119 protein-coding genes, 1 pseudogene and 1 riboswitch (1 of these 121 running past the window's edge) are annotated in these 115,343 nt (G+C 45.2%); of the genes and pseudogenes, 16 read left to right on the forward strand and 104 right to left on the reverse strand.

The genetic code is table 11. The annotated features are described in order from the left end of the window. Positions 1 to 189: 189 nt before the first annotated feature. The 16 genes from ACFWMP_RS25300 to ACFWMP_RS25375 form a co-directional block, all read right to left on the reverse strand. Positions 190 to 1,929: an ABC transporter ATP-binding protein gene (locus tag ACFWMP_RS25300; protein ID WP_341146346.1), complete on the reverse strand. Its 1,740-nt coding sequence runs from the start codon at positions 1,927 to 1,929 to the stop codon at positions 190 to 192. Beyond that, complete coding sequence (locus ACFWMP_RS25305) at positions 1,926 to 3,707, reverse strand: ABC transporter ATP-binding protein (RefSeq protein WP_379425298.1); 1,782 nt, start codon at positions 3,705 to 3,707, stop codon at positions 1,926 to 1,928. The genes ACFWMP_RS25300 and ACFWMP_RS25305 overlap by 4 nt, the downstream gene beginning before the upstream one ends. Positions 3,708 to 3,878: 171 nt before the next feature. Beyond that, on the reverse strand, positions 3,879 to 4,904 hold the full coding sequence (locus ACFWMP_RS25310; RefSeq protein WP_379424979.1) for a helix-turn-helix transcriptional regulator: 1,026 nt from the start codon (positions 4,902 to 4,904) through the stop codon (positions 3,879 to 3,881). A gap of 188 nt (positions 4,905 to 5,092) precedes the next feature. After that, on the reverse strand, positions 5,093 to 6,826 hold the full coding sequence (locus ACFWMP_RS25315; RefSeq protein ID WP_379424980.1) for a family 10 glycosylhydrolase: 1,734 nt from the start codon (positions 6,824 to 6,826) through the stop codon (positions 5,093 to 5,095). A gap of 37 nt (positions 6,827 to 6,863) precedes the next feature. Further along, the gene (locus ACFWMP_RS25320; protein ID WP_339266933.1) at positions 6,864 to 8,510 is read right to left on the reverse strand and encodes an extracellular solute-binding protein; all 1,647 of its coding nucleotides are present in this window, start codon (positions 8,508 to 8,510) and stop codon (positions 6,864 to 6,866) included. A gap of 34 nt (positions 8,511 to 8,544) precedes the next feature. Further along, positions 8,545 to 9,435: a carbohydrate ABC transporter permease gene (locus ACFWMP_RS25325; RefSeq protein ID WP_042191442.1), complete on the reverse strand. Its 891-nt coding sequence runs from the start codon at positions 9,433 to 9,435 to the stop codon at positions 8,545 to 8,547. Between the two features lie 95 nt (positions 9,436 to 9,530). Continuing rightward, positions 9,531 to 10,457 (reverse strand): ABC transporter permease, encoded by a 927-nt coding sequence (locus ACFWMP_RS25330; protein WP_379424981.1) that lies wholly within the window; start codon positions 10,455 to 10,457, stop codon positions 9,531 to 9,533. A gap of 24 nt (positions 10,458 to 10,481) precedes the next feature. After that, on the reverse strand, positions 10,482 to 11,780 hold the full coding sequence (locus ACFWMP_RS25335) for a 6-phospho-beta-glucosidase (RefSeq protein ID WP_379424982.1): 1,299 nt from the start codon (positions 11,778 to 11,780) through the stop codon (positions 10,482 to 10,484). Next, complete coding sequence (locus ACFWMP_RS25340; protein WP_042191448.1) at positions 11,777 to 12,754, reverse strand: N-acetylglucosamine kinase; 978 nt, start codon at positions 12,752 to 12,754, stop codon at positions 11,777 to 11,779. The genes ACFWMP_RS25335 and ACFWMP_RS25340 overlap by 4 nt, the downstream gene beginning before the upstream one ends. 21 nt (positions 12,755 to 12,775) lie before the next feature. Then, positions 12,776 to 13,765: a LacI family DNA-binding transcriptional regulator gene (locus tag ACFWMP_RS25345; RefSeq protein ID WP_379424983.1), complete on the reverse strand. Its 990-nt coding sequence runs from the start codon at positions 13,763 to 13,765 to the stop codon at positions 12,776 to 12,778. Between the two features lie 317 nt (positions 13,766 to 14,082). Continuing rightward, on the reverse strand, positions 14,083 to 14,307 hold the full coding sequence (locus ACFWMP_RS25350) for a helix-turn-helix domain-containing protein (protein WP_019908812.1): 225 nt from the start codon (positions 14,305 to 14,307) through the stop codon (positions 14,083 to 14,085). A gap of 179 nt (positions 14,308 to 14,486) precedes the next feature. Then, complete coding sequence (locus ACFWMP_RS25355) at positions 14,487 to 15,818, reverse strand: hypothetical protein (RefSeq protein ID WP_379424984.1); 1,332 nt, start codon at positions 15,816 to 15,818, stop codon at positions 14,487 to 14,489. A 98-nt stretch (positions 15,819 to 15,916) separates the two neighbouring features. Continuing rightward, positions 15,917 to 16,120 carry a helix-turn-helix domain-containing protein gene (locus ACFWMP_RS25360; RefSeq protein ID WP_379424985.1) on the reverse strand — a complete coding sequence of 68 codons (204 nt, stop codon included), beginning with the start codon at positions 16,118 to 16,120 and terminating at the stop codon, positions 15,917 to 15,919. Between the two features lie 40 nt (positions 16,121 to 16,160). Next, positions 16,161 to 16,649 carry an ArpU family phage packaging/lysis transcriptional regulator gene (locus ACFWMP_RS25365; protein ID WP_379424986.1) on the reverse strand — a complete coding sequence of 163 codons (489 nt, stop codon included), beginning with the start codon at positions 16,647 to 16,649 and terminating at the stop codon, positions 16,161 to 16,163. A gap of 55 nt (positions 16,650 to 16,704) precedes the next feature. After that, on the reverse strand, positions 16,705 to 17,391 hold the full coding sequence (locus ACFWMP_RS25370) for a putative metallopeptidase (RefSeq protein WP_379424987.1): 687 nt from the start codon (positions 17,389 to 17,391) through the stop codon (positions 16,705 to 16,707). 39 nt (positions 17,392 to 17,430) lie between these two features. Continuing rightward, positions 17,431 to 17,715 carry a hypothetical protein gene (locus ACFWMP_RS25375; RefSeq protein ID WP_379424988.1) on the reverse strand — a complete coding sequence of 95 codons (285 nt, stop codon included), beginning with the start codon at positions 17,713 to 17,715 and terminating at the stop codon, positions 17,431 to 17,433. 153 nt (positions 17,716 to 17,868) lie between these two features. Between ACFWMP_RS25375 and ACFWMP_RS25380 the strand changes: the two genes are divergently transcribed. After that, positions 17,869 to 18,222, forward strand: coding sequence for a beta/alpha barrel domain-containing protein (locus ACFWMP_RS25380; protein ID WP_379424989.1), 354 nt, complete (start codon positions 17,869 to 17,871; stop codon positions 18,220 to 18,222). A gap of 253 nt (positions 18,223 to 18,475) precedes the next feature. On the opposite strand, the gene ACFWMP_RS25385 is transcribed toward ACFWMP_RS25380, so the two are convergent. From ACFWMP_RS25385 to ACFWMP_RS25410, 6 genes are read right to left on the reverse strand one after another with little or no spacing between them, the layout of a single operon-like run. After that, a complete protein-coding gene (locus ACFWMP_RS25385) occupies positions 18,476 to 19,216 on the reverse strand; it encodes a DNA-methyltransferase (RefSeq protein ID WP_379424990.1) in 741 nt (246 codons plus the stop codon). Between the two features lie 9 nt (positions 19,217 to 19,225). Continuing rightward, complete coding sequence (locus tag ACFWMP_RS25390) at positions 19,226 to 19,627, reverse strand: hypothetical protein (RefSeq protein WP_379424991.1); 402 nt, start codon at positions 19,625 to 19,627, stop codon at positions 19,226 to 19,228. Further along, a complete protein-coding gene (locus tag ACFWMP_RS25395; RefSeq protein WP_379424992.1) occupies positions 19,624 to 20,286 on the reverse strand; it encodes a hypothetical protein in 663 nt (220 codons plus the stop codon). The genes ACFWMP_RS25390 and ACFWMP_RS25395 overlap by 4 nt, the downstream gene beginning before the upstream one ends. Beyond that, complete coding sequence (locus ACFWMP_RS25400; RefSeq protein WP_379424993.1) at positions 20,283 to 20,717, reverse strand: ASCH domain-containing protein; 435 nt, start codon at positions 20,715 to 20,717, stop codon at positions 20,283 to 20,285. The genes ACFWMP_RS25395 and ACFWMP_RS25400 overlap by 4 nt, the downstream gene beginning before the upstream one ends. Next, positions 20,714 to 21,100, reverse strand: coding sequence for a hypothetical protein (locus tag ACFWMP_RS25405; RefSeq protein WP_379424994.1), 387 nt, complete (start codon positions 21,098 to 21,100; stop codon positions 20,714 to 20,716). Before ACFWMP_RS25405 ends, ACFWMP_RS25400 begins: the two co-directional genes overlap by 4 nt. 5 nt (positions 21,101 to 21,105) lie before the next feature. Beyond that, complete coding sequence (locus tag ACFWMP_RS25410) at positions 21,106 to 21,300, reverse strand: hypothetical protein (protein ID WP_379424995.1); 195 nt, start codon at positions 21,298 to 21,300, stop codon at positions 21,106 to 21,108. Positions 21,301 to 21,748: 448 nt separating this feature from the next. Here ACFWMP_RS25410 and ACFWMP_RS25415 point away from each other — a divergent pair, with 448 nt between their 5' ends. Next, the gene (locus tag ACFWMP_RS25415; RefSeq protein ID WP_379425299.1) at positions 21,749 to 22,099 is read left to right on the forward strand and encodes a DUF3888 domain-containing protein; all 351 of its coding nucleotides are present in this window, start codon (positions 21,749 to 21,751) and stop codon (positions 22,097 to 22,099) included. 52 nt (positions 22,100 to 22,151) lie between these two features. On the opposite strand, the gene ACFWMP_RS25420 is transcribed toward ACFWMP_RS25415, so the two are convergent. From ACFWMP_RS25420 to ACFWMP_RS25500, 17 genes are all read right to left on the reverse strand, one after another. Further along, a complete protein-coding gene (locus ACFWMP_RS25420) occupies positions 22,152 to 23,924 on the reverse strand; it encodes a DNA cytosine methyltransferase (protein WP_379424996.1) in 1,773 nt (590 codons plus the stop codon). Further along, on the reverse strand, positions 23,921 to 24,085 hold the full coding sequence (locus ACFWMP_RS25425; RefSeq protein WP_379424997.1) for a hypothetical protein: 165 nt from the start codon (positions 24,083 to 24,085) through the stop codon (positions 23,921 to 23,923). Before ACFWMP_RS25425 ends, ACFWMP_RS25420 begins: the two co-directional genes overlap by 4 nt. Before the next feature lie 12 nt (positions 24,086 to 24,097). Further along, positions 24,098 to 24,772 (reverse strand): RuvC family protein, encoded by a 675-nt coding sequence (locus ACFWMP_RS25430; protein ID WP_379424998.1) that lies wholly within the window; start codon positions 24,770 to 24,772, stop codon positions 24,098 to 24,100. Positions 24,773 to 24,776: 4 nt separating this feature from the next. Further along, positions 24,777 to 24,968: a hypothetical protein gene (locus ACFWMP_RS25435; protein ID WP_379424999.1), complete on the reverse strand. Its 192-nt coding sequence runs from the start codon at positions 24,966 to 24,968 to the stop codon at positions 24,777 to 24,779. 16 nt (positions 24,969 to 24,984) lie between these two features. Further along, entirely contained in the window at positions 24,985 to 25,371 is a 387-nt protein-coding gene (locus ACFWMP_RS25440) for a hypothetical protein (protein WP_379425000.1), read from the reverse strand. A gap of 4 nt (positions 25,372 to 25,375) precedes the next feature. Then, positions 25,376 to 26,719: a replicative DNA helicase gene (locus ACFWMP_RS25445; RefSeq protein WP_379425001.1), complete on the reverse strand. Its 1,344-nt coding sequence runs from the start codon at positions 26,717 to 26,719 to the stop codon at positions 25,376 to 25,378. After that, positions 26,709 to 27,089, reverse strand: a complete 381-nt coding sequence (locus ACFWMP_RS25450) for a replicative helicase loader/inhibitor (protein WP_379425002.1) — start codon at positions 27,087 to 27,089, stop codon at positions 26,709 to 26,711. Before ACFWMP_RS25450 ends, ACFWMP_RS25445 begins: the two co-directional genes overlap by 11 nt. Next, on the reverse strand, positions 27,022 to 27,945 hold the full coding sequence (locus tag ACFWMP_RS25455; protein WP_379425003.1) for a replication protein: 924 nt from the start codon (positions 27,943 to 27,945) through the stop codon (positions 27,022 to 27,024). The genes ACFWMP_RS25450 and ACFWMP_RS25455 overlap by 68 nt, the downstream gene beginning before the upstream one ends. A gap of 53 nt (positions 27,946 to 27,998) precedes the next feature. Then, the gene (locus ACFWMP_RS25460) at positions 27,999 to 28,751 is read right to left on the reverse strand and encodes an MBL fold metallo-hydrolase (protein ID WP_379425004.1); all 753 of its coding nucleotides are present in this window, start codon (positions 28,749 to 28,751) and stop codon (positions 27,999 to 28,001) included. Continuing rightward, positions 28,741 to 29,109, reverse strand: a complete 369-nt coding sequence (locus ACFWMP_RS25465) for a hypothetical protein (protein ID WP_379425005.1) — start codon at positions 29,107 to 29,109, stop codon at positions 28,741 to 28,743. Before ACFWMP_RS25465 ends, ACFWMP_RS25460 begins: the two co-directional genes overlap by 11 nt. Before the next feature lie 171 nt (positions 29,110 to 29,280). Next, complete coding sequence (locus tag ACFWMP_RS25470) at positions 29,281 to 30,204, reverse strand: RecT family recombinase (RefSeq protein ID WP_379425006.1); 924 nt, start codon at positions 30,202 to 30,204, stop codon at positions 29,281 to 29,283. A 13-nt stretch (positions 30,205 to 30,217) separates the two neighbouring features. Next, positions 30,218 to 31,765 (reverse strand): AAA family ATPase, encoded by a 1,548-nt coding sequence (locus ACFWMP_RS25475; RefSeq protein ID WP_379425007.1) that lies wholly within the window; start codon positions 31,763 to 31,765, stop codon positions 30,218 to 30,220. A 16-nt stretch (positions 31,766 to 31,781) separates the two neighbouring features. After that, the gene (locus ACFWMP_RS25480; protein ID WP_379425008.1) at positions 31,782 to 32,687 is read right to left on the reverse strand and encodes a Gabija anti-defense Gad2 family protein; all 906 of its coding nucleotides are present in this window, start codon (positions 32,685 to 32,687) and stop codon (positions 31,782 to 31,784) included. Positions 32,688 to 33,067: 380 nt separating this feature from the next. Further along, positions 33,068 to 33,427 (reverse strand): type II toxin-antitoxin system PemK/MazF family toxin, encoded by a 360-nt coding sequence (locus tag ACFWMP_RS25485; RefSeq protein ID WP_379425009.1) that lies wholly within the window; start codon positions 33,425 to 33,427, stop codon positions 33,068 to 33,070. Continuing rightward, the gene (locus ACFWMP_RS25490) at positions 33,424 to 33,615 is read right to left on the reverse strand and encodes a hypothetical protein (protein WP_379425010.1); all 192 of its coding nucleotides are present in this window, start codon (positions 33,613 to 33,615) and stop codon (positions 33,424 to 33,426) included. Before ACFWMP_RS25490 ends, ACFWMP_RS25485 begins: the two co-directional genes overlap by 4 nt. A gap of 13 nt (positions 33,616 to 33,628) precedes the next feature. Beyond that, entirely contained in the window at positions 33,629 to 34,306 is a 678-nt protein-coding gene (locus ACFWMP_RS25495) for an ORF6N domain-containing protein (RefSeq protein ID WP_379425011.1), read from the reverse strand. A gap of 45 nt (positions 34,307 to 34,351) precedes the next feature. After that, the gene (locus ACFWMP_RS25500) at positions 34,352 to 34,591 is read right to left on the reverse strand and encodes a helix-turn-helix domain-containing protein (protein ID WP_379425012.1); all 240 of its coding nucleotides are present in this window, start codon (positions 34,589 to 34,591) and stop codon (positions 34,352 to 34,354) included. A gap of 167 nt (positions 34,592 to 34,758) precedes the next feature. On the opposite strand from ACFWMP_RS25500, the gene ACFWMP_RS25505 reads away from it, so the two are divergent. Next, positions 34,759 to 35,406 carry a LexA family protein gene (locus tag ACFWMP_RS25505; RefSeq protein ID WP_379425013.1) on the forward strand — a complete coding sequence of 216 codons (648 nt, stop codon included), beginning with the start codon at positions 34,759 to 34,761 and terminating at the stop codon, positions 35,404 to 35,406. A gap of 193 nt (positions 35,407 to 35,599) precedes the next feature. Here the strand turns inward: ACFWMP_RS25505 and ACFWMP_RS25510 are convergent. From ACFWMP_RS25510 to ACFWMP_RS25525, 4 genes and pseudogenes are all read right to left on the reverse strand, one after another. Then, a pseudogene (locus ACFWMP_RS25510) lies at positions 35,600 to 36,140 on the reverse strand (transposase); the annotation flags it as partial. A gap of 116 nt (positions 36,141 to 36,256) precedes the next feature. After that, complete coding sequence (locus tag ACFWMP_RS25515) at positions 36,257 to 36,952, reverse strand: zinc metalloprotease (RefSeq protein ID WP_379425014.1); 696 nt, start codon at positions 36,950 to 36,952, stop codon at positions 36,257 to 36,259. A 98-nt stretch (positions 36,953 to 37,050) separates the two neighbouring features. Continuing rightward, positions 37,051 to 37,275: a hypothetical protein gene (locus ACFWMP_RS25520; protein WP_379425015.1), complete on the reverse strand. Its 225-nt coding sequence runs from the start codon at positions 37,273 to 37,275 to the stop codon at positions 37,051 to 37,053. A gap of 25 nt (positions 37,276 to 37,300) precedes the next feature. Next, complete coding sequence (locus tag ACFWMP_RS25525; protein WP_379425016.1) at positions 37,301 to 37,975, reverse strand: hypothetical protein; 675 nt, start codon at positions 37,973 to 37,975, stop codon at positions 37,301 to 37,303. A gap of 256 nt (positions 37,976 to 38,231) precedes the next feature. Here ACFWMP_RS25525 and ACFWMP_RS25530 point away from each other — a divergent pair, with 256 nt between their 5' ends. Together ACFWMP_RS25530 and ACFWMP_RS25535 are read left to right on the forward strand one after the other, a co-directional pair. Then, entirely contained in the window at positions 38,232 to 38,420 is a 189-nt protein-coding gene (locus tag ACFWMP_RS25530; protein WP_341127885.1) for a type II toxin-antitoxin system HicA family toxin, read from the forward strand. Between the two features lie 37 nt (positions 38,421 to 38,457). Next, entirely contained in the window at positions 38,458 to 38,880 is a 423-nt protein-coding gene (locus ACFWMP_RS25535) for a type II toxin-antitoxin system HicB family antitoxin (protein WP_379425017.1), read from the forward strand. Between the two features lie 622 nt (positions 38,881 to 39,502). On the opposite strand, the gene ACFWMP_RS25540 is transcribed toward ACFWMP_RS25535, so the two are convergent. From ACFWMP_RS25540 to ACFWMP_RS25730, 39 genes are all read right to left on the reverse strand, one after another. Further along, positions 39,503 to 41,083, reverse strand: coding sequence for a multicopper oxidase family protein (locus ACFWMP_RS25540; protein ID WP_379425018.1), 1,581 nt, complete (start codon positions 41,081 to 41,083; stop codon positions 39,503 to 39,505). 1,603 nt (positions 41,084 to 42,686) lie between these two features. After that, on the reverse strand, positions 42,687 to 43,208 hold the full coding sequence (locus ACFWMP_RS25545) for a DUF3231 family protein (RefSeq protein ID WP_379425019.1): 522 nt from the start codon (positions 43,206 to 43,208) through the stop codon (positions 42,687 to 42,689). A gap of 198 nt (positions 43,209 to 43,406) precedes the next feature. Next, positions 43,407 to 43,622: a hypothetical protein gene (locus tag ACFWMP_RS25550; protein WP_379425020.1), complete on the reverse strand. Its 216-nt coding sequence runs from the start codon at positions 43,620 to 43,622 to the stop codon at positions 43,407 to 43,409. A gap of 405 nt (positions 43,623 to 44,027) precedes the next feature. Beyond that, positions 44,028 to 44,450 carry a hypothetical protein gene (locus ACFWMP_RS25555; protein WP_379425021.1) on the reverse strand — a complete coding sequence of 141 codons (423 nt, stop codon included), beginning with the start codon at positions 44,448 to 44,450 and terminating at the stop codon, positions 44,028 to 44,030. A gap of 502 nt (positions 44,451 to 44,952) precedes the next feature. Continuing rightward, positions 44,953 to 45,231 (reverse strand): holin, encoded by a 279-nt coding sequence (locus ACFWMP_RS25560; protein WP_379425022.1) that lies wholly within the window; start codon positions 45,229 to 45,231, stop codon positions 44,953 to 44,955. A 3-nt stretch (positions 45,232 to 45,234) separates the two neighbouring features. Beyond that, the gene (locus ACFWMP_RS25565; protein WP_379425023.1) at positions 45,235 to 46,002 is read right to left on the reverse strand and encodes a M15 family metallopeptidase; all 768 of its coding nucleotides are present in this window, start codon (positions 46,000 to 46,002) and stop codon (positions 45,235 to 45,237) included. Between the two features lie 2 nt (positions 46,003 to 46,004). Beyond that, positions 46,005 to 46,403 carry a hypothetical protein gene (locus ACFWMP_RS25570; protein ID WP_379425024.1) on the reverse strand — a complete coding sequence of 133 codons (399 nt, stop codon included), beginning with the start codon at positions 46,401 to 46,403 and terminating at the stop codon, positions 46,005 to 46,007. Positions 46,404 to 46,504: 101 nt separating this feature from the next. Beyond that, positions 46,505 to 46,606 (reverse strand): CD1375 family protein, encoded by a 102-nt coding sequence (locus ACFWMP_RS25575; protein ID WP_379425025.1) that lies wholly within the window; start codon positions 46,604 to 46,606, stop codon positions 46,505 to 46,507. Next, on the reverse strand, positions 46,599 to 47,204 hold the full coding sequence (locus ACFWMP_RS25580; protein ID WP_379425026.1) for a hypothetical protein: 606 nt from the start codon (positions 47,202 to 47,204) through the stop codon (positions 46,599 to 46,601). The genes ACFWMP_RS25575 and ACFWMP_RS25580 overlap by 8 nt, the downstream gene beginning before the upstream one ends. 14 nt (positions 47,205 to 47,218) lie before the next feature. Then, positions 47,219 to 51,088: a pyocin knob domain-containing protein gene (locus ACFWMP_RS25585; protein ID WP_379425027.1), complete on the reverse strand. Its 3,870-nt coding sequence runs from the start codon at positions 51,086 to 51,088 to the stop codon at positions 47,219 to 47,221. A 13-nt stretch (positions 51,089 to 51,101) separates the two neighbouring features. Next, the gene (locus tag ACFWMP_RS25590) at positions 51,102 to 51,674 is read right to left on the reverse strand and encodes a YmfQ family protein (protein WP_379425301.1); all 573 of its coding nucleotides are present in this window, start codon (positions 51,672 to 51,674) and stop codon (positions 51,102 to 51,104) included. Continuing rightward, positions 51,667 to 52,806: a baseplate J/gp47 family protein gene (locus ACFWMP_RS25595; RefSeq protein WP_379425028.1), complete on the reverse strand. Its 1,140-nt coding sequence runs from the start codon at positions 52,804 to 52,806 to the stop codon at positions 51,667 to 51,669. Before ACFWMP_RS25595 ends, ACFWMP_RS25590 begins: the two co-directional genes overlap by 8 nt. Continuing rightward, positions 52,806 to 53,258 carry a DUF2634 domain-containing protein gene (locus ACFWMP_RS25600; protein ID WP_379425029.1) on the reverse strand — a complete coding sequence of 151 codons (453 nt, stop codon included), beginning with the start codon at positions 53,256 to 53,258 and terminating at the stop codon, positions 52,806 to 52,808. Before ACFWMP_RS25600 ends, ACFWMP_RS25595 begins: the two co-directional genes overlap by 1 nt. Beyond that, positions 53,251 to 53,637 (reverse strand): hypothetical protein, encoded by a 387-nt coding sequence (locus ACFWMP_RS25605; RefSeq protein ID WP_379425030.1) that lies wholly within the window; start codon positions 53,635 to 53,637, stop codon positions 53,251 to 53,253. Before ACFWMP_RS25605 ends, ACFWMP_RS25600 begins: the two co-directional genes overlap by 8 nt. After that, positions 53,630 to 54,640 (reverse strand): XkdQ/YqbQ family protein, encoded by a 1,011-nt coding sequence (locus ACFWMP_RS25610; protein ID WP_379425031.1) that lies wholly within the window; start codon positions 54,638 to 54,640, stop codon positions 53,630 to 53,632. Before ACFWMP_RS25610 ends, ACFWMP_RS25605 begins: the two co-directional genes overlap by 8 nt. Continuing rightward, positions 54,637 to 55,299: a LysM peptidoglycan-binding domain-containing protein gene (locus tag ACFWMP_RS25615; RefSeq protein WP_379425032.1), complete on the reverse strand. Its 663-nt coding sequence runs from the start codon at positions 55,297 to 55,299 to the stop codon at positions 54,637 to 54,639. The genes ACFWMP_RS25610 and ACFWMP_RS25615 overlap by 4 nt, the downstream gene beginning before the upstream one ends. 284 nt (positions 55,300 to 55,583) lie before the next feature. Continuing rightward, a complete protein-coding gene (locus ACFWMP_RS25620; RefSeq protein WP_379425033.1) occupies positions 55,584 to 58,685 on the reverse strand; it encodes a phage tail tape measure protein in 3,102 nt (1,033 codons plus the stop codon). 198 nt (positions 58,686 to 58,883) lie between these two features. Next, the gene (locus ACFWMP_RS25625) at positions 58,884 to 59,336 is read right to left on the reverse strand and encodes a phage tail assembly chaperone (RefSeq protein ID WP_341127861.1); all 453 of its coding nucleotides are present in this window, start codon (positions 59,334 to 59,336) and stop codon (positions 58,884 to 58,886) included. Positions 59,337 to 59,365: 29 nt separating this feature from the next. Then, a complete protein-coding gene (locus ACFWMP_RS25630) occupies positions 59,366 to 59,776 on the reverse strand; it encodes a phage tail tube protein (protein WP_341127860.1) in 411 nt (136 codons plus the stop codon). 14 nt (positions 59,777 to 59,790) lie between these two features. Beyond that, positions 59,791 to 61,260, reverse strand: a complete 1,470-nt coding sequence (locus ACFWMP_RS25635) for a phage tail sheath family protein (RefSeq protein WP_379425034.1) — start codon at positions 61,258 to 61,260, stop codon at positions 59,791 to 59,793. Then, on the reverse strand, positions 61,261 to 61,461 hold the full coding sequence (locus tag ACFWMP_RS25640) for a YqzN/YkzM domain-containing protein (RefSeq protein ID WP_379425035.1): 201 nt from the start codon (positions 61,459 to 61,461) through the stop codon (positions 61,261 to 61,263). A 17-nt stretch (positions 61,462 to 61,478) separates the two neighbouring features. Beyond that, positions 61,479 to 62,306, reverse strand: a complete 828-nt coding sequence (locus ACFWMP_RS25645; protein WP_379425036.1) for a hypothetical protein — start codon at positions 62,304 to 62,306, stop codon at positions 61,479 to 61,481. Continuing rightward, the gene (locus ACFWMP_RS25650; RefSeq protein ID WP_379425037.1) at positions 62,303 to 62,689 is read right to left on the reverse strand and encodes a hypothetical protein; all 387 of its coding nucleotides are present in this window, start codon (positions 62,687 to 62,689) and stop codon (positions 62,303 to 62,305) included. The genes ACFWMP_RS25645 and ACFWMP_RS25650 overlap by 4 nt, the downstream gene beginning before the upstream one ends. 35 nt (positions 62,690 to 62,724) lie before the next feature. Continuing rightward, positions 62,725 to 63,108 carry a hypothetical protein gene (locus tag ACFWMP_RS25655; RefSeq protein WP_379425038.1) on the reverse strand — a complete coding sequence of 128 codons (384 nt, stop codon included), beginning with the start codon at positions 63,106 to 63,108 and terminating at the stop codon, positions 62,725 to 62,727. Next, on the reverse strand, positions 63,108 to 63,467 hold the full coding sequence (locus ACFWMP_RS25660) for a hypothetical protein (RefSeq protein WP_379425039.1): 360 nt from the start codon (positions 63,465 to 63,467) through the stop codon (positions 63,108 to 63,110). Before ACFWMP_RS25660 ends, ACFWMP_RS25655 begins: the two co-directional genes overlap by 1 nt. A 12-nt stretch (positions 63,468 to 63,479) precedes the next feature. Next, the gene (locus ACFWMP_RS25665; protein WP_341127853.1) at positions 63,480 to 64,514 is read right to left on the reverse strand and encodes a phage major capsid protein; all 1,035 of its coding nucleotides are present in this window, start codon (positions 64,512 to 64,514) and stop codon (positions 63,480 to 63,482) included. 16 nt (positions 64,515 to 64,530) lie between these two features. Then, positions 64,531 to 64,926 (reverse strand): DUF2190 family protein, encoded by a 396-nt coding sequence (locus ACFWMP_RS25670; RefSeq protein WP_379425040.1) that lies wholly within the window; start codon positions 64,924 to 64,926, stop codon positions 64,531 to 64,533. Between the two features lie 19 nt (positions 64,927 to 64,945). After that, positions 64,946 to 66,121, reverse strand: coding sequence for a hypothetical protein (locus ACFWMP_RS25675; RefSeq protein WP_379425041.1), 1,176 nt, complete (start codon positions 66,119 to 66,121; stop codon positions 64,946 to 64,948). Further along, positions 66,114 to 66,500, reverse strand: coding sequence for a hypothetical protein (locus tag ACFWMP_RS25680; RefSeq protein WP_379425042.1), 387 nt, complete (start codon positions 66,498 to 66,500; stop codon positions 66,114 to 66,116). Before ACFWMP_RS25680 ends, ACFWMP_RS25675 begins: the two co-directional genes overlap by 8 nt. A 39-nt stretch (positions 66,501 to 66,539) precedes the next feature. Then, on the reverse strand, positions 66,540 to 67,562 hold the full coding sequence (locus tag ACFWMP_RS25685) for a retron-type reverse transcriptase (RefSeq protein ID WP_379425043.1): 1,023 nt from the start codon (positions 67,560 to 67,562) through the stop codon (positions 66,540 to 66,542). 3 nt (positions 67,563 to 67,565) lie between these two features. Next, a complete protein-coding gene (locus tag ACFWMP_RS25690) occupies positions 67,566 to 69,047 on the reverse strand; it encodes a phage portal protein (RefSeq protein ID WP_379425044.1) in 1,482 nt (493 codons plus the stop codon). Continuing rightward, positions 69,040 to 70,692: a phage terminase large subunit gene (gene terL / locus ACFWMP_RS25695; protein ID WP_379425045.1), complete on the reverse strand. Its 1,653-nt coding sequence runs from the start codon at positions 70,690 to 70,692 to the stop codon at positions 69,040 to 69,042. Before terL ends, ACFWMP_RS25690 begins: the two co-directional genes overlap by 8 nt. Before the next feature lie 89 nt (positions 70,693 to 70,781). Then, positions 70,782 to 71,387 (reverse strand): recombinase family protein, encoded by a 606-nt coding sequence (locus ACFWMP_RS25700; protein ID WP_379425046.1) that lies wholly within the window; start codon positions 71,385 to 71,387, stop codon positions 70,782 to 70,784. A gap of 144 nt (positions 71,388 to 71,531) precedes the next feature. Further along, positions 71,532 to 72,077 (reverse strand): terminase small subunit, encoded by a 546-nt coding sequence (locus tag ACFWMP_RS25705; protein ID WP_379425047.1) that lies wholly within the window; start codon positions 72,075 to 72,077, stop codon positions 71,532 to 71,534. A gap of 36 nt (positions 72,078 to 72,113) precedes the next feature. Beyond that, entirely contained in the window at positions 72,114 to 72,296 is a 183-nt protein-coding gene (locus tag ACFWMP_RS25710) for a BC1881 family protein (RefSeq protein WP_379425048.1), read from the reverse strand. A 774-nt stretch (positions 72,297 to 73,070) separates the two neighbouring features. Further along, positions 73,071 to 73,712: a hypothetical protein gene (locus tag ACFWMP_RS25715; RefSeq protein ID WP_379425049.1), complete on the reverse strand. Its 642-nt coding sequence runs from the start codon at positions 73,710 to 73,712 to the stop codon at positions 73,071 to 73,073. A 34-nt stretch (positions 73,713 to 73,746) separates the two neighbouring features. Next, the gene (locus ACFWMP_RS25720) at positions 73,747 to 74,775 is read right to left on the reverse strand and encodes a Kiwa anti-phage protein KwaB-like domain-containing protein (RefSeq protein ID WP_379425050.1); all 1,029 of its coding nucleotides are present in this window, start codon (positions 74,773 to 74,775) and stop codon (positions 73,747 to 73,749) included. Between the two features lie 174 nt (positions 74,776 to 74,949). After that, on the reverse strand, positions 74,950 to 75,420 hold the full coding sequence (locus ACFWMP_RS25725; protein ID WP_379425051.1) for a hypothetical protein: 471 nt from the start codon (positions 75,418 to 75,420) through the stop codon (positions 74,950 to 74,952). A 932-nt stretch (positions 75,421 to 76,352) separates the two neighbouring features. After that, positions 76,353 to 77,486, reverse strand: coding sequence for a tyrosine-type recombinase/integrase (locus ACFWMP_RS25730; protein WP_379425052.1), 1,134 nt, complete (start codon positions 77,484 to 77,486; stop codon positions 76,353 to 76,355). 374 nt (positions 77,487 to 77,860) lie between these two features. Here ACFWMP_RS25730 and ACFWMP_RS25735 point away from each other — a divergent pair, with 374 nt between their 5' ends. The 8 genes from ACFWMP_RS25735 (at position 77,861) to nagA (ending at position 86,836) form a co-directional block, all read left to right on the forward strand. Next, on the forward strand, positions 77,861 to 78,028 hold the full coding sequence (locus ACFWMP_RS25735) for a hypothetical protein (RefSeq protein WP_179085837.1): 168 nt from the start codon (positions 77,861 to 77,863) through the stop codon (positions 78,026 to 78,028). A gap of 430 nt (positions 78,029 to 78,458) precedes the next feature. Next, positions 78,459 to 79,355: an iron uptake system protein EfeO gene (efeO, locus tag ACFWMP_RS25740; RefSeq protein ID WP_379425053.1), complete on the forward strand. Its 897-nt coding sequence runs from the start codon at positions 78,459 to 78,461 to the stop codon at positions 79,353 to 79,355. 5 nt (positions 79,356 to 79,360) lie between these two features. After that, positions 79,361 to 80,692 carry an iron uptake transporter deferrochelatase/peroxidase subunit gene (gene efeB / locus ACFWMP_RS25745; protein WP_379425054.1) on the forward strand — a complete coding sequence of 444 codons (1,332 nt, stop codon included), beginning with the start codon at positions 79,361 to 79,363 and terminating at the stop codon, positions 80,690 to 80,692. Between the two features lie 58 nt (positions 80,693 to 80,750). After that, positions 80,751 to 82,550 (forward strand): FTR1 family iron permease, encoded by a 1,800-nt coding sequence (locus ACFWMP_RS25750; protein WP_379425055.1) that lies wholly within the window; start codon positions 80,751 to 80,753, stop codon positions 82,548 to 82,550. 290 nt (positions 82,551 to 82,840) lie between these two features. Beyond that, positions 82,841 to 83,818: a LacI family DNA-binding transcriptional regulator gene (locus ACFWMP_RS25755; protein ID WP_042191457.1), complete on the forward strand. Its 978-nt coding sequence runs from the start codon at positions 82,841 to 82,843 to the stop codon at positions 83,816 to 83,818. 236 nt (positions 83,819 to 84,054) lie between these two features. Beyond that, entirely contained in the window at positions 84,055 to 84,933 is an 879-nt protein-coding gene (locus ACFWMP_RS25760; RefSeq protein ID WP_042191459.1) for a MurR/RpiR family transcriptional regulator, read from the forward strand. After that, a complete protein-coding gene (gene nagB, locus ACFWMP_RS25765) occupies positions 84,933 to 85,661 on the forward strand; it encodes a glucosamine-6-phosphate deaminase (RefSeq protein WP_379425058.1) in 729 nt (242 codons plus the stop codon). Before ACFWMP_RS25760 ends, nagB begins: the two co-directional genes overlap by 1 nt. Continuing rightward, a complete protein-coding gene (gene nagA, locus ACFWMP_RS25770) occupies positions 85,649 to 86,836 on the forward strand; it encodes an N-acetylglucosamine-6-phosphate deacetylase (RefSeq protein WP_379425060.1) in 1,188 nt (395 codons plus the stop codon). Before nagB ends, nagA begins: the two co-directional genes overlap by 13 nt. Positions 86,837 to 86,925: 89 nt before the next feature. Here the strand turns inward: nagA and ACFWMP_RS25775 are convergent, their stop codons facing one another. Beyond that, entirely contained in the window at positions 86,926 to 88,029 is a 1,104-nt protein-coding gene (locus ACFWMP_RS25775) for a YhcN/YlaJ family sporulation lipoprotein (RefSeq protein ID WP_379425062.1), read from the reverse strand. A gap of 201 nt (positions 88,030 to 88,230) precedes the next feature. Between ACFWMP_RS25775 and ACFWMP_RS25780 the strand changes: the two genes are divergently transcribed. After that, positions 88,231 to 89,301, forward strand: a complete 1,071-nt coding sequence (locus tag ACFWMP_RS25780; RefSeq protein WP_379425064.1) for a glycosyltransferase family 4 protein — start codon at positions 88,231 to 88,233, stop codon at positions 89,299 to 89,301. Positions 89,302 to 89,367: 66 nt separating this feature from the next. Here the strand turns inward: ACFWMP_RS25780 and ACFWMP_RS25785 are convergent, their stop codons facing one another. From ACFWMP_RS25785 to ACFWMP_RS25840, 12 genes are all read right to left on the reverse strand, one after another. Beyond that, on the reverse strand, positions 89,368 to 90,408 hold the full coding sequence (locus ACFWMP_RS25785) for a glycosyltransferase family 4 protein (protein ID WP_042191466.1): 1,041 nt from the start codon (positions 90,406 to 90,408) through the stop codon (positions 89,368 to 89,370). Then, a complete protein-coding gene (locus ACFWMP_RS25790) occupies positions 90,405 to 91,127 on the reverse strand; it encodes a glycosyltransferase (protein WP_379425066.1) in 723 nt (240 codons plus the stop codon). The genes ACFWMP_RS25785 and ACFWMP_RS25790 overlap by 4 nt, the downstream gene beginning before the upstream one ends. Before the next feature lie 31 nt (positions 91,128 to 91,158). After that, positions 91,159 to 91,734, reverse strand: coding sequence for a class I SAM-dependent methyltransferase (locus tag ACFWMP_RS25795; protein WP_076285980.1), 576 nt, complete (start codon positions 91,732 to 91,734; stop codon positions 91,159 to 91,161). Positions 91,735 to 91,741: 7 nt separating this feature from the next. Further along, a complete protein-coding gene (locus tag ACFWMP_RS25800) occupies positions 91,742 to 92,458 on the reverse strand; it encodes a glycosyltransferase (protein WP_042191472.1) in 717 nt (238 codons plus the stop codon). Next, positions 92,455 to 93,438 carry an SDR family oxidoreductase gene (locus tag ACFWMP_RS25805; protein WP_042191474.1) on the reverse strand — a complete coding sequence of 328 codons (984 nt, stop codon included), beginning with the start codon at positions 93,436 to 93,438 and terminating at the stop codon, positions 92,455 to 92,457. The genes ACFWMP_RS25800 and ACFWMP_RS25805 overlap by 4 nt, the downstream gene beginning before the upstream one ends. Continuing rightward, positions 93,435 to 94,274 carry a dTDP-4-dehydrorhamnose reductase family protein gene (locus ACFWMP_RS25810; protein ID WP_076285978.1) on the reverse strand — a complete coding sequence of 280 codons (840 nt, stop codon included), beginning with the start codon at positions 94,272 to 94,274 and terminating at the stop codon, positions 93,435 to 93,437. Before ACFWMP_RS25810 ends, ACFWMP_RS25805 begins: the two co-directional genes overlap by 4 nt. Continuing rightward, on the reverse strand, positions 94,271 to 95,257 hold the full coding sequence (locus ACFWMP_RS25815) for a polysaccharide biosynthesis protein (protein ID WP_042191479.1): 987 nt from the start codon (positions 95,255 to 95,257) through the stop codon (positions 94,271 to 94,273). The genes ACFWMP_RS25810 and ACFWMP_RS25815 overlap by 4 nt, the downstream gene beginning before the upstream one ends. Continuing rightward, complete coding sequence (gene wecB / locus ACFWMP_RS25820) at positions 95,247 to 96,341, reverse strand: non-hydrolyzing UDP-N-acetylglucosamine 2-epimerase (RefSeq protein ID WP_379425070.1); 1,095 nt, start codon at positions 96,339 to 96,341, stop codon at positions 95,247 to 95,249. The genes ACFWMP_RS25815 and wecB overlap by 11 nt, the downstream gene beginning before the upstream one ends. Positions 96,342 to 96,345: 4 nt before the next feature. Then, complete coding sequence (locus ACFWMP_RS25825; RefSeq protein WP_379425072.1) at positions 96,346 to 96,714, reverse strand: hypothetical protein; 369 nt, start codon at positions 96,712 to 96,714, stop codon at positions 96,346 to 96,348. Between the two features lie 213 nt (positions 96,715 to 96,927). Beyond that, on the reverse strand, positions 96,928 to 98,391 hold the full coding sequence (locus tag ACFWMP_RS25830) for a glycosyltransferase family 4 protein (RefSeq protein WP_379425074.1): 1,464 nt from the start codon (positions 98,389 to 98,391) through the stop codon (positions 96,928 to 96,930). A gap of 511 nt (positions 98,392 to 98,902) precedes the next feature. Then, positions 98,903 to 100,018, reverse strand: a complete 1,116-nt coding sequence (locus ACFWMP_RS25835) for a CgeB family protein (protein WP_042194464.1) — start codon at positions 100,016 to 100,018, stop codon at positions 98,903 to 98,905. Between the two features lie 51 nt (positions 100,019 to 100,069). Continuing rightward, complete coding sequence (locus ACFWMP_RS25840; protein WP_081383023.1) at positions 100,070 to 101,086, reverse strand: CgeB family protein; 1,017 nt, start codon at positions 101,084 to 101,086, stop codon at positions 100,070 to 100,072. A gap of 514 nt (positions 101,087 to 101,600) precedes the next feature. Here ACFWMP_RS25840 and ACFWMP_RS25845 point away from each other — a divergent pair. Beyond that, positions 101,601 to 102,362: an AAA family ATPase gene (locus ACFWMP_RS25845; protein ID WP_149644975.1), complete on the forward strand. Its 762-nt coding sequence runs from the start codon at positions 101,601 to 101,603 to the stop codon at positions 102,360 to 102,362. A gap of 147 nt (positions 102,363 to 102,509) precedes the next feature. Here ACFWMP_RS25845 and wsfD read toward each other — a convergent pair whose 3' ends face one another. The 3 genes from wsfD to ACFWMP_RS25860 form a co-directional block, all read right to left on the reverse strand. Continuing rightward, a complete protein-coding gene (gene wsfD / locus ACFWMP_RS25850) occupies positions 102,510 to 103,925 on the reverse strand; it encodes a glycan biosynthesis hexose transferase WsfD (protein WP_379425076.1) in 1,416 nt (471 codons plus the stop codon). 8 nt (positions 103,926 to 103,933) lie between these two features. Continuing rightward, positions 103,934 to 105,826, reverse strand: coding sequence for an LTA synthase family protein (locus ACFWMP_RS25855; protein WP_379425078.1), 1,893 nt, complete (start codon positions 105,824 to 105,826; stop codon positions 103,934 to 103,936). A 196-nt stretch (positions 105,827 to 106,022) separates the two neighbouring features. Further along, a complete protein-coding gene (locus tag ACFWMP_RS25860; protein ID WP_379425080.1) occupies positions 106,023 to 107,360 on the reverse strand; it encodes a 5'-deoxyadenosine deaminase in 1,338 nt (445 codons plus the stop codon). A 67-nt stretch (positions 107,361 to 107,427) separates the two neighbouring features. Then, positions 107,428 to 107,526, reverse strand: a riboswitch (purine riboswitch). Between the two features lie 259 nt (positions 107,527 to 107,785). Between ACFWMP_RS25860 and ACFWMP_RS25865 the strand changes: the two genes are divergently transcribed. Continuing rightward, complete coding sequence (locus ACFWMP_RS25865; protein ID WP_076285969.1) at positions 107,786 to 108,265, forward strand: DL-endopeptidase inhibitor IseA family protein; 480 nt, start codon at positions 107,786 to 107,788, stop codon at positions 108,263 to 108,265. Between the two features lie 61 nt (positions 108,266 to 108,326). Here the strand turns inward: ACFWMP_RS25865 and ACFWMP_RS25870 are convergent, their stop codons facing one another. From ACFWMP_RS25870 to ACFWMP_RS25895, 6 genes are all read right to left on the reverse strand, one after another. Then, complete coding sequence (locus ACFWMP_RS25870; protein WP_379425083.1) at positions 108,327 to 108,854, reverse strand: GNAT family N-acetyltransferase; 528 nt, start codon at positions 108,852 to 108,854, stop codon at positions 108,327 to 108,329. 206 nt (positions 108,855 to 109,060) lie between these two features. Next, positions 109,061 to 109,477 (reverse strand): FliH/SctL family protein, encoded by a 417-nt coding sequence (locus ACFWMP_RS25875; RefSeq protein WP_379425085.1) that lies wholly within the window; start codon positions 109,475 to 109,477, stop codon positions 109,061 to 109,063. Between the two features lie 4 nt (positions 109,478 to 109,481). Then, positions 109,482 to 109,784 (reverse strand): hypothetical protein, encoded by a 303-nt coding sequence (locus tag ACFWMP_RS25880; protein WP_042130853.1) that lies wholly within the window; start codon positions 109,782 to 109,784, stop codon positions 109,482 to 109,484. Further along, the gene (locus ACFWMP_RS25885; RefSeq protein WP_042191502.1) at positions 109,781 to 110,125 is read right to left on the reverse strand and encodes an alpha-helical endospore appendage domain-containing protein; all 345 of its coding nucleotides are present in this window, start codon (positions 110,123 to 110,125) and stop codon (positions 109,781 to 109,783) included. The genes ACFWMP_RS25880 and ACFWMP_RS25885 overlap by 4 nt, the downstream gene beginning before the upstream one ends. Positions 110,126 to 110,149: 24 nt before the next feature. Further along, a complete protein-coding gene (locus tag ACFWMP_RS25890) occupies positions 110,150 to 110,437 on the reverse strand; it encodes a hypothetical protein (RefSeq protein ID WP_042191504.1) in 288 nt (95 codons plus the stop codon). 204 nt (positions 110,438 to 110,641) lie between these two features. Next, positions 110,642 to 115,343, reverse strand: partial view of a glycosyl hydrolase family 8 gene (locus tag ACFWMP_RS25895; RefSeq protein WP_379425087.1) — the 3' portion only. The gene runs 458 nt beyond the window's last position; only the last 4,702 of its 5,160 coding nucleotides appear in the window; the start codon falls outside the window, past its right edge — the gene reads right to left on this strand; its stop codon occupies positions 110,642 to 110,644.

Consider the following 115,343-nt stretch of genomic DNA (forward strand, 5'->3'; position numbering starts at 1 on the left):
GGATTTAAAAAAGATGACCCCTGTTCAATACAGAGATCATCTTCTTCAATCTGCCTAGACTTTTTTTAAATGTCCTTTACATAGGGTACAGTTTAAATAGGCTTCGTCTTTATATTTAGATGGCTTCAGGTAGATTCATCCTTTGTGATAGCCATACGTTTGCCCTCCTAAAAGCGTGAATGACGTTTCCTATGATGTGATGCGGAATCCGACGGATTGCTGCTGCAGCTTCCAGAGACGGTCGTACAATCCGCCTCGTAGTAGTAAAGCTTCATGTCGTCCCTGCTCCACAAGTCGGCCATCTTCCAGCACAATAATGTTGTCTGCACCTCGTATGGTTTTCAGCCGATGCGCGATAACAATAACGGTTCTGCCCGTAATCAGCGCATCAATTCCCTTCTGGATTTCGGCTTCATTCTGCGGGTCAAGCGATGCAGTAGCCTCATCCAGCAATACAATAGGAGCGTTCTTAAGAATCGCACGAGCAATGGAGATCCGCTGCTTCTCCCCTCCGGAAAGCGTACTGCCACCCTCGCCTACCGGCGTGTCATAACCTAGCGGTAATTTCATAATGAAATCATGGCAACGGGCCATTTCTGCTGCTTGTTGAATATCCTGCTGCGACGCGCCCGGCCGCCCAAAGGCAATGTTGTTTCCAATGGTATCTTGGAACAGGTACACATCCTGAAACACAACCGACACAGACCCTAGCAAATGTTCTGGATCAATATCTTTAATATTGCGTCCGCCTAGCAGAACACTTCCCTCGTCAGGATCATAGAAACGCGAGATCAAACGCAGCACTGTACTCTTTCCGCTGCCGGAGGGACCCACGATTGCAGTCAATGAACCTTGCGGCATTTCTATGCTTAATTGTTTGAGAACAGGCTCACCTCCATAGCTGAAGGTAACTTTGTCAAAGCGGATGGTACTGCTCTCGGGAAGCGGAGCTGTAGTCCCCGTCATTACCGGCTGACGAAGCAGGTCTACGATGCGTTCACCCGCTTGTTCGTTGTACCGGAATTCAGCATAGTTGGCGAGCGCCGTCGTCAGTGGATCGTAGATACGTGTGCCGACAATAAGGAATACCGCCAGCTGCAAAATACCGAGCTCCCCGCCTAACAATAGATGCACACCTACGTATACCATTAAGGTCAGACCCGCACGAAGAAGAGCCATAGCCGTTAGAATGACCGGTCCGAATATCCCTTCAAGCTTCACACTTTCCTTCATCAAAGTTCGAAAAGAGCTATCCAGACGGACAAAGCGTTCTCCCGTCAGGTTGTAGGCTTTCATCACCCGAATACCATTCAAATACTCCTGTAGCCGATTCGCGGCGTTCAATTTCGCTTTCATATGATTCGTCCCTAATCTGCGCCGCAGTCTGCCTGACAGGTACATAATTAGGAGGGCAACCGGCAGCGCCACGAACATGGAAAGCGCCATCCGCCAGTCGAGGAATAGTAAACCCGCAAGTGCGAATATCGGCAGTACAAAAGCCCCTGCAAGCTGTGGCAGCAGATGTGAAATCCCTGTCTCAACCAGCGTGAAATCGCCCATCATCATATTGGCCAAATCACCAGGATCCCGGCGCGTCAGGTAGCCTAGCGGAAGCTTACGCAGATGTTCTGCTAATTCCGCCCGTCCCTGTGCCGCAACATTGTAAGCCCCGCGGTATGCAGTGCGGTAAGCGGGGATCTCGCTCAGGAACATCAGTACCATAACAGCAGCTAGCCCCGCGCAAATCCACCAAAGCCGTTCTATCTGAAGCTCTGCACCCACCGTAATATAAGGAGCAAAAATCAACCGCACCGCCTCAATTACAAGCGCGAACGGAAGCACACTAACTATGTTAGCCAGTAAGGAAAAAAGTACAGGCTTCAGCAGCTGCTGCGGTTTGCCAGCAGTAATATTGTGCAATACCTTCATAGCTGTTCCCCTCCTTTTTCCAAATGCCAATCTCCAGCGTCACTGTATGCATGCCACATTTGAGTGTAAAGTCCATCGAGATCAATCAAACGATCGTGATCTCCGCGCTCCACGATTTGCCCATCTCGCAGTACCAGAATTTGTGCGGCTTCACGAATAGAGGAGAGTCTGTGAGCAATAACAATAACCGTCTTCCCGCGCATAAGCTCCGTTAGTGCCAGCTGCATGTGATGCTCATTTTCCGGGTCGGCAAAAGCAGTCGCTTCGTCGAGTACAAGTACCGGTGCATTTTTGAGGATAGCCCGGGCTACCGCAATACGCTGCTCTTCACCACCGGAGAGATAGACGCCACCTTCACCGATTAACGTATCGTATCCCTGCGGAAGCCGAGAGATGAACTCGTCGCATTGCGCAGCTCTTGCTGCAGCCTGGACTTCATCCAGCGTGGCTCCCGGTTTGCCGACGGCAATATTCTCATACAAAGTGTCATAGAACAGGAAGGTCTCCTGAAATACAAAGGCAACTGTATTCATCAGTTCATGAATCGCCATATGACGGATATCCACTCCACCGATACGGATCGCACCCTCTTGCGGGTCCCAGAACCGCGGCACCAAGCTGGCCACCGTCGATTTACCTGAACCTGACGGTCCAACCAGCGCTGTAACCTTCCCTTGTTCTGCCCGGAAAGAGACCTCGCTGAGCGCAGCCGCAGCCCCCTCTTCTTCATTGTAGGAGAAGGTTACGTCCATAAATTCAACGTCGAAAGCTTGCGGTGATAGCGGCTTTGCTATTTCTGGTACAGGCTGCTGTGCCAAAAGACGATCCATCCGCTCTACGCCTTCGCCGATATCCCGAGTGCTCGAAGCCAGCATAAGCAGTTTATAAAGCGGAGATGATACGCCTGGCGCCATAATTAGAAAGAACAGCAGCACAAGCGCAAAGGACATGGAGGCCGGCCGACCGCTTAGCATAAAGACACCCACCGGTAAAATAAAGGTAAACGAGGAGGCCAGTAATGTTTTGAACAGAACATAGCCTGACTGATAACGGTCCGTAAATTCCAGACAATAATCACGGTATCTGGTCATATCACTGTAGAACTTTCGGAAGGAATGCACCGTCTGCCCGAACACCTTCACCGCTGGCATCCCCCGCACATACTGCACCGCCGAAGCATTGATCTGCTCCAAAGAATCATGATACTGCTTCACACTGGTTTTTCCCTTACTGCTCATCATAAGTGCTGACTGCACAACCATTCCTATGAGGATCGGTAGAAGACAGGCAACAGCTAACGGCGGACTCAGCCAGAACATCGCCACAATCATCAGCACCGTAGACGCCAGCGCGCTGACCAAATCTGGGAGCTGATGCGCTACGAAATTTTCCACCTTGTCGACATTCTGTTCCAGCGTCTTCTTCACTGCGCCGGTCGAAGTTCCATTCAGGAAGCCGAGCGGCAGTCTGCCCAGATGCTCGGTCATTCGCACACGCAGATTATACTGAATACGAAAAGCCGCAATATGCGAACACATAATACCGCAATATGAGGTCACCAAACCTCCGATCAATCCGCCGAGTGCAATCCATCCCCAGCGAATCATAGCATCACCATCAACCTGTCCAGGAGATGCGGCATGCCGCAGTAGCTCGGCCAATATGAAATAAACAGACAAAAATGGTACCAGCATTAGCACGGCGCTGACAGATGACAATACACCAGACAGGATCAGCAGGCCCCGCTTCTCTCCGGCAATCTCCAGCAGTCTCGACATGCCAGTTTTGGTTTTACTCACAGCTGTTCCCCCACTCTTTATAATTACGCACAAAAAAAGTGCACTGAGAATGATTCTCTGTGCACTAGTGTATAGGAACGCTCTTCATAGTTGCTACCATTTCCGGGATTATAATCAACCAAATCAGGAGCATCTGTTTTCGACGCGAGCTTACACCCTTGTTCCTAAAGAACGCTGTCTACCGCTGATCAGATATTCTCCAGGGCGCACACCGAATTTTTTGCGAAAGGCTGCTGAGAAATGGCTGACATTCACGTATCCGACCCTGGATGCTGCTTCACTGACAGTCATATTTCCATGTTCTAGCAGCTGTTGCGCCCTTTGCATCCGTTGTTCGATAACATAGGCATGGACGGTATAACCGAACATTTCCTTAAAGCCCTTCTTCAGCTTGAACTCATTGAGGCAAATGATACGTGAGAGGCCAGCCAGCGTCGGTGGGTGTAAATAATCACGTTGCAGAATTTCCTTGGCTAGTCGCAGGCTCTTCATATCATCTCTAGATAGCTTGACTGTGTGGGAAATCCGATCAGCTTCAAATAAAGATTCATTGAGATAGACAGCCATTAGCTCCAGCATTTTCCCCTCCAGATAGAGTTCCCGCATACCCTGACTATAGGAACAATCCGCAATTTGAGACAGAATGAGTCGGATAGATGGTGTGATTGCGTTTTTGCCAAAAAACAACCCAGCTCCTCCTCCGGCTTGGAGCCGTGTATCCTCGGTCAGTCCGCTGGTCATTCGCTCAAATTGTGCCGGACTCATATCTATGCTGAGGAATCTGTAGCCCGCTCCGCTAAGGTATATACAATTTTCACTTCTTACTCCGCCGTGAAGCAGCACACTTTCTCCTGTATCTATGGCAAAATAGTCCTGCTTCAGCGAGGTCCCCCATTCAATTCCATGTCCCATGCAAAATATCAGCTCCGTACGAGGTGTTCTAAACTCGCCCTTCGCTTCAATATCCCGATTAAATTGGAGATCAAAATCCGTCATTTGAAGATAACGCTGAGTAAGCAGGCTCCGGCAGCTACCCTTCCCTAGCTCGACCGGTGGTTTTATCTCAAAGTGGCTTCCGTCCAACTGGTAAGTAATATTAAACCCTTCGCATCTAAGCGTCTTATGGGCATCAATCGTTTCCGCTTCATTCAGACCATCGCTACGCTTCATGCTCATCCCTACTTCCCCTTACTTTGGATTCATTATATATGTATTGAGAATGATTATCAATTGAATGTTCTTTTAGCAAATATGCATAAACAACAAAAAACCTTCCCACACCTAAAAGTGAAGAAGGCTTAAACGCGTCACTTCTGAAGACATGGCCAGCTATATTTTCAGCTCCCCAAGCTATTGTATTAAGCTTAATCCGTAACCTTCACATTTCCAAACACGGCCTTATTCCTCGAATCATCCCCCGGATTGCTGAGCGCTATGCCAATATACACCTTGCGATTCATCGGGATCTGAACAGTTCCGACCGTTTGCCAGTTATTCCCGTTCGTCGAAATAGCGCCTTTGAAGGTATTTCCACTTCTGGTCAGCTTTAGCCATCTTGGAGCCGAGGCAGCCGCAGTATGGTCGACCATATTACCCGCTGTCTCTGCACGATACTGGAAGGTTGCCCCATTCTCGGGGGTAAGCATCATATCCGCGTGCTTCGAATTATGACCCAGCGACTCCCGAATCATAATACCAGCCTTGGCCCAGCCGTCCAATCGGCTAGTGGACTGCACTTTTACAATAATCTCTGCATTGCCACTCACGGATTGGTATATATAATTCAGTCGATCTCCATTTCCCCAAATATCCGTAGAGCTACTGCTGAGTGTAAATTGCTTATTGGATGAATTGTAGGTAACGTTCCCCGGCATGGAACCGATATTTCGAGCCTTCCATCCTGCTGGTAATTGAGCCGGATAGTCTTGTTCTACCGGAGGCGTCCAGCCTGGCGTCGGCCAGGTTTCACGTTCCTTGATATTGGCCAATTCATCTTCTGGCCAGGCCCCGTAGGCAAAGAACGACAGGCGCTTCACGTCCGGATAATTCTCGCGGATTCCCTTGTAAATCTCCTGATATTGATCATCAGTCCAGTCATTATCCAGTGTGGCTACAATCTCCACGTCACTGCCACTGATCCGGTCGCTCGTATCCTTCAGGATGCCGTAGGAAGTGCTGTATACCCAATCACTATTGAACTCCCAGTCATCAAAGTACGCCATCGGTGCGACAAAGTCGATATCATCTTTAAATTTGGCTACATTCTGTCCAACCTCTGTAAATTCCGGCGGCAAAATATACACACCGAGCTGCACATCCGGATTTGAGGATTCGGAAATATCCTCACGGATATCGCCTACATACTGTCCAATTTGTTCAGTTCTCCATTCATTCCACTGCTCACGCTGAGGCGAATCCCTATCGAAGTCAATGCTGAGCGGGGAATACCCGAACTGCGCCTGATACTTCAGGGCCGTGTAATCACTGACGTCCATGTTGTAATTGTCAAAGCGGATCCAGTCTAGCACAACACCGTCAACAGCATAATTCTCGATCACTTCCTGAATGATGGAACGCTCATACTGCTGCACTTCGTGGTGAATCGGATTGACAAAATATTCGTTGCCGTTAGAACCTGTGAACGGAGTCTGAACCCCATTAACCAGCGCTTGCATCTGCCATTCATCGTGAGCAAGGAAGGCTTGCTGATCATGGAACTGGGGAATCCAGGCATGAACCTTAATTCCTGCAGCATGGGCTGCTGTAATGACAGCCTGCAGGGCATCGAAATTCTCGTAGCCTTGCGCGATCGGAGCGATATCACTCTGATAAAATACACTTCCAGACGGAACCTCATCATCTTCATCCTGCTTCACGTTCATGCTGATGACATCGACACCGTAGCTTGTGGACAACTGAATGAAATTATGGACATCCGCCGTGTTCTTAAACTGGTTTACGGTCCGTACAATAACTTCCGTTTCAAAAGGGGGATTACTCTCCTCATCGGCCTTAGCCGGCACGGAACCACCTACTATCGAAGAAACCAATACGAAGCTTAACATTGCTATGCATCTCGATCTCAGAGCAAATGCCATAATATCGCCTCCACAAGTATAAGATTTTATAAAAGTCTTATTTCGTCGCGTTGATTTTCTTGACATTCTCCTGCCATTTTTCGGTTCTGAACTCAAGCAGCTTATCCAGCCCCGCTTTTTGGGTGTTCTTTTTGGCTGTCTCCAGTGCTGACAATACCTCTTCATCCGACTTCGCCTGAACCATTTGTGCGTAAGCAAGGGTATAAATATCCCCGACATTCTGTGCGATGATGCCAATCTCCGTATCCGGAAGCGGATCGGTATTCACAAATTCCGTAATGTCCAGCGCGGTTTTCCAGGTCACCGTGGACTGCGCCACTGTCTCCCATGATTTCTGGTTCGCGGAAAGCAGCGCCTCTAAGCTCATTTTCGCCGTATCAATAAAGGTCGTATTACCCGCCCAGTTAAAGTCCTCGAATTTTCTCATCGTTTCGGTACGTTCGTTAGCAGGAGTCGTCTTGTATTTCTCATTCGGAATTGGTGCTCCGTCTGCGTCCTCCTCATCCCAGTACAATCCTTTAGGACCGAAGAAAAGCACCTTCTGTCCCTCCGGACCCGTAATCCAGTCAAAGTAAGCGAAGATGGCCTCCGGATCCTTGGCCTTTTTCGTAATGACACTGACGTTCCAACCCAGCGTCTCGAAACCGCTTACAAACACTTGTGTTTTGTCTAGTCCGGCTTTATGAATCGGCCAAATAATTTCATAACCGCTGTCCGGATTGTTCGCAGTCAGTGCACGGTGTCCCTCGGCTCCATACGTAGTGATATTGGATTCGACCATGACCGCTACCCGGCTGGTATTGACCTTTTCTTTGACCGCATCCTGGGTTTGCTGCAGTGCATCCTGCGTAATCAGCCGTTCACGATACAGCTTATTGATATACAGCACCATCTCCTCGTAAGCGGGATCGTCCAAGATAGATGACAGCTTGTCGCCTTCCGGATATCCCATGAGTGAAATGAACTTACTGGTGGAGTTCTCCTTAAAACCGCCATACATAATTTCCAGACCTGCCCCCTTCTCGCCAACCTCCAGAGGTACAACATCCGGATACTTTTCTTGCACCAAGCGTAAATATTGATACAAATCATCAAAGGTCTCCAGCGCCGGTCTGCCGAGCTCATTATAAATATCTTTATTCACCATCCATCCGCCGTTGCCGAATTGCCCGGATGTATACCAGTTGGGGATTTGATAGATTTTTCCGTCATCTGAACGGAGCAAATTCAGGGTGGATTCCTTCACATATTTCTTGAAGTTCGGATACTTGTCATAGTAATCATCCAGCGCAACAAGTTGCCCTGCCTGTACCAGCCGTTCCACTGAGGATCCCCGGTCAGTAAAAATGACATCCGGTAAATCACCACCGACGATCATCGTGTTGAGTTTTTCTCCGGCCGCACCTCCCGATTGAATCGGTTCAACATTAACCTTACGGTTCTCCTGAATCCATTTTGTCGCCTCATTATCCCCCCATGGTGATGTCGTAAGCCAGTCGTAATTTCCATAGAAGCTGAAGGTGACGGGCTTAATCCCGCTGCCGTCATCAGTGGCGACCTCGGTATTCAGATTTTTCTCGCTTGTGTTTGGTGAAGTGTTAGAATTCCCCCCTCCGCTACAGGCAGCGAGAAGAAGCACCAGCGAAGTCAGCAGAAGCGATACCCATTTCATACGATTGCCCATTCTTTTCCCTTCTTTCTACATAATATGGAGACTGCTATTCTTTCAATGAACCGATCATTACGCCCTTAACAAAGTACTTTTGGAGAAAAGGGTACGTCAGGATAATCGGAATAGTAGCGATCATCATCGTAGCCATGGTCAGTGACTTCGTAGTAATCGTCCGATTTCGGTTCATATGATCCAGCGCGATGGCATTCGATGAACCAATTTGGGTCATAATGTTGGAGTTCATAACCTGCCGCAGCAGGGTCTGTATAGGAAGCAGTTCGTCTTTCGTAATATAGATCGCTCCCGTAAACCAGTCGTTCCAGTAACCGACCGCAGTAAATAAAGCAATCGTGGCCAGCACCGGGCCGGAGACGGGAATAACGATTCGGAAGAAAATGCCGTAGTTACTGCAACCGTCGATTTTGGCCGATTCCTCCAACCCCTCCGGCAAAGCGTTGAAGAAGGTGCGGATGACAATCATGTTCCAGACGCTGATGATGCCGGGGATAATCAGAACCCAAAAGGTGTCCAGCATACCCAAAGAGCGAACTAGTAAATAACTAGGGATGAGCCCTCCACTGAAGAACATCGTAATCATGAAGAACACCATATATTGTTTTCGAAAAAGCAATGTTTTCTTGGACATTCCGTAAGCTAACAGGGCCGTGAAGAAGACGGACAATGCCGTGCCGCCGAGCGTTCTAAGAATGGTGATCAGAAAAGAATTCAGCAGGCGATGATCCTGAAACACAATATAATAATTTTCCAGGGTAAATGCTCTCGGCAACAAGGTTACACCGCCGAGCGCCGTATCGCTCCCTAGATTAAAGGAAATGACCAGCGCGTTCCAAAATGGGTACAGCATAAGTAGCGCCAGCAGCGTCAAAAGGATATAAATAGTCCGCTGCATGATTTTGTCGCCTAGGCTTAGTCTCATTGTTCACCTCTCCTAAAAGGTTTATGGAGCATTACTTACAGTCGATACATCCCAATAAAACTTGCATCGGAAGCATTCGCTATGAGTAGTAGTACCTACCAGAGACTAACATCTGCCCGACGCGCGATTTTGTTGGCCATCACCAGCAGAATGACACTGATCACCGCTTTGAAAAGTCCTACCGCTGTCGCATAAGAAAATCTGGCATTTAATATCCCCACACGGTACACATAGGTGTCGATAACATCGGAGTAGGGTCGCAGGATTGGATTGGTTGCCAGCAGCAAAATGTCCTCGAAGCCCGCACTAAGCAGACTGCCGATGGCAAGAATCATAAAGATGATGATAATGGGGGTAATGCTGGGGAGTGTAATCAAGTGAATTTGCTTAAATCGGCTTGCTCCGTCTATGGAAGCGGCTTCATATAAAGTCGGATCAATGCCTGCAATCGCGGCCAGATAGACAATGCTCCCAAATCCGACCTCCTTCCACACATTTACACTTACTAGAATAGACCAGAAGTATTTGGGTAATGCCAGGAAGTTAACTGGCTCCCCTACCAGATTGAATCGCTCCAGCACATAGTTTACCGTTCCGTTGTCAACAGATAACAGCGAAAATACAAAACCGGATACAATAACCCAGGACAGGAAATACGGTAAATAGCTGACGGTCTGGATAACGCGTTTAAAGCCCATATTACCGATCTCATTCAGCATTAGTGCAAGAAGAATCGGTGCTGGAAAAGAGATAATCAATTTAAGCAAACTAATCACAATGGTATTTCGCATCACATTCCAGAACTCCGGTGCCTCGAAGAACATTCTGAAATGCATAAATCCAACCCAGGGGCTCTTCATAATGCCGCCAAAAATATCGTATTGCTGGAACGCCATAACCACGCCATACATCGGAATGTAGCTAAAAATGAATACAAAGATAATTCCCGGCCAAACCATGGACTGCAAATCCAATTGACTGGTGAATTTCTTCCATCTATTTGGTTTCTCGGCCGTGTTCATCCGTTTTTCCTCCTCTGGACGATTCTAGTGAAACAACGGCAAAAACGCTTTGTTCTTCTCCAGCATTTCATCCAGCAGCTGTTCAGCTACGGTGACCGAAGGCACGAGCGGATGATGAACCATAGCCTGCAGGGCTATATCCCGGTCTCCATGTACAGCCGCCTCGATGGTGAGGCTCTCGTATTGCTTGACCGCAGCCAGCAGGCCTTTGACGGACTGCGGAATTTTGCGCAGCGGAATCGGCAGCGGACCTTGTTTAGTTACCAAACAGTTCACCTCAATGGAGGCATCGTCCGGTAAGAAGTCAATCATTCCGTTATTCCTTACATTCAATGTCTGGATATCGCGGGAATCATTATAAATGGAGCGCATCAGCAGCACTGCCGCCTCCGAGTAATAGGCTCCACCACGCTGCTCCAGCTGCTTTGGCTTCTCCTTTAGCTCTACGTTCCGGTACAGCTCAAACAGCTCTTCCTCCACCTTCTTCACTACCTCAGCGCGCGATCCGGTCGTTGCTGCTGCTTCCTTCTGTTCCGCAAGCATCGCGTCCGTCATGTAGTAATAGCTCAGGTAATAAGAAGGGATGGCTTTCAAAGCATTCAGAAACCGGTGGTCCCAGGAATCAAACGGCACATTACTCGCCTTGTAGTTCTGGGGGTAATCAATGAGCTCCTGTAGCTTGCTTTTACCGTCAATTACGATATCGGATACCCAGTGCAGATGGTTGATGCCGACAAACTCCGCATAGATCTTCTCCATAGGAAGTCCGAAGAACTCAGAGAGCCACTTTTGAAAACCGATCGGCGAGTTGCATAGGCCTACGCTTTTTACCGATGAATATTTGTGAACAGCTTCAGTTACCATACCGGCCGGATTCGTAAAATTCAGCAACCAGGCATCCGGAGCTAGCTCCTCGATGTCCTTGCAAATATCCAGAATAACTGGAATGGTCCGTAGGCCTTTCATCATCCCTCCGGGACCCGTCGTCTCCTGACCGATGACATCGTATTGAAGCGGAATTAATTCGTCCCATTTCCGCGCTTCCAGCATACCTACCCGGATTTGAGTGCAGATAAAGTCTGCTCCGGCGATGGCCTCCCTGCGCTCAAGCGTCTGGGTCACGGTAATCGGTAGTCCGGACTCAGCAATCATACGCTTGCTTAATTCCGCAATCGTATGCAGCTTCTCCTTTCCCGCCTCAATATCCACCAGCCATATTTCGCGGACGGGAAGCTTTTTATGGTGCATGATGATGCCTTCAATAAGCTCAGGTGTATATGATGAACCCGCTCCGATGACAACGAGCTTCAGAGTCTCCTTCATAATAATAGCCCCTCCTTACCCAGTGATAGACGATCAAGAACCTCCTGATTCACACACACACCGCTGCTTTCCATTGCCAAAACGACCGCGCCTACAACCGGTTCCCGGGTTAGAATCCTTAAAGTGCCATTTGGAGCTGAATGCTTCACTCTCTGTTCAATGGCCCGCCGGATGATGCCTGAGCGATCCCCCTTGGTCAATAGGCTGCCTGCAAGTACGATGTCAAAGGAATCCTCCTCCATAGCCAAATGGCGGATTGTCGATACCGCTGCCAAACCGAGCTCATCCCCTTGCTTGGTTAGCAGTAGGGTGGCAACCTGGTCTCCTTCATCTGCCGCTTGAAACAGCAGCTCAGCAATCTGAGGAGGCAAGTCTCTGGAATGATCCAGGTAATCCTCCCTTAACTCCGAAACACTGGAATAGCCCAGCAAATGAATTAAGCGTTCGCTTAAGACAGTCTCTTTCTCTCTTCCATCATCCGCCCGAAGAACGCTACGGAATACCTCAATACTTAGATCATAGCCGCCGCCGTAATCACCGAACCGATAGCCAAATCCACCACATTGGTATGTAACGCCTCGCGGATTTTTACCGGCGCAGTTCACTCCCGAGCCGCAGATCAGCACGATCCCATAATTACTCTCTGTACCTGATCGCAAGGCAATCCAGGTATCGCAGGAAATCTCAGTTCGGGGAAGGCCAAGTCTGCTGATGATTGGTCGTAAAATTCGAAAATCGGATTCTCTGTCCGCTCCAGCCAGACCGAACCAGGAATACTCCATCTGATCCTTTGTCAGCCCCGACGCTATAATCGCTCCCGATACAGCCTGGTGCAAACTGTTCTCTGCCTGTTCACGATTGTTTTGATGATTCCCGTTCCCTCCCTTGCCTACACCAATGACCGTTCCCTGTTCATTTGCAATCATTGCATAAGTTTTGCTGCCCCCTGCATCGACTCCCAAAAAGTACTTCACAGTTCGTTTCACTCCTAATATTTAGGTTAACCTTACAGATGCGGTGGATTCACGCACGAGAAGCTGAGGAGCGAGCTTCGTTACAACAGCTGGCATCACCTCCCCATTGATTAATTTCATCAGCAAATCAACACCAATGCTGCCCATTTGCGCCTCAGGCTGTCTGACTGTCGTCAATCGGGGATAAAATTCACCTACGAACTGCTGATCATCAAAGCCAACCACTGAGATATCCTGAGGTACCAGAATCCCCTCCTCACGCAGGGCTTGAACAACACCTAAAGCAATAAAATCGTCTCCTGAAAAAATGGCTGTCGGCAGCTTATCTTCACGGATCCATCTCTTGGCCACCTCATAACCGCTACTTACCGTAAATCCGCAATATTCCGTGCCGAAAGGCGATAGTCCCGCTTCATCCAGCGCCTGTACATAACCCCGCTTGCGCTCTGCTACACTCAGGAACACCGAAGGGCCACCGATATAGGCGATCTGGGTGTGTCCAAGACCAATCAAGTGCTTGGTAGCTTCATACCCCCCTTGATAGTTATCGACGACGACACTGGGAACATCCTCATGCTGGAGCTGGTTATCCAGCAAGACAAACGGAATATTTTTTCTTTTCAGCTCCTCCACATATTCTTTTTCCTCAAGCGGAGATAACAGGATAATCCCGTCAACGCGGTCCTTCTGAAACAGGAAGTTAACGCCTTCATCCTCATTCTCGGCTATCGACAGGGCCAAGAAGTAACCTTGTTCTGCCAGCTTCCGGTTCACCACGCGAATCACGCGGTCATAGAAGGAGTCGTTAAAGTTGGTAATCGACATACCGATGACTCCCGTCTTGCCACGCACGAGACTCCGCGCCGCCGAATTGGGCTGATAATTTAATTCCTCCATAGCACTCAGCACTTTCCGCCTATTGCCTTCACGTACAGAAGGTGAATTATTAAGAACTCTGGATACGGTCACTACAGAGAGCCCCGACCTTTTGGCTACATCATGAATGTTCATCTAAGCTTCTATGCCTCCAAGTTCAATAGTTTAAACGTTATAACTTTTAGGGAAATAAAAAAGGACTAACTCTTCTCACCACAACTACGTCCTGACTGAGAATCGAACATTGAATGTCAGTTTCACCTTTATCGAAAGTATCAAAATGATTTCAAAAGTTTAAAGGTTTTAACTTTAAGATGATTTTACAACCATTCCCAATATCCGTCAATCCATAAAATGTAGTCAAATCTAATATTCCGGACACTACAAAAAACCTTCCCTCACCCCTAGAGGTGGAGAAGGCTTAAACGCGTCACTTCCGAAGACATGGCCAGCTATATTTTCAGCTCCCCAAGCTTGATCAGCTCGACAACCGCTTGTGAACGGCCTTTAACGTTTAGTTTTTGCATTACATTGGAGATGTGGTTCCGAACTGTTTTTTCGCTGATAAATAATAAACCAGCGATATCACGAGTCGTTTTGTCCTGCACGAGAAGCTCGAAAACTTCGCGCTCACGATGAGTCAACAGAAATTTGCTGTGGTGTTCGTTCCCCTTCAATGGTGTGAACACCGTGTATTTGAGCGTATTTCATGCTCCCTCACCATCCCCGCAAATTCCCTTGAATTAGCGTCAACTAAGGGGTTGTCCTAATTTTAATCTTTCGTAGTTTTTTGGTATCCCTTTAAATATTCTAAAGTTTAACACCAGATTTAACACCAATTTCAAAGGTGTTAAGTTCAGCTTTCATGAGGCGTATGATCTAAAAATTCTAAAAAGTTTGTATACGATTCGTACTTTCCGTTTGTAGAGAACAAATCTTCAATTATCCTATCTTTAATATCTGGATTCTTCTGAACATCGAGATATCCCCCTAATAACTGAAGAGTATTTATCAAAGCGTGATCTCTTCGTTCTGAATAGCTTAACATTTGATTAGGGAAAGTATCCTCTACTCTTTCATATAAAGGTAGATTGCAGAATGAATTTACAATTAGCATTCCTTTGGGGTTAACCCCAAACTTTTCTATGTATCCACTTACCCACTTTTCTAACTGTGCAGCATGTTTCTCTGCAGCACTTTTCGTTACCCCTTTCACCTCAACTACTGCAACCTTATCCTGATATTTGAGAATTAAATCATCTCTACCCGGCAAACCCTCAGTCACTTCAAAGCCAATTTCAATTAATACTTTCTTCACTATTTGTTCAAGGGGTTTTCCTGTACCAGTAAATAATAATTTGTAGGTTTCAAGTTCTCTAATTAATTCTGCTTGCTCAACACTTTGGGACATCAGCAAGCTTATTTGTTCTTTTATCTCCTGTAACCTTTGTTTTTCTTCTATTTCTTTTGGTAAAAGAAATTCTTGACTCCATTGTGGAAGATCCTCATCTTTCAAATTATGTTTCAATTCTCTATCAAGTTGTAAGATGGATTTAATAAACTCCTCCTCAAAAACCTTGTTTTCATATTCGTGTCCATAATCATAAAATTCTAGGACACTTGGAATGAATACTACATTCCCATTTAAGTATTCTGTATAGGCTCCAACCACTAAATTTGTGTTTTTTATGTATAAGAAAGGTTTGCCTTCAGGTAATTGAATGTTAGCGTAATACTTCATGTGTTCTTGGTTTGTTTCAAAAAAAGTTCTAAACAATTCATCTCCTCTAAATTCTAAATTGTATCCTTCTGCATGTTCAAATTCAACACCTATAGGCATTGCATCTACTATATTCAATTCTTTAAAAGTACTGTTAGAAGCAGGAATAAAACACTTTTCAGGCAAAGGAGCGATTATGAAAATATTCCTCCCGTCCTCAAGAAATGTTAGCATTTCACTTTTCCTTCTCTCAATACTTTGGCATAGCATCGCAGACACGGACGGATCAAGAATAGGTTGTCCATTAAGTTGCGGATCAAAATCCTCTAGGTACTGCGAAAATAAACCATTTGGATTCCAAATGGCTATTTCATGACCTAACAATGTATAACCACTTCCAAAAGAGAATTCCTTAATTCCATCCCAGTAATGTTTAAATTTAATATCTATCATACATATATCTGTCATAGATTCTGCCACCTAACTTATATTGGAATTATCCTTAGAATACCATAATTCATGTATGAGGTAGGACTTCTATATGGCAAAACAAAAAGCAGGGCTTTCTAGCCCTGCTTCTGCGCATTACTTCCCAAGAACCAAATAACGAATGGCTCCTTTGGAATTTTTATTGACCTACCAATTTTGACCACATGAAACTGTCCTGAATTACATAAATCATAAGCTTGGTTTCTGCCTATTGTTAAAAACTTCTGTATATCTTCTACCTTGAGAACTGGAGGCAGATCATCTATATTCAGCGTGCTCATATCATCACCTCAATTTATCATACTGTCATAAATGGTTGTCTTATGACTTCTCTTTCCTTGAAGTACTCTTTAATCCCGATACTTCTTTAATAACTTGTATATTAAGGTTTAGCGCTAACTTGTAGAACGCCTTCCACTTAAGATGGTAATATGTCGCTTCACTTATTGGTCTTTCAAATGCGTTGTTATAAACGACATAATCGAAATCACAATCCGTATTTAGGTAACGCTCAGTAATCAATATACGTTCACGTTTCGGGAGTAACTTCACGGCTTCCTCGATCCTTTTGCAATACGCTCGGCGGGCTGCAGGTTCGTCGACATTGTAGGCAGCTATATTTCCTGTCTGGTCACTTGTTACGCCCGTATCACTCCTGGGAGTAGCGGACCATTCAGCCGTTGTTTTTACTTCTCTCTCTTCGAACAATGTTGACTTATATATTCGGTATTTCTCAAGTGCAGCATCTACTGCCGCCCGCGTTGACTTCCTGTCAAACTCAGGCAGCTCAAATGTCATCTGTGTCACCATATCACCTCAATCTGTGTAAAAGAATCCCCCGACCGAAGCCGGGGCGTATACCATCTTAGAACGGCAGATCGTCATCGCTCTCAGGGATTTTAGGACCATCACCTGCACCATTTTCAGCAGTAGCTTCTGCTTCAGCGAGCTGTTCAATCGTGAGTTGATTCTTGTCCTCAACTTCCACTGTCCCATCTGGGTTATGAGTAACCTTGACGCCGTTGCCTGGTTGTTTTGATTGATCCCCGCCCTGTTGCTTAGCGATAACATCCTCAATTGTGAGCTGGTCCATATTCACTTCTTTAATTGCGAGGCCAAGGCGTTTTACGTCTTCAGTCGTTGGACCGTGACGCTTGATGACCTCAACAAATGCCTCAATATCTGGCGGTACCGTCTTAAGCAATGGACGTCCGTCAGCAGCTTCCAAAGTGTTACCATCCTTATCAGACTTGAGATCGAGCGTAAAGAGTGCATGATCCAATACGTACCTTTGCTGTGGCTCGCTCATCTTGTTCCACATCTCAGCGTTGAGGTACAGGATGGCGTCTTTGTCCCATGTGCTCCGAAGATCGTCACCTAGCACCTTGAACTTGCCAAACACCGTCTTGCCTTTGGACTTCCACCCGCCATGCTTCATGAGGATTAGTACCTCTGTGTCACCAAAATAATGGTGGTGCTTCTGGATCATATCTGCCAACATTTCATATGTTTCTTCGATTGCCTCTGTGTGGAATTTTTCTGCTTTAGCCATGTATAATTACTCCTCTCAAATTTTGGTTTTATGAAAAAATTACGACTGCAGCAAGTCATCAATGAGCATCGGTTCGTCTTTCCAGGTTATAAATTCATATTTTCCGAGTTCTACATTTCTACGTCTTCTATGTTCTTCCATCGACAACGGTGTCTTTGTTTCGATCCAAGTATCATATCCACCTCTATCTCCGTTGTTCTCCTTGTCACGATGCGGTAAATTCATAAACACTTCTACTGATCCAATCTCATGACGGACGAGATAACGAAACCCTTTGTATCTTAGGTAGTCAAGTTCGGCCCTTTCTTGTGCAGCCAATTCCATCTCTTATATCCTCCTTGTGGGAGAGGATGGCTATTAACCCTCTCTGTCCCTGTATCTTCGTACTGTGCAGCGTGTGGACATCAACCTAAGTTGGCATGATATAATATATTAGGTTGATAATTACAATTTTTTTGAAAATGGGGGAATCAAAATATGGAACGTAAAATTCAACTAATGGAAACCTACGTAAATATCGACTTTGGAAACTCACCCTTTTTAAAATTAGATAAAGGGTTGCAAATTCCATACTCTTCAATCACAGGAATAACAACAGGTAGACCGATACCAAATGCTTTTAAACTATATGGTGCTTTATTTAGAGGAATGAGAAATGGGTTATTTAGAGCAAATGGTGATTATCAACTGCACTTTTTTGAAAATGAGCTTAAAACTCTTCATTTAGATTTGAATGGCGTTAAAGTTGGTAAGTTCAAAATATCAAAGTTGATCATTGGTGTTGAAAATCCTGAAGAAATAAGTAAAAACATTTCCGAAAGAGTGAAGTGATAATTTGTTGATGAACTGTTCTTTGAACTAACGGGAAACGTTAGTTCAACAACACAGCGACAGTGTATGACTCTAATTCCTCGTTCTGAGCAGCCGTCGATTAAAATTTTGGACCAACGATTCCCCCTCCCTCACTGCGCAGTTTGCGTAAACTCTGCCTTTGGGAGAGGAGGGATACTCCTACTCCCTTAATGATCTGGTTCGGCCCCCGGCTACGCCTGGGTTTATGCTGTCGGACGATGGCCTTCGGCCCTTAGAACAACGTGAGCTGCATATTCTTCAACCGTTGCGTTCCGTCTGCAGCATGTCGTTCATCACGCTCAATTGCGATATAGTTCCTTCCAGTCCTTGATGCAGCTACAGCCGTTGTACAACTTCCAGCACAATTGTCTAGGACGGTTTCTCCTGGGTTTGTATAGGTCCGTATAAAGTATTCGCACAACTCCACAGGCATCTGATTTGGATGGATTCGCTCAGGGTCATCGTTGTTAACTACCGGATAGTACAAGACGCTGCGCGGCAATCTCTCAGTCTTTCCAGCCTCGTTTGACCACGGAATTCCATCACCATAAACAGATGATTTATGGTTGTTAGTCGCTGCATGCATCGGTTTATGTCCTTGACTCATTTGAGCATTGTAGGTGGGAGGTCTTTTATAAAAGACTAGTATGTTTTCATGAGCCTGCAGCGGCATCAGACCTTTGTTTAAGTGTCCTGTTGCCTTGTTCTTTTCCCATATCCATTCATATTTGAATAATTTTATATTGCTGGCTGCGAGTGCCTTATCAAATGGGGATTTAGCAAATAAGACGATTGCTCCGCTATCCTTAATGATCCGTTCATATGCCTTCCATAGCTGATCAAACGGCAGGATCGAATCCCAAGGGCTCTGAGTTGTGCCGTATGGAAGGTCACAGAGGATCATATCCACGCTACCTGTCTTGATATTCGGGAATACGTCGAAGCAATCCGCGTTAATAATCTGGTTCAGCATGCGTACCTCCTATTCTCGCGCCCCCTGTAGCGTGATATATGCCGCCTCTGCCCTCTCTCGGGGGCTGGCGTTATTAATTTTTGCCGCAGTCATGAAGTCCAGTAGTCGATTGGAAAACTCTCTTTCGTACACCAGCTCGCCAAACATGACGATTAAGAGATTTTGTATATATCCACCAGCATCAACTCTAGTAGCCGTTGCCTGTACCTCTAGGCTGGCAGCAGAGTCGTTACTGTAATCCGGCGCATACGACCACATTAATTCCTCGGACTCACCTGATGTTGCTTTTATTTTCCCGTCTTTCATTAATCGCCAAAGTCTGGTTACTGGTCCAATCTCTACTGTCCACCCCATCAACTCAGCCAGCGCCCGGTTAAGCTGCTGGTCTGTCATATCCTTTACCTGTGTCATGACTGCGTTTCCCCTTCCTCGTCCTTCTCCGGAACTTTTTTTCCGCAATCCTTGCACACGGCAATTCCTGCTTCGTATCCATCAGATAAGACCATGATATATCCTGTGTTTCTTACGTTTTCGTGAGTGCATGCCTTGTCGCTCCCTTCCTTATTTCCTAGGGCTGACCAATCCATTAACTCCAGCAATGTCATCATGTTCCTTGCAATCTCGCGGAATCTAAATCCGTCAACTGGCTTTCCATCCTTTTCGATAAAGAATGTCAGTAGTTGAGCTGCATTCAAGGCAATGCCTGCCTCTTTCATAACCTTGTCTTGCCGGGCTATGGTCTGCTGTGCCTCTGTTAATTGCCTTTTGATATTTACAGCCTCGTCATTCCAGTAGATTGCTTGTTGTTTGGCATACACTTGCTCCTGTTGTGACTCTTCTAGCCTCTCAGCTACTTCAATCGCTTCGGCATAATAGGTCTTGTAGTTGGTCTGAGTAATGTCCCTTTGTTGTTGTGACTCTTCTAGAGCAGCCAGCAACTCAACTATCCACTCTACTTTTCGTTCGTCCATGATATCCGCTGCGTTGTGAAATGCGTCCATGCTATATAGTTCTGGGTTGTGAAGTGTTTTGACACATCCTTTGATCTCTTCTATCCGTTCTGGTGTCATGACTGCACCCCTTCCCAATTCCAGAGACCTTGCTGTCCCTTGGCTGGTATAGGCTCGGGCAGCTGATTAACGTTTGCCAGTTCCCAGGCAAATCTCCCGGGAGTAAAATCACCAAATTCGTATTCAGGGGAGTAAATAAGCTTCCTGCCCTCAAGTTCATATCCGTCTGTCCAGGTATCTACTGACTTCAGACAATCAGATAACTTGCATGTTGCCACCACTGCACCGGTAGGAAGGTTGTCTTCCGTATATCCATGTCGCTCCAGCGCTTTGCGGATTTCAGGCTCTCGACAGGCTTCCTTATCAATCTTCTTCCCTGCATGGATAGCGAGTGGACCTCGGTGCTTTGTGGACCAACTGCGCGTTTCGAATCTCTTTTCTCCTAGGGCTATTAGTGTTGCCCATGGCTGTATAATGGTTATGGCTTTCATGCCTTTGCCACCTCTCCCCGAATAGGTTTGAACTCTCCGATATCCTCACCGTAAGCGCCTTTGTAAACCTCACGGTCATGGTCCCAACAATGACGGCACATCCTTTTTCCAAAGGCCATGTCAAACAAATGAGGGTGACTCAATTCCTGAGCAGGATTCCCACACCAGTTGCAAGATGCCAACTCAGGCAACATTGACACCCAGACGGATATTTCAGCTGCTAACTGTTCATTGTCGGTAGCCTCTGCGTAAGCCATCAGTGCCGCGCGTGCCGCTGGGTCGTTCGTTGGTTTAAGAACAAAGTAATCACCCTCTGCTTCTTTGCCCGTATCGCGATTTGTGATTTGGTATTTGTTATAGAGTCCTTTGGTTTGGTCACTCATACTGGTTATGCCTCCCCCTGATTCCAAGATGCGACCATTTGCAACCCTTTGTATTCGGATTCCTGAACTTCAGTAACCGTTAAATCAAAAAGCAGCTTTTTTTGTGCCTCGATAATATCAGGACTGTTCGATTGGAATAATCCGACGAGCTCTCCATTTTTTTCGACTTTAAAATATTGAATTTGACCAATAGGTAGCATGCTTATCGTCTCCTTTATAGGAAAGAGGGTGGTTAACCCGCCCCTTTATTCACTTCACATTCCTTACGTCCAATCAGTATTGTTTTGAGTATCATAATCTGTCTGTAAGTCAAACAAGAAGGAGGCAACTACTATGTCATGCCCGAGCTGGAAAAAAGTAATTGTCGTAAAACTGCGCCCTGGTCAAAAAGCGATTGTTATCTGTAAGAAGCACCGTAAAAATCATAGATAGTGACTTAAAAGGGCGCTCATTCGAGCGTTCTTTTTTTCCGTATGAACATACATAATACTCAGCGAAGCAGGTTTTCCGCATGCATCGTTTATCTCTCCTTATGGGCTATGCCCTTATGTTTTTTTTGTAGAATCAATGGCATATCTCTTTTTTGTTTGGTAAAAGTTATGAGTTGCGGAAATACTGATACAAAAGGAGGTTGACCTTTTGAAGAAGATGATTTCTGTTGGTATATTGTTAAGCAGCCTTTTGCTGTCTCCTAAAATTAGTGCTAACCCAGATGGCCAGGAACTGCTTTGTAAGGAAGCTCTACTCACCGCATTGAGTCCCACTATCAGCAACGCAGTAAATGGATATTATGGCTTTCCCCAGCAATATGGCCTCTATGACGCAGAGGTAATTAAAATCGAACGTGAACGAAATGGAGCTTTCTTGTTCAATGTAACCGTCAGGGTCAAAACTTTTACTGGCCCTCATAATCCCCCATATGGTATTGAGACTATGACTATAGCGGTTGATTCGGCATTTCCTATGGTGATTGACTACAAACATCAAGATGAGAAATAGAATTATCTTTTTTTGGAGGATCTCCAAATGGTAAGGGTTCTGGCGGCCCTCGTTAAAGACTAAACTCCATCTGCCCCACAGCAGACCTGTAACGTTCCAAAGCCAGATGCTTACCAGATCCTACACACATTTCTGGTAGGTTTGCTTTCACAAGCGCCTTGGCAAATGGTGGTGGAACAGCATTTCCACAACGAGCAACCTGTGCGCTCTTGGAATAACGTTTTCCATCAGCATCTACATTAATGATGTAATTGGACGGGAATCCCTGAGCTGCGAACAGTTCATGTGGCTCAAGCATTCTCATGCCGATATCTACGATCTGATATTCCACACCGTGGATTGTCACAAGCCCAAATCTATCTTTGGTAACTACTGTTTGCAGAGGTTCTGATAAATCCTGCCCTACGCTAGAACCGTAATAAGCAATCAGAAAGGCTCTAACTTCTCCGATATGCAACCCTCCAGCTGTCACTGTGTGAACTGGCTCATCTGTTGCATGTCCTATATTTGATCCCCGTAACTTGACCACGTGGCTTGTAACGATAGCATTATGATCCACCGTTGTAACTGTGGAAAGTGGTTCGTCTACTGCGTTCCCCGGTCCTTTATATCCGCCACCATAGTGCTTAATCAAGCAAGCTGCGGCAAGAGCAAACTTATTACCTCCAGCTGTTACGGTTCCGACTGGCTTATCAAGGTCTAGGACTCGGCGCCCTTCTGGATCGCCGTAGCCCATTTGAATCAGTGTAGGATTAACCAGCATGTGATGACTTCCAGTTGTTATCGTCCTGAGTGGTTCATGTGGTGGACTTCCGGGATGGCCGGTAGTATTGACCCCCAAAATCGGAGTAACAAGCAAGTGCTCTGCTTTGGTAGTGATCGTAGTTAGTGGGTCTTCTACTTCGTATTGCAGGCGGTCACCACCAAATCCAGTCTGACCAATACGAGCAATATAAGGAGTTACTAGACCCCAACCATTCTTTGACGTGATGGTTTTAAAGGGTTCTTCGATAGAATCGCAATAATGATGATTAGAGCCACTATGGTTCACCCGCACTATAAACGGATTAGCATTATTGATTACGAACTTCTGAATACCCCGAGCGATTCGACGTAAAGTGTTATCTGCCAATGGCTTTTTACGTTCAAATATGGATGGGCATGGAAGAGACCAATCAATGATTTCGGCAGCCGTCCTCCATGGATTACGCTTGCCATCTAACACTTCCAAACTCTCCGGCGCTCCGTGTGTGGGCTCCGGCCAGACTATAGGGAGACCATCGCGGCGAGCTATTAGGAACAGCCTTTTCCGAATTGTAGGTGCTCCGTAATCACATGCTCGCAGCTCACGCCATTCCACGTTGTATCCTTGACGGCGTAACGCATTGACGAAGCAGTTAAACGTTCGTCCCTTTTGATCAGGATCCGGATACCCATCTTTCATCAGCGGACCCCAAGTTTTGAACTCCTCAACATTCTCCAACATGATCACCCGAGGTCGGACCGTGGCAGCCCATCTAACTGCGATCCATGCCAGCCCTCTAATGGTCTTTTCTACAGGTTTTCCACCCTTGGCTTTACTGAAGTGCTTGCAATCTGGTGATAACCAAACCAATCCCACTGGACGTCCTGCTGCAATCTCTCGTGGATCTACGTCCCAAACAGATTCGCAGTAATGTTCAGTTTCTGGATGATTCGCACGGTGCATGGCAATGGCTGCTGGATCGTGGTTAATGGCTATGTCCACGCTGCGGCCAGTTGCGAGCTCTATACCGGTACTAGCTCCTCCACCACCTGCAAAGTTATCAACGATGATCTCTCTCAACTTGGATACACCGCCTTGATTTTGTGATTGACCTTGCTCTTAGGTCTTTCCCGCCGCCGCTGGATCTCAGCAAGAGCATTGCGTTTATAAATTGGTGCAGCCCCGTCATCGTTATAGGCGATCTCGTAAAGCTGTCCAAGCGTTGCTTTTTTCCAGTTCACCCCTGCACCTCCCTAAAATAAGAACTGTTGTTCCTTCGAATGGGTGTGACTGCCCACCGCCGCAGGCTTGTCTGGGCGTTTGTTCGTTTGTGATTTGATTTTCTTCTTCTTTGATGGCTTTGCTGATGGGCTGATAATGGCCTGTATGACTTCTTGCTGATATGATTTGTATGAGTTCAATTCCTGACCGTTTTGGACCCTATACACCGCCTCAGCGATCTTCGCCATAATGTAGGCATCAATCACGTTGTCACTTTTATGGGAGTAGCCGAAATGTTCTAGCACAGCGGCAGCGACATGTGCTTTCTTCTCTGGGCCTTCCAGCCGCCTCTTCTTTCCAGATTCAACGATCCATCCAGTAACACCAACATATTTCTTGACTGTATTCGGCATAAGGAAAACGGGTTTTATCTTCCTGCGGTGGATCATATAGCGCAGAACGCCATGTATCATCCCTGTGGTGATCCCCCGTTGAGTGCCCGGTGCCGCATTTTCCATAACTGCAACATCGTCCGGCTGGAGGTGGTTGTACAAGCTGTGTCCTAGATTTGCCAACTGTTCCTCTGATATGCCACCCGGTTCTGTTTTTCCTGCCCCCTTCAGATCGACCTCAACAAGTACATTACCATCCTCGTCCAGTGCCACAAATCCAGTTTTTGTGGCGGGATCGACTCCAATGAATCGCATACCCTCACTCCTTCCGGCTCCACGGTATCAAAGGCATGATTCCCATGTAGTTCGTCCGCATTTGATAGGAGATTTTCCGCAAATAGTATTGTTTGGTTTCAAGCTTTATCGCTTTGCGATGCTCCACACAAACAGGAACTAATGCCCAAGTATGTGTTCCGAGTTCCTTGCACCCCGGATGCTTGCAGTTCCCCATAAACTTCTTACTCCTTTCAATCTTCCAACCATGCGGACAAATTCACTTCAGCACTCTTCTTCGTTTGCTGAGATTCTGTCGCCCGTTCTGGCGCTTTCTTTGTATCGGCCTTGCTATCAGCCTCCCTGTTATCTGAAGGTGCTGATATAACTTCTGGAGTTAATGAAAAATCGCGGTAAGGATACCCTAACTGCTCATATACTTGTTTCAGTCCTGGGTACACCACGACCATTTCGCTCCGGCGATACTCCCGAACCGATTCGGCAGTCCGGTCATAGATAAGATTCTTTTTCTCGCGCTCCTGGTCCGTCATGCTGCTTAACGGATCGTCCAATTCGGCAGCCATGGTTATCAACGCACCGCGCGCCCGTTCATATTGCGCTTCATCTTGAATTAATTTCATATCGTCACCTTCTGTGCTTTGGTTCCTGCTCTTTCTCCTTGACCTTTTTCATCAGCTCATAGAGCGCATCCTTATCAAGATCAGTAAACCGTCCGTTTTTCCTGTTAAATAACATTTGAATGGTTCGTGTCCCTATTTTCCGACCCTTGGCAACTATCAGCTCGATAACATTTTTTAGCACAGTATCAGGGTAATAATAGTCATCGCGATAAAGGAAAATAATGATATCAGCATCAAACTCGATATTTCCAGATTCCCGAAGGTCACTCATCATAGGACGCTTATCCTGCCGTTCCTCACATTTCCGACCAACTGAAGATATTGCGACCACCGGAATATCGAAAACCCGAGCTATTTGCTTTAACTGCTTGGAAACATGATTCACACGTTCAGCATTGCTGGAAAAGTTTTTTTCGCTTTCTATTAGTTGAAGATAGTCAATGTAAACTATCAATCTCGGAAATTTCTTCTTCAGTATTTTCACCTGACGGCGGATGTGTTCAACAGACATGCCAGGAGTATCGTCAATGTAGAGCGGAAGGGTTTCAAGCATATCTAGTGCTTTGTCATAGTTGACCCAATCCGTTTCTGACAATCGACCGCTCCTCACCTTTGCACTGTCCAATCCACCAATAGCGCATATATGACGTTCGGAGACGTCGGCTGAAGACATTTCTGCCGAGAAGATCACAGTGGTCGTTCCCATAGCGGCTGATTGGATAGTATCGTTAACAATATAGGCAGTCTTTCCGATGGACGGTCGAGCTGCAATAATAATCAAATCGCTGTTTTGATGCCCGCCGCTCATCAGATTAAACTCGCTGCTTGCAGTCTTTGCCCCAGTCAATCCTTGCCGATTTGCCCTCTCTCGGAGCACCTTATGATGACCAGCAAGAGTATCTGACATTAGCACAGGCCCAGATTTATCAGGTCCTATTCGCATATCGGCTAGTTTTTGCAAGTTATCCAAAGTATCCGCAAGATTGATGTCGTCCCGAGTCAAAGCATATTGGAGGGCTTTGCGTGCCTGCCGATCAATATTCGCTTTGCGTACAATGGTCTGATACTGTTCAAAATTAGAGGTCATAGGAAAAGACTTCTGTAATTGCATCAGATAACTAATCCCACCAATTTTGGCAAGCTTGCTGCCCCAATGCTCTGCTAACAGCACAAGGTCAAATGGATTAGGTTTGTTAGCGAAAAAATCATACGCCCACCGGAGGGAATCCATTATCAATCCGTGATTCTCTTCGGGGGAAAAATCCTCTCCCTGAAGATAGCAATTATCCATAAGATCGGGTTTAGCCAAGAGTGCCCCGAGGACCGCCTGTTCTGCTTCAATGCTCATTTAAATCGATCCTCCGTCTCTCGTTCAGCTTCTGCCGCTTCTGGAGGATATCGTCAGGCATTGGCACTGCGGTCTGATCGTAAGCTTCTAGCAGCAGTTTATTCTCTTGTTCTTCAAGTCGTAATGCTTCGTAGTATGAGGGTTCCACTTTCTGTAATGATTCTTGGTAAATTTCCCCTGGTGTTGGAGCAAAGTCCGTTTTAATCCGACATAACCTCTTAGTAGCGTTTTGAGCTGCTTCGAACGGTACGTCCTCTAAAATTTCGAGCCATACATTTACAACGCCATTTGCTTCGTCCGGGTCAATCGTAAAACTCCGGTATGCTGCCGACAGGTAATTCAGGAGCCATAGGACTTGGGCTCGGTTCACCGCTCATCAACTCCTCTTGCAACATCCGTTTAAGAATGCTACCAGTCTTTTTTGATCCGTTGCTCCCTTCTTGCGCTAACCCTTCCGGATCTATCACTTCGTAATCTTTAAACCGTTTCTGGTTTAAAAAGGTGGATGGATGTGGAATAAACTTTTTGTCTGTTTGAAGTAACTTACAAGTCTCAGCAAAGTTGCTTGTATATTGGATGGCTATTACTGGATCAAAGTCTTCATTTTTACACAGCTTATCCCATGCCTTTTTTGCAGCTTCTCTTGATACTTTTCTAGGGTAGATTTCATAGAAGTTATCAAACATCGCTATATTTTCTTTAAAGCTTTTCTTTAAGATCTTTATTTCTTTTAATGGGGGTCGGATCTGATACCTCGAAATCTCTACTTGGGGGGGCAGATCTGATACCTCGGAGGTACTAGATCTGATACCTCGGATTTCATTATTAAGCGATTCTTGAGGGGGCAGATCTGAACCCTCGGCTGACGTAAACAAGTCATTTTCACAATCCATTTCATCACCGCTTTTCTGAATGGTCCATTGCTTATAATGTTTATTGAATGATAGCCGCCTAGGCATTACACTCGTTTCTTTTTGGGTAACAATAATTACTTTTGATTTAATGAGCAGCCCTACCTCCCTTTTTACTGTGCTGGCAGAGAGGCAAGTGAGCTGCTGCAAAAATGTTAAAGCAAAGTCATGGTCTTTCCGACGGTAACCGTATGTGTACCGCCAGATAATCATGATGATCCTTAACTGAGTGGCGTTGAACTTCCGTTGAGCCACCTGTTCCAATATCTCATTGGCAACTCGGGTATACGCAACGTCAAGCTCTGTCCCTGCCATTTACCTCACCTGCTTTAAAATGGTAGATCCTTGACCTGAATCTCGATTGCCATTCAAACTACCTCCAAATGATAATGAGTTCCTACTATATATCCACGCTTCCGAAGTGCTGCTTTTACAGTCGCTTCTGCCAATGCTGGCATGTTGTTACTACTTGATAAGTGAGTAAGATAAATGCGTTCACCTTTGCCTTTAATCAGCTTCTGGAGCGCAATTGCTGTCTGCTCGTTGCTCAGGTGTCCCAAATCACTCAGCACACGATCCTGCACACTAAGCGGATAATTAGATTCTCGCACCATGTCACGATCGTGATTGGACTCAATGATATAAATGTTGCCTTCCATCATTTTTAGCATCTCGGAGTCTACCTTTCCGGTGTCAAAGACCACACATGCACGTGGACCATCGTCAGGTTCAATAGCATATCCAACAGGCTCATAGGCATCGTGATGAGTTTTAAATGGGTAGAGGTGCATGCCATCCAACTCAATCATTTCATATCGTCCGAATCGTGTTTCTGCGACCCGCTGTAATCGCTTGTCTACACCGGATAAGCCCTTCCATTCTCCCTCTGTAGCCCATACGGGAATGTCATACTTATTAGCGATTGGTAACCCTTTGGTATGGTCTCCGTGAGCGTGTGTAATAAAGATTGCTGCGATGCTGTCAGGGCGTATACCAACTTCTAGCAGGCGCTTTTCTATCTTAGTTTTGGCTACACCTACATCAATTAGGATGGTCTTACCTGATGATGTTAGCGCGATGCAGTTACCGTTGGATCCAGATGCAAGGATATCAATTTTCATTTGGTTCACCTGCTCTCTTTAGCCACTCGGAAGGCACTAGATAGAATCCGCTCAATTTAGAAGCAACAAGATAAACCACGACTATTTCAGTTTTCGTTATCCCTAATTTCATTTCATAGGAGTCAGGATTGTAGCTACTGTTTCCAAATTCAAATGTTGTTCTCAATGCTCTCCGGCGCTTACCGCAGATGATACCTTCAATAGAAACATCAGAAATGTGTTCCTTCAGTCGGTTCATCACGATGCAATCATTGTCATCTAATTCTTTTTGTTGCTCTTCCGTCAGGTGCTCTTCGTCAACAGATACACCAGATTTTTTATAGTAGCGATAGAAACCGACTCGTTCCCCAAGCTTCATATCACACGCACCTTTCTACTTTTCCGGACACCACCACCGCCTCCTTTTAATCCTCGGAAGCAGTTCCAACAAACACGTTTAGCTCGATAGTAGTATTCCTGTCCTTTAGGTAGTTCGCCGCCACAGACCTCGCAGTCTGGGCAGCTAACGTATATTTCTACTTGTGGAACATCATTCTGGGAGATCATCGTCTTGGGCTTGAGCCGCTTGCTTTTCGGCAATTTGTAGGTCCATCACCTTCAGGTAACCAGTAAGCTCTTGAAGAGTTGGTACATCGCCTTTCATCTTGCAATATTTATTCATGTGCTCTGCCATTTCTGCCTTATCGGTTACACCTAGTTGTGTAAACTTTTTCTTCATATCAGCTCGAGCTTGTTTTAGTCGATCATCATCGTTAGACACATCACCTTGTTGCTTTGGAAACTCTTTCGTACCTCCTGTATCAATCACTTCCGGATCCGCAGAAGTCGGTGTTACATCTGTGCGCTGCTTAGGATCAAAACTATTAGACTGCGGTTGACGTTCTGTGTCTTCGTCACCAAATTCAAGACCATACTGCTTTTTCAAGCCGCGAAGCTCCACATGTTTCCCAAACATGTCAGAGGTCCATTTGTTCCAGTTGTCTTTGTTCTGACCGCTAAACATGTGCTGGATCTCTGAACGGTCCATCAGTACAGTCACAGGTCGATATCCATCACGGTAAGTAATGGAGTAAGCACCAATGATCTCTCCGCGTGGGAATCCAATCTCATGCTCAACAATCTCAATTTCTTTGGTATCAGGATTCTTGCGAGCTTTAAATACATCGTTGTCACAAACCATTTGTGTGTCTGGCGGTTGGAAGCCATCTTTCTCCCGTGCCTTTGCAAGATAGGCTTCAGCTGCGAATTGAATTCGAGCTTGATTACCATATTTGATAAAGAAGATTTCATTTTTAAACGGGTCCAGCCCATATGATGCGGCCTTATGAGCAAAGAGCAGGAATTCAGCATCATTTGCTGTCGGACAGATAGATGTTCGTATTACCTCCAGTACCTCCGGTTGAAATGCTGCGGCGATTTCTGGGGTATAAGTTGCAAGTTGATTTTTAGCCATTTATATATTCCTCCTATTTGATTTCTAATTTTTGATCTTCTACTGCTTTAACAAGAATCAGCTGACCTATTGGCTGTTTGATGCGAAACACACTCTCACTGTCATCCACAGCTAACGGTGCTATGATCTCACCCATATCACTGAGGACTGCCGCTAATTCAATGCCAGCATGAGCACGTTCAGAACGGGAAAGTTTACTGTATGGCTTGTTGTCACGCTCGATCTCAAAGTTAGGCTGAGGATCTCCGCCACCTTTCAGTGTCTTGAAAAGGCTAATTGTGAGTGTACTGAACATGCCTTGAACTTTCTTCGCTTGAAGCTCGGCTTCTTTTGCCTCATAAGCTTTTAGAGCGTCAAGGATAAAGATACTGTCGTTGCGGCTAGCTAGAGATTCTTCTTCTTCAGATCTAGCTTTGTCCAGGTCTTCCTGTAATGGTCCACGTCGATTAAACCAACCTATGGTATCAGCGGTTACGTCTCTCTTTTGCTCCAGTGTATTTCTCTCTTGAATCAGCTCAGATACATCAATCAGTTCTACTGCTGCAAGCTTTGCCTCTATTTCCTTTCTCTCTGCTACAGCCTGATCGTGCTCGTTACGAAGTGGCGCTTTACGCTCCTCTTTATTGGATTTGACAGCTTCGATAGACTCAGGATCAAGAGCTCGTTTGCATGTGGGACATTCCTCCGAGATAACTTCACCATGCACTTTCAGATAACGTTCCTTAGCTGCCACTACCTTTTGTTGAGCTGAAGCAAGCGAACTCTCAAGGACTATGCGTTTACGCTTTGGTTCGTCTGCCAGTTCGATCTTTTGTTGCAAAGATTCGATTTGTGAAAGCAGCTCTGTATCCTCTGCCTTCACTGCTTCAATATCTGCTGGCGCTTCAGGTAGTTTTAATAGTTGTCCTTCTAGTGCTTCAACCTTGCCTTGTGCTCGCTTATATGCTGCGTCCTTGTCGGACTTGTTCTTTGTATGGATTTCTTTCAAAGCAGGTCGCTGGTGCTTCTTGGTCAATTCTTGTAACTTCTCGGCTTGTATATTAAGTGCAATGTCTTTCAGCTTTTGCCCTTGGGTGAGCCGGCTCATTTCCGCAAATACTTCTTTGGCTGCTGGTGGTGTTGTAAATCTCATCATCAATTCGCGTTGTTTGCTCCAATGCAGAGTGAAAAAGTAAGTCGGATTAAAAAGGGATAAGAACAGATCTCTATCAAACAGGGATTTAACAATTTCTTCGAAATCTCCAGCCTTTGCTGGAACGTCGTTAATGTAATAAGTAGCCTTGTTTTTCTCAATGCCGCGACCTAGAAGGAACTGATTACCGTCCACTTCCAGCAGCAACTCTGCCTTAACAATGTCGTATTTATAGTTGGTCGGCGTAGGATCAAGCTTGCTGCCTAGTACATCCGTGCCGTATAATGTCCATGAAATGAGTTCGAGGATTGATGATTTCCCTTGAGCATTGTCTCCCGTGATCTCTGTTCTCTCGCCAAAGGTAACGATGAGGTCACGGTGAACTTTAAAGTTGTGAGCTGTAGCTGAAATGATTTTGATGTGCTGCATGCGTCTTACTCCTTTCTTAGTACAACCGATCTATAATTTCGATGAGATATGCACTACTAATTTTAAAATGCTCATCTGCTTGCTGTTTTTCTTGCAAGATGGTGATGATTTGCTGGAAGTAAGCTGCATCCATCCCAATGAGCTGATCCTCTAACACCTTCAATTCCTTTAAATCCAAATCATGTAATTGCATCGCCATTTTGAGGTACTGCCCCGCGTTGATTGTCCAGCCTTTCTGGATGAATTTCCTTGTACGAATGATTGAGGCCAAAGGATATTTAGATCCATGGTACAGAAGCTCTTTTGTAAGAATGGCTTCTAATGCCTTGGCCGGAAGCTCCAGGTGTCCGTCTGAAGATCTCCACCAGCTCATGGCATGCACGAAATCGTAATTGTCATGAATCTCTTCAGGCGACCCGTAGAAGCGAATGACCATCTGGATTTTGTTTGATAGAGTGATGGCGTTGTCCGTTAAGAAGATCGGTCTAAATGGTGGCTTTCCTTCCTCCGCTTCAGCTTTCAGGACATCCACCGCATCATTTACATAAGATGCTGCCTCAGTGGGATCAACAGTTTCAAAATACTGATAATCCTCTGCGTTCCCCTCAGAAGCGACCCCAGCAGATTGCACTCGAATGCGTACCCGCTGTTCTTCGATAATCACCCGCGGCTTAATTGCCTTATCTGGGTGAATAGCGTTGAATTTGTTCACGTAATAGTTAGCCACTGCCTCGACGGTCTCCCAATTGGTAAAGTAGTAATCGTAGTCGTTGACCGCCTCACCCCGAAGCATGGATACAATTGCCCCGCCAGTTATGATTGAATTTTTCTTTACAAGTTCCTTTACAGCCTCATCGTCGATGGACTCGACGAGCTTGTTATGCAGGTTGTTGAAGACTGTTTTAATGGTCTTTCTTTTCATAAATTCGCCTCACTTTCTACTGTTTTGGGGCTCAAAACCCCGATTTTGGCAAAAAAATAATAAGACTTCGAGATTTCACAAATTTTTAGACCTGTCGATTACGCTTGTTCACCTCCCTTTCCGCCTAGTTGATCTCCTATCCTTCGCATTTGTAGAATCGCTAGGGTAGCCTATGTTAACCTTATGAACTGGAGCATGAGCTTCCAGGTTTTTGTTGACTGCTAGAGGATCGTAACCGATACTTTGCGGCTTACCATATCTCCCAAACAGTTCCTTGCGCTCCATAGCGTGAGCTGTACGGCAATGATTTGCTGTGATTACATCACCTGTATGACCGCAATTGGGATAAGGGCATCTGACTGTACTGCAAATGATTACTGTCATAGGGCTTCAACCTCAACCAGTCCAAAACTTACTTTTAACGCCGCAGCTAACTTTTCCATATCTTGATCATTCAGCTCACCGACCCTTCTATTCAAACGCCTCTTATCCAGCGTCCTAATCTGCTCAAGCATGACAACCGAGTTTTTAGGTAGACCATGTTCTTTGCTTAGTTGGATATGAGTGGGAAGGTATTTCTTCTTTGCATCAGTGATTGCCGCTACAATGATAGTCGGGCTTTGAATATTACCGATATCATTTTGAATTACCAGTACTGGGCGTGCTCCTCGCTGCTCACTACCAACACCCGCTCCCATATCTGCCCACCATACTTCCCCGCGCTTAGGATAATGTCTCATACACACACCGCCAGTTGCTCCGTAGGTGAAGCCCAGATAGCTAGTACAGCATCACGATGTTTGCGGCGTTCCTTGATAGCAAGCTGTTCAGTTTTAACATCCCCACGCCATTGAGCATCTTTCTGAACACTTAGCCAGTACGCCATTTCTTGGCGGTGAAACCTTATTTCATCTTTTGTTTCGTTCATGTCAACCTTCCTCCTACTCTGTTCTTCTTATTGGCTTCCAAGCCGAAATGTAATTTAGTACGTTTTGCAGATCCTGCCGGAGAATATCTTTATAACTTGGTACTTCCCAACGATCCTTAATTTCCTTGTGGAGTTGTCGAAACAAATCACTACGCTCCGATTTATCCGATTCAATGCTGCATACCTTTTTGTTAATCCCTTGCTGTAACCGCCGCTGTTGTCCGCTGTCTAAGGTGATCTGCTTGTCTACCTTTTGTTCAATTTCAACTACACGACCAACAATTAATTCTTGACTAGCTAGCAAATTATGAGTTGCTTGCATAAGTGCTTTAAGTGGATCCATTGGTTTGTTGTTAAGCTGCTTTACTCTGTAGTAATCGTCCACCAATGCCTCGTATGCTTCCCATGCTTGATCTGTATTGAGTGACTTGGCGTGGAGCCATGCTCCTTTTTCAGTCCAGATGTAAATCACAGGAGCAAATTTAAGGTTATCGTCATTTTGACGGGAAGCTTTAAAAATTTTAAGTTCATCCCCTTTGAGAGCGAAAAAGTGTTTTCTTTCAATGTAACGCGATTCATTACGTTCGAAATTTTTACTGATGATTTTTGTTTCAGTATCAAATGATTCCGCCAGTTGAGCTGTCGTTAATACACGTTGACCATTGTGTTCTATTGGTGTCGGATTGTTCATAAGCTTGTACCATCCTTTCGTTTTATGTGATCTGTGTGTTGCTAATTATGGATTCAGCGGAATGTCATTCTTATCTTGTGTCTCTGGGAGACACCCCGCTTCAAAAAAATTTTCGACCGGAATTTTAAACAGTTGACTAAGTGTTACAATCTCATCAACATAGAACCGCGCATGACCATTTTCCTTCTTGCAATAACCGTTTGCTGAAAGTCCTAGTACCTTCGCAGCCTCTTTGGACTTCATCCCTGAATTTACTCTTGCTGCTTTAACACTGATCTTTAACATCCTCTCACCTCCTGTCGTATCATGTTGTGTCCCCGGGAGACACCCATAGATTAGCACCACTTATATGCAACGTCAACCCCGAAAAGACACAAAATAATATTTTTGTTGTATAAAGTGTCTTCTTAAGGTTATACTATATTCAAACATTAGATGAAGGAGAAATTGAAATGACAGGGGTAGACGATAAAAAAACTTTTTATAAAATAGTTGGACAAAATATTAAAAAGTACCGTGACCTTAGAAATTATAGCCTTCAGGTGTTGGCAGAAAAAGTTGGAATTACAAAGAAAACTGTCCAACGTTATGAACATGGTGAACATAAATTTGATATGGATCGTCTTAAAGCTTTAGCGCTAGCTCTTGATGTAACAGTTAATCAACTGACAGAGGGCGCCTATACATATATGGGTGAAGAACAAACTGAAACTGAAAACATAAGTTTGCCAATCGTAGGAAAAATTTCTTGTGGAAATGGAGTTTTAGCGTATGAATCCATTGAGGGATATGAAACAACACCTCGTTCTTGGATCAACGGCGGTGAATACTTTTACTTAAGAGCTAGGGGAAACAGCATGAACGGGGCCCGAATTTTTGAAGGTGATCTACTACTAATCAGAAAACAAGAGGAAGTTGAAGATGGAGAAATAGCAGCCGTCCTTATCGATGACGAAGCAGTATTAAAGAAAGTGTATAGACAAGGAAATACACTTGTGTTGCAATCGGCTAACCCAGACTATCCACCTATTATTTGTGGCGAGTCAGGTTCAAATATTCGTATAATTGGGAAACTTAAAAAAGTTGTTATTAATTTTTAGTTGTAATAATAAAAGAACATCCCGCCTAATAATGGCGGGATGTTCTTTTATTCGTCCAGATGAGTTGTTTTAATAATTATAATAAACATGCAAACATTGTAAAGATTCGTAGTGAATATTTCCTTTTTCTATTAGACTTTCCTTGTAAATTATTATTAAACATAGGGGGATTTTTGATTGAAAAAGCCGACACGTAATAATACGTGCTACGAGGGATACCAGCTAGCTGTGAAAATTCGTTCCTTAGTTCATAGACTACTTGAGCTTTGTCTTGTTTGGTGATTTCCCCTTGTTCCATTCGCAAACGTTCTACCTCTGCTTACAAAGCCTCTACCAGGCCCTTCTACAAACGCTTGAGTCTTTCGTTTATTAGGTTCTTACTTCACAGATGGTCGCCCCTTTTTTTGGTTGTAGAGCGTCCATTCCATGTAATTCTAAGCTCCTTTGCCAGCTTAAAATGGTATTATGATTCGCAATATTAAATATTGCAGCCGTTTCTCTAACAGACGTTCCGAATTCGTTCATATATTTTAGTACGCTAGTTTAATCTGTGCAGGATATGATGTATACCCCTTTTTGAAAGTTTCATCACCATGATGTTGATATTGGCTAATCCAGTTTGAGAAGACAGAATGGTGAACCCCTATGGATTTTGCGATGGTTTTCAAGCTTTTTGATCCCTTTTTATAACGCATAACGGCTTGAGTTTTTTCATTTGCACTGTACCTGGTCATAAAAAACTGTACCTCCAAATGTTAGTTGTGTCTAACATTTTGGAGTGCAGTTCAATTTATATAGTACCGAAATAAAAAAAACCGCACCTCTGGTTCGCCGACCTTCTTACTTCCATCTATTTTATGAACTTATGCTTAAAAAAGATCGCACATTGATCTGCTGTTATATTAGTACCTCCTTCCTGAAAATACATTAAGTTATCTGGATTTTTGTTGTGCCCCTTATCATTTGGAGCTGGATCTGGATCACTAAAATTACTTAGTATATGACCAACTTCATGAGCCAAAGTATACGGGCCTGCTTTTTCTGTAATTAGAACCAATGCACATGGATTTTCTCCATTATCTACAAAAGATCTTCCTATTCGTGTACTGTTCGAATCTTCATTTAATGAAATGTAATCACCTCTAAGATACCAAACCAAAATATCTGTTTCAGGAAAATAAGCCTTTTCTTTATTCCTCTCATCCAAAATTGTTTTGGCCTTAGTTAAGTCTAATGGAACTTCCTCCGCTTTCAAAAATTTCGTACTGGATGTCCCTATCATATTCCAGCTACTCCAAACCATTCTGAGTTTAAGCCTCTTTCCACATTGTGAAGCGAATAACGATTCAAATGCATTTAAATGATCTATAACTCTTTTTTTTATTTCCTCTGGTAAATTGCTCGGATCAGGAAATGGTTTGGGGTCAGGATGGGAAGCTAATAAAAATACATTTATGTACTTACAATCAGGTATTGGAGACCTAGGGTGTCTGCCATTAACAACCTGCGGTTTTACTTGAGGTAAACTAAATCCTATATCACTCATATTTTTCAACTCCCATTTTTTTTGTTATGATTACCTAACTACATAACTTCTATGCAAAAACAAGCCCACCGACCGTTAAGGTTAGTGAGCTTGTTTTGTTACTTGGACATAGAAATATGTGTCCTAAATTCATGCGCTGTCCGAGTATAGTATGTATCAGCAATCTTAACAAAATCAGGCGTATACTTTTGTATTATTCCTCCGTAATCTATGATGCTATCAGGGGCGTCCTCGCCAACTTGCACAACATAAACCCTCACTTGCGCCAATGCTGCAGCAAGTAAATCTGCATCGCTGGATATAACCTTATATTTAGCACTCAAACGATCACTCCTACAAAAAAAGTATCTAAAAATTATCCACCTTATGTTTCTCCATCAATTTATTTATCGTTAGATATTTTTCGTCTAATACTTTTCTTTCCTCTATATTTCTATTGAATAAATCTTTAAAGACAAAATTTTGGACATTAGTATTTACGTCCATTAAGCATGCAAAAAAATCCAGAAGTCGATCATGCGTAATTGCAATAGACTTAACAAGTTCCGCCCGTTGTTCCTCTTTAAATTCTCTCCCATCATTTAGAGAATAAAGGAATGCATTGTATCCCATGTAGCTATTATTAATAATCTTGATCATTTCTTTAAATTCTTCCTGTAGAGCATATCTTTGTTTTACAAGTGGAAGCAATACAATTTCATATTGTTCCCATGCATAAGAAAACTCTAAGTACGAACTACTCGCAATGTTTTTAAGGTTTTCAAACTCTCTCTCATTATATGATTTTAGTAGTAAATAGTTCATATCAGCTTGGTACAATATTGATTCCACTTGTAAGCCTCCTAGATGTCTCCTTGTAGTATCAAGATACGTACAAAAATCGGAATTTTTTCTAATAGCATTATAAAGTGGATCCTTTATGAAATTGAAGGCACTAATATATGTAGTTATTCGCTTATCTCTAATTACATTTTCCTGACCCAATTTATATACATAAATCCAACCAGTTACTGTAACAGTCATTGGTATAATTACTCCTAATAACCATTTAATATTATCTCCAGTTATATACCCTAGCATCTCATATATCCCCAACCTTTCCTAATGCAGAATATTCATTTGTATAATCTGAATATAATAGTTGTGGAACATTCTGTAGACGATAAAAAACAAACATCTGAAGTCACGGGCTTTTTGCTCCCCACTTAATAATACGTGTTATTCATACGTTGACACGTGCAATAAATACGTGTATAATATAAGTATAAGGAGGGTTGAGATGAAGGCTTACAGTTCGAGGGAAATCATAAAAATTATCGAAGAAGATGGTTGGTACATAGTTGGAGTACATGGTAGCCACCATTACTACAAACATCCAACGAAGGCAGGGAAAATAACAGTCCCGCATCCTAGAGCAAGCTTTCCTCCCAAGACACAAAAGAGTATCCTAAAATCAGCAGGGTTGTAGGGGCGCAAGCCCCTCTCCCCCAAGGAGGTTAATATAAATGAGTAAGAAAGATGTTTATCGCTACTGGGCATTGCTAGACACGGCAGACGAAGGAATCTCTGTTCGTTTTCCCGATCTGCCCGGATGTCTGACTTCTGGTGATACAGCTGAAGAAGCACACGCCGCAGCACGTGAAGCTCTTGAGGGGTTTATGTATGTGATGGAGCAAGACAATGACCCTATTCCTTCACCATCTGTGCTCGGTGATATCTTGAAGCAAGCAGATCAGACAGAGGCTGCCTGTGAAGTGCAAGTCTATATGCCTACTGTTAGGGATGCAATGGAAGCCAAGGCTGTTAAAAAGACCCTCACGGTGCCAAAATGGTTAAATGATGAAGCAGAAAAACAGCATCTGAACTTTAGCCAAGTATTACAAGAGGGTTTGAAACGAAGTCTTGGGATCGACAAGCAACGCATTTAATTAGACAACTCTTTGCGAACATCCCTATCCTATAGGGTGCTTTGCTGGACTGCCTGATGAACTCGCTTGAAGTAATGGGTACCAGCCGAAACCATTTTGCGCTACAGCGCAGGATGGTCGCGGGAACCCGCATCGAGCTAACAGCCCGATTATTTGTATATTGGTACTGTCGTTGTATCGTTAGCATCGGGGCATGTCTGATGGGAAGAATTAAAGCATGGTAGCTGTAGGAATCACAATAGCGGATTTGTTGGAAGGTGCGGAAGAGTTGTAGCGATTGGTACTTTTATTGGATTTAACGAACGTATAGGTGCGTTGATTGACATATATGAACCGCTACTAGTAATTATTGAACCAGAAGCCCTCGAAGAATTCGACTTCGGATTACTACCACCAGGATGGGCTGAATTTGATATATGACCCATCAAATTATAATGCCTCGTCAGCATTATCACTGACGAGGCAATTTTTACAATCGTATTGGCTGGTTGTCTTATCGTCTTTGTTGAGCTATCGTTCTCCGTTAGTTTAATAAACTCTTAATTTTTTGTATCCCATAAAATATGGTTTTTCCAATCTTTCCACTTCAAGCCCCTCATAATTTCATGAAAACCACATCTCTTTATTTGAACCGAGAAGGGTAAATTATTCTCATTAGTATATTTTTAATTCTATTTTTTTTCTTCAGGATTTTAAATGGTCGCATCATCTCGTAATCTTCATGTTCGAGCATGTGACAATGCCATACAAAAAGTCCGGCGAAAGGATCGAAACTCCCGATAAAAGAGGTAACATAACCAGCGGGAGCACGAATGGTATCTTTAAATCCTCTTTCGTTAGGTTCAGGAGGAGCCGCAGGCCCTGTAAATTTAAGTTTTCCTGTAGCTTGGAAATGAGCAACGTCAAAAGACTGGCGCTCTAGAATTTGCATGTCAACGACATGTAGATGAATGGGGTGGTCATCCGCAGACAGATTAATTAACCGCCAGATCTCAACAGTTCCTAAGTCCATTTTCTCGGATATAGGATCATTCCACATTTTACTGTCAAGTAAATTTAGCGATCTTCCATATTCATCCTCCACTCTAACGAGTGTGAGATCTCTTGTTCTTGTTGACATCTCTCTAGAAAGGAAATCAATTTTCGTTAATTGATCAGGAAGGGAGCTGGCATCTTTGCCTTTTAACGGAGTGGTTACTTTAAACTGCATGACATCGGTTGTTTCGGGGGAGGCACCCTTGAAGACATTTTTAAGAATAATCGTCTTGCCAAAGGATCGAGAAAAATCGACGATCACATCCGCGCGCTCAGTCGTTAGAAGGAGGATCTCATTCATTTTCACTGGCTTCTCTAGTAATCCTCGATCGATTCCAATTTGATAAAATGACTGTCCAGAGTCCAGTTTGAGTGTAATAGCTCGACTATTACAGTAATTTAATATGCGAAATCGGTATTTTCTCGGTTCTACTTCAAGATAAGGGGATACTTTGCCATTTACCAAAATGTAATCTGCATCAAAAGGTGTGACAATCGAGGGAAAAGGAAGACGAGGATTGTTTTTATCCGGTGTAGCGGGGTAAAAGAGCGAGCCATCCGAGTTAAACGAGCGATCCTGAATCATAAGAGGGATTTCATATGTTCCCGTCGGTAGATTCAGAGATTGTTCATGCTGATCACGAATGATATAAAAGCCTCCAAGTCCCGCATAATTGTTTAATCTCGTAATACCCATTGTGTGGTCATGATAAAATAACGTAGTGGCTTCAAGGTTTGGGTACTCAGATACTTTTCTTTTAAACATAGGTCCTGTTTGTTCAAAATTTTTCGTAAACCAAGCTTCAGGGTAGCCATCACTATGGTCAAGCTGTTTTCCTCCGTGTAAATGAACCACGGTTCTAACCTGTGGAAGTGTTTTTTCTGCACCATGAATGGTGGTATCGATGGGAAGAAAATGCTTTTTGGGCAGATCATTCATCCATTTGACATATGTCGTTTCATCCTTCATCACGTCGAAAGTCGGTCCTGGGTAGATTCCGTTGTAGCCCCATAAGCGGGTAGGCCCTAAATCACGATGTAGTTTTTGGGTAAATTCCCTCATGGTCACTTCATAATACGAACCTTTCTTGTCTCGCTTGATCGGGGAAATGGTTTTGGAAATCGGCAGTTTATCGACGAATTTTTGAAGTTTTACTTTTGGGGGCATATAAGTGGAGACCTCCTCACGGTTAATACCTTATAAAAACATATGAACGAAAGATGTCCCATTATGATTATTTGTGGAACTTATATTCCGTTTGTGAGAGCAATAGGTGGTTAAAATTCAACCAAAACTTTATTAGTCCAACGATCTGTTTTGTAATTCACGTCTCCTAAACAGTTGTTATAATTCCTTGCAAACACATTTAGCAAAACAATAAAAATAATAAGGGAAAACAATGTTAGCTTTCTTTATCCAAATTATTCTCCTCCTACCTACGCCATAATTGCTGCTGACCCATTAACTTATTTGACAAAATAGTGCCCCCTCAGGTTAATTCGAACTATCCTGCCCGTTCGCTCAATAAGGGATCAGTGAAAAAACTGCACTCTTTTTCATCGTCTGCAATACGCAACTTGATCTGATGCAATTGTTGATCTACTCGCATTACAATACCACGAATCTCCTTATCATCTGTCGGATCAAACAACTTTAACGTGATCAGGCTGTGATCCTCCTCCATTGACTATGCAAGTACCTTTGTAGATGTATACAAGAATCAAGTAAGGGGATTAATATTATAAATAAAACCGCAAAATACGAAGGAGAATAACAATCTTAAATACACCTTTTTATATAGTAGTTGCATTTATAATACCTTGGACAATATGTATCTATTTTCTTAAAAGTAAACCTTTACTATTTGTTCTCTACATACCGATTGTGACTAGTATCGCAATGTTGATGAATATAATCGGGTTCCATTTTGAATTCTGGAACGTAGAGCCATCCAATATCACTGCCCTTCCATTCGACTTTGGAATCTATCCCGTTTTGGGCTGTTTTATGATAAATAGTATTAACTCAACTAAATATTCTAGCCTAAGCGCAATAATCATCTATAGCCTAATTACTACGTTATTAGAATTTGGTGCATATTTAACTAAAATAGTAGAATACGGCAACGGATGGAACATCGGATGGACTTTCGTTTCTTATCTTATTGGATATACGGTAGTAGTATTGTATAGAAAACTTCTACAAACATATTTAAACAATTAGAAATTTAGTGCCAACCAATATCGTAGAATCCCCCAGCACCCTTTTTAATTGTTCAAATCATTATAAATTGGTGAAGAGTTGACCTGAGCAATAAAAGATACAATATTGTCTTATTTGAGTACAGTAATAATGATTAGGTTATTTAAAAGAATAAAATCATTTATGCGAGGAGTCCTTACAGTGAATCTGTCGCTGATATTTCATGCAATTGAAACTGAAATACAACTACAAATACATCTAGTCAGCGGAGAGACATATGTTGGTTTCTGTCAGGAAAGTGACTCTTCGGGTTACTTCATAATAAGAACTGAGAGCGGTTTGTTTTCTTTTCCTTCTTGGGCTATCAAACGTATAAAAGAAGTGTGATATGCGATAAAAAAACCAAAAGGGGGTCGTACGGGGTATGTATATACCCTCTAAATTCTTATCTTCCCGAATTCCAGCCGTCTTAATAGAATTCGGTCTATCCCCCCCCTACGATTCTAAAGAATCCATCTAAATTCATTGTTAAAAAAGAGAGCCTGCAAGAAAATGCAGGCTCTTTTTTCTAAGCTTCGACTGTTTCTGGCCGCTTAATTTGTAAAGGTGGGGGAACAAGCCAACCTTTTTCTTTAGTTATTTCAAGTATTTTAACCCCTAATGCTGCCTTCGTTAAATGATACTTAGCAAATAAGGCTCCAATATCCACTCTAATGGATTGACCCATTACTTGGCTACAAGCCACTAAGCCTGCGGCAATATCAGCAGCAATATGTGCTGCTATTTCAGGATCTGAAAATCTTGCACCGACTGGGATATCCTCAAGCTTTGCATCCGGTCGTTTTGGCATTATGGGTGCTGGAATGATGCCATTATCGGTAAGAAGTGTATCACATTCTTTAATCTCTAACTCTGCTTGATCGATGAGACTGTTAAGAACCTTTTTTAAATCCTTATCACCAGCGTGGTTTAAAAATGCTTGGTAACGAGACACCGCACCTCTTGCCATCACCGAAGTTTGCCAAACACTAAAAACCTCACCAAAGTGCATAGGTTCTTCTTTTGAATTACCATTAAGAATACCTGACATCGGATTATCCACTCCTTTATTTATCTTCATAATTTATAGTAACCACAAATTCTTTTTTTCATGTAAAACACTCTCTCGGCAATGCAGTAATAATTCGAAGGGCTTGCTTGAAGATGTTTTTCTACCCACCAGAATTTGCGGGTAAAGTAAAAATACCCGCCAACCACTTAAGGTTGACGGGGTATTTGTTATACACGCTTATGCCAAAACCATTCTAAACTCAAATTCATTTCTCATGTAATAAGCATCCGCAACTTTAACGCTAACTGGACTCCATTTCTGTACTGGGCCCTCACAATCAATTATGCACCCAGCCAGATCACCACGCCGTTCAAGTATATCTACTTGTGACTGTGACAAAGCAGCCGTTAGAAATTCTGCATCCGTCTTCAAGACTTTGTATACATTGCTCAACACGATCACTCCTATGTATTAAAATGCCCCACCATAGCAGCTAGGTAAGATACTTCCGTATAGCATTAATATAATTGATTTGGAACATGAGTGCTATAACCGGAAAGGAAATTTTCCAGAACACAAAAAAACCGCCGACCTATTGAGGTTGGCGGGGTATAAACAAAAATAGCTCGTAGAAAAAACCTTGCGGGGCGAGTGTTTTTGTTTATGTATGGAGAGAGTCAATTACAGCATTACCAAAAAAATAGATTTAAATTCATTGTATTTTCTACTTTTAATGATTTCTTAAAAGTCGGAACTCTCCAATATTTTTATTTCTTAGTGAGGAAAAGCATTATTAACTTTACTTAGAAAGGTATGCCCACCAGCCGAAGCCGGTGGGCATAATCCTAAACATTTGTATTAATCAGAAACCAGAATAGCATCAAAACTTTCTGGACCAACACGAATTGTCCCAAGGAAGTTAGACGAAACAAAAGCAGTATAAGTCAATTGCGGCGTTACTGGGGGATTAAAATCATCAGCAGAGAAAGTAATTACTTGTGGCGCCAATACACTCAAGTTAAAGGTCGAAGTGGCTGAGTAAACTAATGGATCAGTCGGTAACGTTCCTCTTACAATCGTGATGGTAATTCCAACTAAGGCTATGGGTAATTGCACAGAGATCGTTCCTTTTAAAATAACACGCGGGTTAGTTGTTACTCCTTCCGATACAAGGCCTACTTGTCCGAATAATTGTGGAGTGTTTAGTAAGGTTATTGGAATTGCAATAGAATTTGCATAGCTCGCATTCTGCGACGTTCTTCCATCAAGATAAGTTCCCAAATGAAAAACCTCCTTTCAATAAGATACAGTATTGTATGTCCTAAGAGGTTTTACAGCTTGGACAATTCATCTGGGAACAACGTTTGATTTCAACCATCAATTTCCGAAGGAGAATTAAACCCCGCTGACCACTTCAATTTAACAACAGACTTTTCCTTCTATTTTATTTAATCAAGTAATTTTAGAATAAGGTTGTTTGAACAATCTATACCAGATAAAATGCATAAACTACTATAGGAGGATTTATTCAGAACGAGGTGAGAAAAGATGGATATGATTTTAATAGATATTTTCTGCCCAGTTTGCAAACAAATAAAGGCAAAAGTAAAAGACTATTCGAAAAGGGATATGGAGCATCTACTATTGAATAAACAAACGTATCCTATGTTAATTTGTAGCGATTGTGAAAAACGAATTTTAAAAAGCCTTAAGAACCATATTGAAAAAACGAATGATTTGTAGATAAAAAATCCCACCAGCCGAAGCCGGTGGGCGAATCGCTTTAATCTTTTGTAGTCCCATCCCTCCTACTAAACGCCAATTCAAATAGTCCCGTAGCTGATAGTCCAGCTAACCCTCCAGCCCACAACCGAAGCACAAGTTCTAGCTCCGTAAACGGATAAGTAGCAGCGCCAACCAGTAAGCCGATAACCAAACCAATCAGCGGCAAAATATTTTTAGGAACGTTAAATGTACTCTTCACGAACTGCACTCCTGCCAACACAAAAACGGCGATCATCGAGGCGAACGCCAGTACATTAGTTAGGTTTTGATTGTTCATTAATTATTTATCTCCCTTCGCAAATAATCCCATGTTGTACAACAATTGAATCACATTAAGTTCTAGCTTTGACTTTTCTGCCGATGTAGTTATCGCTCCAACCGCTTTAGCAGCCGTAATAGCCTCTGTATAATTGATGGCATAGGTTTCCTTGCCGGAGATATTTAAACGCTTCTCAATAGTTGCTAGGCGCTCATCCTGCTTAACTACTATTGCTTCTAACTCCTCAATTCTACTCATGTCTTCATCTACCTCCCCTTTTAAACGATCTATAATAGCTGATGCTTTTACCATAGCCGTTTCAGATGGCTTGCTACCTGCTCGCAGCTGAGTGAGTGTTAAGCCAAAGACCATTTGGAAATGAGGATAATCCTTAAATGTTGTCCAGTCGCCTCCCCACTCAAATCCGAGCTTCTTGGCCTCTTCCACCACTTCAATCCAGTCTTTGATGTTGTTTCCGTTGTAGTCTTGATTCATATCCCAAGAGACACTAGACCCATTCGGTAGCAGCAAAGCGAAATCAACAGCCAGACCAAAATTGTGGTAACTATATCCGCCCTTTGCGTTAGTCACGATAGATCCTGGCTTAGTACGTCCTTGTGCGTAGAGAGCGTCTTGCTCAGCAATAGTCCTTAGCTCTTGAGTTATTAAAATAGGGACTCCCCGAGCGTAACAGCGTTCAATTAATACTGTAGCAGCAGCCATAACCACCGGGTGCAATCCTATCAATCTTGTAGTTGATTTACTCCTTACTTGATCCAGTGTAAGCATATTTACCTCCCTAAAAATTGGTTAGCCACAATCACGCCAATGGTAATACCAATGATGTACTTAACAAAATCAAGCCACATTTTACGTTCTGACCCACTATCCTTATTGGCTTGTTGCAATAGCATGAATATCTTATTTTCAAGAGAATCAAATTTCCCCATAATCTCACCAAACTTAACTTCCATTTTTATTGTGGATTTCTCCATTTGTAAAATGCTCTCTTCGTGTCTCAGACCAGCTGCTTCAAGTAAGTTCATTTTTGCGTTAGTATTGGCTAGGTCTGCGGATATTCGTGCAAATTCACTGGAAAGACCGAGTAAGCCCTTTTCAACATCTTCCAATCGGTGCATTGGCACTACATCCCCACCCCCTCCTTCTTGGTTTGCTCCCCCAATGGACATATAACAACTCCCCTCTCTATTTATTGATCAATATAAATAGCCCCCGAATCAGATCCGAGGGCAAAATAAAAACGCCTACTATGTGGCGCTAGCAATTTAATCTATTCTTTTAGCTCTGCTGCGACATCCTCACGGATAATCTCCGGTACCTGCTCTAACGTCTTAAGTCCTTTACGGATCAAACTTGCATATACTTTAGGCATTGTCTTCTTCACCTCCCTCAACGGGGTCTGTTGATTCAGCTGGCGTTTCTGGTTGTCCGTCGGTTATTCCGGCAAGTACCTTCTCATAGAGTTCAGTAAGTGCCAATTGTGTATCCGCCGCCTCTTGTTCGGCAGTCTGTAACTCTTCATAATTTTCTGTAAGAGCAAGCTGCGCTTCTTGCAATTGGGTTTCAGTTTGCCCCAGTCTCTCCAACGACTTAGCAAGTTTCGTTTCTGTCTGCTTGAGTTTCATATTGGTTTGCTCTAGCTCCTGTGCAGTCTTAGCGCTTTCTTCCTCTACCATTTCGATACGTTTAATTAGCACCTCTGCTGGAACCTCGCCAGGATAGGTAAACTCTAAAGTTTCGGTTTCGGGATTAACACGGTAGCCATTACACTCCGCGAACTCTCGACGGAACTGACCGTACTTGAGCTTTACTACACCAATGGTATCACGGACCCGTTCAGCCAGTGCCTTGTATGTTGCAAAGTCCTGATCCTCTGTTGTTTCAACTACCAACCTTCCAACTTGTTCTCCTGTATTAACTACCACGTTACCTGTTGCTTTTTCAAAGTATATTTTCATTCCGATTTCCATCTTAAAACCTCCTTTTATCTCCATGCATACCACAATATATTTACTGATATTCCACTGAAATTAAAAAAAGCAGAAAATCCATTGCCCCACGAACTCGGACTTTGCATTTCACCGCTCGAAATTACTGTTCCATATGGATTAGTTCCTGCATACTCTACAAAATTCCATCGTTCAGTATCTGTCCCAAGATATACAAAAGTGCTTTGGCTATTTTCTTTAAAGAAAGTAAAACGTACAATTCGAGGTTTAAATGACAATCCACTGATTTGATACACTCCGTTACTGTAGTGGGCACCTGTATAGCCTTCGGCGTACATTCGCTCTACTAGTGTTCCAGTAACTCCAAATACTTCTACACCGCTGCGAATGTTAGCAGGGGCTAGGTCGCCCTCAACAGATCGTAGTTGTGCTGTTGTTACTTTTATTTCACCCGCCCCAGGGCCACCTTTGCGGTAGCCCTCTCTTGGGTACACCGCTAAGCTACCATCACCCCATTTCCCTACACTAAGAGCCGGATCTTCGCCAGATGTGATAACAGGAATGGAACCCTGAACTCCAAAAATAGATCTTGTAGACAAAATGCTTGATGGTTCAAAATTGGGATCAACGGATAACAGTGTCCCGAATCCACCGGAATTAAGTCCAGAAGCATAGTACCCCGTCTGAGGTTCCATGACAAGGCTCCCAAATCCATCCCCTTTAGCTGACAAGGCTGTGGTATAGGTTAGGCTGTCTCCGGCTCTAGTTCTGTCCGGCATTGTCCCGTTCACCAGTCCGTTTTCTGTGCCTATCGTTTTTCCAGCCAGGACTTCCGCTGCTGTAGCTGTCCCATATTCACCCCCTTCACCCTGTAAGATAAAAGCCGTTCCATCGTATACAACCGTATAGACACCACCAAGAGCCAAAGGCGGGTTATTGCCATTTGGCTTTTTGATAGATTTTGCGCCTAGCCCATTTACATTGAGTGTAACCGGACCTGTTGTAGCTGCATGTGCTTTAATGGTTACTCGTAGACCAGCTGATAGGGCTGCAATAGCTGGATTGAAAGTAGCCATCAGAGTTGGTGCAGTACCAGTAGTAACTGCATAGGCAAGTGTACCTTGCGTAACCTGTGCAGCAGAATAGCCACCTACAGTATCGGCATTACCATAGGACATTGCAGGGCTTAAAACGTTAGTAATACCAGTTTCTGAGGTGATGAGCGATACAGTCCATCCCGACCCAAGTGTGCTAGGTCCTTGGTGTGATGCTAATACTTCTGATACCTCTATATGCGGGAAGCTCCACGGTGATGTAACACCCCCAAGAAGGATGCAGCACTTCGAACCATCATGCGCAAGTCTAACGGAAGTGAATGGGGCGTTACCTTCAACGTAGGCGCTAGTGTACATCCAACCGCCGGGAGAAGTAAAATTGTACCCTCCTACTAGTAGCTCCCATGCTCCTTTTCCAGACGCGTACTCATATCCACTAATCTTAATGCTCATCATGGTATTATTCCATGTTACAGGTAGGGTTATTTTTACTGTCCCTGTAACAGCTCCTGAGACGAAGTACGATGCTAGATTGGAATACTTATAGGATGAAGGCACATAGCGTCTAGTGAGTGGCGCATCCAATGTTCCCCCGGCGCTAGTTATATTAGTTATCCATGGAGTCCACGTACTTCCGTTCCCTGTTCTTGTATAAGTATTTCCGGTTGTGACTTCCATAACCTCCTGTTGAGTGTATAGAATACCACTACCGCTCCTTGTTACAGTCATAATCCCATATGTTGCTGGTGAACCGTTGGTGGTACCTGTAGGCTGGTAGATAGGATATATTCCGTTAGTGATGATCGTATTGTAATCCGTGTTGTTTGCGATTGGCGCTCTAGACGCTAGTAGTCCAGCGTCATTATACCCCGACCACATTGGAACCCAAGAAGCCCATCCCCCGTTATTTATTTTTCTTCGTATGAACGTAGAACCTCCCGTTCCATAGAACATCTGCCATATCCAGTTACTTGTGTTATCGTGAGTTTCGCTGTTGCTCACATGTACCAGGACTTGTCCATATTCTCCCGGGGCAGGGTTTCCTGTTGCTGTATTAGCCACCGGATATGTTCCAGCGGTAAGGAGAGTATCTAGGTTAGAGATAGTTACAGTAGTTCCACTTAGTGAGCTGTAAGTGTTAGCTCTTGGCACCTTGGCGCTACTGTCTAGCCCTGCGTAACCATTAGCGGCGTTCTTTTTGCCGGAGTGCTCTAGCTCGTACCATTCAGAGAATACGCCGTTATAGATGTTCCGTGTAAACACACGCATGGTTACTCCTGCAATGTAAGTAGTAAGCCTTTGATTATAACCTGCATGCTTAGTTACTGATAAAGAAAACGCTTGGCCAGCTACAGCCGCTGGCATATTCGTCATAGTAGCTGCGTTAACATTTCCAAAGCAGTAATACTCTCCTTCTGCAATAGAATTCAAATCAGTACCATCAGCTATCACAACACCCTTACGTGCAATGTTTGTAGGAATACGCGCGTCAGGGACAAAAGCACTAGCATCCAGTCCCGCATAACCGTTAGCTACATTCTTCCTGTTTGCATTCTCGATCTCTACCCAAGAAGACCAGACGTTGCTATTACAATAACGTATAAACGTCCGTAAGTTTAGGAAGTCCGTAATACGTTGGTACGATCCAGTGCTGGACACTCCTCCAGTTATTTTGAAGACCTCGCATAGTCCGCCATTTGGAACTTCTGGTGGTCTTCCGGTTGCAGAAGAAGTTACGTAGTAAAAACCAGTTGTATACAGAGTGTCCATTGAGCCAGAGCTGAATATTGATGTAGAGCCAGTATCAAGGGTGAGCTGGTGCTTCTGGATTTTATAACCGGACTTAGTTTCTGTGTTGTCTTCTATAACAGGGACAGCTTTAGGCAGTGTAGTGGCACCAGTACCTGTGTATACTGGAGACAATGAGAATGTTGAGTCTCTAACAGAAGACCATGACTCTACTGTAATTGAAAACGTATTAATATACGCAGAACGTGCTTCTATAGGTATAGCGAATCGTGAATTAACTGAATCATATCCGATCTCACCTATAGAAATATGGTCAGGAAGATTCTCCGTTGCTTCTACGTATCTAGACACTGCACTGTTTACTATATTAGGTGGACTAAGTATGGAACTGTAAACTTTAACTAGTGATCCCCTAGCGTCAACTCCAGCATAGGCACCTGAGACTGTAACCCTGATTCTACCGTGAACTGCTCCAGAGATTATAATATCTGCCTTCTGGTTGCTAGTTCCTGCCAGACTGAGTAGGAATGCTTGGTTAGTATAGTAAGGTATTGAGCCAAGACGAAGACCACCAGCTAATAAATTCTTCTGCGAGTCTAGCGCGGCTACTCCACTAGCAGTGCCTTTCTGTGTCAAGGGAATCGATAACGCAGCAGCATTACCCTCGGCAGCATTCCACTTAGTACGTTCCGCAGCTGTAATGTGCGCTACGGTGCTATCTACGTGAACCTTGGTTGCGGCTAAGGTAATATCAGGTGTGTCGAATGGATTTGCCTTACCTGTGATTGCTTTAAGATACTTAGTAAGCCAAGAAAACCATTGAGTGATAGAACCCTTTAAGCCATAAGCAATCGCTGTAGCTGGGTCAGCTGTGCGATCACCTATAACGGTGTCAGTAGATGCGCCTGCGGCTAAGCTGGCTTCTGTGAGCTTAGGACCATCACCTGCAGCTCCGGTATGTTTATGACCCGCAGAAGCATCAAACTCCGCATCTATCTTGTCTAAATTTTCGTTGATCATCGTCTCAATGTTGAATGTGTCTTCCCCGTCAGTCTGCGGGTTCTTTTTATATAGGTTTAGATTCTTGGTATTACTTGGCATGATTGTCCTCCCTTCATTCTTCCAAGAACGGCGCGAAGTCGGTCAGTTTGCGCTGCTGCAGTTGGTTTATTGTCATGATGTTTTGGATCTCACGGATTAAGAGGTAACGATATTTATAATCAACTACCATATGAGCTGGTTTGATCTCTTCAATGGCAGCCTTCAAGTCGTCAATGTTTGGCGGAATACCGAGAGTATCAATAAAGCGAACTGTAAAAGCATACTCTGCAGGGCGGAACGAAACATCCACGGTTCCGCCGTCATATACTTCCGCCACATTTTTAACCAACTGCCCCGAGAACTTACCCGCTCCTCTAAGCTTCGATTCGACTACAGAGCGCCTTTGTTCAATAGGCTTTGAGGTGTCAACAGTAAGATCGAGCTCTTTCTCCCATATTTCAATCCCCCAAGTAGCGGTACTAACGAAGAACTGATTTAACACCTCATTTAATGCCTGCGTAAAATAATCCAACTCCACACCCTTAGCGTTCATATCCACTTGTATGACACGTGACTTTTCATAATAGGCTGGCAGATTAGCGAACATCTTTTGACCGTTGGCGCTAGTAATCGGGAAATCACTCACTGACACTCACCGTCCCTAGTACCGCTACTTGTCCCGGGTTGATTTGGACGTTTATATCCGAAAGTCCGTTGACTGTCAGGTCTGAAAAATCAATAATCGGAGGAATATCCAAGAGAACCGCCGCAATCCGTGTATACCGTACAAGCGAATCTACGAATGCGAGCTGCTTTAAGTAGGCAGTTACACCCGATTCAATCAGGGTTTTTACTGCTGGCAATGAAGCACCGGAAGCCAGGGTTAGTTTTACGGAAATATTAATGGGTACCTCTACTGCCGGCATGACTGTTACCACCGGACCGCCTGGAGCCGCCCCTTCTCCTTGTCCATCCTGGGTGGGGTCGATAAATTTTTGAACCGCTGCTACAATGCTAACTTTCGCAGCGCGCTTGTCCGTGTCCAAGAGGTAAATACCTACCGTTCCCGGTCCCTGCCATAATGGCTTAACCTGTACCGCTCCAACACCAGGGATTTCACTTGCCCATAGCATATAATGAGCTTTGTTCCCGCTTGTCCCGGGATTGCGCACCCGGAGGTAATAGCGTTCAAGTAGCGATGTGTCTGTTTCCATATCTGCGCCGCCAGTAATAGCTGCCTGGTTCCTTACAGCCGTCACTCCACTGATTGGCGTACTAATAATTTCAATTACGCTCGCGGGGACGATGCCGGCAGCTCCAGCCACTACTGCACGGATCGGTGCAGTCCCCGCTCCGGTTGATCCTATTGTTACGGCCGCGGTGGTCTCATACTCAATACTTGACTCACCGGATGCTTCATCTGCTGGTGTAGCTACAATCGTCCCGGCGGGAATAACCTTCCCGGGAGTTCCGTTAAACGTCACTTGTCCCACTGCTGCCACAGCATCGCGGCGTGTGACGCCATGCTCGGCCGCCCGCAGCGTCAGCTCATCTGAACGATATGCCGGATCAGTGCTGGCAGCCGTGCTGGCAAAGCCGCGGCGCAGTATCTCACGAGCCCATATAGCCGCTTCCGCCAGTGCAAAGGCTACCGGCTCTTGTGCATCCCAAATAAAAGAACCCTCGGACTTGTCAATGTCCTCGGGCACTCGGTTCAGCATGCGCTGCATGATTTCTTCTTCGGTTTGGTCTTGCAAGTAAAGAGGTAAATCAGACATCAGGCATCAGCCCTCCCGTCTATTGTTTCTGATTCTTCTCGTACATTCGTAATTGTGCATGAGAAACTACAGGTATCATCCACCCAAGTAAACGCGAAATTACTTACTGAAGCTGTTCGCGGGTCCACCATAAGCGTCTCCGTTACAATCCGCTGGATTTCACTCTCCTGGACCGCCTTGCTGTAGCCCCTGCCGATAAGATCATCAATTTCCTGTCCATGATTGCGGGAGTAAATGACATACCGGTATCGCGGAGTAAGTAGTGCTTTTCGACACCACTGTACCCAGGCCTCCTTTTCTCCAGCAGCGGCAACCTTCCGGGTAGGTGTCATAATGAAATCACCCGCTTCATAGTCAAAACGCCAGCTTCGGCCGAATTTCACTTCCGAATCTGTCGTTGTACCGGAGTCCGAACTGCTCCACCCGATGTCGTCTGGAAATAGATTAGCCACCGGTATCCACCACCCTGCATATGACTACAACGTCATTCCCACCGTTTACAGGTATAGTCAGTACTCTGTCACCTGGCTGGAGACCGGCGGCCATATTCACTTGTACATCTTCGATTTCCTTCGCAGGCACGTTGAAGGTGGCCGCCCCGCTCCCACTGCCGGTGTTTATAGTCCCAGATAAGGTATAGGAGGGCATTCCAAGCGTTACCGTCCACCCAGCAACGAGATAATCCTGAATCTCATGCTTGAAACTGTCCAGTTTGAGGCCAGAAGCTGTGATGGTGCCCATTTCCGCCGGAACGCCAGCTAATGACTCCCCAATCTTTTTACCAAACGCTTCGTGAAATGCGTCGTGTAGCGCATCATATGCATCAACCATATTTCAGAAAATACCTCCTTTTGACATAATCGACGCTCGCCAGATCCAAATTCATATGCCCAGGGTCTCCCAGCATGTGAGTGATGGACGTCACGATCTGCTCCACTCCGTTCAGCTTTACTGAGTCCCCGGCCCGCAGCGTGTTGATATCCAGACCGGTGTAAGATATGGTCTCTTGTATCCCGGTCAGCATGGATTCTGCCAGCTTCTTCCCGGCTGCCGCTGTCTTTACATCCTCGTCCTGCACCATGCGCTGCAGCGTGCCGTATTTATCAGTTTCGCCAGTTGCAATAGCGAGGATCGGGGACGGCGATTCCTCTTTGCTTCCTGATCCTTTAGTACGTACTGTCTTCTTGCGGTCCTCCGTGCCGATTACCTTTACTTTGGTTATAGCTCCCTCTAATGTACGGCGGCGGGAAATGCTCTCTGTCGCCTCTAAGACCCAAACTGTTGAATTGCTACCAACTTTAAAGAGTTCCAGACCCGTAGTCGTCATGCGAGGAACATACATGTCCCCGCCCGCTTTAACTGTTTCCTGCAGATCGGATGTGATCATATTGTAAATGGCCTGCGAACGGTAGACAGCCTTTTTCAGCTTGGTCTTGGTATCCGGGATAGTGGAGAGTTTGATACCCCAGTCTGCCGCATACTTCCGGAGCCGCTGGCTGGCCGTTTGCCCTGCTGGGAACAAGTATTCGTCTTCGGATTTAGCTATATATATAGTCCGGTCATAAATCGTTAGATCCAGTGTTTTGATGTCGCCAGTGCTGCTGTTCACCTCCCAGACTACCCCAGGATCAAGGAGAGGTTTCCAAACGCTTTGACCATACGGCACGCCGCTTACCCGGATAAGGTCTGCAGGGTTAATGGCTTGCATGGAAGCGGGAACCGTGATCTTTACGCTAGCCGTATATGATATCTGGTCAAGAGAGTCTTTCAACGAAATGCTCTCGATCAGCTCCCGTAGATAGTACTTATCCAGGTGTACAACCTCATAGCTCATGTGGGCATCACCAGCTTCTGACCGGGCTTGATCTTATTGGCATCCGGTCCGATGGTACTTTTATTCAAGGCATAAATGGCTTCCCACTTCGCGCTGCTGCCCAGCTCCAGCTTTGCAATTTTGGACAAGGAGTCTCCTGACTTCACCGTATACGTCTTTGGCGTCTTCTTGGTGTCTGGACGGCTTACAGCCGTACTTGCCGTTGTGCCGTTTTTAGTGGTTGCTGTTGCTTTTGTCGCTCCTGCCTTCGTATGGACTACCGGCTCCCGCCAGGTCCGCATAGTCAGGTCAAAGTAAACATCCCCCGGTTCGCCACCTCTAAAGGTCGTGTCATGTACAGAGAGAATCACCAGATTGTTTACGAATGTATCTGTGATGATGAAACGTACCGGCTGCTTACTAACCATATAGGTAGTTAAAAGGTTCATGGCCTCCTGGGGCTTGGGTATATTTTGTGTGACACAGTACATATCTGGCTCTATGGGAAAAAAAGAAGAGAAGGTGATTTCCTTCACCTTCTCCCCGCTCGGATAGTCAAACTCTCCAAATCTTACTATGTTAACCGTTTCGATACCTTTCCCACGGTTAATTTTTATTTCTTCCGGATTGACCGGGAAGACGAAGTTTTTGCCCGCTCCGTCTATAAGGTGTAGTTCCATATGGATCACCCCACTTGTTTCGCTTATTTAAAGAAAAACAGAAAAAATATAATTACAAAACCACTTAAAAAAGTTCGAAATAACTCTTTAGAGAACTTTTTTTTGTCATTTTCTTTATAAGCCCATATTGCATCACGAGTTGTAACAGCGAAAGTAAAAGCTATGAGTATTAGAAAAGGATAGTATACCCAGGGATTAAGCATTGTCGTTCCGATCCATACAAGAATATCCATTAATATCACCCCTCACATGATTGTATTCTCCATATGAGGGAAATTTCCTTTTTATCTCTTGAGATTTTGAGCTCTTCTCCGCATTTCTGCAGCAATTGTGCCTCCAACCCTCTGCCCTATGGCATCATAATCAATTTCCTCGTTTTGGACAGTCACTTGAACGGTTCCCGGCGGCAGAGTGATATTAAATTGATTGGTTGTCTCTGCCTTAATATTACGTATGCCGTTTTCCATGCTGCTGACCTGATCCGGCGAAATGATCACCGTTTGAGGTACATTCTGTACCATTGCTGGAGCAGAAGCCTTGGTCATTGCCAAACTCTTACTTACCAGTTCTCCGATTGAAGGGAAGGCAGTGTTTGGTGCATATGTTGACTTACTGACTGTCGCCACGTTAGTTTGAAGTTGTGACGAACTTATTAAGTCAATCTTTGCCGCTATAGTTGCCAAACTTTTGCTTACAATGTCAGATACCAACGGAAAAGTTGTTTTAACTGGTTTGATCGATCCGACATTGTAGGGAGCGGGAGTCCGACCAAGAATGGCATCTAAGCCGACTAGACTATCGCCAAGAACGGCATCAACAACAGGAGGTTTCTGCTTTTCCTTGCCATAAACCGAGTCCATAAACTTGCCACCTACTCCTTCGCCAACCCAGCTACCTCCAAATCCGCCACCAATACCGCCAAGAATCGCGCCGATTGCTGTACCAGCACCTGGAACGACTGAACCAGCAGCGCCCCCGAGCGTTGCTCCAGCCCACGCACCTGACCACCCACCTACAGCAGAACCCACTTTTTCAGCACGGTCTCTTCCATTCTCTGCCGTAGCAATAGAATAGGCATCAACAGCAGCAACTAATGGTAATGCTACCTTCGAAGCTACTTTTAATCCCGGAACAGCGAAATCCTTCGGAGGATTGACTAGCTTTCCACCAGGACGATACCGCGGATCTCTCCTCAACTCATTCCAAGGGATTTTTGACTGAGATGCATCTGCTACACCCGCAGCCGCTCCCCTAGCAGCGGATTCCCCGGCGATTATTGCACCTTCTGAACCCGCAACAACAGCCGGAGCTTTACCCGCTAACGTTTGTACTACATTTTTGCCTGTGCCTATAACGCTCTTTGCGATGTCAATTGTTGGTTTTAAGACTTTTGTATAGATTGGTTTTCCCAACGCAGCAGCAGCTACTGTTATGCCGCCTGCAAGTCCTAAAGTTTCAGTTGAAGGTTCTGTGATAGCATTACCGTAGACATTGCCTATTGCGCTTGCTGCCTTTTTAGCTATAACTCCTGCATCAAACGATTCAATAAACCCTGTGAAAAACGCTGCACCCGCAGATTCTCCAGCTGTCTTATACGGCGAATCATCCCCATCATCTAAAAGTCCCAAAGCACCCATAAAGACGCCCTTCAGCGCTCCTCCTAATCCCGCTCCGATCTTGCCGGCCATATTTGCCACAACACCTTGTCCTGTACTTCCCCACCATGTATCAAATTGAGCCTGGAGGTCATCAAAAACAAATCCAATTTTCCCTTTAAGGCTAAGATTCTGGAATTCCGTATTATTTAAGAAATGAGTTTTGACATAGGATTCAGCTTGTGAGGTCATTTTCTCCATGGCTGCAGTAAGCTCAGGTGTATACCGAGTAACTACTTCAGATAATTTCGTTACAACCTTCTGAATAATCGGCATTGTCGGAAGCAAGGCTGAAATTTGGAGTGTTTCTACCGCTCCTTTGAACATCTCAACCGCCCCGGTCGCTGAATTCATCTTATCTTTCGCCACTTTGAGTGCTGTTACATTGGACATTTCTCGCTGGAAGTCCTTGATACCTTTGGCGCCTTCCTTATACAGAATATTCGCTGCCCGGATAGCATCCGTGCCAAACATCTGTTTAAGGTAGAACTGTCTTTGCTCATTTGTTAGACCCTTCAGACTCTTTTGCAGTGTACCCGCTATGGTGGCCATATCTTTAATGTTACCCTGATCGTCATAAAACGCTGAGTGAATGAGCCCTTGGGACATCAGGAACTGCCGGGTTGCTTTTGCCGCCCGGGCTGTACCTGTTTTAATACCTTCTTGTTTAGCCACAAACTTTTCCATGGCCTTTGAGATCTCATCGAACGATGATGATGCTGGCTTAATACCGTTCTTCTGCATAAACTGTAAAGATTTCGTCGCGTCCATCGTCAACAAGCCGAAATCCTCAAAGAGCCCATAGGCTTTAGCTGTCTCAGGAACTAAGTTGAGGAGCAATGTCTTCAAGGAAGTACCTGCGTCACTACCCTTTAAGCCGTTGTTACCTAATACCCCGAGCGCTAAGTTAGTATCAAGGAAGGACGCTCCAACCCCGTCTGCTACCGCTCCTACCATGGATAAGGAATACCTAAGGTCGTTCAGGTCAACCGCTGAAGCATTCGCTGTACCAGCCAGGATATCAGATGTCCTCGCCGCGGATAGAGCGTCCTTTTTATAGGCATTTAAGGATGTAGACATGAGCTCAGCCGCTTCGACCATCTGCATACCACCAGCAGTCGCTAGATTCAGTGCCGAGCTGAGACCGCCGTCTTGAACCTTGCTTACTGACAAACCGGCTTTAAGTAGTGCCTCTTCTCCTTGAGCCGCTTCCAGTGCGTTATACTTCGTCCGCATACCTTCAGAAAGCGCTAGTGCCTGCATTCTACCCAGTTCTTCATCTGATATTTGGGTCAGGGCTTGGATCGATTTCATTTGGTTCTGGAAGTTCATCGCTTTCTGTGTTGATTTTACGCCTGTATATACGGCTGCTCCAGTAAGCATTGCTGCACCTGTAACTGCTGTATTGACCGTAACCCGGAAAGCCTTTCGAGTGAGATTACCCAACATAGAGGATAACTTACCTATCCCTGCTGAAGCGCGATCAAGCAGCCTTACTTCCGGTTTGGCATTCATACGGTCTAACCGGTTCATAGACGATGTGATCCGGCTAGCTGAGGAGGTTAGACGGTCATTAAGTTGAACCGTCGGATTCATCCGGGTTCGGCCCAATGCTGCAGCTCGTCGCTGAGTTTGTTCCATCAAACGTTCAACAGCGCGAAGCTGCTGTTCTGTTCGCTCCACGCCACTTGTGCCGATCACAAGGTCTAACTGATAAAATTCATTAGCCATTTGTCACCCGCCTTCCCCGGCGCCCACTTGGCATTGCTGGCATCCCCGGTGGTGCCTTTGAAATAATCTCAAGCTCTCGCTCCGTGAATGCCCGCAAGAGCAACTGTTCACCTTTGGGCAAAGACCAAAACGCCCCGGGGCGTAGATCATGCTTTGTCCATAAGTGGAACAGAAGCGTAACCATTCCCCCGGAGCGGGTTAGTTTTTTACTTCTTCGATATCGACACCGAATCCGGACAGCTCGAGCACCTTATCCCCTACAGCATCCATCTCCCCGGCCAGTAGTAGCCGACGGACGGCTTGATCACCACCAGAAAGTTTCAATTGGCTGGTAATCCGCTCGTCTCCCCATCCCTTCAAGCTCACTTTCTGCTCGTTCTTCTCCCCATAATTCTTTACAACTTGAATTTCCTTTGTCGCTTCCTGAATAAGCGTGGAGTTAAACATTTCGTTGTCCAGCTTCTCGGTTTGGATGCCCTTTACGTTTTTACGAGATGTGCATCGTTCCCGGATGCTGTCCACACGACTGGAGGTCAATCCATTCAGTGTGACACGCAGGCCCAGCCGCTTGATAAACACCGATTCTTCTGGTGATGTAGCTGCAGTTTCAAAGAGTTCCGCCAAAATCTGTTGTTCGGTCATTTCGCTCATTGTTTAATACCCTCCATTTTTATAATTTATTAATTAGCGACAATTGGATCGAGAAGTTCATAACCCTCAAATGTGAAGGATGTTTCTTCCGTTACTTCTTCCCCTGCCGTCCAATTAGCAAGTTGGATGCTATCCGGCATACAACGGATCAAACGAACCCTTTCGAATCCATAAGCCTCGGGATCTTCCAACTTTGAAATGATATCGAATTTTGAAAATCCGCGCTGGATCATACCAGAGGTTATCTTATAACCACTGATTGTGCCGGTGCCGCTTTGAGCCCCGATCTTAAATTGCTTCCAGTTATAACCGACTAAGTTCAGTTCCCGCTTGTCCACATCAATCTTAGCTTCCAAGTGGTTAATATTCGTTTGCCACACTCCATCAATAAAAGCCTGTCCAAACGTCCCGAGTATCGCCCGGGTTGGGTCCATTGCCATAACATCTCACTCCTTTATTGCACGTTAAACGTGCCGAATATTTGCTCCATCACGTCGGTATCATCCGCCGTCCAAGTGAGGAATACCTGATCGTCGTCCGGCTTGATCGCTGGTGAGGATCCATAAAACCGTGGATCAAGTGATACGTTGTAGCCTGTTGACTCGATTACGCCTTCAGTAGCCAGTGTCCTGAGGTAATCTTTGCCCGCTCCAATAAGAGCGAGACGACCTTCAGCGGTGTTATTGACCTTGCCGATGTAATTATCCTCTGCTGTCTGCATCAGATCGTAGGTAATCTGATCCATCACGCGAATCTTCCGGATTTTCTTCCATCCTTTGTTCTGACCGGACCGCAGTGAGACTAAGCTGTTGATACCCTTCAGTACCTTCACCTTCCGGCCATCATGTATAAGGAGGAACACCCCGCCTTTGACAGCTGCCTCTTGCTCAGAACGTGTCCAGCGGCGGGTGACGTCTTCAAACGGGGAAGCAGCATAAGTGGTAGAACCACTAAGTGCAGTTCCCGCAACAAGTCCAGCCACCCATGCAGCTGTTTGTGCGGAGCTGTAAGAAACACCATCCAATACGCCACCATCGCCGACATTAATAACGCCCTCAAAGTCCACTGTCGCGCTTCGGGTAAGAGCAACGCTCACTGCTGTAGCTCCTGTGTCCTCCGCTGCGGAACCTCCGAGTGCAACTGTGATTCCTTTACCCTCTGCCCGCAATCGTTTCACCCAAGCTACTACGCTGGTTCTAAGGGCGGCATCGAAAACACCGTCCAAGGCGAGCACATGAAAATCCTGAGTCTCAAACGCACCAAGAGCGGCGATATAATCCGCATTGGTAATGCCAGATATCCCAGAGTTACCGCCAGTCAGTGCGATGTTCGAAACATCAGCCAGTATGCCATTGCCAGGGAGCAGAACGGAAGCGGAAATCCATATGTTTCCGGCGTCCTCATTGATAGCCGCCGCTGCCGCCGCAACGGTGCCGCTGGTAAATGTAAAGATTCGCAGCAGGGTCGTACCGTCATACAGCTTGATATCTTTCTTGTTGTTATCTACCAAGTTTGTAGCAACGGTCAGGCGGAAGTTATTTCCGCGGGCTCCCTTGTACTTGGCATCAATCCTCAGGGCGTTTACCGGAGTTGATGTCGTATCCTGAAGTGTTTTGGTTGCGATGGCTGCTGAAGAATCTCCAAGGCGATATGCCAGCACCTTCTTAGGTTGAGCCAGTAAGGCCAGCCTCAAGGTAGTTCGAGCCGTGGCGCTTCCAGTCTCATCATCCGTAAATAGAGCAGTAATCGCCGCTTCGCTGCCGACTTCTACAAATTCATTCATCGGGCCCCAGTGAGCTTTAACAGGCAAAACGACAGTGCCGCGGGCTCCTGGCTCAATGGCTGCCAGAGCAGCAGCCTGGAAAATCATATACAGACCGGGCAATACCGGCATATCTGTTGCGCTCCATGTTCCTCCTGCCATTTACAGCACCTTCCTTCCTAAAAATTCATCAATAAGAATTCGCGCCTGATCCACGGTCAATTCGGTTTTTCCACTGCCGTAAAAAGCGCCTTCCAGTACCTCCGGACCGCATGAAAAAAGAGCCCCGGCATGCGCCAAAAGCTCTTGAACAGGTACGGAGGGTTTAACTGGCTGTGCTGCAGCTTCTGATTTCTCTGCCACGCTTACCACCTTACCTCTCATATTCGTTTATAGTTTACTTCAGCCATCAGTGGACCTTCATCTGTCAGCTTCTGAACCTTTCGGCTTAAGCTGATGGTAATCTGTCCCTCTTTTATGGCGTCCGCTTCGGTATTCGCCTTCAGATCGGCAACAGTCATGTATCTACGGTCCAGCAGATCGAGGGGTATCTTAGGTACGCTGCCTATCGCCTCAATGAGTTTAAGCACACTGTAATGCTCCTGATTGCCATCCGGACCAAGGACATGCGCTGTGAACCGCTTCGTGATCTGGAATATTCCAACTCCGAGCGGCTTAGCTTCCATGTCGGTGATCCTCCACATGATAGAGGAACGGGTGTATCCAACGGGCCAAACGCCCTTATACACACTCCACTCCCGTCCGAATAGCGTTTCAGTCCAGGAAGCAAGTGCATTAAGCCATGGATCTGATGTCACCGGAACACCGGCACCCATAGGCTGCAAAGCCATTACAGCAAACTGCATGCCGCGCGTAATGGCGTCCCAGTCCTCGTCAACGGTATCCTGAGAGGAACCCATATATGAACAGGTGAATACCTCTCCTGCTTCCGTTACAAGCGGCTCAGCCACCAGAGCGGCAGCTATCTCCTGTTCTATATCGTCAACAGCCTCGAAACTGGTACGCGACACATAGGGCCATACCTCAATGATCCGCCGGAAGCCTGCCCATGGAGATTCGTTATCATCGTCACCTTGGAGGACAACAGCATATGGTTTTACGCTGTCTTTACTCGCAGCATGCGGTTCAAACACATCTGTCAACGATGGGACAGCTTCAATGATACGATTTCGAATTGCATTCCTCATTGCATCGCCCACCATTTCGCAAGAGCCTGCTTAATTTTACCTTTGTACTTCTTCGCAGTCGGTAAGACAACAGGCCGTGCCTTCGTGCCGGGATGGTTTACCTTCTTCACCGGATGAGCCGCACCGCGCCAGTACAGCGCCTTCTTATTCTTCGGCCGGATTACATGTGGCTTCGTACCTAATTCCAAGTACGTGCCATATTTAACGCCATGCGCCAGGTACATTACAATTTTGTTCTTGCCCATCGGCTTCGCTCCGGCATGCAATGACCTGTGAGCGGTTGAGGTGCGGTCAGTCCAGGTGGCTTTCGTCTTCATTTCGCCTTCTGCAGTTTGTGCAAGGTTCTGAATAATCGCAAACGCCCCGGCCTGCTTCCGCCTCATGTGGGCGCGGGCATTATCCCCAAGTTTCGGCACGATTACTTCACCCTCTCCAGATCTGCCTTGTACCCCACAACAGTACCGTTAACGACATGCGGCATAACCTGCAGAACTTTGAACGTGTCTCCCAAATGGTCGAACGAATCAGATACCTCGGTGCCCGCTTGGATATCTGCATATTCGTCTGCCAGCAGGCTGTATGCCCTATCAATCTGAACGGTACCGATGGTGCCCGAATCAACCTGCGGAGATTGGGCATTACCGCCGATAAAAATCCGGACGGTAATGGACGGCAGGTCTTTCTGATATTCTTCATACCCGCCGCCCTTTCTCCGCTTCCCCTTCCGGTGGATAGCAATGGAAGAAGGATTCTGACTGATATTCCAGGCGATATGCTTACGGCGAAGAGCTACAAAGTCCATCACAGCACCTCTGGAGGCTGGACGCTGAACATGTAGCTGCCGTAATTGGCGGTTTCTTTCAAAGCGTCAGCAGCAACTCCGTACTGCTTAGCCATTGCTAAAGCATGGTTCAGTCGGTCCTTCAATGAAGTGAGATCATATTTTTCAGAGCCGATGCTGTAGCTCTCAATGTCCGCCTGCAACAAGCCGGCTTTCTCCGTCCACCCTTTCGCCACTGCCGAATCTAAATTATCTGATTCGGTCAGCAACGTATCAAGGTCAAAGTCGGTGAAATTCGTACTTGCTTCCGTCCCGCCTTCGGGAATCCGCTCATTCAGCAGTTTTCGGAGGCGGGTGCGGAGCTCAGTTGTAGCTTCCATACAATCACCTACTTAAGAGAATGAGATTTCCTGAACATTTTCTTCTACCGCTGCATAGACACCGCGGTAAGACCATCCGACAATCTGTGCTTCAATTAAACGGGACAGATCAGCTGCTGTGGACTCAATGCGCAAGTCTTGCTTTTCCAGCTCTTTGAACCCCCGCTTTGGACGAATAAGGTAAGCCTTACCTTGCTGGACTCCCGGATATGCAAATTCTTTCTTGCCTACAGTTACTTCCCATCCATCATAGTAAATGATTGTATCTATCCCGGACACGGCAGGATATGTGGTTCCGTTTATGGTATACCCGCCTTTGAGAACCATATCGATATTCTCTTTGTCCAAACTGGACGCCAGCAGGATATTCCCAGCCCGTTTAGCTGTGCGGGCATCACCCTGTGCCTTAGTAAGTGTTTTATACATCCGCACCCAAGCTGGATCAGCTGTTTCGCCTTGATATGCAGTCTTGTTGGTTGGTTTGTACGTATAGGTAATGATAGGCCCCAAGTGCATGTGATTCACTTTGGCATTATAGGCTTCGCCCATCGCCTTGTTCATGATTTCAACAGTGAAATATTCATTGAAATCCTTCATTTCTTTGGTGTATTCGAAACCAGCGGCCTGTGTCAGAATACGTGCAATAGGACCCGCTTCTGCGGACAAGGCTCCAAATTTCACCTCTTCCCCTTCCATGTGGTCAGTGAACACGACTACACCGTAAATCGCCCATTTAACATCAACCACTTTTGGCAGGGTGGAATCGGAAATAGTCTGGTAAATGGGCTTATACAGCACCGGCACTTCTTCACGGCCAAGTTCGACATCCAAAACCACTTTTCTCATCAAATCTTTGAATTGATCCAAGCTGCCACTAGTCAACATTTCACCAACAGGCTTAGTGAATTCCAGCGTCTCCATTTCTCCGTTTACAATGTTCTTCGCAACGGCAAGAACTTCCCCATTTACAACAAAGGCCACATCCGTTTTGAATGTGCCCTTACGGCGCTCTTCGCGCAATGTATCAATGCTGATTACTCTTGTCATGTGATGTTATCCCCCTTTATACTTGCGGCCCAAGAATGAGCCAGATTACGTTGTTTGCATCCTTACCGACAGTTACACGACCAACTTGACGATTATCAGTAGCCGTTTCAGTAAATTTACTGGTACTGGCTGACCAGTAAACAGCAGTGCCGGCAGCAAAAGCCTGGCTGGTGCTGATTTGGTCCGTTTCAAATTCTGCTTGTTCAATGTCCAAAATGACCTCTCCAGTTTGCCCAGCTCCAGTTGTAACGGATTGCTTTGCAACTCCGAAGAAACCACCGAGCAGATAGAACTTTTCAGCTTCGATAACAGTATTCTGAGGCACTATCACCCGAACAGATTTACCGTCACTGACTTTGGCCCGAGCTACACTAGTTCTGGTTGTTGGTACTGGTTGTCCTCTAAATGACATATTCTTTTCACTCCTTCTCTTAGATGCTGGTACGGCGTGTTTTCACGCTGGAGCCAGCATTATTGTTATTGTTGAATCCGTTCCATGTAGCCGCTGCCGGGTCAGTATGATAATTGCTGACAATCGCTTTAACAGCTGTGTCCGCCAAAAAGGCATCCATTTCACCAGCAATCTGCTCTTTGGTCGCTGTAGCAGCGATGGAAGAAGAGTGATATGACCAAAGCTTACCGATCGCTGTCGCAGGGTCCTTGATGTCCTTGCGGACCGCCTCAGAAGTAACCTTCTCTGTAAACATTTCGCCAACAATTTGATCGCGGCCCGCTCCAGCATCTTTTTCAGATGCCGCTTTAAGCGATTTAAATAGGTCCTCGACGTTCATTTCGCCAGTTACACCGAGAATATCCTTAGCTTTACCACTGATCTCAAGCGCACGTTGAACTTCTTTAGCGAATTCAGGGGTAAGTTCTTCAACAACCTGCTGATCAGTCAAGCCCATTTCACCAGCCAATGTACCAATAGTGACGCCTTTAAGACCATGTTTCTTTTTTACTTCTGCTATTACCTGAGCCCATTCCACTTGCCCATCATCTCCCTTCGAATGTTCGGGGCCTCCCCCATCTAAATCCCACATTTCACCACTTACTGCAACAATTCGGGTCGGCATCCCCATTCGATCCAATGGAGTCCAGTCAATACTAAGAGGGTCATACCCTACGACCTGCGTTTCACCAGATGCCGTCTTAAGTGCCGGCCTACCGAAGATACTTACTTGCTTAATTCTTCCTGTTCGCAAGTACCTCTTAAGGTCGGGCTCTTTTTGATCAATGATCCCACGGAAGTAAGCAGCCTTCTCAGTCATCTTTGCCCCGATCCAGTGAGTTGCGGGGTCGATAAATTGGTTTGACACATCTTCAGCCTTTTGGTGCCCCTTAAATCCAGCAAGGGTACGTGTATTGACTGCATCAACAATGTCCTGCAAGGACTTGTGAGTGTAGTTCCAGCCACGTTTCGACTTGCCAACCGGTATTTCTACCACAACCTCGTATGGGTCCGTGTCACCTTGCTTGATTGCTTCAACGTCCACTCCTGGAGCCGAGGGGATGTCCTCGACACTCATTTCACCAGCAACTCCACCAAAAAGACGAAACAACCTGTCTTCCTCAGCCATCTCACCGTAATACATGATTTTATGCATTCGCATTCACCCCCTTTCGTGCCAGCCCAACAAGGGCTCCAGCAATCATATTAATGGCCTGCTCTTCGGCCGTTGCCAAATATCCCTCGTAATCCTTGGTCATTGGGAAAAGGTGTATGTGCAATAATTCATGAACCAGTATTTTTTCCATATCTTGTGGGTGGAGTTCATCAGGCGAATAATCCAAAGGGTCCAGAATACGAATATTTGCGGACCTGTGTTCCTCTTGAACCGTGATTACACCGTTGGAATTAGGTAGGTTCATATCCCTTCCACGCTCAATGCTGGTCTTAACATCCCAGTCCTGTAACCGAAGCACCTTTTGCCACTCAGCACATTTCTCTTTCAGTTGTTCCTCTGTAAAGATCACTGATTTCAATACAATTCCTCCTTTTCGCACGACAAATAGGCCGCTTCACTAAGCGACATTCGAGTACACATTTTGATACCAATCTTCCAGGTCTGGCTGACTCGTCGGAGTCTTTGTCCATTGGTTGAGACGGTGCATGAACAAATCAAGGTCTTCATGAACAGAAATCAGAACACACATGCAATTAGGGTGCGCCGGCATATGAGGTTCTTGACCTACCGGCCATACACCGCGGCCCATTCCGTGGTCAGCTCCTGCCAGTTCGTCGCAGATATCAGGTTTGGGATGAGCGCCTGATAACACCCATTTCATTCCGGAGTAGCTTGGGCTTACACGAGCAGCCGCAATAGTCCCTTCTCCGAATGCTGATGCAGTTTCCGTTCTAACTAACCTCAAAGCTTCGTAGGACAAATCACTTGGAATACGGCTTCCCATCCGCTCCATCATTTCAGGGTAATCTCCGGAAAGTGTCTTCTTCCCGCGGCGAACATACTGCTCCAAGAAGCGGGCAGTCTTTACCGGATCTTCCCCGTTTTTGATACCGTCCTGAATGATCTCAGTCATGCTATGACGGGCTTTGATCCCCTTCTGCCATATCCGGTCTGATAGCATCAGTCCGTTCTCGCTCCGTGCCCACATGGCATCGACAGCCTGCTTGTTGGTTCGAAATATCATTCTTTCTAACGGCTCTATTGGAATCTTAGCACTGCTAATATGCAGCTTCGTGATATCAAAAGAGTAACTTGTCCCGGCATCAACACCCTTAATGATGTATTGATTCATTTTCTCGCGAAGTGATTGGGGAATGTTTGTTTCTCGCAACATCTTCATCAACGGATCAAGATAGCGCTCGTTTAATTGGCTGCCGTATCCTCGGCTCCGCAGACTTCGAATTTCTCTGGCAACTTGATCTCCGGTCCGAATGAATATCCTGCGTACTTCAGGTTCCTGATTGAGCAGAACGGAGGTGTACTTTTCCCGAGCTGCAAGTGCGAAGACTGCATATTTATCAGCAGACATCTTCAACTCCTGTAGTAGCTTCCGGGCTGACTCCGTTGCATAATCTTCCATAAGCTACACCGCCTCGTTCTTTTCTGCATCCAAAATCTGCCCGTCCTCCAAGCGTCTAAGGAGCAACTTTGTTTTTAAGATGCGATCCTTCTCTCCTTCTACGTCGTCACTGCCTTCATAGCTATGCATAGTATCAACCCAGTACGCCAGGTATTCTACTGCCGCCGGTTCGCTTATAAGACCGCCAGCGAGCGCCTTATCCAGGGCTTCAACGATCGTTTTAAGCTCCTCCGCTACATCCTTGGAATCTCGCTGATCCACAGTCTCCCAAACAAGAGAAGTTTCAAAGGTATCAAATGTGACTAGCCCCGATTGGGACGTCATAGAAAGGACCATTCTCGCCAGCATCTGCCACGAGTCAGCGAATGACTTCCGTTTCCGCTCTACTTTCTGAATGAAGATAGGCATTTGCTCTTTCACACTAGATAGACTGGACGGCGTATGGACCCCAAAAACAAACTCTGGTGTCTCAGAAGCCGATACAATGCAGTAGAATACAAATTCCAGCAATGCCATTGCATCCCCGGTGGCAGACTTGGCTTCAATGAAACCCGCATCTTCGTCGTCCTGGAACAAAAGTATCTCTTTACCGTGTAAATTGAGCTGCCCACCGCTCGATGCAAATTTCTTCGGATCGGTAACTCCGAAATTATTAAGCAAAAAAGCAGGGACATTCTTAAGCTTCAGCTTCAGCCTTGGTGTACTGTGCATTTTAGATCCTTGCACAGAAGCAAGTAGCACATCATGATAGATTTTGAGAAACGGTTCTACTGATTCCAGGTCACTTTTACCGAATTCTGTAGTCTCATCTCCGTCATTCTTAAAATGAACAATAGGTATGAAGCCCCACGGATTGTCGTGATCTCCTGGTTCGGCATTCGGTGGGTTTTCACCGTCAATCTCAATAACACGACGCTCTGCGCTTATTCTCTGGCGGATTTTGCATGTTCTTTTGCTCCCTGATTCGTCATGCCAAGAATGCTGAGATTCTAGAACATATTGAATAACTTCACCAGTAAGCGGATCGAGGTCTATACGAGTGACCTGCTCAGGAGGAATGATGTTATAAACAATGTGTACTTCGTTTTCTGGAAAGAGCTTGGATTTCTTCTCCTCTCTTGTTAACCAAACAAAGCAATCGCCCTCCTTGATCGCGTTCAGATGTGTTCTTTGTGCTTTTGACTCATTCTTCTTCATAAAGTCGTTCAAGGTCTTTTGGGCGTCCTCATCAGATGACTTAAATTCAGGCAACCCCATGTAACCAACTGGTGCGTTGACTATCTTCTTAGCAAAGCCAGCCCCGATTTTATAGCTTTCTTCAGTGTTGTCATATAGTGCTCGTGCCTTGGCATAGTCCACACGGGTTGAATCAAGCGTATACGTCCCTCCCAAGGTACCCGTAACCACTCCCCATAGACCGCTTAGCCCTTGGCGCAGCTTAGACATTTCCCCGAAGACTTTATCCATCCATATCCATTTAGGCATATACCCTCCCCCTTCCAAACAATGCAGCAACTTCTGGGTCTACCGTCACGCGCCCACTCTTAGCAGCATGTGTTGCCATCTCCAGTGCATCAGGTCCGTCATCCTTCTTTGCCTTCGGGAATGACTCCAATTGTTCAATGAGCACGCGCTGTAACCCCTTCGCAAAGCGAAGATAGTGGTTCTTGATGTCCGGTTGCAAACGTGTAATCCGTAACACTTTATCTGATGTTTGCTTAAGCTCAGAGATAGGAAGGTAGATCCCCTTTTCAGCAGACCGCTTTTTCACTTCACTAGCAAAAAACTCTTGGAACTGAACAGTCTCGACTACAAAATCCTCATACTCAATCCCGTTATCTTTGTAATACAGCGCCCGTCCAAATATATCGTCGATGATCTTGTCCGGATGTCGTACTTCCAGATCGGCATAGACACACCACAGTTGACCTGTGTGCCTGTGACGTGCAACATCAACGATAGCGGAATAGTCTCCGCCTTTCGCTTTTTTCCCAAGCGATGGATCACAGGCTCCAAAGATAATGTAGTCTTCTCGCAACTCTTCCATAGTAGGCCCGCTCTCAAGCTCTACAAGCCCGTTGAAGAGGCATTGTGCTTTATCTATAGGTTCATTCTGCAACTCCGAGTTAAACGCCATCTCGGAGGCTAGGCGAGCTACCATAAGGCTGTAATAGGTATGCTTCTCAGGCCACAGCACTTCTGAACCTCGAAGCATCTCTTGCTCGTTGGATTTAAAGAAGATCTCAGCATCCTGAATGCGGTCATGGTTCTCAAGGTTGAGCGCTATCCTAGTCCACTCATCCCATAAGTCTTCACGCTCTGCGAATGCAATGACCGCCTTGTAAATCTTGCTATCAAACAAGGGATTGTCGATGATACGCTTAAGTACAGAGTCAGACTCAAGGATTGTACCCATGACGACGATGTCCGTCAGGGACTTACCACCAAGGCCGGTACCACCTGCCCGAAGTACGGCCTTCATGAACCATTCGTCATACGTCCAACGCTTGTTCTCCTCAGACTTGACGTTTTTATCGTTCTCGATATCATCCAGCACGATCAAGTCAGGCCTGTGGTTCTTATACTTCAGACCGCGGATTTTCCCGCCGATACCTTTTGCAATGAGACAAACTCCGTTGGAAGTGACCATTTCCGTTACGTTCCAAGTTACGCCCCTCAGTTGACCAAAATCCTCGATGATGGCAACATTCTCGTCCATCTCTTCTTGGATCGCTTCAAGATACCCGCTGGCTTGATCCTCTGTATCCGAAACAAGCACAATGAAGTGCTTAAGACCATAAAGAGTACAGTACAGCGGCAATCCGAGTGTTAGCTGTGTGGACTTGGCATGTTCTCGAGGAGCTGCTCGGCACATCTTCGTACCGCCGCCGCTGTCTATAAGCTTCTTGAGGTCGATAAACATTTCGTGGTGATGCTTGGAAAACGGTAGGTTAAAGTAATGCGGCAGGTAGGCTTTGCAAAAATACTCTTGATCGATCTCGGCGAGCTGCCTTCGTAATCCGTCCTTACCTGTGAGCTGAGTGCCCTCGTCAAGAAGATTGCTTATTTGGTCTGTCGGAAAGTGTCTTTGCAAATACTCCTGCATCAGTTCCAGTTCCCACTGTTCCATGTACATCACCTCCAAGGCAAAATAAAAAGCACCCCTGAATGGAATGCTTTGGCTAAATCTTGTATTGAATTGTCTTATACGCGCAGTGCCTACTCACGACCCTCGTACTCCGCCACACGACGATACCACGTAGCTCTGTTCATTCCGACACTCTTCATAGCAGCGACAGCCGTAGACTGCCCAGCCTTCCAAATGGTATATGCAGCGATGAACGAATCATCGATCTCAATCTTTTGGCGGCCGAACCGGATACCCTTTTCCTTTGCCACTGCTATGCCCTCGGCCTGACGTTGCTTGTTCTTCTTACGTTCCTGCTCTGCCACATATGCGAGCATGGAAAGGAACTGATCTTCAAGCAGCTTGCCGAGATCGCCCATAGTTTTAAATTTACGACTGTCAAATAGCGTTTCATTCTCAAGCACGATAACATCAGCGCCGATTGTACGTGTGAGGTGCTTCCATTCGCTTATGATGCCGTCATAGTTACGACCTAAGCGATCAAGAGAGTCAAGATATAATAAGTCACCTTCACGAATGGTACGCCTCATGAGTTGATAACCATCACGTTCAAAGTTCGCTCCGGTTTGCTTATCCGTAAATGTGAAACGCTCCTCGATCCCCAGCTCAGCAAACTTGATCAATTGGCGGTCAAGATTCTGTTCCTTACGGCTCACCCTTGCATATGCCAGTAGCATGTTCAGCTCTCCCCTTTACCAGTGTCACAATAAGTATATCCTTAATTGTGTCATATCACAATAAGTTAAGTATACTTTAAGTGTCACTAATAGGGGCTATTCCATTCGAGTTTGTAACTGTCACGAAACTACTGGTTTTTGAGACTACTCTTCTGACGGTGGTTCGGACTGTTCCAGCATCTTTTTCAGTTGATTGATAGCAGCCTGCTTGTCGTCGTCCGTCTTCTCGATTTTGATCTCCTGCTTGTCTGTGAACATAGCAAGGTGCCTGCCGATGAGTTCCAAGGCTTTCATCTTGTCGTGCAACTTGACCTTCCTTGTCCGGCCGTTTGTTGTAATCGACTCGCTGATCTCTGAAAGCACGGTACCGTCCAGTTGGTTGCTGGGCTTAACGGTTATCTTTCCATCTTCAGAAACCTCAATGAAAGCGTTCAAGTCGGAGAAGGCGATTTTACCCAGTTCGCTCAGCACCCGTTCAGCCGTGATGTCCGTCCTCTTCTCACGCCTTGCCATAGCCTCCTGTACGGCCTTTTGAACCTTAACATTAGCTAACAGCCTACTAGACTGTTCTGTGGCTGTATTAGCGCTATATCCCGCCCTGATGGCTGCCTGTGTGGCGTTCAGGTCGACAAGGTACTCTTTTACGAATAATTGCTGCATTGCCGTTAAACCACTCTTAGATTTGCTCATACCACGTCCCTCCAAATTCCTTAATTTTTGTCTTAGTTAATCTGCGTTGATGAGAAGTCTTGCCGGGCCCTCAAATTCTCTAGGAGCCTTTCCTACAACCTCAATCCTAAACTTCGTATGAGCCTCGATTACAATCTCTTCGACACCTTCACGCCGACACAATTCTTCTGTTAACTCGTTTGTGTTAGGTAGCTCTACAGTCTTTTGATTCTTATCCAAATCATTCACCCCTTCACTTTGTAAAAGTATGGTCAGATCGTTGTCGTGTTACGGTAATATTACTGTGTTATTACCGTAACGTTTGAGTGACGTTACATGCGTTCATTTATGCAAAAAGGCCACTCTATAAAAGCAGTGACCTTGGCGTTTTATTCAATTGAGGCGTCAAATCTGATCCCCCTATACTTTATAGCACTATAGTTACATCTTCGTGTTTAAAAACGTAACACCCATAAAGAAAAGGGGTTCATAGCCACCCCTCTGCCTTCGGCATTCACCTGTCCTAGTCCCGAAACTGAAAGGATGTTTCGCGACGTGATTTTTTTAACGATCTGGTTTAAAAATCTATGATAAGGGCATACGTACGCTGTGCTCCGTACTAAGATCTCTCTCCCTAGTGACTTCGGTGTAAGAACAAGATCATTATACTGAGATTTGAGGAAATGACCTAATCCCAAAATCGGGCGTTTTAGACCAAATCAGCGATTTTTCTTAATTTAAGTAACTCCTACCTCGCTCATATGCAGTTTCTTGGTTAATAGAAAAAGCACCGATCAGGGCGCTTTGGGTAACGGGTGCTGAGTCTACTATCTGGTCGGTTGTCTGGATTTTCACGAGTGAAAGTATCTACACCGCTGAGTTCAATGATGTTAGCTTGTCACCTCCCACCACCATAATTCGGTGTATAGAAGATAAATCCTGCAATATGCATAAAGAGCCGCATTGGCGACCCTGATTACTAATTGCGTATCATAATATTTCTTCTCATTCAATTCACCGGGTATTAGTTAAGTAATAAACATCACCATTTAGTTTGGAGACTCGAAATTTCCTATTCAAATCAAGTTCCTTGGTAGGAGTAATAATAATTACAGATTTTCTTAATGAAGGATCTAACGCCTCCATTTCTCTAGAATATTCAGATATCGTAGCAATATAGACATATTTCCCTGAAGTGAAAAAAAGCGGACAAACACTAATCGAATCAGTCTTAACGTATATAAGAATAACAATCCCTATCGTTAATACTGTTAATACCAAATTTATGACGGAGGCATGATCAATTGAAATCAATGGTATAAATAAGGTCATTAAAAAAAATGAATAGTCATTCACACTTAAGTTCTCATATTTTCTTACAAAGAATATATCTCCAGTAGTCTCAGCTAATAAGTCTTTTTCTAAATCTTCAAAGTACCATTTTGTAACTACTCTATACAATACTAAGGAAAATAAAATAATCAACATTATCACAATAAAATCAACAAAGTATTGGTTGATTTTTTGACTTATCAAATAAATAATTTTGCTCTTTGATAAAAAATTATTACTATCTATAAATCGATAAATCATAATTAACAAAAGAGGTAAATATGCAGTTAACCACAATATAAATTGCTCTTTTTTTCCCCACATATTTAATCCCCTTCCTTAGAATCTCAACAAAAAATTAATCGTATGCCATGACCACTCTATAATCCTCTGTGAGGAATGATTTAGCAATCTTATCTGCAAAGAAATGAATCAAAGGGGTTGGGCTTACTCCTTCGCTAAATTTTATTTTGTATTGTTCCACATCAATATATTCAAGTAGTTTCCAAACTGATCCAAATTTCTCGATATACTCTTCCCTTTTTTCTGGATTAGTGGGTGCTTTTCTTTTAATTTTAGCAAGTTCATCACATCTGGCTTCAAATTTATTCTGCAAGACAGCTAAGGTTTGAGGTTTTATTTGTGCTAAACCTCTAGAAAATAGATATTTTTTGCATGATGTTTCAAAAAGCTCCTTGTTTGCTGATTCGCCCTCAAAAAAGGGCATAGAAATTATATTAGTTAAGTTCTCATCTCTTAATTTAGTTATATGGTCTGTATAATCAAATGCATATTCAAAGTTAGTAACATTTCTAATGAATATACAATTATCGATAATAATAAAGCTAATGCTTCCACCAAGTTCAATAATTGTCTCATTTATAAATTCAAACTGATTTGAACTTTTAGAGACCCATCGCTTTGTACGAGCACCATTCTTTTTAATTCCTTTATAGAAACAAAAGTACGCAAATTCATTATCATAAGCCACTTTAACCATCTGAAAAAGTGAATCCTTCTCAACATACATGGGATCCGGGTTTCTGATTGAGGCAACTAGTTTGTTTTTTTTATCTTTGAGTGGCGAAAGTGACACATCATATTTCGCAATTGATTCATTTTTTGTTATTTCATGATTATAATCACATACTGCAAATTTCCTTATCCCTTCTTCATTAGCCACCTTCAATTTATCTAATGACTCAACAATAAATTCTTTCAACCACTTCTTCACATCAGGAGCAAGCGCCGTTTCTGAGCTTTGGTAATACGCATCAGATTCTTTTTGCTTTTTAACTAAACTTAAAGACAGGTTAACTTTTTTAAACTTATCATCAGTAAGTTCACTTAATTTCCATAACAGATTATTTTCATTATTAATATCCATCAAAATCCCCCCTATGACCTCATAATTCGACATCTGGAAGGGTTTCCCTGCAAATATAACCCATGTACCTTAGTTCGCTCTCACCTCTGAGCTTTTGGGGTTTAAATTATGGGCTATTTATAATACAAAAAGAAAGAGCCGCTTCTCAGCGACTCCATACTTTATTTTCCAATTCTATACCACTCGGTAATACAGTTTTCCAATCGGAGTGCCTTTTACTTCCCAGTGCCTTACCCCAGTCCATGAATTATGGTTAGTTTGTGTGTACATATTCTCAATTCTCAACAATTCAACATGATCAAATTCATATCTACCTGCACCTGGAGCACCTGCCCAGCCTTCAACAATTTTTTTTCCTACATACTCTAATGCCGCAGTAGCCTCACGATTTATCTCCCAATCTTGAGCTGGGCTTGGTCGACGATAATAAAGATTTCCGATTAGAAGTTGTGGATCATCGGAACCCGGATGTGTCCAAAGAACCGGCTCATTACTCAAAAACCTCATCTTGTCAAACTCTGTAGCGACCCCACCCTCTCTTAAAAATTCTGGAGCCCCACCCCCAGAGCTAATGCCCCCAAAATTATTAGTTGCACTGTTGTTTAGTGGACTGTTCTGACTTTTCTGATAAATGTGAGTAATCATGATTTTCCTCCCTAAAATTAATTTTCACTTCGTTTATTGTTAATTAAAAGTAATATTATTATTCAATCCATTTTTTCGCTTTTACGAATTCTAACTAAAGTTATATGACAATGCTTTTCGCCAATCTTCTAAACATTTGGGAGCAAGAAAACGGTATGCCCTAACGCCTCCCGACGTTGCCAGCATATCGCTCATTTGAGGTGGGCAAGGATTTGCACCCTGGTTGGTAAATTTCGCGGTATCTCCTTTATGCCCGACATTGCTGAAGCCTCAGCGCCCTTTTAACATAAGCCATTAGCTACACCGTTACATTTGCGTCTACCTATTCCGCCACCACATCATTAATTGGTCTTTTCCACCTTTTGTTCGTTAACATCCGAGGTGCTACTGTTACACTAACCCCATAACAAAAAAGCCACCTATTGGCGACTTCTTAGAGTTCATTTATTTGATAAGTTGGTGTAAAGCCTCTTCATTTATCAAAGCTCGCACATTGCTTTCGCTTATAACTAACTCCGGTCCTCTGCGTTGTGCGATGGTTATCAATACATTGAGTACGTCTACCATTCTGTTCTCGGTAGCATTTGCGTACTCCTTTGCTCGATACTCTATAATACTGTAACTCTCACCAAAGAGGTCCTGTGCCTTATGTATTATTTCGAGGTCCATCTCTCCAACCTCCCATATCATTTTTAAATCAATGATACTACATATACTATAGGAAACAAAAAGAACAGCTATCCCGCAAATGATACCCTTGCGACTCTCTGTAGGCTTTACGCTCTTGGCTACCTACCGCCGTCAAACAGGTACTGATTTGTGTCGGGTGCTGCTCTTTCTTGATTTCCTATGCTACTAATATAACACGCCTAAAACCTAATGCTCATTCCTAATCCTTTGTTTTTCCTTCTATTATTCTTTACTCTCTGCTGTTACTTTGTGGTTTTTAATACATCTCTTTGGAGTTGATCTAGACTCTCAGCTGCATCTGACTGCATGTTTGGTAGCAAATGCCCATATGTGTCCAGTGTGAACGACACCGAGGTATGCCCTAATCTTTCAGATATAACCTTGATGTGTACCTTCTGTTGGATCAAGAAAGCCACATGCGTATGTCTCAGATCATAAAAGGTAATATGCGGTGCTTCGTATTTCTTTAATTGTCGATCCCACATTCGTTGAATGCTCCTACTGGTTACAGGACCACCAAAAGAAGTACACACTACTAGATCATTATTTTGATATTCAGAACCCAACAATAATCTTTCTTGAAGAATAAACGCTCTTTGCTCTTTCAATACCTCGATAGTACCAGCGGAAAGAGCGATACTTCTAACACTTGAGTCTGTTTTCGCACCTTTCTTTATACGGCGCTTTTTGGTTACTGTCTGCTCAATAGTCAGTGTTTTATTATTGAAATCAATATCAGACCAACGTAATCCGAAAATCTCGCCTGGTCGCATTCCCGTCATCATAGCCATGTATGTGGCAACCCAATAACGACTTTGCCCTTTAGTTTTCTCTAAAAATTCAAATGCAAACTCAGGCATCCAAACTGAAATGATTTTTTTACTTACCTTTGGCTTGTTAACGGCTTTACATGGATTATCATTAATTAGTTTTTTCTTCACAGCGTCATTTAGACATGTATTTACATTGGAGAATGCCCGTTTAACAGTCTCTTCAGCGAGCTCCTTTTCTTCAACCAAGAATGTTAAAAAGTTATCTATATGTTGTGGATTAAGCTTAGATAATGGAATGTCACCTATAGCTGGTTTAATGTAGAGTCTTATATTGTTTTGATACATCTCCCTTGTCTCAGGTGATATATTTCTTTTTGTCCTGCACCAGTTATCAATGAAGTCTCCAAAAATAGCTTTTTGAGGTTCAACATAATCACCATTCATCAGCTGAGTTTTATGTTTTGCTTCTGCAGCCTCTGCTAGCTTCTTAGTCCTAAACCCCCGTGCTTTCGCGCGGTCCCTCACACCATTAGTAATGGTTCCCGTATAAAATGAGTAGTACCAAGGATTATTTTTAACGTTCTTATCTTTATACGCTCCCATTGAGCAACCTCCGATCATTTACAATCTCATTAACACCAAATTAACACCAAATCGTAAAAAAAGCAATTTAAATTCAATAAAAACCCTTATATATCAAGTACTTTAAATAAAGGTGTTATACCCTTCAATGGTGTCACCCCTCCTTGCCCTGGGTTTGTTTGGTATAACAAGGTAAAGGGATACAGTCAAAACATATTATGTATTGATGAAGTTAATGGTGCTGTCATAACTACAAAATGGGCTTAACCATCCGAAGCTTATTACACCGCTTTAGTGAGGACATTCACCCGCAAAACTTGAAATCTCTTGGATAGAATCATCTCCTTACAGGGCAAACTACAACTTGTTGTTTCTTATTAAAAGGAGGTGTAAGTATGAGCAACTCGAAAAATAATCAACCTACTAAGGCAGAGGTACAAACTACGAAATTAAACAAATTGCCACTAGTTGGTAAATTCGAACCGGAATTTTCTGCTGAGGAAGCCGCAGAAGTATTCAAAAATCATCCCACTACGGAACATGAATCCCATAATGAACAATAAAATAAAGACGACACAGAATGAGGCTGTCGAATAAGTAGCTTTTTCCTATAAATGAGACAGCCCGGTTAATTATAAAAACTGTATGCAGCACATAGCAGCGATTCATCCATTATTGGAGAATCGCTGTTTTGTGTTGTTGGTCGTTGACTGCTCGCTTCAACAGTGTATTCATCATCTCCTTAAGAGGGTTACGGTCCCAGATGACGTTATCAGTAAATTTTTCGCATTTTAAGCAGAGTTTCGGACCCCAAAATTAGATATATTTCTACAAACTCAACTCCCAGTCCCGGGAGTTTTTTTATCTTGCAAAATATAACTATGAAATACATCACAATTTTATATTGACAGTAAATGTATACGGACTTATGATAAGTCCAGCATAAATGATAACGATTATCATTCACATATAAAAAAAGGGGTGCTTCATTCAATGAAATTCACATATGCCGTGCCTGCAGGTCTACTTGCAGCCTCCATACTATTTACCGGGTGTGCCAGTAACAACAATAACAGTAATAGCAATACTAGCAATAATAACTCTGCAAATGCTGCTAACAGTACCAAGGCAACAAATACATCTGATACTACTACAGCAACTACTGCCGACTTCACATCAGCGGTTGAACAATATCGTACATATGTCATCGAGCAATGTGATGAATTTGTAAAGCAAACGGAAAATTTCACGAATGCAGTTAAAGAAGCAAAGATTGAGGATGCAAAGGCACTTTATGCACCAGCCCGCATGTATTACGAGCGAATTGAGCCGATTGCAGAAGCACTTGGTGATTTGGATCCGAATATTGATGCCCGTGAGAATGACGTAGATGCTGCTGAATGGCGCGGCTTCCATAAGCTTGAAAAGGCACTCTGGCAGGATAACACTACCAAAGATATGACCGAAGTTGCTGACCAATTATTGAAAGATGCCCAGCTTCTACGTGCGAAAGTAGAGACCGTAGAGATCGATGCCAATCTGCTCGTTACTGGTGCTGTAGAACTGCTTAATGAGGTTTCTTCTTCTAAAGTAACAGGTGAGGAAGAACGTTACTCCCACACAGATCTGTACGATTTCGTCGCTAATGTTGAAGGTGCCCAAAAGATATACGAGCTGTTAAAGCCAGAACTGGCGAAAAAAGATGCTGAGCTGGAAAAAACGATTGGTGAACGGTTTGCAGCCTTGCAAGCTGAGCTTGCTCCTTTCAAATCTGGAGATGGATATGTTTCCTATGAAGAGCTGAAGGAAGAAGATGTGCGTAAGTTGAGTCAGAATTTGGATGCCTTGGCTGAGCCATTGTCCAACATGGGAACTATTCTAGGAGTGTGATCATCATGAATAAGCAAAATAGATCTACGGGAGTACCAGTGAATGCAGAGGGTGCCCCTCTCAATGGAGAAACCAAGAGCAATCTTATATTAGATAAAAAACTAAGCCGCCGCGATATGCTGCGGCTTACTGGCGCCACTAGCCTTGGTCTATTATTAGGTGGTGGAGGTGTTGGTGGAATTATGGCTGCGCGCAATGCCGTAGCTGAGCCAACAGTAGCCTCCGATGCTGATTCCATTCCTTTTTACGGGAGTCATCAGGCCGGCATTCTAACCCCTGCGCAAAATTTTATTTACTTTGCATCCTTTGATCTGACCACAACGAAGCTATCCGATGTAAAAAAGCTAATGCAAGCATGGACAACTGCCGCAGCTTCTCTTACTACTGGCAGCCTCATTGGCGACGTCAATGACAACCCTAATCTCCCACCCTCCGATACAGGTGAAGTGGATGGTTTAAACCCTTCACGTTGTACGCTTACCTTTGGTGTCGGTCCTTCTTTTTTTGACAACAGATTCGGTTTATCTTCCAAGCGTCCAACCCTATTAGCCGACCTTCCAGCATTTACGGGAGACAACCTGGATCCTAAGTGGTGTGGTGGAGATATTTGTGTCCAAGCATGTGCTGATGATCTGCAGGTGGCCTTCCATGCCATCCGAAATCTGGCACGTATCGCCCGTGGCACAGCCGTACTCCGCTGGACACAGGAAGGCTTCCAGCGCACAGGAACAGCAGATCCTAAGGGAGCGACGCCACGTAATCTTCTAGGTTTTAAAGACGGCACAGGAAATCCAGATACTACGAACGAAGCAGAAATGAACGAAGTGGTCTGGAACAGCAGCAGTGACGGTCCTTCATGGATGAGCGGCGGCACTTATATGGCAGTTCGCCGTGTACGTTTCCGAATTGAGGTCTGGGACCGTTCCTCTCTGAGCGATCAAGAAGCCACCTTCGGCCGTTATCGTCATAGCGGAGCACCTATCGGTGCAAAGGATGAATTCGATGATCTGAATCTTAAAGCGGCTGATGCTTCCGGGAAGCCCGTCATTCCGCCGGATTCACATTCAGCCTTAGCGCATGGTGACGGCACAGTCAAAATGCTGCGCCGCTCCTACTCCATTTCCAGCGGATTAGATATCGCAACAGGTCAACTCGATGCAGGATTATTATTCATCAGCTTTCAACGGGATTTAATGAAGCAATTTGTTGCGATCCAGCAGCGCCTCTCGAAAAGTGATCGGCTAAACGAATATATGACGCATACAGGCAGTGCGGTATTTGCCTGCTTCCCAGGTATTCGCCAAGGCGGCTACATCGGGGAAGCACTTTTAGGCTAAGCCAGGCCTAATTTTCCAATCGAATGTTCCTGTCCATTATTGAAAGGGGATTATCCCGATGTACTCTCTTAATAAACGGCTGCTATCGAAGGCAGCCGTAATGATTCTGTTTAGCATCATATGTATACTGATGCTTTCTAACCCGGCGGGGGCGAAGGGTGATGGCTCGGTCGACGAACTGCTGCCGTCTGTCGGCAGCGCGCTCGTCGAAGCCGGCCAGAGCCGCTGGGACGCGGCCGCCGCCGATGTAGAAGCGTTCGCTGCGCTATGGCGCACCGCGAACGAGAACACGCCGGACCCGGCACTTGCCGGTCCTGCTGCCGCCGTTGACGCCGCGCTTGCAGACGCGGCGGCGGCCCTTGCGGCGGGCGATGGTGCGCCCGCCAAAACGGCACTGTCCACGCTCGCAAGAAGCGTGGACGCGTATGTCACCGCCGCCTCCGGCACGGACGGCGGTGACACTGGATCCGCCGGTCGCGAGACGGCGGCGAAGCTGTTGCCCGCGGCGGAGCGCACGCGGGATGCGGTGCGCAGCGCCGACTGGAGCGCGGCAGCGGCAGCGTACCGCGACATCGTCAGCGGATGGAAGCCGGCAGAGCGCAACATCCGGGCCGACAATTCCGCCGTCTACAGCTTGCTGGAGACGAAGATCAGCCTGTTGCGCATCGCGCTGCAGGCAGAACCGCTCCGCGAGGAGTCGGCGAAATCAGAAGCAGAAGCCTTATATCAGCTGCTTGCTGATTACAGTGAAGGCAAAGCAATAGATGCTGGGGATACTTCCGGTAAACCAGCATCTATTGAAGGACTGATCAGCCATCTCAACAAAGCTTCTTCCACCGCCAAAGCAGGCAACAGCGCAGAAGCAGCTAATATCATGGAGCAATTCATCGTAGATTGGCCCTCTGCTGAAGGACAAGTACAGATCGCATCTCCAGCGGTATATACCAATATTGAGAACGAAAGTGCAGCAGTCACTGGCTATCTGCTCTCTAATCCACCTAAGCTAGATCAAGCCTTAAAGATCATGGATAATATGGTCACTGAGCTGACTCCTTTGGCTGGTGAGACAACCTATAATGCTTGGGATGCTGCGCTAATTCTTCTGCGTGAAGGACTGGAGGCGATTCTCGTATTGTCTGCCCTTCTTGCCTACCTGAAACGTGATGGGAACACAAAAGCACAGAAATGGATTTGGTCTGGCGCAGCTGTAGGACTTGTAGCGAGTATCGGATTAGCCGTTCTACTCACCTATACCATTTCCCGCGCGGCATCTGGTGGAGCACGCGAGATGATAGAAGGCATCACAGGTCTTGTAGCCGTCATTATGATGCTTACCATTGGACGCTGGCTGCATAGTAAATCAAATACCGCAAATTGGAACAACTATGTTGGACGGCAAGTGGATGGAGCATTAGCCAAGGGCAATCTCTGGTCTTTATCCTCCGTAGCAGCGCTTGCGATTTTACGTGAAGGAGCAGAAACCACCATTTTTTATGTAGGGATGGCCCCTTCCATTAAAGTGTCTCAATTGCTGCTAGGGATCGGTAGTGCTCTAGTCATTCTAGCAATTGTAGGTTACGCAATTATTGCCTTAAGTGCGAAATTGCCGATTGCCGCCTTCTTCCGTACAGCTACACTTCTTATTTACTATTTAGTATTTCGCTTTCTTGGAGAGAGCATTCACTCCCTTCAAGTCGCAGGGAAACTACCCGCACATGTACAGGATGGATTACCTTCTATTAGCTGGCTCGGGATGTATCCAACTTGGGAAACTTTAGTGCCTCAGATGCTTGTCCTTGCGTTTATTGTGTGGGAGATGCTACGCAATAGAGCACCAAAAGCGTCACAAACTGTATAGCTACAAAGAAAAAAACGGTTGTCATCTTTTAACGATGACAACCGTTTTTTGTAGATTTTAAATGAAGCCGATCCTAGGACCTTTACATTAAAAATGAAACTAGATGTACCGGTCCGTCACGCCCGTTAGGTTACGCCGGTTTAGTCCGGTAATCCCTTGCAACTACAGTCTAATTTATGAAATGGATTCCATAGCAAGCTTTTTATTTGCAAAGTAATTTACGGACGATATGATAGAATAAAAAGACTAGACACTACACACAAACACCAAAGGGAGGCTGTTGTTCTCGAATGGCTAATATAAAAGAAATCGCCCGTATGGCTGGTGTTTCCGTGACAACGGTCTCGCGAGTACTCAATAATCATCCTTATGTAAGTGAAACCAAACGAACCGCTGTTTTAAATACGATTGAAAAGTTAAACTACACGCGTAATATGAATGCCGTGCATCTAATTACCGGCCGTACCCACGCCATTGCCGTTATTATCCCTAATATCAACATTTTTTATTTTTCTGTAATTATTGAAGGCTTAGCCCAAGAAGCGTTGCTAGCGCAATACCGCTTGATTCTGTGCCAGACCGATTACCGCCATGAAGAAGAACTCAAGGTACTGGAGATGCTGCGCAACAAAGAAATTGACGGCGTGGTAATTGTATCTACGAGAATGAGCTCAGAAGTCATTGATGAATATACAGCATATGGCCCGATAGTCATCTGCCAAGATAGAGGTGAACGCCGCTTCTCTTCTGTGTATATCGAACATTATTCCGCTTTTCGCTCCGGCCTGCAGTACTTGCATGATAAGGGGTATGAACAGATAGGTTACTGTGAAGGCAGACAACATGGCAGCAGTAGTTCTATCCGGCAAATTGCCTTTAGTGACTTTCTAGCCGCTACAGGCCAGCCTTTTCAGGAAGAATGGATGATGTATAACTGTATGAATGAAGAGGACGGTGGACGTGTACTGCACCAACTGCTGAAAATGAAGAACCGGCCTAATGCCCTAATTATTTCAGGCGATCATGTGGCAGCCGGTCTAATCATCGAAGCGTGGAAGAACGGTATCCGTATTCCTGAGGATCTGGCCGTCATCGGATTTGACGACCAGCCGATCGGACGACTTTTAGGTCTAACCACCATAGATAACCAGTTACCCGAAATGGGCGTTACAGCTTTTCGGATCATTTATGATCAGATCCAAAATAATGATAGTCATCCTGTACACCGTAAGCTTGAGTATCGCATTATTGAACGTTCTACGGTATAGCACGTTTCAGGTATTGTTCAAAAACGGTCCACCTCGCTGTCTTCTGTGAGTGGGCCGTTTTTATTTAAATAGAAGAGAGACTAATAATTCTCGCATATTATCCTTATTGTATTCATTTTTACCCCTTGCATCCGGATAGATTTTGTTTTATTCTGAGTATGAAAATAATTTTCTTATTTGAAGAAGTAATTTTAAAAATAATTTTAAAAAGTTACATTAGAAGTCGAGGTGGATTGATGTCCCCAATTTTATATGCACTTGAGCATGAAAAGTCCAAGCTGTCTCAAATGGAGCGCAAGCTGGCGGAACGGATCCTGTCATCACCAGGTGAAATCGTTCATATGGGCATCACAGAACTCGCGGAGCAATGCGGTATTAGTCCTGCTACTATCACACGTTTTTGTAAGGTTCTACATTTTAAAGGCTTCCCAGATTTCAAAGTAAAGCTGGCGGCTGAAATTGCTCATAGCGATGCAGCGCCTCAGGATGGCGGTTCTTCTTATCAGGATATCGTTGCAGGTAACCCGCTTTCCGTAATTGTGGAAGCGATGCAAACGAACCACCTGACATCCATCCGGGATACTACTTCACTCCTAGATCTGGAACGATTACAAGCAGCCGTTAATTTATTGTGCCAAGCACGGCGAGTGGATCTTTACGGGATGGCGACTTCCTCCATTGTCGCACAAGATTTCTATCAGAAGCTGATCCGCATTGGCGTGAATTGCACCGCTTTCGCTGATTCCCATATGCAGATTACATCTGCCTCTTCGCTATCTGAAGGCGATGTCGTATTCGCAGTATCGTATTCCGGAGAAACCCCAGAGACCATTGATGCTTTAACTTGTGCCAAAGCCAGCGGAGCAAGCACCATCGCTCTAACCTCTTACGGCAGCAGCACCTTGGCAACTCTGGCTGATATTCCACTCTTCTCCTCTTCTCTGGAAAAAGGAATGCGCCGAGGAGATATGGCTTCACGTATTGCCCAGCTACACATCATTGATATTTTGTTTACTGGAATGGTCAGCACCCGTTTTGGGGATTTTATTCCTAGACTGGAGCAATCTTATTTGAATGTCCAACATTACCGAAACAAACGAGGAGGTCAATCTTAATGAATATTCTTAAGTTCAATAGTGATGAAGATTTTGTACAAACGGGTGCGAATCTTATCGCCAGCCTGCTTCAAAGCAATCCAAAAGCGGTGCTCGGTCTAGCGACCGGAAGTTCCCCAGTTGGTGTTTATGCCAAATTGGTCGAAATGCACCAAAAAGGACTTGTAAGCTTCGCGAAAGCCACTTCCTTCAATTTGGATGAGTATATCGGATTGCCTGTTGATCACCCGCAGAGCTATCGCAGTTTCATGAACGAGCAATTATTCAATCATATTGATATTGATCCAGGACAGACACATATCCCTAACGGCAATGCAGCAGATATGGAAGCGGAGTGCCTCGCATACGACAAAATGCTGGAAGAGAACGGACCGGTTGACTTGCAGATCCTCGGGATTGGAAGCAACGGTCATATCGGTTTCAATGAACCAGATACCAATCTGAGCAGCAAAACCCATGTCGTTGATTTGCTTGAAGACACACGGGAAGCAAATGCCAGATTCTTCGACTCTTTGGACGATGTACCTCGGCAAGCAATAACCATGGGCATCGGAGGCATTCTCAAAGCTCGCCAGATTCTATTGTTAGTACGCGGTGCTGGCAAAGCTGAAGCCATCCGGAATGCCGTTGAAGGTCCGATTACTACCCAATGCCCTGCATCTTTACTGCAGAGCCATCCGAATGTAATCGTCCTTGTAGATGAAGGAGCAGGAAAATGGCTGAAATAAATAAAGAACCAGGAAAATTACTGTTTGGTAAGGTTCTGACTCCCCAAGGATTAATTGAGCATGGCGTGATTGCCGTATCAGGTGAGCAAATTCATTATGCCGGCGAGGCAGCATGGCTTCCAGAGGCTTACGCGCACTGGCCAGCTGATGGTCAAGCTTCGGAAGACCTGCTCATCCCTGGATTTGTAGATGTGCATGTACATGGTGGAGCTGGCCACGACTTTATGTATAGTGATGCTGAATCATTAAATACCATCACTAAATTTCACAGTTCCCAAGGCACAACTACCATGCTGGCTACGACTATGACTGCCTCTAAGCCAGCCATTGACCAAGTATTTGCTGAAATAAACGCATATCGCGCCACTGAGATGCCATACACACAAATCGCGGGCATGCATTTGGAAGGACCGTTCATCAGCCCGAAATGGTCCGGCGCTCAGAATCCTGAGCATATTGTTCTTGCCAATATTGAGTGGCTGGAACAATGGGAGAATGATTATCCGGGCATGATCCGGCAAGTCACATTGGCTCCGGAACGCGAAGGTGCACTAGAAGCTATCCTCTGGCTACGTAAGCATGGTATTACCGCTGCTCTCGGTCACACCGATGCTTCCTTTGAAGAGGTTATTGCCGCGGCAGATGCCGGATTAAATCAAGCCGTGCATATGTTTAATGCAATGACACCATTACATCACCGCAAGCCTGGAACTGCTGGTGCTGTACTGTTCGATAAACGCATACGTGCGGAGATCATCGCCGATGGCATACATGTTCATCCTGCAGCGATTTCTCTAGTGGCTAATCTAAAAAAAGATAACAATTTGTTATTAATTACAGATGCCATGTCTGCAACTGGTCTTAGTGATGGCGAATATACAATCGGTGATTTACCTGTGCTGGTTCAAGATGGCATCGCCACACTTAAAGATAACCCTGCCGCTTTGGCGGGTAGTACACTTACCATGATTCGTGGCTTCCGTTATCTCGTACAAGAAGTAGGGCTCACCTTAGAAGAAGCCTCACGTGCTGCAAGCCTTACTCCGGCGATATCCATTGGAATGGAGCGTTCCATCGGTACCTTGGAAGCCGGAAAACGTGGTGATATCCTGCGTCTTGACGCTGAATTGAATTTGCAAGGCGTATGGATTGGCGGTCGCCCAATTACCATTTAATAAGGTGGTTATATAATAAAAAAGCAACAATTCTCGCCACAAAGGTGAGGACTGTTGCTTTTTTTTGGTTTATAAAATCGAACTATTGATTAATAATTACGTGTTGGGAAAATTCGTTCAACCATCGTTCGGAATTCATCCACAAAACCCTTGATTGGATGACCCGCACGGGCCTCTTCTGCATAAACGTTAACACGCTCAACAAAGTCTGGGTTTGCTGATACATATACATCCTTAATCGTTGCATCATGTTTTTTAACTTCAGCAGCGATTTTCGCTTTAATTTCTTTAGTTACTGTATCTGTTTCTTTCATATTCATAGTGTTATTTGTATTGTTCATGTGAGTCGAATGAGTACTGTTCATGTGAGTCGAATTACTTCTGTAATTCGTACCATGCGTACTATTGGTGTAGTTTGGAGTGGTACTGCGAATACCCATTCCAGTCCCTAAACCATCTGTCATTCCTGTCCCGGTTCCGGTTGCATTTCTGGTTCCCAGGCCCATTCCGTTACCAATACCCATCCCCATATTGACATCACGTTTCGAACCGTTGCTATTCAGCAGAGGTCCATTATTATAAGTATGGGTTCTTGTCCCAGTCGTTCCAGTACCTGTTCCCAAACTTCCCATTCCGGTTGTTCCATTTCTGTGAGTACCCATGCCAAGTGTTGCAGGTCCAGTGCTTGTTGTACCAGGAACTGTATTCATAGTGCCTCTTAAGGTTCCGTTCGTTCCATTCGTTACGGCCCCTGTATCATTCATTCCATCGCGTCCTATTTTCACTCTTCCTGTACCCGACATTACTCCAGTCGGTCCATAATTGTGAGGAACTGTAGACGATTTGGCTCGATAAGATGTAGTACCTTTGGCTCGAAGACCAGTAGTTGTATCATGTAACGTTACAGCGACATACGCATTTTTACCTGCCAGCATTACGTTCGCAGTGCGAACTTCAGGCATAGCAGCAATACGATCAGCAAGCTCCTGACTGACCTCCATTTTTGTAATATTATGCGTACCCATTGTTCCTCCGCGCACGGAGTTTACACCGATACGTCCGTCATTTACCCCCCGGACACTATTAGTTTGCACATTAGTCTTTCCTGCCGTGTTCGTCCCACACCCTGTAATACTCACCAAGCCTAGAAGTAATGCGGCTGAGACTGACATGCTGATCTTGGATCGCATCATGAATTCATCCTCCATCTCTATTGTTGTATGTGTGCAGCGTAACAGTCGTTAGCATGACCTTCCGAAGAACAAGCTATCCTGAAAGGATTTGGAACTATGTCTGTTTACCGTCACCTGCGAATGCACATCGGCGTATCTTATAAACAGTAAGCTGTATTTCAACGAGTCGGTATTGCTCCGCAAAAGTCAGGAGGCACGTGCATGAAAGTTTTATTCACGTTTTATATACCGAGTGGCGGGGTGGAGACTTTAAATAAACTGCGGTGCGAGAGTCTCCAGCGTAATGGGATCGAATGTCATGTTTTATATCTAATGCCTGGTTCAGGAAGCCAGAATAAGGCTAACTTTCCGGTCTTCATTTCCTCTATAGATGAGGAGATTAAAGAAGTACTTGAGACACATAACTATGATGCCATTATTGTTACATCCGATTATTTATTGCTTAAGCGTCTGCGTGAGCTCGGTTATGGCGGTATTTTGATATACGAATCTCAAGGACTTGGAAAACGGAGTCATGCGGAAGATCTAATTAAAGACGCTATTCCTTATTTCCGCTCCTACTGTAATGCTGTCTTAATCCCACCAACGGATCATTTACTGGAGCTGTTTATTGAAATCTGTCCATGGCTACATCGGTATGTCATTCCCAACATTGTTGATGTTCAGTCCTTCCAGCACATCCCTGCTGAGCCTCCCGCTGATCCGGTCATCGCTTGGGTCGGGCGTCTGGAAAGCAACAAAAATTGGCGCGAATATTTGAGAATTGCCCATCAAATTCGCCTTCACAAACCAAACCTTCATTTATGGATGTTTCATGATCCTGAACTAGCCACAGAGGATCAAAAGCGGCTCTTCCAAGAAGAATTGCAAACCTTAGGTCTAAATGACCGTCTGAGTACCTTTACCAATATTCCAAATCATGTGATGCCGATTTATTATTCCTCGATAGCCAATTCTGGTGGGTTTCTGTTATCCACCTCGGTTACAGAGGGATTTGGATATGCCGTTGCGGAAGCCATTTGCTGCACTTGTCCCGTACTTAGCACGGATTCCGACGGCGTTAGATCTTTTATTGTGCATAATATTTCAGGTAAATTTTATCCTCTTGGCAACATCCAAACGGCCGTCAATGAAGGGCTAGAGCTAATGAACAATATGCCAATGCGAAATGCACTCCGCCAGCAAGGAAGAAATTATATGGTTTCACGTTACGGTACGGAAAAATATGCGCAGTCTTTTCGTGAAATGATGAACTCCTTTGCCATTTTCTAACTGCAAAAGAACCTTCAAACCACTTTTTTTGTGGATTTGAAGGTTCTTTTATAATTTTGGGACATACTAAGATGGATTTCTTGATACAATCTCAAATAACATATTTTGAAATATTCGAGTACTTTTTTCCCAAGTGAAATCCTGTGAAACCTCTTCACCCTTACGAGCCAATCGACGGCGTAAAGACGGGTCTCTGATTAAGGTTATAATGTCATCTGCAAGCCGATTCTCAAACCGGTAGGACATTAAACAGTTATGACCATGTGTACAATATTCCTTATTCCCACCGGCGTAAACCGTAACGAGCGCTGCACCACAACGCATAGCCTCAATCCCTGGTAACGAACCTGTATCATACGTACTCGAACTTACAAAAATGTCGCTCTCACTATAGTGGAAACAAAGTTCTGTATCATTCGCTGGAGTTCTTATTTGGTAACGTTCGTCGTTCACTAGGGCTTGTAGCGTTGCAGATTCCGCTTGTTCTCCGGGAGGAGAAATTAAATATATTTCAACCTCTGGATGGTGGGCTTTAACCTTGTTTAATTGCTGAAGTAAATAATCCTGCTCACGGTGAGCTGAGAATCCGCCCTCTGGTTTGCGCATAATCGCGGAAATTACCAGCCTTTTATTACGATCACGGATTTTCGTATTTTTAAAAACAGGACCTACCCCGATCGGTACGATTCTCCCTTTAATCCCATGGTTCATCTGGACAATTCCTTGTTGCCAGTGTGATAGAACCAGTAGGTTAGGTGCAATATTATACGATGAAAAAGAACGGCTATTGTCAGGTAAAAAGGTAGGCTCATAACAAAGCGCCAATCGAACATGAATGCCTTTCCCCTCTTCACTTGCCCGCTGTGATACTTCGACTGTGGTATAGAAGTTGGAGATAATCACATCTCCTGCAGGAAAATCGCTTGCTGCCAGTTCTCCTTCTTGTGCATAGATCAGTTTACATTTCATCTCGTATTCTACGACACCATCACTGGGTAAGAGGATCGTCACTTCATGACCCATTTCTGTCAGACGATTAGCCAGCTCCGTGAGCATACGCTGCGCCCCGCCCCTAGTTAGAGTTAGAACAGGAAATATTAATTTCATTTCCCTCTCTCCTTTTGCAACAAGCGTGATAGAACCCGGCGATGTCTTGCTTGTACCTGCTCAATCTCCTTTTTCTGCTCCTCTTTGTGAATCACTGAGCCCATTTCGTTATGAACTCGGTAATCAAGCAGCGGTTCCTCTATATAAGACCATGTATAATACGGCAAAATACGCAGCCATAGATCATAATCTTGTGTATACAACAATTTCTCATTAAATTTTCCTACTGTGCGGAAGATATCCATATGGAGAAGAACCGTACTTCCATTCACCGGACAGCCTAACATCATGGTCTCAATAAACTGTGTCCTGCTGTCAAAAATCATACTTATCGTCTCTGAAATCCGCCCACCCTGCTCGTTTACATAATAATAGGCTGTATAATTAAACAAAGTATCTGTGCTCTTGAGCATTTGCATCTGGCGATTAATTTTTTTCGGATGAAATAAATCGTCAGCACTTAGCCAGGCAAAATAAGTTCCGGTAGCCACTCCTATACCTTTGTTTAGCGCGGAGGCGGTTCCTCCATTGCTTTTTCGTATATAAATAATCTTATCCTTGAAGGGCTCAAGCTTCTCCATCCAAAGAGTAGATCCATCATCGATTACAATGATCTCTATGTTCGAATAACTTTGTTCCAAGACGCTTTGGATGGCGAGATCCACATATGGACAGTTATAAAAAGGAATGATCACCGACACTTTAGGTTCTTCACTCATGCGCTCACCTCCTTCACCTGAAGCTCGCTCCTTATACTGTTTTGCAAGCCAATAAGGCATCTACCGGAGCATGGCCTTCACCATACGCCTCACGAAACGATGGATTTTGAGCATGATGAAAGCCTTTAAGTACAGTTACAGCATATCCCAGCTCCATAAAGTCCTCGGGCTCCCATCCGCTCCGATGCTTTTGATAATGTTCTCCTTGCAAGTGATAATGGTCCGTTCCCTCCTGCGGAAAAAAACCCCGAGGTGTAAACACGACTACACGATTATAGGCGATTCTCTCGGCCATCCCGAGTAATCTCTGTCCTTCCTTCCTTTCAAAGTGTTCTATGGAATCGATAAAAGTGACTGCCGAGAACGTCTTAGGAAGAAATAATTTATCCATATGACTAGCATCACCATGCACTGGAATAATGTGAGGTGATTTATATTCACGATGCAGTAGGTAAGGTCTGTGAATTTCTAGTCCTAGGACAACTGCGGCTTCATACCGTTCAAGCAGGGTACCGGTGCCACTGCCGATATCCAGTATACTTTCACAGAATTTCAACTGCTCCAATAAGATTGGTAGAAAGTCATTCACTTCAATTTCCCGGTACATAACCTTCTTACCCCCCCATCGAAGAGATCAAGTGTTGGAGCGGACCCTTGTAGCGAGCGTTGGTTGCAGCTGCCTCTGCCATAATGACATCGTAATACTTAAGCGTCCCCATCCCTTCATGATTACGGTAAGCGGTGAGTGACTGATTCAGCATCACAGGTGCATACCCGTTCAGAATCGCGCGGTACCATAAATCATAGTCATGTGTATAGGGAAGTGATTCATCAAAAAGCCCAATCGCTCCAAATACCTCTCGTTTGAACATCACCGTGCAGCCATTAATAGGGTTCCCCTGTAAAAAACAACGTAAATAATCGAGGTGACTAGGAAACAATAGCGATGCGTTCATCTGAACTAGTTGAGATTGAGCGTTAATAAAATTGAAGTTGGTATAAGAGATGAAAAGGTTGTTCTGCTCCATGAACAGCACCTGATTATTGATTTTGTCTCGGTAGAATAAGTCATCTGAGCTGAGCCAGGCCACATAGTCTCCGCTTGCATGCAAGATACCGTGATTCAGTGCGGAGGCAGTCCCTCCGTTACTTTTCCCTAAATAATGAATTCGCGGAAAATACGGTCTAATCAAATCTGTATGAACAGTCGAGCCGTCATCGACGACGATGATCTCGTATGGCTCCCAAGACTGTGAAAGCACACTTTGCAAGGCATGCTCTATATAAGGGCAGTTATAAAAAGGAATCACTACCGACACTTTCGGTCTCATAACATCCGTCCTTCCCAGTTCACGCGGCAATAGTCCAAAATATCTGTTAAGGACTGACTAAACTCAATTCCCGGCTTCCAGCCCAGTGAAGATACATTGTCTTCAGGTGTTGCAGAGGCATCTGAAGTTATTAGTTTATCCCCCGCCACTCCGTTAACCGGAATAGAGAGAGCAGCTTGTGCTGGTCCCCAGTCCATCGGAATTGAAGCACTGGAGCGGCTTATCAGTTGCTCCGCAATATCCCCAAGTTGCCGTTGTGTCCCTGAGTCGATTTGATAAATGGTTCCATTAGTACCTTCGCGCAATATAAAGTCATAAGCTCTTACAGCATCGCGTACATCCAAAAAATCACGTAATGCATAGCGAGATGATAGTTTAAAGGGAGGGATTTCTTCGCCCGCATGTACTTCACTACGAACAATATGCTGTGCCAATAAAGAGCAGAAACCAGTAGAAGGACCGGGACCGATTAGGTTGCAGGGCTCAGCCAGCAGAACGGGCTGTTTAAACAGCGTCCCCCAAGCCAGAGACACCAGCTCTTCTATTGTTTTGCTGAGGCTATATGGGTGTGGGGGTCCTGCCACCACACCCGGTTTGAATTTAAGTCGCGAGCCTGCTACAAGAATTCGACTGGTAGGTAGACTTCGCATGGCTTCTAACAAATATAACGTTGCCATCACATTCGTCTCCATAAAGAGCAAAGGGTTACGCCAAGACTCGGGCACCGAGTTGTTTCCTGCCAAATGAAGGACAGCCTCCGGTGTAGTTTCCTTAATCATCTCAGCTACGGCCTTCCGATTGCTTAAATCACAGTAATAAACCTTCACTCCTTCTGGAAATAAAGCGGAAGCCAGGGCACCCGCTGTGGATGGCGGACGCACCACAGCAGTAACCTCAGCGCCTCCTGCCAAGAACAAATGAACGGCATGTCGACCGGTGAATCCGGCGGCCCCGGTAATCAGTAGTTTTTGACCTTTCATGGGGACATCTCTGACTGTTTCATCCAGTCAGCCAGTTCTTGCAGCATCAATGGGTACGAAGGCAACGGCAAATTAACATCCGTTCTTGTATTCACTAATGTTCGATCTTGAACATGTTCATCCTCAGGGATGATTTCCACATCCTCTTTATGAAAAGCAGCCTGAATATGCTGAAGCAGCTCATACTTACTTACCGGCTTCGGATGCGCTAAATGGATCAGCCCCGATACCGTGGAATCCAGCAGCGTATCCATTGCCTTAGCTAATTGGAGTGTAGTGACTCCGTTCCACATCACCCGGCGGTATCCTGACACTTGACCACGCTGTGCCAGAAACCAATCCATCAAACCAATGCCGTCTGGGCGGATTTCCGGACCAATAATCGAAGTCCGGATCGTAAGATGCCCAGGTTGCCGCACCTCGCCAAGACTTTTCGAAATCGCATAGGCAGAGGTTCCATCAGGAACATCCTCTTCTGTGTACCCCCCGCGTGTTCCTTCAAACACGCAGTCGGTACTGATATGAATAAGTCTTGCATGAACAGCTTCCGCCATCCGCCACAAGTGGTGAGGAAGAAAGCCATTCACGTGGTAAGCCCCTATTTTGTCACGTTCTGCGAATTGATTGAGTACCCCCATCGCATTAATGATGCAATGAGGGGAGACGATATCGACCAGCTTTTCTACTCCGGCTATATCGTTCGCATCTACATACAGCCCGCCAAGATCGCTCTTATCCCGGGTTGTATGGAAGACGTGATGCTTGCCCTGGCGGCGAAAATAATCCGCCAGCATATGCCCCGCCATACCGTTTCCACCAAGGATAAGCAGCTTCATTGCAGGAAACCTCCTCGAATCAAGATGCTTTTGATCTCTTCCTGATCCATTAGATTCGTCTCGGAGCTGAAACTATTAAAAGAGACATGAGGATAAGCGCTATAATGTGCCTTTAACTCTGGCATGTTCAGCGTAGGGAGAATCACTAGATACTGTTCATCGTAGACAACGGTTGTTAAGCTTTCGAAATCGCTCATTAGAATCTCGTGTATTTTCTCCCCCGGACGAATTCCGGTCTCGATAATACTTACATTCGGCTCTCCAGAGGCCTCGATTAACACCTCAGCCAGGTCGATAATCCGGCAAGTAGGCATCGTCATGACAAAGATTTCTCCACCTAAGCTAACCTCAGAAGCTTTAAACAACAACGTAATTGCATCGCGTAGTGTGAAAAAGAAGCGGGTCATTTTCATATCGGTAATACGTACCTGTCCCTTGTCCTTGATCTGCTTCATGAACAAATGTACTACGCTGCCGTTCGTTCCGAGCACATTACCTCCACGTACGGTTACAAAACGGGTGTTTGAGCCAATTAGATTGGCATAGACGAACAATTTTTCCCCAATCGCTTTGGTCATTCCATAGAAGTTCGACGGGTTTGCAGCCTTATCCGTAGAAATGTAAATGGCTTTCTCAACGCCATTCACAATGGCTGCTTCGATTACATTCTGAGTGCCTACAACATTGGTTTTGAGCGCTTCATACGGCTGATCCTCACAGACCGGAACATGTTTGAGCGCCGCCAAATGGAAGATATAATCAACGCCACGGCACGCGGCGATCAGCGCATCCTTGTCACGGATATCGCCAATGATAAAGCTGAGTCGTTGATCCTCGAACTCCCGGCTCATCGCCACCTGAGCGGACTCACTGCGGGAGAATACGATGATTTCCTTAGGATTTTGCGGCAGAAGTTGCCTAATCAGCTCATGCCCCCAGGAACCGGTGCCGCCTGTGACCACAATCCGTTTATTATTGAACATGCAGGTTCCCTCCAAGCAAAAATTTAACTACCTTTACCGAAACATCCGGAGTCAAGTAACCTTCCGGAGCCTCCCAATCCCGACGGAGCGCCGCCATCAGCTTGACGCTACGTAGAATACTTTTCTGGTCAACACCTGAAACCACGTTACTTCCGCAATCTACCGTTTCGGGACGCTCCGTTGTTCTGCGAATCGTAACGGTTGGTACTTTCATCAAGCAGCATTCCTCCTGTACGGTCCCACTATCGGTGATGGCACACAAGGCGTGCTGTTCCAAATAAACAAAATCAAAAAATCCGAAGGGCTCATGAAATTCAACGAGAGGGTTCATTGGAAGAGAAAATTGCTCAGTTAGTTTGGAGCGAGTGCGAGGATGAATGCTGCATATTAAACGAATTCCAAAATGCTCAGCCACTGCGTTAAGACCTGACATAATTTGTACAAGGGACTCTGGATCATCTACATTCTCTGCACGATGTGCTGTTACAAGGAAATACTGCCCTGAGGTAAGATTCAGCTGCTCCAGAATGCTGCTAGCCTGGATTTTAGATTCATAATGAGTCATGACCTCATGAATCGGATTTCCTGTTAACACAATACGTCTGCTTGGGAAGCCTTCGCTGATTAGATGTCTTTTGCTCTGCTGTGTATATGGCATATTAATGGTCGAAACGGCATCTATGACACGGCGGTTTTTCTCTTCGGGCACTTTTAGGTCATAGCAACGGTTGCCTGCCTCCATATGCACCACCGGAATACCCATTCGTTCGGCCAAAATCGCGCATAACGCGCTATTCGTATCCCCCAGAAGCAAGACACGGTCTGGCTGTTCTTTTTGTAAAATGCTCTCTAGCCCTCCGAACATGGCGGCAAGCTGGCCGCCGAGTCCTGCTTGCTTATCCTGCAGCACATAATCCGGCGCCCGCAGTCCCAGCTCTGCAAAGAAAATGCCGCTGAGACTGGCGGTGAAGTTCTGGCCGGTATGCACCAGGATGTGCCGCTCAGCATGTTCGTCGAGAAGCGGAATGATAACACTGAGGCGGATGATTTCAGGCCTCGTGCCTAAAATCGTAATGATCTTCATGAGTTCACTCCCCTGCCTGTTTGATGATGGTCTGACTTGACTCAGTCGGGTGGACTGAGTCTGCTAGAAGCGCGGGTTGGGCTTTTAGCAGGATTGGTAGAATAGCAGATTGGGACAATCTGCGGGATTTATACCGCTCATTTGGCGGTTTCAGCTGGAATCGCAGCAATTTGCGGGATTTATACCGCTCTTTTGGCGGTTCCGGCTGGATTTGCGACAATTTGCGGGATTTATACCGCTCATTTGGCGGTTCCGGCTCGAATCGCGACAATTTGCGGGATTTATACCGCTCTTTTGACGGTTCCGGCTGGATTTGCGACAATTTGCGGGATTTATACCGCTCTTTTCGCTCTTTTAGCCGAATTCGCGGCAATCTGGGGCATTTATACCCTTCTTTTCGCTCTTTTAGCCGGATTCGCGATAATCTGGGGCATTTATACCCCTCTTTTTGCACGTTTAGCCGGATTCGCGACAATTTGGGGCATTTATACCCTTCTTTTCGCTCTTTTAGCCGAATTCGCGGCAATCTGGGGCATTTATACCCTTCTTTTCGCTCAGCTTGCCACCTTCGCGGCAAGCGAGGCACTTACGCAGCGCGCCGCCGCCCACCCCGGCGGGCTCGGCGGCGCTTGCCCCCGGCGGTGCTCCGCCGCCGGGCAGAACCCTTACGCCGCTTGCGAGCTGCGCGGCGCAAAACCAACGGGCGTCCGCTTCGCCGGCGCGCCCGGGCTTTGCCGCGTCGCTTGCGGGCGACGCGGCTCGGCAAGCCCTTGCTTCGCGGCAAAGCCGGCGACGCAGCGGGCAATTCAGGCAGGACAGCGGGTGGTTCCACCACGCTGTCAGCCTCGCGCACCGGCGGTGCGCTGCAATAGCGGAGGCTCCACATCTCCGCAAGACCCTGCAGGCGGCTCCGATAAGCCGCCGGACCATAAACGGCGTCGACGCGCTCCCGCGCTTGGGCGCCTATGGTTATCGCCAGTCCCGGCTGCGCCAGCATGACGTTGACTCTTTCGGCCAGCGCGGAAATGTCCGACGCGGGCACGAGATTTTCGCCGCAGCCTGCTGAGTGCAGGATTTCCCGCAAGCCCCCGGAGTCGTAAGCGACCACAGGCTTTCCAAAAGCCATTCCTTCCAAAGCGGTCATTCCAAAGCCTTCGCGGATCAGGCTGGGAACAACCAGCACATCCATAGCGCAATAAGCAGATGGAAGGCATTCAGCATAACCAACAAATTTAAATCGGGTATACAGACCCTCGAGCTTTACCTTGCGGACACACCGATCATAGTAGCTTTTGTCACCAGCTGAACCTATGACAACAAATTTCGCACTAGGATGGACCGCGTACACAAGCACAGCCATTTTCACAAAATGTTCCAATCCTTTTTCCTTATTAATAAAGGAAGAAATATAACCGACCAGCTGCTCCTGCGGTTTAATCTTTAGCTCTCGCCGTCGTTCGCCCCGAAGCTTGCTCCAAGCCTCAATCATCATCTCTTTGTCATTCCAAGAAGGGGGAAGCTGAATCACTTTCTCCGCTCTTACTTCCTCTGGAAAGCAAGCTGCTGCCGTTTGTGAAATAGCCAGAATCTCATCACTATTCCGATGAATCAGTTCTACACTAATGGGTGTATATTCATTGTCTGTTATCGTCTCTGATATTTTCCATACCACCGGAATGCCCAGTGACTTGGCAGCCATTGCTGGCAAAGCATGGACACAGGTACTTGTAATAATAAACGCCGGGCGCAGAGAGGTCAGCCAGTCTGTTAACTCGTGGTACTCCCTGCTTTCCTGGAATTTACGAGCATCTGTCTCGAGCCCTGCATAAGGAGTGTACATTCCATATAAAAGAGGAATCGAGAGCAACTGTACACTTATTCCGAAGCTTCGAGCCTGAGCAGTCAGCTTGCCGTCCTGTGGTGCAACGAGAATACAATTAAAGTACGGAGAAAGCTCCTGAGCGAAAAACAACAACAGCTTCTCCGCTCCGGTAATACTGCGTGTATTAGATACATGTGAAAAGAGGACGATTGTAGCTTTATCAGCCATGGCGTTTCGGCGCTCCCTAACGAGGGCCTGGAGCAGCCATTCACCTCCCTTAAAGTTTTACGAAGCGTTGCTCAAGTTTCTTACTCCGTAGTAAAACTCGCTTCGGAAGCATCCGCTTAGTTTTACGAAGCGTTGCTCAAGTTTCTTACTTCGCAGTAAAACTCGCTTCGAAAGCATCCGCTTTGTTTTACGAAGCGTTGCTCAAGTTTCTTACTTCGCAGTAAAACTCGCTTCGAAAGCATCCACTTAGTTTTACGAAGCGTTGCTCAAGTTTCTTACTCCGTAGTAAAACTCGCTTCGGAAGCATTCGCTTAGCCTGAGCCTCGCCCTCTCAGCCCATAACCCACCTTTGCCTCCGTTCAGCTATCTAAGCCGCTCCATCAGCTTCTTTTCATCAGGTTACAGGCATACGCTGAGGTCCGGTTCTACAGTATATCGAGGAAAAACAGATGCCGGCACGACACCTGTCCCCTGCTAAGCGCACATTTCCATATCCAGTTTGGGCCAAAGTCTAGCCGTAGATTACTGTTAGCATCTGGTGAATACGTTTTGCGTAAGTGTGATCCTTGAGCGTCCGTTCAAAAGCACGCAGCGCGATTGCCCGGCGTTCCTCCTCATGGGTTAAGTAATAACGGATCTTATCCATCATTTCCTGAGGACTCGCAAAGGTCACAATTTCTTCATCCGGTTTGTAGAAAGATCCCATATCATCTCTAGCATCTACTAATTGCAACGTGCCCGTTGCTGCAATTTCAAAGGTACGTGGATTAGGAGAAACGGCAGGAATCGAAAGCGTATTGTTATTAACCACTTCATCAATGTGCGAGCGGTGGAGGTTAATGACGATTTTGGAGCCGCTGTAAGCTACTGACGTCTCTTGTGGGGACATCCATTTGCCAATTTCAATACGGTCACCGTAGAGCGGAGCCTCAGGCAGACGATCCCACCAGATTCCGTTAATCACTGTGTTATAGTTCATTAAATCAGGAAGAATCTCACGGAAGAAGTTCACCCGGTTCCAATAGGCGGAGCCAATAAAGCTAACTTCCCGATTCACTGACGAACGTGTTGTAGTAGGACGGTAATGCTCCAGGTGAGCAGCAAAAGGAAGATAATGGACCTCAGGGCAACCAAGTCCCCGATAGAAATCAATACAATTACGTTCAAGTGTGAATACAAAATCGTAGTGAGCCACAATCTTGACCGTAAAGTCAGTGTAATAAGGATCATCAGTAAGCCAAATAGCTGTCCGAATGCCACTAGTGCGTAGAGCATCGATCTGCTCAAGAGGTAAATCCATACCGTCTAGCACCAATACCAGATCCGGTCTTTGCGCTGCAGCCAGCTCTACTAGATTTTGACGCACATCCGTAATTGTGACTTGAGCTGTTAATTTTTGTAGTGCGCAAAGAACCGCATCATCTAAAGGAGAGTAAGGGTAGCCTTTGCCAGAAGCGACATACATGACATGAATATTCCGCACAGGAAATACTTCTTCAGATCGACCATTCAGGATCGCAAGGCGTCCCCGTAAATAGCCCTCATCATACCCCCCCTTGAAACCACTCAGACGACCACGCAGCTTTTCTTCCTCCGGAGGTGTCAGAGGTAATGGGGGGGTAGGCATAATAAATTCATTATTGTTCATAATCCTCGCTCCTTTATCCCGTTATAGATTTCATACACGTGAAGCAATTACATTCAGCAAATGAGGCAAACGCGCAGTGAATGTATGGTTTCGCATGGTAGTCCGTAATCCCCGTAAAGCATAGATTCGCCGCTCTTTTTCATGCTTCAAATAGTACTCAATCTTCTGCTGCAGTTCCTTAGCCGAGCCAAAAGTATCCAGATCATAACCAGGCCGATAATAATTTCCCAAATCCTCACGAACATCCGTAAGCTGCATAGTACCGCAGGCGCTGATCTCATAGGTGCGCGGATTAATGGAGCGTGAAGGAAGGCGGTAGCTATTCCGGTTATCCTGACCCTCTTCCCACGGGCGGTGAATATTAATGACTATTTTTGCGCCACTGTAGTAGTTGGCTGTCTCCTCAGGCGGGATAAAGCCATTGCTGATAAAAGGTGTAAGTTGATCATAGGTTGCGAGGCGTTCCCAGAACCCCCCAGCGATAAGCACTTTTTTTCCCTTAAGATAAGGTGCCAGTTCGTCAAACAGTTCTGTCCGATTACGAAATGCATTACCAATAAATACAATGTCATACTGATATTGCGGGCCGGTACGCCGTGGGTAGAACATCTTTGGATTGACACACAGTGGCAAATAATGAACCGATGACACCCCAAGGGATTGATAAAACTCTACGCAACCCAGCTCATGTGTAAATACGTGATCATAATGCTTGCAAATGACTGAAGTGTCCTCTGTAAAATAAGGATCATCCACAAACCAAATGGCGGTTGGGATGCCTAGCTTTCTTATCTCCGAAATCTGTTCTAAATGATTTTCCGGGAATACATGAAGCCCATTCATCACTAGCACTGCCCCAGGCATTTCCCGTGCTGCGGTTTCCAGCATCGTTTCAGGAGTACTTATTACAAGCTCACTTACAAGCTGCTGCAGCGCCTCCGTTACGCCAGTGTCGATCGCCTGAAATCCTTGAGGAACATACATTAACTTAAATGGTCGGCAAGCTTCGACCCCTGGAGTATTCAGACGCTGCACAGCCTCACACATGCCAAGACGATATCCTTCGTGATAACCGTCGCGATATTCTCGCGGATGCTTGTGTTTTTTTCTCTTTCTCGCTTTCACGGCCTTCACCCTGCCCCGTCGTATTCTCAAGACAGTATAACTATATGCGGAGTCAGCACTCGCCTCATGGACATCTGTCTTTACTAGAACTAAATTGGCAGATGTCCCCTGTCTTTTGCCCGGCTTGCCCGAACCTTAGATGATTTCATCCACTCACAGGATGCTGGTATACTATAAGAGGTTGTTCAAAAAGTCCGCTTTTGATCACGAAGTAGCCCAAGAAGCTTACTCGACATCGAATATTGAATTCAGGCGAAACTTCCGGTGCTCACGTAGCTTCCACTACGCTCCGCTCCTCAGTTTCTACCTTCTTTCAATCTTCTCGGTGCTGAAAACCGTACTTTTAGAACACGCACTATAAAGGTCTAGCTTGAGACTTACATCTCGTCATATCTGAGCGGAAATGATTATTTATGGCATTCACAAGGGGGGCACTATGAATAACACCACGTTGTACTTGCGCCATGCAGAACTGCTTCGTGATCAGGTTCCATCATTCCAAACCTATCCATTTCATCTGCCAGCCGTAAGAACACTGGATCGGCTTATTTTTCAAAAGCCAGTAACCTTTCTTGTCGGGGAGAATGGCACAGGGAAATCTACCTTGCTAGAGGGAATTGCTGCTGCGTGGGGCTTTAACCCTGAAGGTGGAACACTTAACTTCTCTTTTAACACTCGTTCCTCACATTCGAGTCTCTATGAGTATTTTAGAATTGCTAGAGGGGTTAGACGTCCGAAGGACGGCTTTTTTCTACGCGCGGAGAGCTATTATAATGTGGCTTCCTACATTGATGAATTAGATGAACAGCCTAGTTTTGGTCCACCAATCAAGAACTCCTATGGAGGCAAGTCTCTGCACGAGCAGTCTCACGGAGAGTCTTTTTTCGCAGCGTTCGTTCATCGTTTCGGAGGACGTGGTCTTTATATTCTTGATGAACCTGAAGCCGCTCTATCTCCTCTACGGCAAATGTCTCTGCTGGTGCGTATGCATGAGCTAGTGCAACAGGATTCACAGTTTATTATCGCGACCCATTCTCCCATTCTAATGTCCTATCCGGGAGCTGAGATTTTTCTTCTAGAAGGTGAGGGCATAAGGTCTGTCGCCTTGGAGGAAACAGAGCACTACACCGTGACCAAAGCATTTATGAATGACCGCCAGGGTATGCTGCGTGAGCTATTAGAGGATGAACAAGCATAAACACCTTCGACGTCCCTATAAGGACGGTAAGCATTTAAGCGAGAAGTATAAGGATAATTTACAACATGGAACATATAAATTCTTATATTTTAATAAAAACAGCAAGTCTCCATAATCGGAAACTTGCTGTTTGATTTGTTTCATAAATTAACGTTTTACAATTCCCACTACCTTGTGTACAACCCATCCGAACATGACAACAACCATCATATCGAAGCACACATTAAACAAGAATAAATGCTTACCGATGTCAGCCCTTCCGTCCCCAAGAATCGGAACCAGGAAGGAGAAAATCCCTATCAGTCCTAATAACATCAGCAGTTCACCAGCAACTCTTCCCCGAACATCCCGACTATGGAAATATTGGAACACCGCCCCGGCAAAATACACCAGATAGAATATAGTGAGAAATCCGAGCGTATGCGGGATATGCTTGTTCTTGAATTCGCTCCACCCGCTGTAAGTGTACGATAATGCACCTGCTGGCTTATTTTCACTCTTCTCATAATTCCCTAGATAATAAGGACGAATCGCCATACTGTTACTAGCAGCATATTCCATATTATCTATTAACCGTCCTGGATGTTTTAAGTAGAAGAACAATACATCCTTATGGGATACCCGGTCGTAGAAATCCGGTACCAGCGAAGGATCATCCTGTTTGATCACTGTATCGGTCTGAAAATAATTCGTGCCCGCAAGTACCTCCAACCGCTCCGGCAATCCGAGATCCTGCAAATCTCCCTTCACATCTGGTGATTCGTTTAATATCCCAAAAAACACAGTCTGATACAGGTTAATATGCTTCAGCTCTTTTGGCGCCGTCACGTACATAACGATGGATACCAGAAATATCGCAATCGAAAAGCGTAAGGCCAGCTTTCTCCATTTTCGCTCACCATCAAGCGTCATAAACCGCAGGAAGATCAATGCAAAGGCAATCCCAATCGGCGCATTCTGAATTTTGGAGGTGACCAGAAACAGTATCGCAATAAAAAATAAGGTTAACCCCTTAGTCGTAGGCTTTTCTTGGCTAGTGAGTCTTAACCCCAGTGCAAAGGTCAACAGCATAAACACCATCGATACCGGTTCTCCAAACAAGGAGTTAAAGTATGCCAAATACCCAATATCATAGAATACAAACAAAATAGCTGCACCTAGCAGCAGCCCCGTAACATAAGAGCCGCGAGCATTGTACTTCACCAGCAGCCAGGTCGCCACCAGTAAAAGAAGACCGTAAACTGCACCGAGCAATCTAACATCAAAAAAGCTGCCATGGATGAGCCCGCCGATCAACCTCGGTACAAGCACAACCAAAATCTGTGAAGAAGGATAGAAGCCCCTAAACAAATTCTCATACGCAAAACGAGAATGGCTAAAATTAAAAAACTGGTCGGTATACGATGCTGCAGTATCATAGTAGTTCAGACCGATGGTATTCATCATACGCAGGAAATCTCCATTATCAGCAACCCCAATAAAAGGTCCTACGAATAGCAGATAAATAATGAGACCGCAGCCGGCAAGGCTTACGAGATACTCCGGTTTCCAGAACTTTTTCATGATTCCCCCTATCTCTGTGGTAACAGCTTCACATATTCGTCGGACAAATTCATTAGCTTCAATACATACTCATAATCGCTCTGATATTTCGAGAAGTCCGTTACCGGCTTGAGCGTATCCAGCGACACAGCTTCACCATCTGCAAATCCTTTTCCAGGGACATAGAGAATGTCATCATTAAAGAAGGAGCCGGAAGGCAAATAATATCTCATCCCTAACACATTACGATCAATGTTGAGCAAGTCATGACCAAAGGCTGTATAACCTTCTTGTTGTAGTGAAACACCCATTAAATTAGCAATCGTAGGAAGGATATCTAGTTGTCCTCCCGTACGCTCTACTACCTTTCCTTGCTCCATTCCCGGTACACGCACAATGAGTGGAATATTAAAGCGGCTGATCCGGGAATCATATGGAACACCAAGTGCACTTTCCACTTGCTCTGGCGGAACGTCCTGAGGCTGCAGGCCAAAGTGGTCGCCATACATGACCAGAACAGTGTTATCCCACAATCCATTTTCTTTCAAACCTTCTATTAAAGTACCTATGGCATAATCAGTATAGTTTATAGCAGTCAAATAATCACCAAGCATCGTATCCTTCAAATTATCAGGCACAGTGATTTTCTTAAAGGAATCTGGGATTTTGAAAGGATGATGACTGGATGCTGTCACCATCTGTGCGTAGAAGGGAGTCCCCTTCTTCTTCAGCTCTGTCAATTTCTCGACACCCGTAATATACAGCTGTTCATCGGAAGCACCAAACGCATTAAAATGATCATTCGTAAAATAATCTTTGTCATAATAACCATTAAACCCAAGCGCCGGATATAGCTCATTCCGATTCCAAAACCCTACTTTATTCACATGAAAGGTGTATGCCTCATACCCTTTATCCCTTAGCAGTCGTGGTAAGCTTGGCAATTCTCTGTCCCCGAATCCGGTAGACATGGCTAAAGTACCAATCGGATAAATAGACGTATTGCTCATGAATTCAGCGTCAGATGTATTCCCTGGACCAATCTGCTGGTAAACATGAGGAAAATAAAAGCCCTCATCCGCTAACTTATTCATGACTGGCGTCAATTCTTGACCATCCAAGGATTGATGTAGTGGGAAATTCTGAAAAGCTTCTAATTGTAGCACAATTACATTTTTACCCTTTTGTGAGCCAAAATAATCAGGAGTCGTACCCGCTGGCTTGTCACTATAAGGATAGGAAGATTGCAGGGCGTCAACCTTCGCAATCGTATCCTTAATATCACCCGTTCCAATGAGATTGTTATCTTCATTAATCTTAATCGCAGCAACGACTTCATAATTTAGAAATCCGGCAGTTTCCGCCTGTACAAGCTCATTTGTAATCCCCCGTGCAGAGTGGACAGAATATGCCGATAAAGAAAAGCCTCCAATAATGGATACCAGAATCACCACCACATGCACGAATCCTGTCTTCCGGGAACTAAAGCGTTCACGCGGGTAGGTCTTTCCTTGTTTCCATCTGCGAATCAAACCATAGATAGCGAAGATGACAAAATCCACGAAGAATAAGTAATCAATACTCTTTATGGTAGATTCTACACTTGCCTTCACTTGAAATACCTGATTGATTTCAGATAAGGCCAGGTAGGTTGGAACAGAACCAAAGTGATTAAAATATACAGCGGCTGCGAACAGTAACAGCGATAAAAAGCCGTTAAATATCCAATAGACGGTTGTTCTCACCCTAGATGGCGTAATCACCGTTAAAATCCCCATAATAAAAAGGATTGGCGCTACATCCGCTGCAATCCATTCCCAAGCAATTCTATCAAAGAACAACACTCTCAGAAACAACAGCTTTAACCATAACAATATAACAACGATAAAAAAATGGGCGCGATCCGGCCCTTGCTTTTTCACTTTTAATCCCCTCTTACATGTTCATTTGTTCGAAATATCAAATCTATTCTAGTAATTTGTAAAATATCAGGTTGTTCTAGTATAACAATACTTACTTTTTTTATCAAAATGGTAGAATTATCTTCCATCAAAAAAGAGATGCCCCGCTGCCCTTCCGGCTTTGGAACATCCCTGTTAACTATAGATTGGTCAATCTTCAGACGATCGAAGTATGCTTAAGCAATCTTTTAATAGAACGGTTAGCTTCATTCAGAACAATCTCTTTATCTACAGTCTTCAGCAGACCCCTTTCCATCACGATCTCTCCGTCGATAATCGTGGTTTCCACATCCGCCCGGGTAGCTGAATATACAATTCTAGAGATGGGATCTACGTCATAGGAGGGGAAGGTATGGAAATTGAAGAGATTCAGGAGCACTAGGTCTGCTTTTTTACCCACCTCGATACTACCGATCTTATCTTCCATCCCTACCGCTTTTGCCCCACCTATAGTTGCCATACGAAATACACTGCGGGCATCCATCGTCGTAGGTCCATGTTGAGGCTTCTGAATAATTGCTGCGAGCCGCATTTCATTAAACATATCCAGATTGTTATTACACGGTGCACCGTCAGCACCCAGACTTAGTGACACATGATCATGGAGCATCCCCGGTGTATCAGCAATTCCAGACGCTAGTTTCAGATTTGAGCCAGGGCAATGACTTACATGAACTCCACGATCCCGCAATATGCGCCGCTCCTCAACATCCAGCCATACACAATGCGCCAGTATTAAGCGCTCATTAGCTAATCCTAGATGGTCCAGATAGACGATGTTACGCATCCCGGTCATCGCCTGTACAATCTCAATCTCCCCTAAATTCTCAGAAGCATGGGTGTGCACCTTCACATCATACCTTGCGGAGAGATCTCGTACCTCGGTTAACAAGGGTTCGGTGCAGGATATTACAAAACGCGGAGAGAACGCATATTGAATCCTTCCATTGCCATAGCCATTCCATTTTTCAAGCAAATCCACACTTTCCTGTAAAGAAGAAGCGGTATCCTCCTGCAGTGCTTCAGGCACATCTCCTCCTTTTTGATCCATCATCACCTTACCGGACAAAGCACGTATTCCACTTTTAGCAATGGCCTGAAAAGCATAGTCCGTATGGTGAACAGTCTCCATATCAACAATCGTAGTGGTTCCGCTGGAAATCAGTTCTCCAATACCGAGCATCGCCGAATAATAAAGGGATTCCTCATCATGCGCTGCCTCTAACGGCCAAATCCGTTTACGCAGCCAGTCCATAAGCTCCAGATCATCTCCCTTCCCACGGAATAACGTCTGGCATAAATGAATATGCGTCTGAACAAAACCGGGAATTAACGTACGGTTCGTGGCATCGATGACCTTTTCGTCTCCCTGCGGGATCAGACCAATGCCGATTTCTACGATGATATCATCCTTAATTCGAACATCCCCGACAATAATTTCCTCCTGTTTGTTCATTGTAATGATCTCAGCATCTTTGATCAGAATGTTCCCCATTGTCCTTATCCCCCTCATTGTTCATTCGTTTGCCGTTTCACGGTGTAACACAAAAAGACCACAAAAATATGCCGTAGCATATTTTCGTAGCCAGAAATTTACGGTTTCCGGTAGAGACCCTTAAACCAATTATTAAGGATATACGAAAAGAGAAGCTATTCTATTCCAAATTTGAATAAATCAATCATAAGACAAAGACATGTTTAATGTCAACAAAAGTTATTTAAACTAACACAAATTTCTTGATTAGATCTATTCACAATTAAAAACAATGATTATCTCTATTCTTATGTAATAAAACCTAACTTAAATTATGATTTTCCACACTGCTTATCAATATTTCTTAAGTTCCGCTTTTTATACTCGTCCTATCACCCGAACCGATAGCTTCGCTTTTAATAAAGTAATAACGAGGAGGAGATCAAATGCCAACAATTTCTCAAACCCCAAATGAGTTGCAAGCATTCATCGCCGCTGCTGAAAAAGTATGGTTCGAGGTCTACGATTCTGCCGATTCTCGCAGAGTGATCCGCGTTGATGGCGCCGATTATTATCGTCTGCCGGTTAGATTCAGTACCAGAGCTAAGGTCATTTCGTATTTTAGAAAGTACTGGGGCATTACAATGAGCAACACCATGTTCTGTAATTTAAAAACCGTTTCTAGAAACAACAGGCTTTATGTAATATCAGGAGATACAGGAACCATTGCTTTTATCCCAAGAAGACTCACCGTTACAGGTCGCACATCAACAAGAATACGCCTTACAGCAGTTCTGTCCATTGATGATATGAGCGATGAAGATATCGTTAACGTTCGTTACCTGATCGGCGTATCCGGTAGAAGGCTTCTTATCCTTAACCGGGATCAAAAAAATACCGATACTCGATACCAGACATGCCGTTAAGGGAATAAAGAAAAAAGGTCCAGAGGTTAACCCTCTGAACCTTTTTTTATGTTAAAGCTTCCTAACTACGTTCCGGTTTCAACACCTTCTCGAATACTGGAAAGTTCGCCGTGCGGTTCGGAAAACCCACTTCACCTCTATGGTCATAACCAAGGCGAGGATAGATTTCCAATGCTCTAGTATTCTTCGCATAAGTATCCAGCCGAATACTTGTGTAACCATTACGCGCTGCGTAATCCTCCGCGAAAGCAATTAGCCTAGTCGCAATCCCTTTTCCCTGAATATGTGGATGAACTGCTAAACGATGCATAATCAGATGTGGCCCTTGATTTTGCTTCCACTCGATCTTCTTATATTCCTCAGAAGCATTCTCATCCAGTACAAGAATACCCGCGATAGCTTGATCTTCTTCACATACATATAAGGTACCCTGTGCGATATCCAGTTCGATAATCTCTTTATTCGGATAGCTCTCATCCCACTGGTCGCTTCCAGCGGCCTGCATAACTTGTACACATTTTGAGATCAATTCCATGATCTCTTCGATCTCATCCTGTCTAGCTTTTCTGATTCCATTTCCTACTTGCATCCTGCTATCCCCTCTTTCTTATCGACATCTGAAAACCTCTGAATAGATTCTCGTTTTAGAAGTCTATCATATTCGGAGACAAATTCCGATAGTAGGATGATTCCAGAGAGGATGCAATCCCTCTAAGCTGAGGGACACGAAAGATCAGAATAACACGTCATAGATTAGATCTCCGGGTCCCTTCCTCTTAACTTACCTGCCGCTGCTCAATTAAACTCCAGCTTATGCCCGTCCTCGAAGCCCTTGGCGAAACCGGCGTCGAACCCCACGTTGTATGCTTCGGTGTAGCCCTGCTGAAAGGCGTCTGCCGGTGGCGTTTCCGGCGAAACGCCAAGATCCGGGGGGAGCGGAATGACCTGCGGGGCAGGTGGAGCCTCGATAACCGGCACTACATGAACTGGTGCTTGTATAACCCTCACCTTTCGAACAAGCTTGCGGCGGAGTCTTCTTTTCTTTCGTATCAAAAGACCCTTCTTCGTCTTTCCATAACGAACGACTTTCCGAGAAAGTCCTCTGCGGGGTTTGCGGGCTAGACCTCTACGCACTTTCGTTTTCCGCGAGAGCAGTAGTGTGCGTCTGCGGGTTCTGCCTGAACGTAATGTTCTAAGGCTCTTTTTCTTCATGCTTCTATTCCTCCTGTGCTCCATGATCTCTGGAGGTTCCTACGGCGTATGCCTTGCTCAGCCATGGCGCAGCAGGAATTCCCCGTTTCGGTTGATGTAGTGAAATCCCGGACATCATCCGGCACATCGCGCTCTGATACCCACTTAAGATTCTGATATTGTCGCTCAATTTGCGGGCCGTCAGCTCAGATTGCCCCGTCAATTCGGCGATGCTCTCCAAGATGGCCGCCAAAGCAGCCTGACTGCGCGAAATGGAGCGGATCATCTCCAGCTTGACGGCATGTTCAGAGAGACGGTCCCCGCTCATTTGCTGTCTTCTCCAAAACTGAACCCATCACCTGACATGTCTCCAAAACCTTCCCCGCCACCATCATCTTCACCACTGCCCAGCACTGCTTTTAAATTGCTGTAGAGTCCATTCTCCAGTTTAGTCAGCCCTTCGACCATTTCCACGATAACTTCGTGAATGGAAAGGGATTCCTTCAGCTGCTCTTCATGAGATTCGAAAGCTCTAGCGTGGATATGATGTTGTGCCCACTGTTTTACCTTTTCAGCTTCAACCGCCTTAGCTTCCAGAATCATTGCAATGTTCCACTGGATAGTGGCGGTCGACTCCAGCATTTGCAGATAAGCCTTTTCTCTGCTCATCATCCGCCTCCTGCTCCTATAGCGTTACTCTTCTTCTTGGCCGTTCAATTCCTTAATTACTCTGCCTACCCCTTCAGCCATCGCTTCTTCCAGATCTGCAAGTGCATTCAAGTAAGCAATAATATTCTTGTTTACTTGAGTTGAGCTTTCGATCATCCCGCTGATACCGTCAAAACCGGGATCTGCATCTGGCAGATCGTGGACAATTTGCGACATACGGACAGCCACGTGGCGCTCGGCATCTAGTATCCGCGCCATCTGTTCGTGCGTATGGGCCATGTGCTGCAGGACTTTTGTTATTTTATTCTGCACCTTCATGTCTCCTTTGCTCAAACGCCCTGCTACAGCATATGCGGCAGAAGCCGGGACGGTGCCGAGGATATAAAGGCAAGTTACGTCTCTAAACAAGTAGATTGGCGAACTCAGGATACTTTAGAAAATTGCAACAGGTCGTGTAAATGGAAAATAAAAGGCCAACAGCCCGGTCCATTTGGAACGGGCTGTCGGCCTTTTGGATTAATAATATTTATTGATGATTCTGTAAATGAGAACCGCCGTTTCGGCGCGGGTTGCAGCTTCCGTTGGATGGAGCAATTTCCCGTCACCAAGGGCAATGCCCTCCCTGACCAGTACGGCTGCTGCCTTTACGGCATAATCAGCCACTTTGGAGGCATCCGCAAATTTGCCAAGGTCGGAGATGGAACCGGTCTCCGCTAATTTTCCTGACTTCTGCAATGCTCTTACGATGAATACCATCATATCCTGCCGGGAAATCTCTGCTCCCGGATTGAACCTGTTGCCGCCAACTCCGCTGGCAATGCCCAATTGTTTGGCTATTCCCAGCGCTTCATAATAGTATGCGTCCTGATCGGCATCCGCAAAGCTCACTTCAAACCCAGCCTTTAAATCAAACGCTCTGACCAGAAGCAATATAAAGTCCGCTCTTTTCATCTTGGCGCCCGGTTCAAAGAAAGTACTCGACGTCCCCTGAACGATTCCTTTAGCCGCCAGAGCTTCAATAGCTTCTTTGGCCCACAAATGGCTGCCGATATCACTGAAAACAGGTTTCTTTGGCTGCAGTTCCGGTGTTGGTGCCGCTGTTGTCGACGGACCTTCACTTGGCTTCGGAGCTGCCGGCGTTGGCGTTGGAGTCGGGTTACCACCTCCACCGCTGCCCGAGCCACCGTCCCCGCTGGCCTTTAATGTAGATACGATTCTCACATTGCTTATCTTGGACGTATTTCCTGCTGCATCAACAGCTATAATATAGTATTTGTACTGGGTATCCGCAGATAAACCGCTATCTCTGTATTCTGTTGCCTCCAGGGTCTTGATTTCAACGTCATTGCGGTAAATCCTGTATCCCGTTACTCCCAAATTATCCGTGGAAGGTGTCCATTTTAGATCAATGGCAGAGCTGGATACCGCTTCCGCTCTCTCTATTGTTGGTTCCATGGGAGCCTCAGTATCAACGATGGTTGGTGTCCACCAGTTGCCGGATGCCACAATCATGCTGAGCAGACGCAGATTATTGCCAAAATATAAATCGTCTTCGGTGGAAACAGCCGCATTATAATCCCATAATTTATTCAGCCACTCCTGATTGGATGAATCGATCATGGCGCTGACCATCATCGGTGCGGAGAAGGATGTGTCTGCATAATCATTGATTGCTTCCGTGCCGTCCAGCTTATATCCCGCAAGGATCTTGGCCGGATCATTATCCGCCTTGGCCCGAATCCAGCGGTTCAGCGTGCTGAGCTGCTCTTTAGCCCGGTTATCACCTGTCAGGAGATAATCCGTACTGATCCGCCAGGGAATACGGGAAGAGTTGTAGTTGTAATCCCCGTCATTTTCCGATTCCAGGAAGTATCCATCCGGGGTATCCCATATTTTCTGGCTTACCGGTTTGTATTGCCCATCCGTATCATCCTTGAATACAAAATCCGGCAACAAACCGGCTTTGGGACTGTAATTTTCATACAGACTATTAATGATGTTGTAGGTCTTATCGGTAACACGATCCCAATTGGGGTCTCCGGATACATTTTTAAAATCTTTCAGATGCTGCAGCATAAAATCGGAAGGACGTGTAGCATTGCCGAACATGGAATCATTGTCACTGACCCAATCCGCCAATTTCAATGTCCACTCGGAATGGTTGACATCGCTTTTCATAATAGCGTTGATTACCTTTTTGGCCTGGGACAAGTAGTTAATTTCCCCGCTGCTGCCCCATTGGCTGTCGGCAAGCAGAAGAGCGTAAGCAATATCCATATCGCCGTCGGTTGCCGAATCCACTCCATTGATATCAATAATTTCGGTGCCGGTATCCGCTTGCTGCCATGCCATTAAATCGGGATTGATTTCACTTGGATGTGCTCTGAAATAGCGATACATCCCGTCAAAATACTTCTTAGCCTCCGGATCATGACCCGCGAGCAAAGCGGTAATCAGCATTCCGTAGCCATGCGCTTCTGAAACTGTAATCTCGTTATTCTCAAACCAATCTCCGTCGCTATACCACACGTAATACTGGTCTGACTGATATGGATTTTGTTTCAGATATTTTGTTTTCCACTCGTTATATAATCTGCCCACCGTAGCGTCTAGTTGGGCCTGAGTCAAGTGATTCGGCTTAATGGAGCCGGCCACATAAGACGTATGATGCGGAAATGCCTTATGGACACCCTCTCCAGTGGATGAAGGTTTGGTCTTTACTTGAACGGTATTGCTCGCCAGCGATTCCTTCTCTTCTGCATTATAGGCCTTCACAGTATAACTATAGGCCGTATCCGGAGTTAACCCGGTATCGCCGTAGGATATTTCCTTCGTCGTGCCGACCTTGCTGCCGTTGCGGTATACGTTGTAGCCCGCTGCCTGAATATTGCCGGCCGATGCCGTCCATTTCAAGTTGATTTGGTAAGGAGAAACCGCAGTTCCTTTTAAATCTGAAGGTGCTGAAGGCGGCTCCGACTCGCTTGGACCTTCGATTGTACTGACTTCGACCGGATCTGAATTGATTCTTGTGCCGACCGCTTTGACAATAAATTCATATTTTTTCGCAGGATTGATATCATCTACCGTGTAGGTGTATTCCGTTTGACCTTCCGCTGCTGGCACATATATACTCCAGTGTGTCTTCACCTTGTCATTCTTCTCATAAATCCGGAATCCTCTTACAGGTTCTGTACTTGCGGAAGGTGCACTCCAGGTCAGAACCGCCTTGCTGCCGTTCAATTTCACCTTCACCGCTTCCGCCGGGTCCGGCTTGGTGTCCGTTCGCTTGATCCCATACTTGTCATACGCTTTTAGGCCGTCGCCAACGGTGTCCGGCTGATTCTCATCCGCTACGGCTGCGGTATATGCTGTAAAGGAAAGCACCCGGTCTGTGATGGAAACATCCGTAAACATCTTCTTCTCCGGCTGTTCGTAGATGGCTGCAAAGTAATCATCATAAGGAACCGGATTCCCGTTTTCGTCCTGAATCTCGCGGGGTTCTCCATTCTCATCCAGTTCATATTGATTGTTCTTATAATAGAATTTATTTCCGAATGCATTGGACATGAGATAGACCGTGCCTTTGGGGTTGAGTGCATTGCCCTCTCCATCAAATGTCAGTTTTTCCTTGGGAATAACTTCATCATTGTACATTTGGAAGGATCTCATATACATATGATCATGGGCCTCGAACACCATATCGATGCCCATCTCGTCAAAGGCGGGAATCAGGTATTTCTTGTAAAACTGGACGCGATCGTCTTCCCATTGTGCAGAGTTGTCGCCTGCTGCATAAGGGCTTTTGTGAAAAGTAACAAACTTCCACTTCTTGTCGCTGCGGGCGACCGTACTCTTCATCCAGGCCACTTGGTCCCAGAATTGGTCATCTGCCCATTCCACATCTTTCCCATTCTCTGCAAGTGCCCCCGAGTACTGCGAATTGAAGACAAGATAGAGTGCATCACCGTATTCAAAAGAATACACAGAGCCTTCATGGGTATCCGCAACAACCTGTTTCGGCAAGTTGAAATGGTTGTAGAAGTTGTTATTCGGTGTCGTCTCGTCTCCGTCATAATCCATGACCTCATGACCGCCAAGTACAGGCACATATGGTACTTGCAGCAATTGATTCTGGGCTGCTCCGAGCATCCATTGCCACTGCTCCTCCAAATCACCGTTATCCACCAGATCTCCGGCGCTGATCAGGAATTTAGGGTCGCCTATATAATCAACTGCTTTCCGGAAGGTATCACCCCAAGGCTCAAAGTCAGACTTGCTGGAAGCCTGTGAATCGGAACCGGCGATAAAACGGAAAGGCTGGTTGCCGGCAGCATCGGTAGTGAACGAGCCGATAGAGCTCCAATCACCTGATTTGCCGTTACCTGCCCGAAACTTGTAAGCTGTTCCCGGTTGAAGCTGGTCTACAATGACTTTATGACTAATAAATTTCGTTTTATGGTTCGTACTTCTGTCGCTTTTACTCATAAAGGTCTCAATTTCTTCGGCCTCTCCCTGATAAGTCAAAGCCCCGTTCTCCGGGAAAATGTTCCCCATAACCTTTGAGGCTTCTATAACCTGTACCACGGTATCCGTCATTGCATCCGTGTACCAGGCCAAAGCAATGCTCGTCTTTGGATCTCCGTTAAACGTCATATTGATGGATTTTGGAGCAAGAGGCGAATCCTGAACGCCAAAACTCCAGGAAACTTCCCGAACTAGCGGCACAAGATCTGCCCCTTTGATAAGCCCCTTGGGTATAGTTAATGTGTAAGACTTCCCATAAGTCAACGGAGGATGGTTTATCCGCAAAGTATCTCTGTTTAAGACTTCAAGTGTAACCCCATCAACCGGTTGATCGTTCTCATCGGAAAATCGGACAGCATAACCCGGATCAAGGGCAATGGCCTTGTTGAATTTGATTTCAACGGGAGCTTCGGGAGATACATTTCCAGAACCGTCTGAAGGCTGCTGGACAAGATCTACGGTAGGAATGACAGGTTCTTTCCCCGGGATCGTCTCGCCGGACACCTTGATATTTCGGATTCTACTGGAACCTGAACCCCCTATGCCCTCATCATTCCCCCTGGTGTTGGTATCGGAGCTGACGATCCAGCGAATATATAATATTTCCCGATCATTGCTGTTCGGAAGGGGAGTATTCACCAATCTGCAGGTATCTCCCGGGCAATCAAAACTGGAGACGGCCATTTTAAGATTC

It is taken from the genome of Paenibacillus sp. NPDC058367 (genome assembly GCF_042723305.1).
Taxonomy (GTDB): domain Bacteria; phylum Bacillota; class Bacilli; order Paenibacillales; family Paenibacillaceae; genus Paenibacillus_AQ.

Bases quoted from the DNA above. Each gene is read 5' to 3' on its own strand.
- ACFWMP_RS25735 (WP_179085837.1), top strand. From the start codon at position 77,861: ATGAGCAACTCGAAAAATAATCAACCTACTAAGGCAGAGGTACAAACT.
- ACFWMP_RS25380 (WP_379424989.1), top strand. From the start codon at position 17,869: ATGGAACGTAAAATTCAACTAATGGAAACCTACGTAAATATCGACTTT.
- ACFWMP_RS25715 (WP_379425049.1), bottom strand. From the start codon at position 73,712: ATGTGGGGAAAAAAAGAGCAATTTATATTGTGGTTAACTGCATATTTA.
- ACFWMP_RS25575 (WP_379425025.1), bottom strand. From the start codon at position 46,606: ATGCCTAAAGTATATGCAAGTTTGATCCGTAAAGGACTTAAGACGTTA.
- ACFWMP_RS25410 (WP_379424995.1), bottom strand. From the start codon at position 21,300: ATGCTACCTATTGGTCAAATTCAATATTTTAAAGTCGAAAAAAATGGA.
- ACFWMP_RS25845 (WP_149644975.1), top strand. From the start codon at position 101,601: ATGAATAACACCACGTTGTACTTGCGCCATGCAGAACTGCTTCGTGAT.
- ACFWMP_RS25370 (WP_379424987.1), bottom strand. From the start codon at position 17,391: ATGGCTAAAGCAGAAAAATTCCACACAGAGGCAATCGAAGAAACATAT.
- ACFWMP_RS25560 (WP_379425022.1), bottom strand. From the start codon at position 45,231: ATGAACAATCAAAACCTAACTAATGTACTGGCGTTCGCCTCGATGATC.
- ACFWMP_RS25620 (WP_379425033.1), bottom strand. From the start codon at position 58,685: ATGGCTAATGAATTTTATCAGTTAGACCTTGTGATCGGCACAAGTGGC.
- ACFWMP_RS25830 (WP_379425074.1), bottom strand. From the start codon at position 98,391: ATGGCTGATAAAGCTACAATCGTCCTCTTTTCACATGTATCTAATACA.
- ACFWMP_RS25490 (WP_379425010.1), bottom strand. From the start codon at position 33,615: ATGAACGAAACAAAAGATGAAATAAGGTTTCACCGCCAAGAAATGGCG.
- ACFWMP_RS25660 (WP_379425039.1), bottom strand. From the start codon at position 63,467: ATGGAAGCTACAACTGAGCTCCGCACCCGCCTCCGAAAACTGCTGAAT.
- ACFWMP_RS25670 (WP_379425040.1), bottom strand. From the start codon at position 64,926: ATGTCATTTAGAGGACAACCAGTACCAACAACCAGAACTAGTGTAGCT.
- ACFWMP_RS25515 (WP_379425014.1), bottom strand. From the start codon at position 36,952: ATGAGTGATATAGGATTTAGTTTACCTCAAGTAAAACCGCAGGTTGTT.
- ACFWMP_RS25385 (WP_379424990.1), bottom strand. From the start codon at position 19,216: ATGCTGAACCAGATTATTAACGCGGATTGCTTCGACGTATTCCCGAAT.
- ACFWMP_RS25785 (WP_042191466.1), bottom strand. From the start codon at position 90,408: ATGAAATTAATATTTCCTGTTCTAACTCTAACTAGGGGCGGGGCGCAG.
- ACFWMP_RS25460 (WP_379425004.1), bottom strand. From the start codon at position 28,751: ATGAAAATTGATATCCTTGCATCTGGATCCAACGGTAACTGCATCGCG.
- ACFWMP_RS25800 (WP_042191472.1), bottom strand. From the start codon at position 92,458: ATGAGACCGAAAGTGTCGGTAGTGATTCCTTTTTATAACTGCCCTTAT.
- ACFWMP_RS25700 (WP_379425046.1), bottom strand. From the start codon at position 71,387: ATGCTACTGGCATATGCAAGGGTGAGCCGTAAGGAACAGAATCTTGAC.
- ACFWMP_RS25465 (WP_379425005.1), bottom strand. From the start codon at position 29,109: ATGAAGCTTGGGGAACGAGTCGGTTTCTATCGCTACTATAAAAAATCT.
- ACFWMP_RS25500 (WP_379425012.1), bottom strand. From the start codon at position 34,591: ATGTTAAAGATCAGTGTTAAAGCAGCAAGAGTAAATTCAGGGATGAAG.
- ACFWMP_RS25705 (WP_379425047.1), bottom strand. From the start codon at position 72,077: ATGAGCAAATCTAAGAGTGGTTTAACGGCAATGCAGCAATTATTCGTA.
- ACFWMP_RS25615 (WP_379425032.1), bottom strand. From the start codon at position 55,299: ATGGAACTACACCTTATAGACGGAGCGGGCAAAAACTTCGTCTTCCCG.
- ACFWMP_RS25395 (WP_379424992.1), bottom strand. From the start codon at position 20,286: ATGACACCAGAACGGATAGAAGAGATCAAAGGATGTGTCAAAACACTT.
- ACFWMP_RS25320 (WP_339266933.1), bottom strand. From the start codon at position 8,510: ATGGGCAATCGTATGAAATGGGTATCGCTTCTGCTGACTTCGCTGGTG.
- ACFWMP_RS25795 (WP_076285980.1), bottom strand. From the start codon at position 91,734: ATGTACCGGGAAATTGAAGTGAATGACTTTCTACCAATCTTATTGGAG.
- ACFWMP_RS25310 (WP_379424979.1), bottom strand. From the start codon at position 4,904: ATGAGCATGAAGCGTAGCGATGGTCTGAATGAAGCGGAAACGATTGAT.
- ACFWMP_RS25760 (WP_042191459.1), top strand. From the start codon at position 84,055: ATGTCCCCAATTTTATATGCACTTGAGCATGAAAAGTCCAAGCTGTCT.
- ACFWMP_RS25815 (WP_042191479.1), bottom strand. From the start codon at position 95,257: ATGTTCAATAATAAACGGATTGTGGTCACAGGCGGCACCGGTTCCTGG.
- ACFWMP_RS25885 (WP_042191502.1), bottom strand. From the start codon at position 110,125: ATGAGCAGAGAAAAGGCTTATCTGCAAATGCTGGAGTCGACCGCCACT.
- ACFWMP_RS25530 (WP_341127885.1), top strand. From the start codon at position 38,232: ATGAAGGCTTACAGTTCGAGGGAAATCATAAAAATTATCGAAGAAGAT.
- ACFWMP_RS25495 (WP_379425011.1), bottom strand. From the start codon at position 34,306: ATGAACAATCCGACACCAATAGAACACAATGGTCAACGTGTATTAACG.
- ACFWMP_RS25355 (WP_379424984.1), bottom strand. From the start codon at position 15,818: ATGACAGATATATGTATGATAGATATTAAATTTAAACATTACTGGGAT.
- ACFWMP_RS25810 (WP_076285978.1), bottom strand. From the start codon at position 94,274: ATGAAGCTGCTTATCCTTGGTGGAAACGGTATGGCGGGGCATATGCTG.
- ACFWMP_RS25730 (WP_379425052.1), bottom strand. From the start codon at position 77,486: ATGGGAGCGTATAAAGATAAGAACGTTAAAAATAATCCTTGGTACTAC.
- ACFWMP_RS25875 (WP_379425085.1), bottom strand. From the start codon at position 109,477: ATGAAGAAAAAGAGCCTTAGAACATTACGTTCAGGCAGAACCCGCAGA.
- ACFWMP_RS25330 (WP_379424981.1), bottom strand. From the start codon at position 10,457: ATGAACACGGCCGAGAAACCAAATAGATGGAAGAAATTCACCAGTCAA.
- ACFWMP_RS25345 (WP_379424983.1), bottom strand. From the start codon at position 13,765: ATGAACATTCATGATGTAGCCAAAAGGTCGGGGCTCTCTGTAGTGACC.
- ACFWMP_RS25525 (WP_379425016.1), bottom strand. From the start codon at position 37,975: ATGACTGTTACAGTAACTGGTTGGATTTATGTATATAAATTGGGTCAG.
- ACFWMP_RS25870 (WP_379425083.1), bottom strand. From the start codon at position 108,854: ATGCAAGTAGGAAATGGAATCAGAAAAGCTAGACAGGATGAGATCGAA.
- ACFWMP_RS25585 (WP_379425027.1), bottom strand. From the start codon at position 51,088: ATGCCAAGTAATACCAAGAATCTAAACCTATATAAAAAGAACCCGCAG.
- ACFWMP_RS25720 (WP_379425050.1), bottom strand. From the start codon at position 74,775: ATGGATATTAATAATGAAAATAATCTGTTATGGAAATTAAGTGAACTT.
- ACFWMP_RS25415 (WP_379425299.1), top strand. From the start codon at position 21,749: ATGATTTCTGTTGGTATATTGTTAAGCAGCCTTTTGCTGTCTCCTAAA.
- ACFWMP_RS25690 (WP_379425044.1), bottom strand. From the start codon at position 69,047: ATGCCTAAATGGATATGGATGGATAAAGTCTTCGGGGAAATGTCTAAG.
- ACFWMP_RS25725 (WP_379425051.1), bottom strand. From the start codon at position 75,420: ATGATTACTCACATTTATCAGAAAAGTCAGAACAGTCCACTAAACAAC.
- ACFWMP_RS25805 (WP_042191474.1), bottom strand. From the start codon at position 93,438: ATGAAAGGTCAAAAACTACTGATTACCGGGGCCGCCGGATTCACCGGT.
- ACFWMP_RS25335 (WP_379424982.1), bottom strand. From the start codon at position 11,780: ATGAAGGAGACTCTGAAGCTCGTTGTCATCGGAGCGGGTTCATCATAT.
- ACFWMP_RS25565 (WP_379425023.1), bottom strand. From the start codon at position 46,002: ATGCTTACACTGGATCAAGTAAGGAGTAAATCAACTACAAGATTGATA.
- ACFWMP_RS25630 (WP_341127860.1), bottom strand. From the start codon at position 59,776: ATGGCAATGGACCCAACCCGGGCGATACTCGGGACGTTTGGACAGGCT.
- ACFWMP_RS25505 (WP_379425013.1), top strand. From the start codon at position 34,759: ATGACAGGGGTAGACGATAAAAAAACTTTTTATAAAATAGTTGGACAA.
- ACFWMP_RS25540 (WP_379425018.1), bottom strand. From the start codon at position 41,083: ATGCCCCCAAAAGTAAAACTTCAAAAATTCGTCGATAAACTGCCGATT.
- nagB (WP_379425058.1), top strand. From the start codon at position 84,933: ATGAATATTCTTAAGTTCAATAGTGATGAAGATTTTGTACAAACGGGT.
- efeO (WP_379425053.1), top strand. From the start codon at position 78,459: ATGAAATTCACATATGCCGTGCCTGCAGGTCTACTTGCAGCCTCCATA.
- ACFWMP_RS25655 (WP_379425038.1), bottom strand. From the start codon at position 63,108: ATGGACTTTGTAGCTCTTCGCCGTAAGCATATCGCCTGGAATATCAGT.
- ACFWMP_RS25580 (WP_379425026.1), bottom strand. From the start codon at position 47,204: ATGGAAATCGGAATGAAAATATACTTTGAAAAAGCAACAGGTAACGTG.
- ACFWMP_RS25625 (WP_341127861.1), bottom strand. From the start codon at position 59,336: ATGAGCGAAATGACCGAACAACAGATTTTGGCGGAACTCTTTGAAACT.
- ACFWMP_RS25315 (WP_379424980.1), bottom strand. From the start codon at position 6,826: ATGGCATTTGCTCTGAGATCGAGATGCATAGCAATGTTAAGCTTCGTA.
- ACFWMP_RS25860 (WP_379425080.1), bottom strand. From the start codon at position 107,360: ATGGGGAACATTCTGATCAAAGATGCTGAGATCATTACAATGAACAAA.
- ACFWMP_RS25610 (WP_379425031.1), bottom strand. From the start codon at position 54,640: ATGAGCTATGAGGTTGTACACCTGGATAAGTACTATCTACGGGAGCTG.
- ACFWMP_RS25880 (WP_042130853.1), bottom strand. From the start codon at position 109,784: ATGAGCGGGGACCGTCTCTCTGAACATGCCGTCAAGCTGGAGATGATC.
- nagA (WP_379425060.1), top strand. From the start codon at position 85,649: ATGGCTGAAATAAATAAAGAACCAGGAAAATTACTGTTTGGTAAGGTT.
- ACFWMP_RS25365 (WP_379424986.1), bottom strand. From the start codon at position 16,649: ATGGTGACACAGATGACATTTGAGCTGCCTGAGTTTGACAGGAAGTCA.
- ACFWMP_RS25650 (WP_379425037.1), bottom strand. From the start codon at position 62,689: ATGAGGCGGAAGCAGGCCGGGGCGTTTGCGATTATTCAGAACCTTGCA.
- ACFWMP_RS25360 (WP_379424985.1), bottom strand. From the start codon at position 16,120: ATGAGCACGCTGAATATAGATGATCTGCCTCCAGTTCTCAAGGTAGAA.
- ACFWMP_RS25455 (WP_379425003.1), bottom strand. From the start codon at position 27,945: ATGGCAGGGACAGAGCTTGACGTTGCGTATACCCGAGTTGCCAATGAG.
- ACFWMP_RS25790 (WP_379425066.1), bottom strand. From the start codon at position 91,127: ATGAGTGAAGAACCTAAAGTGTCGGTGATCATTCCTTTTTATAACTGT.
- ACFWMP_RS25675 (WP_379425041.1), bottom strand. From the start codon at position 66,121: ATGCATAAAATCATGTATTACGGTGAGATGGCTGAGGAAGACAGGTTG.
- ACFWMP_RS25470 (WP_379425006.1), bottom strand. From the start codon at position 30,204: ATGGCTAAAAATCAACTTGCAACTTATACCCCAGAAATCGCCGCAGCA.
- ACFWMP_RS25595 (WP_379425028.1), bottom strand. From the start codon at position 52,806: ATGTCTGATTTACCTCTTTACTTGCAAGACCAAACCGAAGAAGAAATC.
- ACFWMP_RS25665 (WP_341127853.1), bottom strand. From the start codon at position 64,514: ATGACAAGAGTAATCAGCATTGATACATTGCGCGAAGAGCGCCGTAAG.
- ACFWMP_RS25835 (WP_042194464.1), bottom strand. From the start codon at position 100,018: ATGCCTACCCCCCCATTACCTCTGACACCTCCGGAGGAAGAAAAGCTG.
- ACFWMP_RS25475 (WP_379425007.1), bottom strand. From the start codon at position 31,765: ATGCAGCACATCAAAATCATTTCAGCTACAGCTCACAACTTTAAAGTT.
- ACFWMP_RS25840 (WP_081383023.1), bottom strand. From the start codon at position 101,086: ATGTGTGAGGCTGTGCAGCGTCTGAATACTCCAGGGGTCGAAGCTTGC.
- ACFWMP_RS25440 (WP_379425000.1), bottom strand. From the start codon at position 25,371: ATGAAATTAATTCAAGATGAAGCGCAATATGAACGGGCGCGCGGTGCG.
- ACFWMP_RS25635 (WP_379425034.1), bottom strand. From the start codon at position 61,260: ATGGCAGGAGGAACATGGAGCGCAACAGATATGCCGGTATTGCCCGGT.
- ACFWMP_RS25300 (WP_341146346.1), bottom strand. From the start codon at position 1,929: ATGAAGGTATTGCACAATATTACTGCTGGCAAACCGCAGCAGCTGCTG.
- ACFWMP_RS25305 (WP_379425298.1), bottom strand. From the start codon at position 3,707: ATGTCGAGACTGCTGGAGATTGCCGGAGAGAAGCGGGGCCTGCTGATC.
- ACFWMP_RS25755 (WP_042191457.1), top strand. From the start codon at position 82,841: ATGGCTAATATAAAAGAAATCGCCCGTATGGCTGGTGTTTCCGTGACA.
- efeB (WP_379425054.1), top strand. From the start codon at position 79,361: ATGAATAAGCAAAATAGATCTACGGGAGTACCAGTGAATGCAGAGGGT.
- ACFWMP_RS25390 (WP_379424991.1), bottom strand. From the start codon at position 19,627: ATGACACAGGTAAAGGATATGACAGACCAGCAGCTTAACCGGGCGCTG.
- ACFWMP_RS25480 (WP_379425008.1), bottom strand. From the start codon at position 32,687: ATGAAAAGAAAGACCATTAAAACAGTCTTCAACAACCTGCATAACAAG.
- ACFWMP_RS25570 (WP_379425024.1), bottom strand. From the start codon at position 46,403: ATGTCCATTGGGGGAGCAAACCAAGAAGGAGGGGGTGGGGATGTAGTG.
- ACFWMP_RS25645 (WP_379425036.1), bottom strand. From the start codon at position 62,306: ATGAGGAATGCAATTCGAAATCGTATCATTGAAGCTGTCCCATCGTTG.
- ACFWMP_RS25445 (WP_379425001.1), bottom strand. From the start codon at position 26,719: ATGAGCATTGAAGCAGAACAGGCGGTCCTCGGGGCACTCTTGGCTAAA.
- ACFWMP_RS25430 (WP_379424998.1), bottom strand. From the start codon at position 24,772: ATGCGATTCATTGGAGTCGATCCCGCCACAAAAACTGGATTTGTGGCA.
- ACFWMP_RS25865 (WP_076285969.1), top strand. From the start codon at position 107,786: ATGCCAACAATTTCTCAAACCCCAAATGAGTTGCAAGCATTCATCGCC.
- ACFWMP_RS25405 (WP_379424994.1), bottom strand. From the start codon at position 21,100: ATGAGTGACCAAACCAAAGGACTCTATAACAAATACCAAATCACAAAT.
- ACFWMP_RS25375 (WP_379424988.1), bottom strand. From the start codon at position 17,715: ATGGAATTGGCTGCACAAGAAAGGGCCGAACTTGACTACCTAAGATAC.
- ACFWMP_RS25775 (WP_379425062.1), bottom strand. From the start codon at position 88,029: ATGATGCGATCCAAGATCAGCATGTCAGTCTCAGCCGCATTACTTCTA.
- terL (WP_379425045.1), bottom strand. From the start codon at position 70,692: ATGGAACAGTGGGAACTGGAACTGATGCAGGAGTATTTGCAAAGACAC.
- ACFWMP_RS25400 (WP_379424993.1), bottom strand. From the start codon at position 20,717: ATGAAAGCCATAACCATTATACAGCCATGGGCAACACTAATAGCCCTA.
- ACFWMP_RS25605 (WP_379425030.1), bottom strand. From the start codon at position 53,637: ATGGTTGATGCATATGATGCGCTACACGACGCATTTCACGAAGCGTTT.
- ACFWMP_RS25435 (WP_379424999.1), bottom strand. From the start codon at position 24,968: ATGGGGAACTGCAAGCATCCGGGGTGCAAGGAACTCGGAACACATACT.
- ACFWMP_RS25750 (WP_379425055.1), top strand. From the start codon at position 80,751: ATGTACTCTCTTAATAAACGGCTGCTATCGAAGGCAGCCGTAATGATT.
- ACFWMP_RS25780 (WP_379425064.1), top strand. From the start codon at position 88,231: ATGAAAGTTTTATTCACGTTTTATATACCGAGTGGCGGGGTGGAGACT.
- ACFWMP_RS25685 (WP_379425043.1), bottom strand. From the start codon at position 67,562: ATGGAAGATTATGCAACGGAGTCAGCCCGGAAGCTACTACAGGAGTTG.
- ACFWMP_RS25545 (WP_379425019.1), bottom strand. From the start codon at position 43,208: ATGTCAGGTATTCTTAATGGTAATTCAAAAGAAGAACCTATGCACTTT.
- ACFWMP_RS25325 (WP_042191442.1), bottom strand. From the start codon at position 9,435: ATGAGACTAAGCCTAGGCGACAAAATCATGCAGCGGACTATTTATATC.
- ACFWMP_RS25485 (WP_379425009.1), bottom strand. From the start codon at position 33,427: ATGAGACATTATCCTAAGCGCGGGGAAGTATGGTGGGCAGATATGGGA.
- wecB (WP_379425070.1), bottom strand. From the start codon at position 96,341: ATGAAGATCATTACGATTTTAGGCACGAGGCCTGAAATCATCCGCCTC.
- wsfD (WP_379425076.1), bottom strand. From the start codon at position 103,925: ATGAAAAAGTTCTGGAAACCGGAGTATCTCGTAAGCCTTGCCGGCTGC.
- ACFWMP_RS25535 (WP_379425017.1), top strand. From the start codon at position 38,458: ATGAGTAAGAAAGATGTTTATCGCTACTGGGCATTGCTAGACACGGCA.